Origin of the sequence: Streptomyces sp. NPDC002701 (genome assembly GCF_042889045.1) — a bacterium.
Lineage (GTDB): Bacteria > Actinomycetota > Actinomycetes > Streptomycetales > Streptomycetaceae > Streptomyces.
Map to the genome: position 1 here is coordinate 227102 of NZ_JBIAQL010000003.1, position 114696 is coordinate 341797.

Genomic DNA, 114696 nt, shown 5'->3' on the forward strand with positions numbered 1-114696 from the left:
CTGCTGACGCTCCACAGGAAGCTGCGGATGTGGCTCCAGATGGGCGGGCACTGCGAGACCGGGGACGCCTCCCTGGAGGACGCGGCCCTGCGCGAGGCCACGGAGGAGTCGGGCATCGCCGGACTGACGCTGCTCCCGGGCGGGCCGGTCCGGCTCGACCGGCACCCCATCCCGCCGCCCTGCCACTGGCACTTCGACGTCCAGTACGCGGTCGTCGCCGAGCCCGGCGCCGTCCAGGCCATCAGCGACGAGTCCCTGGACCTGCGCTGGTTCCCGTACGACGAGGTGGCGGGGGTGGCGGACGACTCGGTCGTCCGCCTGCTGGACGCGACACGAGCGAGGCTCTGACGAGGCACGCGTAAGGGGCGACCGTCATTGCGGTCGCCCCTTACGTCCACGTCCCTGAGCCGCGCCCCGCAGGGGCGCGGGGAACTGCGCGACCGGCCACGACGGACCGGCGCCCGTCCACCGGCGGACGGCTCGGCTAGCTCCAGGCGTTCCCCTGGTTCTGCCCCCGGGCTCCTTGCTGCCCCATCCCGTACTGGGCGGAAACCCCAGAACCGATCACCGCGTTCTGCGGCGGCAGCAGCTCACTGGGCTGCACGAGCGCGTACCCCTGCCCCATGAAGCTGAGCTCCCAGCCCTCGCCGGTGTTGCCGCGGCGCCGGAACACCCCGGAGGAATGCGTCTGGGCCTGCATCTGCACGCGCAGGCTCGTCGACCAGGCGACGATCGCGTCGGCGTCGCAGTTGACGTACTTGTCCGGCGTGACCTGCAGCATCAGCGGACTGCCCGAGGTCATCAGGGCGACCTTGCCGCGCCCGGAGATGTTGAGCTGGTACTTGCCGGATCCGGAGATGCCGTACTGGCTGTCCACCGCGATCACCTCGTGGTGCAGCGCGGAATCCATCGCCAGGACGTAACTGCTGTCCACGGTGAGGCCGTCCTGGTCCACGTCCACCACATGGATGTGCTGGGCGAGGTTGGCCAGGTAGACGGTGCCCTGCCCGTGGCAGCGCATCAGGTCGAGGCCCTCCCCGGTGTGGGCGCGCGAACGCTGCTGGCCGGTGTTCTGGAACTCGGCGTCGAATTCCACGAGTCCCTGGTAGGCGACCATGGTGCCCTTGCGGGCGAGCACGTCGTCGTGTCCCTCCAGGAGGACGCGCAGCATCTGCTTGTTCTGCAGGCTGTAGCGGTCCTGGGACTGCTGGTCGTTGTAGGCGAAAAGCGGGCTCTGCATGATGTGTGTCCTCCCCCTCAGCCCCGGACCCGGAGGCGGTCGGTGCTGTCCTCGCTGGGCTGGACGACGACGATGCCCTGTCCGGAGAAGGCCATCTGGAAGGCTTCGCCGCTGCCCCGCCCGATCAGCGACTGTGCCTTGAAGCTGCGCTTGCCCTTCACCTTCAGGTTCGGGGACCAGGCGACCAGCGCGTCCGGGTCGACGTACGTCTCGTCCTCGCCGCCGCCGCAGTCGACGACGATGGGCTTGCCCCGGGAGGTCAGCGCCACCCACCCCTGCCCGGAGATCCTGGTGTTCCACAGACCCTGGCCGGCGAACTTCGCCAGCCCCTTGACCCGCTCGACACCCCAGGTGAGGTGGGCGTCGAAGGCGAGCAGGTTGGTGGCGTTGACGGAGATCGCGTCGCCGTCGAGGTTGATGACGACGACGTTCGCCCCGTAGTCGGAGAGGTAGAGCAGGCCGTCTCCGGAGCACTTCATCAGGGGTGCGCCCTCGCCGGTCATCCAGTCCTTGGCGATCTGGCGCACGGCCGGCGGATTGGGCTCGTACTGGACGAAGCCTTCATAGGCGACCATCGACCCCACGCGCGCGAGGAGGTCGTTTCCGGTCTGCATGGCGACCTTGAGCATGTGATTGCCGTGGTTCTCCATGCGCGCGGCAACGGGTGCCGGGGCGAAGCCCGCGAGCTGCTGGTTCATGTGGACGGGCTCCCTCAGACCTCGTACGGCTGGACGACGATGAAATTACCGGGCGCGCCGCGGAACTGGAGGTTCACGCTCTCCCCGGTGTCGCCCGGGTAGGCGTTGCGGCGCATGCGCACCTGACTGGAGACGATCACCTGGGAGGCGGCGGACCACGCGACGACGGCGTTGCAGTCGGCGAACGTCGTCGGCGTCACCGGCAGGACCACGGGCACGCCACGCGTCTTGACGACGACCGTGCCGGTCCCCTGGAACTGCATCGTGAACAGGGCGCCTCCGGGGATGCCGTGCCCCTCGATGCGGCGCACCTCGTACTGCAGTGTCTCGTCGAAGGCGAGGACGTTCTCCGCGGAGACGCAGACGGCGTCGCCCTGCAGCTCGACGGGGTGCAGCATGGCGCCGTTCTCCGCGAGGAACACCTGGCCGCGGCCCGAACAGCGCATGAGCTGCATCTCCTGGCCGGTCGCGTTGCCCACGATCCGGCCGGCGAACCCGGCGCCCTTGTAGCTGAAGTCGACCTTGCCCTGGTAGAGGACCATGCTGCCCTGGCGGGCCAGTACGGCCTGGTCGCCGCCCGCGCCGAGGTCGACGCGGACCAGCTTCTTGTTCTGCTGGGTCCAGCGCTGTCCGGTGGGCGTCTCCTTGTACGCCTGCAGTGCCGCGGTGACACCGGCGCCGCCCTGCGGAGTGCCCTGCGGCACCCCGTACGCGCCGGGCGCGCCCGGGGCACCCGGCGGGCCGGGCTGCCCCGGCATCTGGCCGAACGGCGGCTGCTGACCGTAGCCCGGAGGCGGAGTCGGCTGGCCGTAGCCCGGAGGCGGGGCGGGTGCCTGCGGTGCCTGCGGGTATCCGTAACCGGGTGGCAGGGGCGCGGTCTGGCCGGGTGCCTGGCCGTACGGGGGCTGCTGACCGGGCTGCCCGTAAGGCGCGGGAGCCGGCGCCGGCGGCGGTACGGGGTCGCCACCGGGAGGAGTCATGGGCGCGACGACGGTCGGCGCGGTGTGCACCGGCGGTGCGGGCGCCGACGGTGGCGTGGGCGCCGGGGGCGGCGCGAAACCCTGGGCGGGCTGCGGCGGCGCGGGAGCCGGAGTGGCGGGGCCCGCGGGGGCCCCGAACGCGGGCGGCGCGGAGGTCTGCGACGGCGGCGCGAACGACGGGGCGCCTGCCTGCGGCTCCGGCGCGGCCGGCTCCTCCTCGGCGACCTCGCCGCCGAAGTTCTTCAGCAGCGCGTCGAGTCCGCCGTCGAAGCCCTGCCCGACCGCGGCGAACCGCCAGACGTCCTTGAGGTAGAAGTCGCCCAGCATCACGGCACGCTCGGTGGAGAACTCGGCGCCGGTGAACGAGTACCGGGCCACCTCCTCGCCGCCCGCCACGATCCGGATGTATCCGGGGGCGACCTGGGACATCTGTCCGGCCCCGTCGACGGTCGCCGTGAACGACAGCTTCTGGATCTGCGGAGGGATCTTGTCGAGGGTGACGCGGAAGGACTCCGTGTCGCCCGCCTGCGCGCCGAGGAGCTGAACCGACTCCTCCGGAGTCTTCGGCTGGTTGAAGAAGACGAAGTACCGGTCGTCCGACAGCCGTTCGTCGGCGTCGAGACCGAAGCAGCTGATGTCGAAGGTCAGCCCGGGGCCGGTGATCTGCACACCCACGTACAGATCGGTCCCCGCGGTGAGGTCACTGATCCTGGCCTTGTGGCCGCGTTGGAATTCCCTGGCCATGCGTAACGACCGTCCCCCATCCCGAAAGCAAGTGCGTCGCGTCAGGCTAACGGCAAAATCCGGCCGTGGACGAGGCCGGTACAGACCCGGTACACAATCCCTGCCTGTGGCCGCCCGGGCAGGTTCCGGTGCGGACCGGCTTCACTCGCCGCGCGCCGCGGGCAGGTGGGGGAGCCGATCGGCGGCGACCACTCCTTCGAGGTAGCCGCGGGCCCGCTCGGTCCGCGGGTACGCCTCCAGGAGCCGCCAGAAATCGGCCCCGTGGCCAGGGACGAGCAGATGCGCGAGCTCGTGGACGAGGACGTAGTCGACGACGTATTCGGGCATGCCCTGCAAGCGGTGCGAGAGACGGATGCTGCCCTCGGCCGGGGTGCACGAGCCCCAGCGCGTGTTCTGGTTGGTCACCCAGCGCACCGAGGCGGGCCGGGCCCGGCCGTCGAAGTACAGCTCGGAGAGCCGGGCGGCGCGCTCGGACAGCTCCGTGTCGCCCAGTACCCGCTTGCTCTCCTGCGCGGCCAGCTTGTCGAGCATGACGGTGACCCAGCGCTGCTCCTCCGCCTCCGACATACGGGCGGGAATGAGCACGACGGTGCGATCGCCCTCGCGGTACGCGGACACCGTTCTGCGCCGTCGCGTGCTCCTGCGGACTTCGATCGCGCTCGCCCCCGAGCCGCTTGGCGGCTGGCTCGTCGTGCTGCGCTGTGGACTTCCGGCGCGGTGCAGTGGGTCGGCGGGCACGCCCCGACGTTACCCGTTGCACATGGTGGAAGTCCCGTCTCCGGTACGCATCGATGCCGAACCGCACCCCACGGGCTCGATTTGTACGACGAACATCCACCGCCTGTGGATAACTTTCGGCACGCGCCGGGCAATGCGGGCATCCTGGCATTCGACCGGCGGAGCAGGACGAACTCCACCGGCACCACGGGGACGTACGGGGGGTCGCTTCATGCATCCGATGGTGAAACCCGCGCTGCGGCGCGGCTGGCGGGATCTGCACACCGTGCAGTTCGGCATGGCACCGGCTCACGCGATGGTGCTCGGCCCGATGGACACGGCGACGGGCAGTCTCCTGACCTTGTTCGACGGCACACGCGGACTTCCTCTGCTGCGCGACGAGGGGCGACGCATGGGGCTGCCCGACGGCCATGTCGACGGGCTCGTGGAGCGGCTGTCCCGGGCCGGACTGCTGGACGACGCGACGGGCGGGGGCCCGGCCGCCGACGCGCTGCGCGGCAGAGGGGCGGAGCTGGACCGGCTGCGGCCGGACGCCGCCGCGCTCTCCCTGGTCGCCCCCGGACCCGGTGACGCGATGCGCCGGCTGGCGGCCCGCCGCTCACTGCGCGTACAGGTGCGGGGCGCGGGGCGGGTCGGCGTCGTGCTGGCATCGGCCCTGGCGGGCGCGGGCGTGGGCCGGGTCGACGTACAGGACGGCGGCCGCGTCGAACCGTGGGACGTGGCGCCGGGCGGGCTGCCCGTGGAGTCCATCGGCGAGCGCAGGGACGAGGCCGCACGGCGCGCGGTGCGCGGAGCGGCACCCGGCCGCCCGCCCCGCGGCGGTGGCGGCGCCCGGTCGGCTCCCGCCGAGGACGACCCGGGTCTCTCCCTGGTGATCTTCGCGCCCCGGGACGGACTCGCCGTCCACGCTCCCGACCCGGTGGTCGGCGAACCGCTGGTCACATCCGGTACGCCCCATCTCTTCGCCGGGGTCGTGGAGGGCACGGGGGTCGTCGGCCCGCTGGTCCTGCCCGGGGACACGGCGTGCGCGGGCTGTCTGGACCTGAGCCGTACCGACCGGGATCCGACCTGGCCGCGCCTGCTCGCGCAGTGGCGCTCCGGGCGGCCCCACCAGGTACCGGCGTGCGATCTGACACTCGCGACCACGGTCGCGGGGCTGGCCTCGGGGCATGCGCTCGCCTTCCTGGACGGGGAAGTACCGTCGAGTGCGGGAGCCCGCTGGGAGGTCTCGGCACCCGGTTTCGACTGGCACGCGCGCCCGGTGTGGCAGCATCCCGCATGCCCCTGCGGGCCCGGGGAGAGAGGTAAGGGGGAGCAGACCTCGGACGACGAAAGGCCGCACGAGACAATGGACGGGCAACAGCCGCACGCGGCACGGCTGTCCGGTACTTGGAGGGCGCATGTCTGATCTTCCCCGGAAGGCGGTCACCCGAACCGCCAAGCTCGCCGCGCTGCCGCTCGGCTTCGCCGGGCGCGCGACCTGGGGACTCGGCAAACGGATCGGCGGCAAGTCCGCGGAACTCGTGGGCCGCGAGGTGCAGCAGCGCACGGCCGAGCAACTGTTCAAGGTGCTCGGCGAGCTCAAGGGCGGCGCGATGAAGTTCGGACAGGCCATGTCCGTCTTCGAGTCGGCGCTGCCCGAGGAGGTCGCGGGCCCGTACCGCGCGGCGCTCACCAAGCTGCAGGAGGCGGCCCCGCCCATGCCGACACGCACGGTGCATGCCGTGCTGGAGGAGCGACTCGGCGACGACTGGCAGGATCTGTTCCTGGAGTTCCAGGACAAGCCGGCCGCGGCGGCCTCCATAGGGCAGGTGCACCGGGCGGTGTGGCACGACGGCCGGGAGGTGGCGGTCAAGGTCCAGTACCCCGGGGCGGGCGAGGCCCTGTTGTCCGATCTGAACCAGCTGAGCCGTTTCGCTCGCCTGCTGGGACCGCTGATTCCCGGCATGGACATCAAGCCGCTCATCGCGGAGCTGCGCGACCGGGTCTCCGAGGAACTCGACTACGGCCTGGAGGCGCAGGCGCAGCGGGCGCACGCGGAGGAGTTCGCGGACGACCCGGATGTGCTCGTGCCGTCGGTGGTCCACCAGTGCGAGCAGGTGCTGGTCACGGAGTGGATCGACGGGATACCGCTGTCCGAGGTGATAACCGACGGGACGCGGGAGGAGCGGGACCGGGCGGGGCAGCTCCTCGCCCGCTTCCTCTTCTCCGGCCCGTCCCGCACCGGTCTGCTGCACGCCGACCCGCACCCGGGAAACTTCCGTCTCGTACCGGCCGACCCCCACCAGGACCTCGCGGGCTCCCGCTCCCGAAGCACCGACGGCACCGACGGCACCGAGAGCACAGACGGCACTGAGGGCGCTGGGGGCAGCGATGGCTCTGACGCCACCGGCGACTCCGGCGACAGGAGCGGCTGGCGGCTGGGCGTCCTGGACTTCGGCACGGTGGACCGCCTTCCGGACGGTCTGCCGCCGACGATCGGCGACTCCCTTCGCATGACCCTCGACGGCGAGGCGGAAGCCGTCTACCAACTCCTCTGCGAGGAGGGCTTCGTCAGGGAGTCCATAGAACTGGACCCGGACGCCGTCCTGGACTACCTGCTCCCCATCATCGAGCCGGCCCAGGTCGACGAGTTCACCTTCACCCGCGGCTGGATGCGCAGCCAGGCGGCCCGGATCGCCGACCCCCGCTCCCCCGCCCACCAGCTGGGCAAGCAGCTGAACCTGCCTCCGGCGTATCTGCTGATCCACCGGGTGACCCTGAGCACGATCGGGGTGCTGTGCCAGCTCGGAGCGACGGTACGGCTGCGTCAGGAACTCGAGGACTGGCTTCCCGGCTTCCTGCCGGACGCGGAGGGCCTGGACGAGGAGACTCTGGACGAGGAGGGCTCGGCGGCCGGGGCGTGACAGACGTACCGCGGGGGCCGGTCCCTCCGGACCGACCCCCGCGATCAGCGACTGTCTCTCTGCCTCTCGGCCGACGGCGCACGAGTCCTACTGCATGACCGCCATGGCCAGGGCGCGGCGGGCGCGCCGCGAGGCACGCTCGGCACGGCGCTGCATCCGGCGGGCCATCACCAGGCGCATGGCCCGGCGTTCCTGCTCGGCCTCGTGGATCCGCGCGTGCATATGCGCACGCGCGAGGGCTTCTGGGATGAGTTGCATCTCGCGGGTCCTGTTCTGACGCGAGTCGTTCGCGCCGGTGGAGGTGAAGTCTGGGATCGCGGAGCCGGTGGGCTCGCCGGTGGACGGCTTCATCGGGGCCTGTTTCCTGGGGTCGTGCGTCAGGGGGCGATCGATCGTTCCTGTGATGTTCATGCCGCAACCGGGTTCTTGCGCGGGCGGCCACGCGGCCGCTTCCGGGCGACGACGACACCCTGGACGAAGAGCTCGCCGCCCCAGACGCCCCAGGGCTCACGCCGCTCCTTGGCGCCGGCGAGGCATGCCTCGATCAGCGGGCAGGTGCGGCAGAGGGACTTGGCGTACTCGACGTCGGCCGGCGACTCGGCGAAGAAGACCTCCGGGTCGTAGGAACGGCAGGGGACGGGTACGCCGAGGTTCTCGATGGCGTCGTCGAGCGCGGTCAGCGCAGTGAGCGGGATCAAGGTGGAGTCCTCCGTGGAGCCGGGCGGGGTGATCGTTTCGGAAGGCGGTACGGACGGGGCGTGCGCTTCGAGTTGCACGGCTTGTCTTCCTCGTCTGGTCGTGCCGGCCGGTTGGCCGGTTGGCGGCTGGTACCGGGGTTTTCTGTTGTCCCGAGGCCCCTTCGCTCTGCCGTCCCCGGTCGGGGACAAACAGAAGGGCCGCGGATCCCGGGTGGGGTTCCGCGGCCCTGAAGGCGCCGGCCTGATCGTCGATCAGGCTGGATCACTCCAGGGGTCAGGCCCACGGAAGGCCCACATCGTGTGGTGCGTCTGCTTGGCGGCTCCGGCACCGGTGGCCGCAAAGGCATAGGCGTGCGCCTGTGCCTCTACTGCTTCCAGTGCCTTCATCGGTCGCTCATTGCGCTCGCGGACAGGGAGTCCCGCGAGGGACACGGAGGACGCCGGCCGGATGGCAGCGATGCCGGACAGACCGGTGCCCAGGTTCGAGAAGCCGAGCAGGCAGGCGGAGACGACCGAGCGATCGGTCATTTTGACGGTGTTGGCGGAGCTGGTGGTGATGCTGATCACTGGAATCGCCTCCTCTCGGCGTCTCTGGGACCGGGCGAGCCGGTCCGTCGGTTGTTAAGTACAGCACGGAACCGGGGCCTTCGAGAAGGCCGCCGTTTCCGTGCTTCAGAACCTATGGGGATTGCCGGGGCATGCGCAAACTATTTTCTCGACGAGTTTGAATCATTCCTCATCCTGGCCGGTCTCGAGCTCTTGACCTGCACATATGGCGAGTACGTCGGCTCCGTAGCGGTTGAGCTTGCGGGCGCGGACGCCCGGGATGCGGGCCAGCTCAACCGGAGTGGACGGCACCGCTTCCGCGATGGCCATCAGTGTCTTGTCCGTGAAGACGCAGAAATCCGGTTGTCCGCTCCGCTCGGCCTGGGTCGCCCGCCAGTCGCGCAGCCGTTCGTAGAGTCCCTCGTCCATGTCGGACGGGCAGTCCTCGCAGCGCATCAGCTTCATCTCACCGGCATCGCTGAGGGTGCGGCCGCAGACCCTGCAGCGGGCGGGGGTGCGACTGGTCCGCCGGGGCACGCCGGGGGCGCTGCCCGGCGCTCCGCGCTCGATGCCGCCCGCGCCGCCGGGGCCGGGCACGCCCCTGCGGCCCGCGGTGGCGACGGAGCCCGGGCGCAGCCCGTCGAGGAAACGGCTGGGCCGCCGGTTGGGGCGGCCGCCGGGTGAGCGGGACTGCGACCAGGAGACGGACAGGTGCTCTCGCGCGCGGGTGACGCCGACGTAGAGGAGGCGGCGCTCCTCCTCGATCTGTTCGTCGGTCCTGGCGTAGCTGATCGGCATCATGCCCTCGGCGACGCCGACGACGAAGACGACGTCCCACTCCAGGCCCTTGGCACTGTGCAGGGAGGCGAGGGTGACGCCCTGGACGGTCGGGGCGTGCTGGGCGCCGGCCCGCTCCCCGAGTTCGGCGACGAGGTCGCCGAGGGTGGCGTCGGCCTTCGCGGCGGCGAAGTCCTGGGCCAGGTTCGCGAGGGCGGCGAGGGACTCCCAGCGCTCCCGGACAGCGCCGGAGCCGGCCGGCGGCTGGTGGGTCCAGCCGTCCCCGGACAGGACGGCCCGTACCTGCGAGGGCAGGTCGGGGGCGTCGTCGAGCAGTGAGTCGTTGCCTCCGAAGCGGGCCGCGCCGCGCAGGGCGTGAATGGCCCGCTTGACCTCGGGACGGTCGAAGAAACGCTCGGCCCCGCGCAGCTGGTAGGGCACGCCGGCATCGGCGAGGGCCTGCTCGTAGATCTCGGACTGCGAGTTCGTACGGAAGAGGATCGCGATCTCGCTCGCGGGGGTGCCGGAGGCGATGAGGTCGCGGATGCGGCGGGCCGCGCCTTCGGCCTCGGCCGGCTCGTCGGTGTACTCGGCGTAGACGGGCTCCGGGCCGGCGGCACGCTGGGAGATCAGTTCCAGCCGGTGGTCGGCGGCCCGGCCGCGGGCCTGGGCGAGCAGCCCGTTGGCGAGATGGACCACCTGGGGGGTGGAGCGGTAGTCGCGGACGAGCTTCACGACCGTGGCCCCGGGGTGGCGGATGCGGAAGTCGAGGAGGTGGTCGGGGGTCGCGCCGGTGAAGGAGTAGATGGTCTGGCTGGCGTCGCCGACGACGCAGAGGCTGTCGCGCTCGCCCAGCCACAGCTCCAGGAGGCGCTGCTGGAGGGGGCTGACGTCCTGGTACTCGTCGACGACGAAGTGCTGGTACTGGGCGCGGACGGCCTCGGCGACGTCGTGCTGGTCCTGGAGGATGCCGACGGTCAGCAGCAGGACGTCCTCGAAATCGATGACACCGCGGTCGCGCTTGATGTCCTCGTAGGCGGCGTAGAGCTGGGCGATCTCGGCACGGTCGCGGGGGGCTTCGCGGCCTGCCTTCACCGCCGCCGCGGCGTAGTCGGCGGGGACGGTCTGGGTGACCTTGGACCATTCGATCTCGGCGGTGACGTCGCGCAGTTCACCGCGGTCGAGGCGGACGCGGCAGGCGGCCGCGGCGTCGGCGACGAGCTGGATCTTGCGGTCGACGATGCGGGGCAGGCTGCCGCCGACTGCTTTCGGCCAGAAGTACTGCAGCTGGCGCAGGGCGGCGGAGTGGAAGGTGCGGGCCTGGACCCCGGAGGCGCCGAGCTGGCGCAGGCGGCCCCGCATCTCGCCCGCGGCGCGGTTGGTGAAGGTGACGGCGAGCACGCTGGAGGGCTGGAGGATGCCTGCCCGCACCCCGTAGGCGATGCGGTGGGTGATGGCGCGGGTCTTGCCCGTGCCGGCTCCCGCGAGCACGCACACCGGGCCGTGCAGCGCGGTGGCGACCTCGCGCTGCTCGGGGTCGAGCCCTTCCAGTACCGCGTCGGCCCCACTCGGAGCAGCCGGGTACTGCGAACCGTGTGAGCCCTGCGGGAAAAGGGTGGAATGCGTTGCTGCTGTCACCCCGCCATGCTGCCAGGTCGGTGGAGGCGGGTGCGTCGGTTGTCCACAGGGAGACGCTCGCAGTCGTACTAATGCGGCAGGCGTCAGGTGCCTTCCACCCGGGCGGGCAGTGGGAATGGCAGCCCGGTCGCGTACGTTCCCTCCACAGCGAACACGCACCTCCCCGCAGCGAAGGAGCACCAGAGACATGCCGGGCACCGTGACGATGTACAGCACCACGTGGTGTGGCTACTGCCGTCGGCTGAAGAGCCAGATGGACCGTGAGGGCATCACGTACGAGGAGATCAACATCGAGCAGGACCCGGACTCCGCGGCGTTCGTGGAGAAGGCGAACGGCGGAAACCAGACGGTTCCCACCGTCCTCTTCCCGGACGGTTCGACGCTGACGAACCCTTCGCTGGCGCAGGTCAAGCAGAAGATCGGCGTCTGACGGAATCAGCGCTTCAGGCGGCCGCTCCGCGCGTCGGCAGGGGCTTGCCGTACCAGAGCTCGATCAGACGGGCCGCAATCGAGATGCCGTACGGAGGCAGGACCTCCCCGGACTCGAAGGCGGCCCGCAGGTCTTCCCGGGAGAACCAGCGGGCCTCCTGGATCTCCTCGCCGTCGACGGTGATCTCCGCCGACGTGGCACGGGCCATGAAGCCCAGCATGAGGCTGGAGGGGAAGGGCCAGGGCTGGCTGGCGACGTACTCGACCTCGCCGACGGTGATCCCGGCTTCCTCGAAGACCTCGCGGCGGACCGACTGCTCGATGGACTCGCCTGGCTCGACGAACCCGGCGAGGGTGGAGAAGCGGCCCTCGGGCCAGTGCACCTGACGGCCGAGCAGGATGCGGTCCTCGTTGTCCGTCACCGCCATGATCACGGCGGGGTCGGTGCGGGGGTAGTGCTCGGCGCCGCAGGCCGGGCAGCGGCGGATGTGGCCGGCCGCGGCGATCACCGTGCGTTCACCGCAGCGGGAGCAGAAGCGGTGCAGGCGCTGCCAGTTCTCCAGGGCGACCGCGTGCACCATGAGGCCGGCGTCGCGGGGCGACAGGAGCAGGCCGGCCTCGCGCAGGCCCGCCGCGCGCGCGGACTGGTCCATGCGGCCGGGCAGGGTGTCCTTCTGGAGGGCGAAGTAGCTGACGCCGTTGTCGTCGGTGCCCAGGAAGTACCGGTGCGCTTCGGTGAGGGGCGCTTCGAAGGACGGGGTCATGACGAGTTCGGTGGTGCCGTCGGGCGTCTCGTCGATGAGGACCTGGCCGCCGGACACCACGAAGGCGCGGGTGGTGGGGTGGCTCCACGCGGCGGCGAGCCACGCCTCGTCGAGCCGGTGGTGGGCGGCCCGGTCGATGCCGCTCTGAGCGGTGAGCGAGATGGGTCGGTCGGCGGTGTGGTCGGTCCAGGTGGTCACGGGTGCTTCCAACTCCCCCGGTGAAACGGTTGTCTCGGTGGGCTGTTCAGCCGGATGTACGGCAGGACGTGTGCGGCGGGGACGGGTGCGGCGGCGCTTCCTCAGTGTGCATCGCGCCAGTTCTGGGCCAGGTCGTCCCACAGATGGGCGGTGGTCTCGACGCCTTTGAGCAGGAGGTCGAGCTCGACCTTCTCGTTCGGGGCGTGCCAGCCGTCGGACGGTACCGAGATGCCGAGGAACAGCACGGGGGCGGCGAGGACGTCCTGGAGGTCCGCGGCGGGCCCTGATCCGCCTTCGCGCGTGTAGCGGATCTCCTGTCCGAAGGCGCGGCCCATGGCACGTGCGACGGACCGCAGGGCGGGGTGGTCGAGTGGTGTCAGGCACGGCCGTGTCGCGGCGCCGAAGGTGATCTCGTGGCGGATTCCGGCGGGCAGCTGCGTGGCGGCCCAGGCGCGCACCGCCTTCTCGATGTGGTCGGGGTCCTGTCCGGCGACGAGCCGGAAGGAGAGTTTGACCATCGCCGAGGACGGGATGATCGTCTTGCTCCCGGGGCCCTGGTAGCCGCCGCCGATGCCGTTGACCTCGGCGGTCGGGCGGGCCCAGACGCGCTCCAGGGTGGTGTGGCCGGCCTCTCCGTGGGTGGCCGTGGACCGGGCGGTGCGCAGCCACCGTTCCTCGTCGAAGGGCAGCTCGGCGAAGAGTTCCCGCTCACGGTCGGTGAGTTCGGTGACGCCTTCGTAGAACCCGGGGACCGCCACGCGCGCGTGCTCGTCGTGCAGGGCGGCGACGAGGCGGGCGGCCGCGGTGGCCGGATTGGGTACGGCACCGCCGAACGAGCCGGAGTGGATGTCCTGGTCGGGCCCGTACAGCTGGATCTCGCACTCGGCGAGGCCCCGCATGCCGGTGCACACCGTGGGGGTGTCCTCGGACCACATGCCGGTGTCGGAGACGATCACGACGTCGGCGGTCAGGCGGTCGCGGTGCGCCTCGACGAGGGCGCGGAAGTGCGGCGAGCCGGACTCCTCCTCGCCCTCGACGAGCAGCTTCAGGTGGACGGCGGGTGCCGTGCGGCCCGTGACGGCGAGGTGGGCGCGGACGCCGAGTGTGTGGAAGAACACCTGCCCCTTGTCGTCGGCGGCCCCGCGCGCGTGGAGGCGGTTTCCGCGGACGACGGGCTCGAAGGGGTCGGTGTCCCAGCCGTCCTCGCGGGCGGCCGGCTGCACGTCGTGATGGCCGTAGACGAGGACCGTGGGTGCCTCCGGGTCGTCGGAGGGCCATTCGGCGAAGACCGCGGGTGCGCCGGGGGTGGCCCAGACCTCGCAGGTCGGGAACCCCGTCTCGTGCAGCTTCGCGGCGAGCCAGTCGGCGCTGCGCCGTACGTCCGCCGCGTGCTCGGGCTGGGCCGAGACGGACGGGATGCGCAGCCACTCGGCGAGGTCGTCGAGGAAGGCTGCGCGGTGCTGCTCGATGTACGCGCGGACGGCGCTGTCCGGAGTCTTGCTCATGGTCACGAGCCTAACCGTCCACGCGCGCGTGCTGGTCCGGCGGTTCGTCGGGGACCCCTTCGGGTGGTTCTTCCAGCAGGAGGCGTTCCAGTGCGGCCCGGTCCGGCAGGTTCTCGGGGCGTACCACCTCGCCGCTGCGCACGTACAGGAACGCCGCCCGTACGGAGTCCAGGGGGATGCCGTGCTGCTCGGCCCAGGCGAGCCGGTAGAGGGCGAGCTGGAGGGGGTCGGCGGTACGGGTGCGGTTGGTCTTCCAGTCGACGATCTCGTAGGACGTCGTGCCTTCCCCGTCGTCTGCCCCGTCCGGCTCCTCCTTGTAGACGGCGTCGATACGGCCCCGTACGACGCGGCCGGCGATGGCGAGCTGGAAGGGGGCCTCGACCCGGTAGGGCGTGCGGTGGGCGTACGGGGTGCGTTCGAAGGCGGTCTTGAGGGCTTCCAGGTCGCGTTCGTCGGCGATCTCGGCCTCGCTGCCCGGCAGTTCCTCCGGCTCCAGCATCGGCAGCGTCAGTTCTTCGAAGCGGGCTTCGATCCAGGCGTGGAAGCGGGTGCCGCGGCGGGCGGCGGGCTGCGGCGGGCGTGGCATGGGGCGCGCCAGGTCCTGGGCGAAGCCGTCCGGGTCCGCGGCCAGGTGCAGCAGCTGGGACGCGGTCAGGGAGGCCGGCAGGGGGACGTCCGTGACGCTTTCCCGGGCGCGCAGGAGTTCCCCGGTGAGGGCGTCCAGGTCGCGGTCCCAGGAGGCGACGGTGCGGGCTTCCTCGGGGGTGAGCGGCGTGGTCTCGGGAGGGTGCGGGCGAGCGTCGGGGGCCGGGGCGGGGTGCGGGATCCGCGGGCGGGCCGGGGTCCACGCGTGCCAGTCGTCCGGGTCGACCGGGGGTTCGTCTGTGAGATCGGTCTCTTCGTGGTCTTCGGGCTCTTCGTAAGGAGGTTCGTCGGTCTCTTCGGTGAAGTGGCCGTCTCCGTAGGGAGGCTCGTCCTCCTCCGGTGGAGGCGGCCAGTCCGGATCGTCGTACGGGCCCGCGTCGTCCGGGGTCGACGGGTGGGCCGCCGCATGGGAGCGGCCGTGCGCGTGGGCGGCCTCGACATGGGCCAGCACCGTCCGCGCGGCGTCCCTGCGGCGGGCCGTGGCCAGGTCGTCGAGCGGGAGCGGCCAGGCGTGGTCGCCGCCTGCCGCCTGCAGTGCGGGGTTCTCCTCGTCCTCTCCGGGCTCGTCCGCCCATGCCTCGATCTCGCCGTGTCCGGCCTCGCAGTGCGCGTACAGGGCGTGCAGGAAGTCCGAGGGCCCGCGGGGCTTCTTCTGCGAGGGGCCCCACCAGTGGCCGGAGCCGAGCAGCAGGGAGCGGGGGCGGGTGAAGGTGACGTACCCGAGGCGGAGCTCCTCGGTGTGCTGGTGCTCCTTCATGGCCTCGTGGAACTCCCTCATGCCGCGGGAGTCCCAGGCGTCGATGTCGGGCAGGGTGTCGGCGTCCCCGCGCAGTTCGTGCGGGAGGACCTTGCCCTGGGCGGTCCACTTCTCGCGGCCCTGCCCGCTGGGGAAGGTGCCGGTGACGAGCCCCGGGACCACGACGACGTCCCACTCCAGGCCCTTGGACTTGTGCGCGGTGAGCACCTTGACGGTGTTCTCGCCTCCCGGCAGCGCGTTGTCGAGGCCCTTCTCGTACTGCGCGGCGGTGCGCAGGAAGCCGAGGAAGGCGAGGAGGCTCGCCTCGCCCTCGTTGGCGGCGAAGGAGGCGGCGACGTCCAGGAAGTTGGACAGGGTCTCGCGGCGGCGGGCGGCCAGGGCGTGCGGGGACGCGGACAGCTCCACCTCCAGGCCGGTGGTGGCGAGGACCCGGTGCAGGACGTCCATGAGCGGGTCGGCGAGGGAGCGTCGCAGCTCGCGCAGTTCGGTGGCGAGCCGCGCGAACCGTACGCGGGCGTCGGCGGAGAACGGCAGCCCGTCGCCGTCCCCGTCGCCGCCGAGCGGTGTCTCCAGGAACGTGTCGAGCGCGTCCGCCAGGGAGATCACCTCGGCCGGGTCGACTCCTTCGACGGCCGCGGCGAGCCGCCGGTCGGGGTCGTCGTCGGGCCCCACGCGCGTGTGGGACACGAGCAGCCGGGCGCGGCGGCCCAGCAGGGCGAGGTCGCGGGCGCCGATGCGCCAGCGTGGGCCGGTGAGCAGGCGGACCAGTGAGGCGTTGGCGCCGGGGTCCTGGAGCACCTCGCAGACGGCGACCAGGTCGGCGACCTCGGGCAGGTGCAGCAGTCCGGAGAGGCCCACGACCTCGACGGGGACGTCCCGGGCGACGAGGGCCCCCTGGATCTCGGCGAAGTCGGTCGCCGTGCGGCACAGGACGGCGATCTCACCGGGTGCCTTCCCGGTGCGTACGAGGTGGGCGACGGAGTCGGCGAGCCAGTCCATCTCCTCCGCGTGGGTACGCAGCAGGGCACAGCGCACCATGCCGTCGCGCTCGGCGCCGGGGGCCGGGCGCAGTGCCTCCACGCCCGCGTGCAGGGCGCGCAGGGGCTCGGCGAGGTCGTTGGCGAGGTCGAGGAGGCGGCCGCCGCTGCGGCGGTTCTCGCTGAGCGACTGGCGGGTCGCGGGGCGGCCGTCGGCGTGCGCGAAGTGCTCGGGGAAGTCGTCGAGGTTGGCCACGGAGGCGCCGCGCCAGCCGTAGATGGCCTGGCAGGGGTCTCCGACGGCGGTCACCGGGTGGCCCGTGCCACCGCCGAACAGGCCCGCCAGGAGGATGCGCTGGGCGACCGACGTGTCCTGGTACTCGTCGAGGAGGACCACCCGGAACTCGTCGCGCAGGATGCCGCCGACTTCCGGCCGGGTGCGGGCGAGGGTCGCCGAGAGGGCGATCTGGTCGCCGAAGTCGAGGAGGTCCCGCTCGCGTTTGGCCGCCCTGTAGCGGCTCACCAGCTCGGCCAGCTCCCGCCGGGCGGCGGCCGCCTCCGGGACCCTGCGCAGGTCCGCGTTGGTGAGTTTGGCACCTTCGAGGTCCCGCAGCAGCCGGGCGTCGTACGAGCGCAGGTCCTCGGGGCGTACGAGGTGTTCGGCGAGCTCCGAGTCGAGCGTGAGGAGGTCGCCGACCAGGTCGGGGAAGGAGCGGGTGAGCGCGGGGTAGGGGCCCGGTGCCTCGCGCAGGACGCGTGCGGCGAGCTGGTAGCGCGTCGCGTCGGCGAGGAGACGCGCGGTGGGTTCGAGCCCGATGCGCAGCCCGTGGTCGGTCAGCAGACGACCGGCGAAGGCGTGGTACGTGGAGATGACGGGTTCGCCCGGAGGGTGATCCGGGTCGATCACGTCCGGGTCGGTGACTCCGGCCTTGATCAGGGCCTTCCGTACGCGCTCGGCGAGCTCGCCCGCCGCCTTGTTGGTGAAGGTCAGTCCGAGGACCTGCTCGGGGGCGACCTGTCCGGTGCCGACCAGCCACACCACGCGCGCGGCCATCACCGTGGTCTTGCCGGAGCCCGCTCCGGCCACGATCACCTGCGGGGCGGGCGGTGCGGTGATGCAGGCCGTCTGCTCCGGGGTGAACGGGATGCCGAGGAGCTCCTTGAGCTGCTCGGGGTCGGTGATACGGGCTGGCACGTCAGAGAGGCTAGCCGCGCCCACTGACAGCCGGTGCCGATTCGACGTCAGGGCCGAAGGATGCGCAGGTCAGCACGTGTGGTGCCGTACGTCACTTCTCGTACGGCAGTGGACTCCCGACCGGCCGCCCGGGGAGCCGCGTCCCGTCACTCGACGACGTGGCGGCCTTCCGCGCGTGCGCTGCACGAGGCCCGGAACGCGCAGTGCGTGCAGTGCTGGCCGGTCGACGGCGTGAACCGTTCGTCGAGGACCTTGCCCGCGGCGGTGGCGAGCAGGTCGCCGACCCACTCCCCCTCCAGCGGTCCCTGGGCCTGCACCTTGGGCAGGGTCTCGCCGCCGTCCTTCTTGGGGGCGCCCTGGCGGAGCTGGACGAGTTCGGCGCCGCCCGGGTCGGGGCGCCGACCGTCGAATGCCTCGTCCACGGCACCTTCGCGGACCGCGAGCTGGTAGACGGCGAGCTGCGGGTGGTGGGCCACGTCGGCGGCGCTCGGTGCCTGTTTGCCGGTCTTGAAGTCGACCACGTAGGCGCGTCCTTCGGCGTCCCGCTCGACGCGGTCCATGGAGCCGCGGATGCGCACTTCGTAGGAGCCGGCTTCGAGAGTGACGTCGAAGTCGTGCTCGCTGGCGACCGGGGTCCGTTCGGCACGGTCCGTGACATGCCACTGCAGGAAACGTTCGAGCGCCACGCGCGCGTGCTCCTTCTCCTGCGCCGACTTCCAGGGCGCGTCGAAGGCGAGCGCCTCCCACACGGAGTCGAGGCGCTCCATGAGGACGGCCAGGTCGGCGGGTGTGCGGCCGGAGGCGACCTCGTCGGCCAGGACGTGCACCACGTTGCCGAAGCCCTGGGCGACGGTCGCGGGGGCGTCCGCCTTCACCTCGCGGCCCAGGAACCACTGCAGCGCGCAGGTGTTGGCGAGCTGGTCGAGGGCGCTGCCGGAGAGCACGACGGGATGGTCGCGGTCGCGCAGCGGCACCTTGCTCTCGGTCGGTTCGTACATGCCCCACCAGCGGTAGGGGTGCGCGGACGGCACCAGGGGGCGGCCCTCCTCGTCGCCGAGCGCGGCGAGTCTGCCAAGGCGCCGGGCCGCGGCTTCCCTGAGGGGCGCCGAGACGCGGGGGTCGACCGTCGTGGCCCTCAGTTCGGCGACGAGCGCGGCGACGGACAGGGGACGGCGAGGGCGGCCCGTGACGTCCTTGGGCTCCTCGCCCAGTTCGGTGAGGAAGCGGGACGGCTGGTCACCGTCGTCGGCGGGTGCCTTCACGGCGGTGACGACGAGCCGTTCCCGCGCGCGCGTGGCGGCCACGTAGAACAGCCGGCGCTCCTCGGACAGGAGCGCTCCGGGGGTGAGCGGTTCGGCGAGGCCGTCCCGTCCGATGCGGTCGGCCTCCAGGAGGGAACCCCGTCGGCGCAGGTCGGGCCACAGCCCCTCCTGGACGCCCGCGACGACCACGAGGCGCCACTCCAGGCCCTTGGAGCGGTGCGCGGTCATCAGACGTACCGCGTCGGGGCGTACGGCCCTCCGGGTCAGCGTGTCGGCGGCGATGTCCTGGGCGTCGACCTCCTCCAGGAAGTTGAGGGCGCCGCGGCCACCGATGCGCTCCTCCGCGCGGGCGGCGGTCGCGAACAGCGCGCACACGGCGTCGAGGTCGCGGTCCGCGTTGCGTCCGGCCGCGCCGCCGCGGCGGGCGGCCCGCTCCAGGCGCTGCGGCCAGGGGGTGCCGTCCCACAGCTCCCAGAGCGCCTCCTCGGCCGTGCCGCCCCCGGCGAGGCGTTCCCGTGCCTTGCGCAGGAGGGCACCCAGGCGCTGCGCCCCTCGCGCGTACGACGGATCGTGGGCGACGAGCCGCTCCGGCTCGGCCAGTGCCCGGGCCAGCAACTCGTCGGAGGGCGGGGGTACGTGGTTGCCCCCGGCGCGCTCCTCCTCGCGCAGGGCCCGGCCGAGGCGGCGCAGATCTGCCGCGTCCATGCCGGCGAGGGGGGACGCGAGGAGGGTGAGGGCGGTCTCGACGTCGAGCCACGGCTTCTCCCGCTCCGCCGGCTGCTCCGGATCGGCCTCCTCGGGGAGCGGATCTTCGGAGGACGGCTCCTCCGTGGAGGGTTCCTCCGAGGAGAGCTCCTTCGAGGGGGACTCTTCCGAGGAGGGGCGGGGCTCGGCCGGTTCGGCATCTTCCGGGCCCGAAGTGGCCGGTTCGGCGTCTTGCGGGCCCGCTTCGGCCGTTTCGGGTTCCTCGTCCGCCGGGAGCGGGGCCGGTGCCGTCTCCACCAGTTCCGCCGTGGCGACCGCCTTGAGCGCCGTCAGCAGAGGTGTCACCGCCGGCTCGTGGCGCAGCGGCAGGTCGTCGCCGTCGATGTCCAGGGGGACGCCGGCCGCGGTGAGCGCGCGGCGGATCGTCGGGATGGTGCGGGAGCCGGCACGTACCAGGACGGCCATCTCGTTCCACGGAACGCCGTCCTCCAGGTGGGCGCGGCGCAGGATGTCGGCGACGTTGTCCAGCTCCGTACCGGGGGTCGGGTACGTGTAGACCTCCACGCGGCCGCCGTCCCGTACGGGAGCGAGCTCCCGGTGGGCGCGTACCTTCTCGGCCGGGAGGCGGGTCAGGGGCATGCGCTGGGTCAGCAGTCTGGTGGCCGCCAGCAGGCCCGCGCCCGACCGGCGTGACGTCCTGAGGACCTCGACCGGCGCCGGTGCGCCGTCCGCGCGCGGGAAGGTCTCCGGGAAGTCCAGGATGCCGTTCACGTCGGCGCCCCGGAACGCGTAGATCGACTGGTCGGGGTCGCCGAAGGCCACCAGGGTGCGGCCGCGGCCCGCGAGCGCCTCCAGGAGCCGCAGCTGCGCCGGATCGGTGTCCTGGTACTCGTCGACGAAGACCGCGTCGTACCGCTCGGCGAGCCGTTCCGCCACGTTCGGGCGGCGGGCGAGCAGCACCGCGCGGTGCACCAGTTCCGCGTAGTCGAGCACTCCCTGCATGTCGAGCACGTCGAGGTACTCGGCGAGGAAGGCGGAGGCCGCGAGCCAGTCGGGGCGGCCGATGCGCCTGGCGAAGGTCTGGAGCGCTTCGGGGCCGAGCCCCAGTTCACGGCTGCGGGCGAGGACCGCGCGGACCTCGTCGGCGAAGCCGCGCGTCGTCAGGCAGGCGCGCAGTTCGTCGGGCCAGCGCACATGGGCGAGGCCGAGCCGCTCCAGCCCGGGCTGGCCCGCGAGCAGTTCCCGTACCGCCACGTCCTGTTCGGGGCCGGAGAGCAGCCGCATCGGTTCCACGAACAGGTCACTGTCCTGGTGGGCCCGGACCAGGGCGTAGCAGAAGGAGTGGAACGTGGTCGCCTGAGGCGCGCGGGCCGCTCCTATGCGCAGCGCCATGCGGTCACGCAGTTCCACGGCGGCCTTGCGGCTGAACGTCAGCACCAGGACCCGCTCGGGGTCCGCGCCGCGCGCGATCCGGGCCGCCACGGACTCCACGAGCGTGGTCGTCTTGCCGGTGCCCGGACCTGCGAGGACGAGCAGCGGACCGCCCTCGTGGTCAACCACCGCGCGCTGTGCCGCGTCCAGCTGAGGGGGAGCCACCCGGGCCGGCGGGGTACGCACCAGTCGGTAAGCGCCACTGGTCCCCTGTCGTCCCTGGGGGTACGACAGGCGCCTGGTGGAGGAAGAGGTGCTCACGTGGTTCGCCGGTCCTGGAGGGTGTGCTCGGGGTTGTCACGGTCGGCGCGGAACGCCGCCGGTGAGGGATCGTGCTCGGGTGACGGGTGGGACGACGGCGGCGCGAGGTGGGCGGTGGCCGCCGGATGAGCGGGATGCGTTCCGTCGACGCTACGCCGGTGGATGCTGTGGAAGCAGCGCTTCCCCGTGTTCCCTCCGGGCACCCGCGTCCCTCGTCTCACGAACGTACGGCATGTCACGGGCGTGCCCGCATTCACCCGTACGGGCCAGCTGTTCCGCTCGTCACGTTCCCGTGCCGGAAGCTGTCAGGTGTGACCCTCCGCGCGATCACCGCCGTCCCACCGGGCCCGTCTCATGTCGATGCGCGGGAGATGCCCTTCGGAAGTCCTGCTCGCGTCCTTGAGAGGCGTGCCCTCCGTCCGGTAGTGCGCCAGCGCCTCCAGTTCGTGGCCGGGGAGCAGCGCCCCGTCCGCGCGGACGACCCGCCACCACGGAACGGCTCCCCCGTAGAGAGCCATCACGCGGCCGACCTGACGCGGACCGCCGTCCTCCAGCCACTCCGCGACGTCTCCGTACGTCATGACGCGTCCGGGCGGTATCCGCTCGGCGACGTCGAGGACCCGCTCCGCATACTCCGGCAAGGCGTCCGCCGGGAGGCTCTGCTCACTCATCCGACCCATCCTGCCCCACCCCGCCGACAACGTGACGCGGCGGCGACTGTGCGTATTGCTCGCCCTCGAACAGCGCTTCGGGCAGACTGTGCGCCCCCGCATTGCACCCTGATGCCCCCCTGTGTCGGCGGGGCATGCCACCATCGTGCGGGCGGTTACTGGTGATACGAGACCAAGAAGAGACGATGAGACAGCAGGGTGTGCACCCCGAAGACGCGGAGGGCACCTCTGCGGTTTCGTCGCGCCCTGATGCCGGCGTCGACTCGGACGAGGGCCTTGGGAAGACTTCAGAAGCATCCGTGACGTCCGGGGATCCGGGCACGTCCCAGAAGAAGGACATGCGCAAGGAGAGCGGAGTCGAGGACAGCGTCGGCCCGGCCGACGACGCCCCCGCCGAAGAGGTCGAGGGCGACGAACCGCTGCTCCCCGCGCGCGTGCACCGCCCCTCCGATCTGATGCGCCTTCTGGTGGGCGTCCTCGCGATCGCCGTGCTGCTGTCGATCGCCGCGTTCGCGCACGGCACGACATCAGGGCTGGCGCAGGACATCAACAAGGGCACCGACGAGGCACCCGACCTGCTGATCAAGATCGCGGGGCTCGCGTCGAGCATCGCGATCCTCCTGGTGCCGGTCGCCTTCGCCATCGAGCGGCTGATCAAGCGCGACGGGCTGCGGATCGCCGACGGTGTGCTGGCGGCGGTCCTCGCCCACGGGGTGACGCTCGCCACCGACCTGTGGGTCGCCAAGGGCGCCCCCGGCTCGATCCAGAAGGCGCTCACCCAGCCCTCGCCCGCCGACATCCAAGCCCTGACCGACCCGGTGCACGGCTACCTCGCGCCGGTCATCGCCTACATGACGGCTGTCGGCATGTCACGGCGGCCCCGCTGGCGTGCGGTCCTGTGGGTCGTACTGATGCTCGACGCCTTCTCCATGCTGGTCACCGGCTACACGACGCCCTTCTCGATCGTCCTCACGGTGCTGATCGGCTGGAGCGTGGCGTACGGGACGCTGTACGCGGTCGGCTCGCCGAACGTCCGGCCCACGGGGCGGACCCTGATGGCGGGCCTGCGGCACGTCGGCTTCCATCCGGTGAGCGCGGCACGGGACGAGACCCCGGAGGCCCCGGACGGCGACCGCGGCCGCCGGTACTTCGTGACGCTCCAGGACGGCGCCCCGCTGGACGTCACGGTGGTGGACCGCGAACAGCAGGCCCAGGGGTTCTTCTACCGCGTGTGGCGCCGTATGACACTGCGGGGCATCACCACCCGCCGCAGTCTCCAGTCGCTGCGCCAGGCTCTGGAGCAGGAGGCACTTCTCGCGTACGCGGCCATCGCGGCCGGGGCCAACGCGCCGAAGCTGATCGCGACCTCCGAGCTCGGCCCGGACGCCGTGATGCTGGTCTACGAGCACATCGGGGGCCGCACGCTCGACTCGCTGCCTGACGAGGACATCACCGACGACCTGCTGCGCGAGACCTGGCACCAGGTGCAGGCCCTGCAGTCGCGGCGCATCGCTCACCGCAGGCTGGCCGGTGACGCGATCCTGGTGGATCGTTCCGGCACGGTGATCCTGACCGACCTGCGCAACGGCGAGATCGCCGCCGGTGAACTGATGCTGCGCATGGACGTCGCGCAGTTGGTGACCACACTCGGCCTGCGGGTCGGCGCGGAACGAGCGGTGGCCTCGGCGGTCGGCGTGCTCGGCCCGGACGCAGTGGCCGACTGCCTGCCCATGCTGCAGCCCATCGCGCTCACGCGCTCCCACCGCGCGACACTGCGCAAGCTGGCCCGGGAGCGTGCGGAGCGCGAGCGCGAGGCGGTCCTGGACGCCTCCCGCCAGGACAGACTGGCCCGTGCCGAGGAGCACGAGCACACCCCGGACGAGACCAGACCCGCCCTGGAGAAGCCCGACAAGAAGGCCGTACGCGCCGAGCAGCGGGCCGAGAAGCGCGCGATCGACGAGGCGCTGGAGGAGGTCCGCGAGGAGGACCTGCTCACCCAGATCCGCCACCAGGTGCTGCTGATCAGGCCGCAGGCACCGGTCGAGCCGGCCCGTCTGGAGCGCATCCGCCCGCGCACCCTGATCAGTTTCATCGCGGGCGCCTTCGGTGCGTACTTCCTGCTGTCGCAGCTCACGCACATCGAGTTCGGCACGCTCTTCGACAGCGCCCAGTGGGGCTGGGTCGCCGCGGCCGTGCTGTTCTCGATGCTGAGCTACTTCGCGGCGGCCATGAGCCTGCTGGGCTTCGTGCCGGAACGGGTGCCGTTCATGCGGACCGTGGCGGCGCAGGTCGCCGGTTCCTTCGTGAAGATCGTGGCGCCCGCGGCGGTGGGCGGTGTCGCCCTCAACACGCGGTTCCTCCAGCGCGCGGGGGTACGGCCGGGGCTCGCGGTGGCCAGTGTCGGCGCGTCGCAGCTGTTCGGGCTCGGCTGTCACATCCTGATGCTGCTGTCGTTCGGATACCTGACCGGTACCGAGAAGACGCCCTCCTTGTCGCCGTCCCGGACGGTCATCGCGGGGCTGCTGACCGTCGCGGTCCTCGTCCTCGTGGTCACCTCGGTGCCGTTCCTGCGGAAATTCGTGGCCACGCGCGTGCGGTCGCTCTTCGCGGGTGTCATCCCCCGCATGTTGGACGTCCTCCAGCGGCCGCAGAAGCTGATCACCGGCATCGGCGGCATGCTCCTGCTGACGGCCTGCTTCGTGATGTGCCTGGACGCGTCGATCCGGGCGTTCGGCAACGACGACATGCCCGCGATCAGCATCGCCAGCGTGGCCGTGGTCTTCCTCGCCGGCAACGCGCTGGGCTCCGCGGCGCCCACCCCGGGCGGGGTGGGCGCGGTCGAGGCCACCCTGACGGTCGGCCTGATCGCGGTGGGCCTCCCCAAGGAGGTCGCGGCACCCGCCGTGCTCCTGTACCGCCTGCTGACGCTGTGGCTGCCCGTGCTGCCGGGATGGCTGTTCTTCAACCACCTGACACGCAAGGGCGCGCTCTAGGGACGGGACCCTGCGTCGCAATCTTGCGGTGTCGCTGTCCTGCGGTCCTGCGTGTCGTGGTCCTGCCGTGTCGCGAGGCCCTGGCGCCACGGGGTCCTGCTGGAGCCACCGGGCCCTGGTGTCCCGGGGTCCTCACCCGCACGGCCCGCGCCCCGAGCGGCCCGTGCCGGGCGACCTCAGGATGGGGACATGCCGAACCCTGCCCCGCCACGTGCCACCGCTCGGACCGCCACCGCCCTCCTGCTGCTGGCGGCCCTCGCCGGCTGCGGCGACGACGGCGGCTCCGAGGACCGGGACCTGTCGGCGCAGAAGCTCAGCTGGAAGGACTGCCCGGAACCGTCCGGGGCCGAGGGCGGCGGGGACGCCCCGTCGCCGCTCCCGGACGGCGGCACCTGGAGATGCGCGACGCTGAAAGCGCCCCTCGACTGGGACGAACCCAAGGGGGACACCATCGAGCTCGCGCTGATCCGCGCCGGGGCGAGCGGCGCCGAGAACCGGCGCATCGGTTCGCTGCTCTTCAACTTCGGCGGTCCGGGCGGTTCCGGCGTGACCACGCTGCCCGCGTTCGGCCAGGACTACGAGCAACTGCGCACGCGCTACGACCTGGTCAGTTTCGATCCGCGCGGCGTCGGCCGCAGTGCCGGTGTGAAGTGCGAGAGCGACGAACAGCTCGACGCGTACTTCCAGCAGGACGCCACCCCGGACGACGACGCCGAGGAGCGGACCCTGCTGGACAACCTGAAGGAGTTCAACGACGCCTGCGAGAGCAACTCCGGGAAGGTCCTGCCGCACGTGCGCACCACCGACGCGGCCCGCGACATGGACCTGATGCGCCAGGTCCTCGGCGACGACGAACTGCACTACTTCGGCATCTCGTACGGCACCGAACTGGGCGGCGTGTACGCCCATCTGTTCCCCGAGAAGGTGGGTCGGGCCGTCTTCGACGCGGTCGTGGACCCGACGCAGAGCCCCGAACAGGGGTCTCTGGGGCAGGCCGAGGGTTTCCAGCTCGCACTGGACAACTTCGCCGAGGACTGCGCCTCGAAGCCGCAGGAGTGTCCGCTCGGCGACAGCGCACAGGACGTCAAGGACCGCATCGCCCAGTTGCTCAAGGACCTGGACACCAGGCCGATCCCGGGTGTCTTCCCGCGCGAGCTCACCCAGACCGCCGCCACCAGCGGCATCGCGCAGTCCCTGTACTCGCAGGATTTCTGGGAGTACCTCGTCGAAGGACTCCAGCAGGCGTACGAAGGGGACGGCAAGGTGCTGATGCTGCTGTCCGACTCGCTGAACGGTCGGAATCAGGACGGCGAGTACAGCAACATCAGCGCCGCCAACGTCTCCATCAACTGTGCGGACGACAGACCGCGCTACACCGTCGCCGACGTGCGGGCGAAGCTGCCGGAGTTCCGTAAGGCGTCTCCCCTCTTCGGCGACTATCTGGCGTGGGGCATGGTCGGATGCACCGACTGGCCGGTGGCGGGCGCCGCCGACCACCCCGACGTGCGTGCCGCCGGTTCGGCACCGATCCTCGTGGTCGGCAACACCGGCGACCCGGCGACGCCGTACGAGGGCGCCCGGAAGATGGCGGAGTCGCTGGGCAAGGGCGTCGGTGTCGAGCTGACGTACAAGGGTCAGGGACACGGCTCGTACGACAGCGGGAACACGTGCGTGCGCGACGCGGTGAACGGCTATCTGCTGGACGGCAAGGTCCCGCCGACCGGCCGGGTCTGCTCCTGAAAGCCTGGGCACAACCCGCTAACCAGCAGGTCAGACAGTTATCCACAGGGCTCGGCCGTGTTCGCGGAGTTCTGCCTACTATGGCCTGACTGTCATCCGCGACATCCGGCGGACGACGATGCGAGGGGGGAAGTTCATGGCGCGTATCGCACGGTGGACGGCACTGGCCGCCGCCGCGTTGCTGGTGGCCGGCTGCAGCGGCTCGTCCGGGAGCGACGACGGGAACGACAAGAACGACGACGCCGGCAAGCCGCCGGCCGCGGCGCCCTCCTCCGACGCGATGCCGGGACTGCCCGCCTCACTCACCTCGCAGAAGCTCGACTGGAGCGGCTGCAAAGCCACGGAGACGGGCCCCGCGCCGGGCGGGGACTGGCGGTGCGCGACGCTCAAGGTGCCGCTGGACTGGGCGAAGCCGACGGGCGAGACCATCGGGCTGGCCCTGATCCGCAGTGAGGCGAGCGGATCCTCGAAGGACCGCATCGGTTCGCTGCTGTTCAACTTCGGCGGTCCGGGCGGCTCGGGCGTCGACTACCTGCCGCCGTACGGGCCGACGTTCGCCACGTTCCACGAGCGGTACGACCTGGTCAGCTGGGACCCGCGCGGCGTCGCCGCCAGCGAGGGCGTGCGCTGCCGCAGCGACAAGGCCATGCAGGCAGCCGAGTCGGTCGACACCACACCGGACACGCCCGCCGAGGAGACCGCGTTCCTCAAGGACGCCAAGGACTTCGGCCAGGGCTGCCAGAAGTCGGCGGGCAAGCTCCTCAGCCACGTGTCGACCACCGACACGGCCCGGGACATGGACCTGATGCGGCATGTCCTCGGCGACCGGAAGATGCACTACTTCGGCATCTCGTACGGCACCGAACTGGGCGGCGTGTACGCCCACCTGTTCCCCGGGAACGTGGGGCGGCTGGTCCTGGACGCGGTCGTCGACCCGAGCGCCGGCACGGTGGGCCATGCGGAGAACCAGGCCAGAGGCTTCCAGCGGGCTCTGGAGGACTACCTCGAATCCACCGGCCAGGACCCCGAGGAGGGCTCGCGGAAGATCGCGGCGCTCCTGAAGCGCATCGACTCCGAACCTCTGCCGACCTCGAGCGGCCGCGACCTCACGCAGCAGTTGGCCCTCACGGGCATCGTCTATCCGCTCTACAGCAAGTCGTCGTGGCCCGCCCTCACCGGCGCCCTCGAAGCCGCCGAGGACGGCGACGGTACGGAACTGCTCGCGCAGGCCGACAGCTACAACGACCGTGACGCCTCCGGCCGCTACGGCACGACCACGCATTCCCAACGGGTCATATCGTGCTTGGACGACAAGGAGCGGCCGACGCCCGAGGAGGCGAAGAGGAAACTCGCCGAGTTCCGGAAGATCTCACCCGTGTTCGGGGACTCGATGGGCTGGGACACAGCCGGCTGGTGCCACGACTGGCCGGTGGCCGGACAGCACGAGACACCGGAGGTGTCCGCACCCGGCGCGAAGCCCGTCCTGGTGGTGGGCAACACCGGCGACCCGGCGACACCGTACGAGGGTGCGCGCAAGATGGCGGACGAGCTGGGCAAGGGCGTCGGTGTGCAGCTCACCTGGAAGGGCGAGGGTCACGGGGCGTACGGGAGCGGGAGCGACTGCGTCGACAGCACGGTGGACGACTACCTGCTGGACGGCACGGTGCCGGACGACGGCAAGGTCTGCGCCCGGTAGAGGTCCCGGCGGCGGGACCGGCGACGGCCCGTATGACGGGGAAGGGCCCGGCACACGCGGTGCCGAGCCCCTCTTCACCACCAGGTCTGCGCCTAGTACACGGGCTTCGCCGGCTCGATCTGGTTGACCCAGCCGATCACGCCGCCGCCCACGTGCACGGCGTCCGAGAATCCGGCCGACTTGAGGACCGCGAGGACCTCCGCGCTGCGGACACCCGTCTTGCAGTGCAGGACGATCTTCTTGTCCTGCGGGAGAGTCTCCAGGGCGGTGCCCATGAGGAACTCGTTCTTCGGGATCAGCTTGGCGCCCGGGATCGAGACGATCTCGTACTCGTTGATCTCGCGGACGTCGATGATCTCGATGTTCTCGCCGTCGTCGATCCACTCCTTGAGCTGCTTGGGAGTGATCGTCGAGCCGGCGGCCGCCTCCTGGGCCTCCTCGGACACGACGCCGCAGAAAGCCTCGTAGTCGATGAGCTCGGTGACGGTGGGGTTCTCGCCGCAGACCGCGCAGTTCGGGTCCTTGCGGACCTTGACCTGGCGGTACTGCATCTCCAGCGCGTCGTAGATCATCAGGCGGCCGACGAGCGGCTCACCGATGCCCGCGAGGAGCTTGATGGCCTCGTTGACCTGGATGGAGCCGATGGACGCGCACAGTACGCCGAGGACGCCGCCCTCGGCGCAGGAGGGAACCATGCCCGGGGGCGGGGGCTCCGGGTACAGGCAGCGGTAGCAGGGGCCGTGCTCGGACCAGAAGACGGAAGCCTGGCCGTCGAAGCGGTAGATCGAGCCCCAGACGTACGGCTTGTCGAGCAGCACGCACGCGTCGTTGACCAGGTAGCGGGTCGCGAAGTTGTCCGTGCCGTCGACGATCAGGTCGTACTGGCTGAAGATCTCCATCACGTTCTCGGCCTCGAGCCGCTCTTCGTGAAGGACCACGTTCACATAAGGGTTGATACCGAGCACGCTGTCGCGGGCCGACTCCGCCTTCGAGCGGCCGATGTCCGCCTGGCTGTGGATGATCTGGCGCTGCAGGTTCGACTCGTCGACCTCGTCGAACTCCACGATGCCGAGCGTGCCCACGCCCGCGGCGGCCAGGTACATCAGCGCCGGCGAGCCCAGGCCGCCGGCGCCGACACACAGCACCTTGGCGTTCTTCAGCCGCTTCTGCCCGTCCATGCCCACGTCGGGGATGATCAGGTGGCGGGAGTACCTGCGGACCTCGTCTACGGTGAGCTCAGCAGCTGGCTCGACCAGGGGTGGCAGCGACACGGGGACTCCGTTGGTCGGTCAATCACTACAGTTGTTCTCCCCGTAACACTGCCACGCCCTTCTTCATTCCGAGACACCCGTTCCGATCCGCGAGACGAGATCGTCCCAGTAGCCGGGCAGGCTCTCCCAGGGGTCTCCCGAAGCGCCGCGGTCCGTGCGGTCGGTGAGGTAGATCGTGGAGGCGCCCTGCCAGCGGGCGATGCGCAGCGCCTCGTCGAGATGGCCGCGGGGCACGCCGTGCACGAAGTGGCAGAAGCGGTCGGGCGGGTGCTCGGCGGTCCATTCCGCCACCTGCGACCAGCGGTAGTCGCTCCAGGGTCCGGAGAAGGTCACCAACTGGTCGGCGGTCTCGGCATAGCCGGGATACGGATGGGTGCCGTGACCGAGGACGATGTGGCCGTCGCCGAGCGACCGCAGGGTGCCGACCGTGCGCCGGACCTCAGGAAGCGCTGTCCGCTCTGTGGGACAGCGGTCCAGGAAGAAGCCGTCGACCTGGTACCAGTCGAGATAACGGTGCGCGTCGGAGACGAGTTCACCGAACGAGCGCGCGCCGTACGTCACGTCCAGGTGGCCGATGACGCGGACGCCCGCGTTGCGCAGACGTCCGGCGGCTTCGAGACAGTGCGGGTCGGGACGTGCGCCGGGGCCGTCGGAGACGTTCAGGACGACCCAGTGCAGGGGCGTTCCGGGGCGGGTGAGTTCGCTCCATTCGACCGGGGCGACCAGGGGGTGCGCATAGCCGGGGATCCCGAAACCGATCCTCAGGTCCGTGGTGGCGGTGCCCGTCGCGGTGCTGGTCAGATACGGCATGCGGCCTCCATCCAGATGTCTGCGAGGGATTCCTCGAGGTTGATCCGGGGCCGCCAGCCGAGCCGGTCGCGTGCGGTGCGCACGTCGGCCTGCTGCCAGCTGCCGCAGCCGTCCGGGTAGGGGTACGCGGCCGGGGCCGTGTGCTCTGTTTCGGAGCGGGGGTGCCCGATGGATGGCCTGGCGGGGCCGGGAGGTCCGTCGAGTTCGTGCAGGGCTCCGGCGTAACCGGCGACGCGCGCGAGGACGGAGGCGGCGTCGCGCAGGCGTACGGCGCGGCCGGAACCGATGTTGATGACGCCCTGGGCGGCGGAGAGGGAGGCGGCATGGACGGCACGGGCGACGTCGCGTACGTCGATGAAGTCGCGCTGGACGCCGAGGCCGGTGAGTTTGAGCTCGCCGTCGCCGGACTGCATGGCGCGGCGCATGGCTTCGGCGAGGCGTCCGAGGGGAGAGCCTGCCGGGGTGCCGGGTCCGGCGGGCGAGAACACCCGCAGGACGACGGCGTCCAGGCCGGATCCGAGGACCAGTTCGGTGGCCGCGAGTTTACTGACGCCGTAGGGGCCGCCGGGGCGGGGCACGGCGTCCTCGGCCGTGGAGGATCCGGGCTGGCTGGGGCCGTACTCCGCGCCGCAGCCGATCTGCACGAGGCGCGCTCCGCATCCGCTGCGGCGCAGGGCCTCGCAGACGGTGGCGACGGCGACGGTGTTGTGCCGGGTGAGCTCGCGGGCGCCTCCGCGGGTGGCACCGGCGCAGTTGACGACGACCCCGGGGTGCACCGCGTCCAGGAAACGGGTGAGCGCTCCCGGGCTACCGCTGGCGAGGTCGAAGCGTACGTCCGCGTCGTCGCCCCGGCCGAGTGCGGTGAGCTGCACGGCCGGGTCGGCGAGGAGTCGGTCGGCGACGAACCGGCCCAGGTATCCGTTGGCTCCGATCAGCAGCACCCTCATCGGGCGGCTCCCGGAACGGACTCTCCGATGCGGAGGGTGATCATCTGGCGTTCTCCTTCAGGGTGTTGCCGTGGGGCGTGTGGAAGGCCCGCGGTGTCGGCCCCGCGGGAGGGAGTGCGCTCGGCGTGGGGGCCGAGAGTCGGTGGCGGTTCACGGCGCGTCGCCGCGTGCCGCGTGGGCCGAGGCCCGGGTGAGGGTCCTGGAGGCGTGGAGCAGCAGGACGAGCGCCGCGGCCCCGCACACGAGCCCCGGGACCGCGCCCGCCCCCCAGGCGTCGGTCACCGTCTCGACGGGCACGGCCAGCACCTCGCAGCCGGGCAGCCGGGCCGCGAAGACGCTCGCGATGGCCAGCGTCTCGCCCACACCGGCCATCGCGAGGACGACGGCGGGAGCGTGCGTGAATCCGTGCGCGGCGAGAAGCCGGGCCAGCAGGAGGAGCGCGCCGAGGGCGCCGGCTCCGGCGTATGCGGCGGGTTCGTCCAGTACCGCGCCGCTCAGGGTGAGCAGGCCGCCGAGGGCGCAGAGGTACAGCGCGATCACGCCGAGGAGCAGCGGCCGCACGGAAGCGGCGAAGTCCTCCAGGGCGCGGCTGGTGGCGAGTCGGCGCCGGGCGCGGACGGCGAAGAGGTGCGCGCACCAGGCGGCGGGCGCGCAGGCCGCGGTGATGGTCACGACGGACGCCAGGGCGATCGGCCAGGAACTGTCGGAGCTGCCGGTGGGCGGTCCGTGGGGGCCGCCCGCCAGACCCGCGGTGAGCAGACCGTCGCCGAGAAGGGCGTAGGCGATGAGCCAGTAGGTCCACGCGCGGGTGGACGGTGCCGGCGACCACGCCTCCTTGACGTGCAGCGGGCCGCGGCCGAAGGCCCCTCGCAGACCGAGGGCCACGGCGAGCACGCCGATGACGGTCACCGTGAGGCGTGGCTGCCCCTCGGTGTACCGCACGCCGGTCACGACCGCCGCGCACAGAACGCCCGGCAGCAGCGCGAGTACGGCCCAGTCGGCGCGGAACCCGAAGGTGCCGGGTGTCGCGGACGGTGGTGCGGTGTCCGCGGCGCGAGGCACCCGTGCGTACATCTCCTCGGCGAGCGAGAAGACGTCCCGGTGCCGGAAGCGCGTGGCGGTCCGGTCGGTCACCCCGTGCGCCTCCAGGCCCGCCGCGATCTCCAGCGGGTCCACCGCGCGCTCGCACAGTTCCCTGTGCCTGTGCATCAGGGCCTTCACCGGGTCGGCGGTACCACCAGGGGCGGAGGGCGCGTGATCGGCGGGAGGCTGCGGCAGGCCGGCCGGGAGCCCTCGGTCGGAGGCTGCCGCTTCGCCCACGGGACCGGAGGCTCGGCGGCCGGTGACGGGAGCGTCCTCGGTGACCGTCACGGCGTCCCATCTGAGCCGGGTGTCCGCCGTCGTCGACGGGTCCTTCCACACCTGCACGGCGTGGGCCGCGGCGCCCGCCCGGTCCTGCGAGTCGTCCGTCGGGTCGTGCGAGTCGTGGTCGTGCCAGTCGTGGCCGTGCGGGTCGCCCGGACCATCCGTCCGGACCGTCCGGTCCATCCGGTCCGATCCTTCTCGTCGGGCGTCCGCGATCCTCGACTCGCCCAGTTGGACATCCACCACGCGTGTCTCGCCCGGCTGGATGTCCATCACGCGCGTCTCACCCACCTCGGCGTCCGCTTCCCGGCGCTTTCCGAGGTCACCCGGCTCCCGGGTCACCATGCCCCCTCCCCCACCTGCACCGGCTCACCCGACACGGCGGAAGCAGCAGACGCGCCGGAAGCAGCGGACGTGGTGGGCGCGGCAGGCGCGGCCGTGGCCGATCCGGGGGCGTACCCCAGCGGAACGCTCTGCACCGGTGGTCCCGCCGCCCATCCCGGAATCGGCCTTCCGGCCGCCTGGCGCGTGCCGGACTCCGACCGCCGTCCTGGCACATGGGCTTCGGCGGGTACGGCGAACGGCAGCGGCTCGCCCGTCTCGCCGACCACGACCCGGGGAACCGGACACTGCGAGAGGATTTCGAGGTAAATGCCATGAAATGCCATGATGTTCTGCTCGACGGTGAACAGTTCGAGGGCCCGGGCGCGGGCCGCGGCACCCAGGCGGGACCGGCGTTCCGGATCACGCAGCAGGGCGACGCACGCCTCCGCGAGCGCCCGCGGATCGCGCGGCGGGACCACGAGCCCCGTACCGCCGATGACCTCGACGACCGCGCCGACGTCCGTGGAGACCGTGGCGCGTCCGGAGAACATCGCTTCGACGAGGCTGATCGGGAAGCCCTCGACGGCGCTGGAGAGGACCACGAGGGCACCCGCCGCGTATGCCTCGGGGAGGGTGGGTACCTCCGGTCCGCCGATCTCCTCGAAGGAGACGGGGTGGTCGCCGACGCCGTGTACGGCGTCGGTCCCGCCCGGGAAGAGCTGTGCGGCCAGGGCCTTGCAGTGCGCCAGATAGGTGGCGCCCTCCGGCCCGTCGGCGGGCGCGCCGACGATCCGCAGCCGCGCCTTCGGTTCCCGCCTGCGGATCTCCGCGAAGGCGTGCAGCAGCGAGTCCAGGTCCTTGGCGGGCTCGATGCGTCCGACCCACACCAGGGTGTCGGGGTCGGCGTGTTCGGCGCTCTCGCCCACCTCCGAGAAGCGGGACGCCTCCATGCCGGGATAGACGGTACGGATCTTGGCGCGGTCGGCGCCGCAGCGCTCCTGCCAGCGGCGGGCGTGCGTGTTGCCGGGTGTGATGACGGCGGCCCGCCGGTACGCCTCCGCGGCGAGCCTGCCGTGGAACGCCGCGAGGAGTGCCCGCGCCGGAGCCGACGCCGCGCGGCCCTCCAGATCGTCCCGCGGGCCCAGGTAGTGCGCCCGCAGTTGCACCCCGTACTCCGTGACCAGCAGCGGTACGCCCGCGAAGTGGCGGGCGAGCAGCCCCGGCAGGGCCGCGGCGCCGCCGGACGTGGCGTGGCACAGGTCGACCGAGTCGAGCCCGTCGTCCTTGTACCAGTCGAGGGAGAGTGGGCGCAGCGCGCGTTCCACCTGGGCGGCGACGGTGAGCAGGTCGGGCACGCGGGCGGTGCGCGCGGCACGCAGCGCGCCCGGCGCGCGGCACGCGCGTTCGAGGGCGCGCACGGCGGTCTCGGAGCGGAGGGCGCCGACGAGGCCGCCCTCGTCCCGGGCCAGTTCGGCGAGCCCGTACAGCGCGCCGCCGAAACGGTCCGCCACATCGGCCGGGGCGCCTTCGACGGGTCGCTCGTCTTCGCGGACCCCGTCGGGGGTGTTCGCGGCGCCGTGTGCGACTGCGCCACCGGGGGCGTCGGCCGCGGATATGGCGGCCGCCAACTCCGCGTAACAGTCGGCGAACCGGCGGCGTGCCCGCCGCCCGTAGCCGACGCCGTCGTCGTCCGCCGTCCAGAGCGGGGCGGTACGCACACGACTGACCTGGGAGGGGAGCTGGATCCAGCCCTCGTCCTCCTGCTGCTGGCTGCGACTCAGGGCGTAGATGTCGAACTCGTGCTGCCCGAGCCCGCGCACGAGCCGGTCGCACCAGAGCCTGGCCTCACCGCTCACATACGGATAGCCACCCTCCGTAAGCAGTCCGATGCGCACGAGCGCACCCCCGATCTCCCGTATGGGGAGCCGCCGTTGACCCGGCGGCTCGCAGCGGGACGAACGTATGCGGACATGGCGGGGGTGCGACGGACGGTTGTCCGTCGCACCACCAGAAGGGGTGAACGGTCGTAACTTTTCCGTGCGGGTCGCGTTCCGTCGCGCTAAGAGATCAACCGAACACGTTTCGTCATGGCGCGGCCAGTTGTTGACGACCGGCGCGACGGGGGGCACGACGGACGGCCGCGACCGCCGACTCCAGTGCGGCGACGGGGACGGTGACAGCAACGGCCCGTGCGGCACCCACGCGCCGGCGCCGGCCGCCGCTGAAATCGTGCGGGCAGCGGTCGCAGTGCGCCCCTTCGAGCCCCACCCGCTCCAGCGGTTCCCCACGCGCCCCCGGCGGCGGGTTTCGGCCTTTCCCCGCTCGCGGTTTCACCCAGGTGAGTGAACTGCGATGCCGCGGAAAGCGACCGGCCCGCCTGTCCGACCCGGCTGGACCCGATTGCACCTGCCCGAACTCGGCCGAAGCCGACCGAACCCGCCCGAACCCGACCGATCAACTAGAAGGGAACGGCCAGGGGTTGGGTCGGCAGCTGATCCCGTCGTGGTCCAGGAACTTGGTCTGCTGCTGCATGACGGGGGCCAGTCCTCCGTCGACGCTGCAGCTCACATGCCCGTATCCGAGCCGGTGGCCCACCTCGTGGTTGATCAGCATCTGGCGGTACGCGTACATCTTGTCCCCGTACGTCTCCGAGCCCTGGGCCCAGCGGTACGCGTTGATCATCACGCGGTCGGTGGCGGCCGAGTCGCAGGAGACGTTGTCCTGGGTGGTGTCGAGACCCGACTTGGCGCACCAGAACGCGGTCGTGCCGGGACTGGCCAGCGTGATGACGAAGTCGGGCTGTCCGGAGGAGATCCGCTCGAAGGTGCGGCCACCGCCGTGGGCCCAGCTCCGCTTGTCGTTCAGGGTTTTCTGCACGGCCTGCGCAAAAAGCTTTCCGTCGAGGCCGAGCGCCTTCTCGACGTCGACACGATAGGTGAATTTCTGCCCGGTTCCCGGTGCCTTGTCGAGGCCGGGAACCGCCTCGAACCTCCCGCCGCCCTTGAGCCCGGCCGCGAGGGGGTATTTGACCGCCATCTGCTGGGCGTACGACAGCGTCGCCGCGCTCGGCTGCACGGACGGGACCGGCCGTTTGTCGGTGCGTGAGGCGTAGTCGTCGGCCTCCGCGCCAGCGCCACCGGTCGCCTGCGGGCGGGCGGTGTCGTCCTCGCTCCCACCGGCGACGTGACCTGCCACGACGACGGCCAGGACGGTGGTGACGGCGGCGGCCGCGATGCCGGTGAACGCCCGGCCCTTACCGCCCCTGGCCTTGTCCGGCGATGTCCCGGGACTCCCCGGCCCCTTGGGCGGCGCCTTGTGCTCGACCTCGTCGTCCCGGTCGGTGACGGGGGCGAAGGGGTTCGCGCGCGGGGCTGCCGCCGCTCCGGCGGGGCGGGGCGCGCCACTGTCGTCGTCCTCGGCGAAGGCGTCGACGTATGCCTGCCGGGGGCCGCCGCCGACCGCGGTCGGCGCGTACCGCTGTCCGGGGATCGGAGGTTCCGGGCGGTCCCGGGGCCCACCGGGGGCGGGACCGCGCGGGGGCCCTTGGGGCGGGCCCTGCGGTGGGCGCTGCGGCGGTCCTTGCGGAGAGGTCCGCGGCGCTCCGTGTCCGGTGCCCGACCGCGTCTCGCCCCAGCCGCCGCCGGACTCGTGCTGCTCGGGATGCCCACCGCGGACACGGGGCGTGCCGGGCGCCGGGGCGCCGCCGGCGGCACGCGGCCCACCACGAGCCGGGGCGCTGTCGGGCAGCCGCGGAAACCCGTGAGCGGGGGTGCCGTCCGGCAGGCGCGGAAACCCGTGAGCCGGAGTGCCGTCCGGCAGCCGGGGGAATCCGTGGGCCGGCGTGCCGTCCTGGACCCGCGGAGACCCGTGCGCGGGCGTCCCGTCCGGCAGGCGCGGGAATCCGTGCGCGGGCGTGCCGTCGGGCAGCCTGGGCGGTCCCCCGGCCCGCGTCCCGTCCCCGTAAGGGTTCGGGTACTGGTCCCTTTGCGCGTTCGCGTGCTGGTCCGGGCGCTGGTTCGCGCGCTGTCCCTGGTGGTCGCCCTGCTGCCGGCCCGGGTACGGGTTCGGGCGCTGGGCAGCTCCGCCGGCGTACCGGGAGTCCCCGCCCGCGGCCGGCCGGCCGGCGGGACGCGGATCGCTCTGCCCGGCCTGAGCCGCCTGCTCGCCGGAGGACCCCTGCGGGACCCACCCCTCGGGCAGTCGGGGCACCCGACGGGCCCCAGCCCCTGCTCCTGTCCCTGCTCCTGCCCCTGTCGCGCCCGGCTGGGTCCGGGCAGCCGGAACCGTAGGTGCGTCGGCGGTGCCGCCCTTGGGGGCTGGCCCGCGCCGGCTGTGACGTCCCACGTCCCGCTTCAGCTCCTCGCGCCGGTAGTACCGGTGTCGGCCAACTCACCTGTGTCCGCGAGGAGTTCGCGGAAGGCCGTGGCCAGGGTCTCCGGGTACTCCATCATCACCACATGGCCCGCGTCAGGCAACGTGAGCAACCGGGAATCCCGGAAGGCACGGGCCGCACGCTGCGCCATACGGTACGAGACGAGTTGGTCACGGCCTCCGTAGACGAGGAGGGTGGGCGCGAGCACCCGCTCGGCCTGGCGCCACAGTCCGTGCTGGCCGCCCAGCGTGTACGCGTCCACGATGCCGCGTGCCGAGCGTGCCATGGCGTCCCAGAAGTAGGGAAGGGCGAGGCGCCGCTCCATCTCCTCGACCGCGTTGCGGAACCCCTCGGGCGTCACCATGCCGGGGTCCCCGTAGCAGAGCGCCATGACGCCCCGTACGCGCTGCTCGGCGGACCAGCCCTTGGTGAACCTGGTGAACATGGCCGCCACGCCGGGCACGGCGAGCAGCGCCGTCGGTATGGCGCTGCGCTGCACGCGGATCTCCGGGAGCGCCGGCGAGACCAGCGTGAGTGTGCGCACGAGATCGGGCCGTACGGCGGCGACGCGCGTCGCGACGGCCCCGCCCAGCGAGTTCCCGAAGAGGTGGACGGGCCCCCGATCGGACGCGTCCAGATAGCGGATGACCGCGCGCGCGTGCCCGGTCACCGAGTAGTCGCCGTCGTCCGGCGGCGGCGAGTCGCCGAAGCCCGGCAGGTCGAGGGCCTCGTTGTCCACGAGTCCGTCGAGGAGCGGCATGAGCGCCGACCAGTTCTGCGAGGAACCGCCCAGCCCGTGCACGTACAGCGCGGGCGGCAGCCCCTGCCGGGCCGGCGGTCTCGAACGGACCGTCAGCGTGATCCCGGGGAGCCCGACCGTGCGCAGCCGCTCCCCCGCCGCCACCCGGACGGAACTGACCTTCGGCGCGACTGAGGTGGCCAGCACGGACGGGAGTTCGGTCGAAGACATGCGGCAATGTTACGAGACGATCACGCACTGGATCGTGTGTTCGCGGTCACAGGAGCCGGTCGGCACCCGGCCGCACCACGGGGCCGCACCACCGCGGCCACGGACCCGCGGCGTGCTGCTCGGCCCGGGCGCGGCCGGATCACATGGCGCACCCCTTGTGGGTCTCATACGCTTCGTGAACGTGGGCACTCGTACTCGTGCAAGAGCGCACACGCACCACTCGGGAAGAGGACACATGACTGCCGACCGCACCGACCCCGAGGCACTCGAGGACACGGACCACACCGACGGCAACGAGATCGGCGTGGAGGCCCCCGAGGCCGACGCCGCCGAACAGCACAAGGACCTCGCACCCCGCAGGGACGACCCGCTGACCGGCGTGGAGCCGGACAAGGCCAGCGAGGCGGACCTCGTCGAGCAGGCCAGGATCGTGGAACTCGACGAGGACGACTACCGGTGAACCGCGCCCCGGGCACACCCCGGGAGCCGTACGAGCCCGCCATGCCCCTGTATGGCGCGGTCTGCACGGTTTCACCGGCGTCCGGTCCGTGAAATTCTCCGCTCGCAGCGCGCACACCACGGTTACCGAAAAGTACGATGGCCGCGCGGCGCTCACCGCATGTGGACGATTTTGGGAGGCGGCGTGACAGCCATCGAGCAGACAGAGGCGGCACGCCCGCGGGGCACACGCCTGCCGCGCCGTGCCCGACGCAACCAGCTCCTCGGCGCCGCCCAGGAAGTGTTCGTTGCACAGGGATACCACTCGGCCGCGATGGACGACATCGCCGAACGCGCGGGCGTCAGCAAGCCGGTGCTCTACCAGCACTTCCCCGGCAAACTCGACCTCTACCTCGCCCTGCTGGACCAGCACTGCGAGTCACTGCTGATGGCCGTGCGGGCCGCGCTGGCGTCCACCACGGACAACAGCCTGCGGGTACGGGCCACCATGGACGCCTACTTCGCGTACGTGGAGGACGACGGCGGCGCCTTCCGGCTGGTCTTCGAGTCGGACCTGACGAACGAGCCGGCGGTGCGCGAGCGGGTCGACAAGGTCACGTTCGAGTGTGCGGAGGCGATCTGCGAGGTCATCGCGGAGGACACCGGCCTGTCCAAGGCCGAGTCGATGCTGCTCGCCTCGGGTCTGGGCGGACTCGCCCAGGTGGTGGCCCGTTCGTGGCTGCACAGCGACCGCAGCGTGCCGCGCGACCAGGCGGTGCAGCTGCTGACCTCGCTGGCGTGGCGGGGCATCGCGGGATTTCCGTTGCACAGCACCGAGCACCACTGACGTCACCGGCGACACCTCGTTCCCCTTTTTGTTCCCACGAGGTGTTCGCTCCTGGCGTTCTCCGGCGGAGCGTGCGGGTCCCCTCACCGGGCTAATGTGTGCTGCGTACGGCGCGGACGAACGCGCACATCAGTGACCGTCGGAGGGACATAGCCGTGGAGGTCAAGATCGGCGTGCAGCACGCGCCCCGCGAGATCGTTCTGGAGAGCGGTCAGACCCCGGAAGAGGTCGAGCGCGCGGTGTCCGAGGCGCTGGCAGGCAAGTCGCAGCTGCTCAGCCTCGTGGACGACCACGGCCGCAAGGTCCTGGTCCCGGCGGACCGCCTCGCGTACGTCGAGCTCGGCGAGCCGACGGCCCGCAAGGTGGGCTTCAGCGCGCTGTAGGGCGTAGGAGAGGGGCCCGGCGGCATCGAGTCGCCGGGCCCCTTTTCCATGCCCGCGTACTTCACGGACGGAGCACAACGCGTCCACACAGGAGGATTGCATTCCGCAGGTCACGGGTATGACGGGCTACGACCGAAGTGCACACAGCCGTGCGGGAGGGACCACCTGATGTTCATGGAAGCGCTCGGCTCCGCCATCCTCGGTCTGGCCTTGGCCTGGGCAGCCGCGTACCGGCTGCCGCACCGACTGCCCGTCCGCAGCCTCGTCCTGTCGACGGGCGTCGCGGGCGGCCTCTTCGGCGCCTTTCTGACCCACACCGCGCTCGGCTCCGTCGGCTTCCTGCCGGTGATGCTCGGCGCGATCGCCGTGGCAGCGGCCTCCGTCTCCCTGCTCCTCCGCCCCGCGGGCAGACTCCGCCACCACCACTCGGCAACAGTCTGACGCCCCCTCAGGGGCGCGAGGAACCGCGCGACCAGCCCCCACCGCCCCGCGGACAACACCCGATGACGCGGGCACAGCCCCGCCCCTAGGGGCGCGAGGAACGGCGCGACCAGCCCCCATCGGCCGGCGGACAACGCTCCACCCCAAGGCGCGGGCGAGGCCCCGCCCAAAGGGGCGCGGGGAACTGCGCGACCAGCCCCCACCGGCCGGCACGACAACCGACCGGCACCGACCGGCCCAGGCGGCCAGCCGAAACGGTCCAGGCGGCCAGCCGAACCGGCTCAGGCGGCCAGCCCAAGCGCAGCCATCCGCTTCGTGTGCGCCTCGGTGATCCGCGAGAACATCCGCCCCACCTCCGCGAGATCGAACCCGTCCGCGACCCCCCCGACGAGCATCGTCGACAACGCGTCCCGGTCGGCCACCACCCGCTGGGACTGCGACAACGCCTCGCCCATCAGCCGCCGCGCCCACAGGGCGAGCCGCCCACCCACCCGCGGATCCGCGTCGATGGCGGCCCGCACCTTCTCGACGGCGAACGACGCGTGCCCCGTGTCGTCGAGAACGGCCAGCACGAGCTTGCGGGTGTCGGCGTCGAGCCGCGCCGCGACCTCCCGGTAGAAGTCGCTGGCGATCGAGTCACCGACGTACGCCTTGACGAGCCCCTCCAGCCAGTCGGACGGCGCCGTCTGCTTGTGGAAGCCGTCGAGCGCGGCGACGAACGGCTCCATGGCCTCCGTCGGCTCCGCCCCGATCTCGGTCAGCCGGGCCGTAAGCTGGTCGAAGTGGTGGAACTCCGCCGAGGCCATCTTCGCGAGCGCCGCCTTGTCGCCGAGCGTCGGCGCCAGCTTGGCGTCCTCCGCGAGCCGCTCGAACGCCGCCAGCTCCCCGTACGCGAGCGCGCCGATCAGATCGACGACCGCGGCACGGTACTGGGGGTCGACGGAGGCCCGGTCCCAGTCCTGGGCGGCGACTCCGGTGGGTTCGGCGGGTGCGTCGGAAGAGTTGGCAGGCGTCGTCATGAAGCGCACAATAGCCCGCTCACCGCACGGTGGAAGGTCCTGGTCAATCAGTGTGACGACGACTACGTGACCAAATCGGCCATCGCATATGCGCGGATCCGGGGTATGGTGGTAATGCGCTCGCTGAGGTGATCCACGTATCTTGGCGGGCCGCACGAATGAGGATGCCCGGTCGGTGGCCCGATCGGCTCCGACCCGACAGCCCTCCTCACCCGTACGGCACAGTGCGTACGGCATCCGGAGGGACCCTCAGCGGTACGAACGCTCGAGCGTCGGCAGTGGTCCCTTGCCACCCGGCCCGCTCCCCAGGAGCGGTCGTCGTCCCCGGCACGGTCCCCGACACGACCCCCGCGCTCGCCTCGCACCGCGTACACAGAAGAGGCAGCACCCTGACTACTTTCCGAGACCTCGGGATCCTTCCCGAGACTGCCGAGGCCCTCGAGGCCGTCGGCATCACGAGTCCCTTCCCCATCCAGGAGATGACGCTCCCCGTCGCCCTCGCGGGCAACGACGTCATCGGCCAGGCCAAGACCGGCACCGGCAAGACGCTGGGCTTCGGCCTCCCGCTCCTCGAGCGCGTGACCGTCCCCGCGGACGTCGAGGCGGGCCGGGTGCAGCCCGAGCAGCTGACCGACGCCCCGCAGGCCCTCGTCGTCGTCCCGACACGCGAGCTGTGCACCCAGGTCACCAACGACCTGCTGACCGCGGGCAAGGTCCGTAACGTCCGCGTCCTCGCCATCTACGGCGGCCGGGCCTACGAGCCGCAGGTCGAGGCCCTCAAGAAGGGCATCGACGTCGTCGTCGGCACCCCGGGCCGGCTGCTGGACCTCGCGGGCCAGAAGAAGCTGAACCTCAAGCACGTGCGCGCCCTCGTCCTCGACGAGGCCGACGAGATGCTCGACCTGGGCTTCCTGCCCGACGTCGAGAAGATCATGAACATGCTGCCGGTCCGCCGTCAGACGATGCTGTTCTCGGCGACCATGCCGGGCGCGGTCATCGGTCTCGCGCGCCGCTACATGTCGCAGCCCACGCACATCCGCGCCTCGGAGCCCGACGACGTCGGCGCGACGGTCGCGAACACCAAGCAGCACATCTACCGCGCGCACAACATGGACAAGGCCGAGCTCGTCTCGCGGATACTGCAGGCCGACGGCCGCGGTCTCGCGATGGTCTTCTGCCGTACGAAGCGGACGGCGGCGGACCTCGCCGACCAGCTCCAGCAGCGCGGCTTCGCCTCCGGCGCGGTCCACGGCGACCTGGGCCAGGGCGCCCGCGAGCAGGCGCTGCGCGCGTTCCGCAACGGCAAGGTGGACGTGCTCGTCTGCACCGACGTGGCCGCGCGCGGCATCGACGTCGAGGGCGTCACGCACGTCATCAACTACCAGTCCCCCGAGGACGAGAAGACGTACCTGCACCGCATCGGCCGTACGGGCCGCGCGGGCGCCAAGGGCATCGCGATCACCCTCGTCGACTGGGACGACATCCCGCGCTGGCAGCTCATCAACAAGGCGCTGAACCTCGGCTTCAACGACCCGCCGGAGACGTACTCCACGTCCCCGCACCTCTTCGAGGAGCTGAACATCCCGGCGGGCACCAAGGGTGTCCTGCCGCGTGCCGAGCGCACCCGTGCCGGCCTGTCGGCCGAGGTCGTCGAGGACCTCGGGGAGACCGGCGGCCGTGGCGCGCGCGGTGGCCGGGGCGGCCGTCCCTCGGGACCGGCCCCCGTCGCCGACCGCGACCGTGACCGTGAGCGTTCGGCGCGCACGCCGCGCCGCCGCCGTCGTACGCGCAACGGCACGGCGCTCGACGCCGCGGAGCCGCAGACCGCTGTTCAGCCCACGGCTCAGTCCGCGTCCTCGCCGGAGGCGACCGCCGAGCCGGTCCCGGCCGCCGAGCCGCGCACCCCGCGCCGCCGTCGCCGTACGCGGGCCGGCAGCGGGTCGGAGGCCGCCGCGACCGCGGTCACGGCGTCCGAGGACACGACCGTCGAGGTCCCCGGGCCCGCCGCCGTACCGGCTGCCGAGCCGGTGGCCGACGCGGAGGCCAAGCCGCGCCGCCGTCGCACCCGCCGCACGGCGGAGGCCGCGCCGTCCGAGGCCGCCGTCGTCGAGGAGGCCCCCGCGGCCGAACCGGCCCAGGTGCCCGAGGCCGCCGAGGCCGTCGTCACCAAGCCGCGCCGCCGCACCCGCAAGGCCGCGACCGCCGAGACCGCTGAGACCGCGGTGGACACCGCCGAGGGCACGGCCGTCGAGGTGCCGGGAGCCGCGGAGGCGGCCGAGGCCGTCGAGACCAAGCCGCGCCGTCGCACCCGCAAGGCGGCCGAGGCCGCCGTGGAAGCCGTCGCGGACCCGGTCGAGGCCGTCGAGGCCAAGCCGCGCCGCACCCGTAAGGCCGCGTCCACGGCCGCCGCCGAGGCAGCCGTGGACACCGCCGAGGCCGCTGAGGCCAAGCCGCGCCGCAGGACCCGTAAGGCCGCCGCCGCGGTCGAGACGGCGGAGGCCGCTGAGACCGTCGAGGGCGGCGCGGTCGCCGAGGCCGGTATCCCGGCGCAGGCGACGGAGGAGCCCGAGGCCAAGCCGCGCCGCCGCACCCGCAAGGCCGCCGAGACGGTTCCCGCCGCCCCGGCCGCCGTGGCGGAGGAGGCGCCCGTCGCGGAGGCCAAGCCGCGTCGGCGTACGCGCAAGGCCGCCGAGACCGCGGTGGACACCGCCGAGGGGGCGACGGTCGAGGCTCCGTCGGCGACGGCCACCAAGCCGCGCCGCACCCGCAAGGCCGCCGCGCCCGCCGAAGGTGCGGAGAGTGCCGTCGACACCGCCGAGGCGGCCGAGACGAAGCCGCGCCGCCGCACCCGTAAGGTCGCGGTCGCCGAGGCAGACATCCCGGCCCAGGCCACGGAGGCTGCCACGGCGGACGGCGCCGAGGCTCCGGCCAAGCCGCGCCGCGCCCGCAAGACGGCCGCGAAGGCAGCCCCGGAGGCGGCCGAGGCCGCGCCGGAGGCCAAGCCGCGCCGCCGCGCACGCAAGACGGCCGCGTCCGCCGAGCCCGCGGAGAGCTGACGCCCCGTCCGACGGCCCGGTCCCCATGGCGGGGGCCGGGCCGTCGGCGTTCCCCGGCGCGGCAGGGTCGCGGCACGGCCGCGGCAGGGTCGTACTACCGCCCGGTATGCCTTCCGTGGGATTCCCCGGATAGCCTCCTCCTCATGAGCAGGCCCGCCACTTTCGTCCCGCCCTCCGGGTCCCGCGCGTACCGCCTCGGCACCGCGCGCGGTGAGTTCGCCGTGATCGACGCGGGCACCCCCGTGAAGGGGACCGCGCTGCTGCTGCCCGGGTTCACCGGCAGCAAGGAGGACTTCATCTCGCTGCACGAACCGCTGGCGGCGGCCGGGTACCGGACCGTCGCGGTGGACGGCCGCGGCCAGTACGAGTCACCCGGCCCGCCGGACGACGAAACGCCCTACGCGCAGGGCGAGCTGGCGCAGGACGTGCTCGCTCAGCTGGACGCGCTCGCCGACGGCTCCGAGGACCGTTTCCACCTGGTGGGCCATTCGTTCGGCGGACAGGTCGCCCGGGCGGCCGTCCTGCTGGCACCGGACCGTTTCCGGTCGCTCACGCTGGTGTCCTCCGGGCCCGCGGAGATCTCCCCCGGCCAGCAGCAGCGCGTGAAGCTGCTGCGGGACGCGCTCGCCGTGATGGACATGGCGCAGGTCTGGGAGGCGATGCGGGCGCTGGACGCCCCGGAGGACGCGCAGGGTGAGCTGGACGCCGGCCTCGACGACCAGCAGGACCTACGGCGGCGCTGGCTCGGCAACAGCCCGGCCCAGCTCATCGCCGCGGGGCGGCAGCTCTGCGAGGAACCCGACCGGGTGGCCGAGCTGGCGGCCCTGCGGCTGCCCGTGCACGTCCTGTCGGGCGAGAGCGACGACACCTGGCCTGTCCCGCTCCTCGACGACATGGCCGTACGCCTCGGGGCGCACCGCACGGTCGTGCACGGCGCCGAGCACTCGCCCAACGCCGACCGCCCCGAGCGGACGGCCGAGGCGCTGGCCGCTTTCTGGGACCGGGTGGGGTGAGAAAGGGCCGACCGCGAGGGCCGAGCGCGTCTCTTTGGATCGGCCCGGGTCCGCCCTGATCCAGAAGAAGCGCCTAGTACTGGCCTTGCAGGTGCTCCCAGAAACCCTCCCGCAGCGCCCGCCGCAGATCGGCCTGACCCCGCAGGGAGTACTGCAGCAGTCCCTCGGACTCCACGAGCAGTTCCTGGTCGACGGGACCGGGCAGATACGGGTGCCCCGGCAGCAGCTCCGCCAGCGACTCCCGCCCCCGCGCGCCGAGCCACTTCGCGGCGATCTGCGCCCCCACGAACCGCACGTCCTCCCGGGCGGGCCTGGTCACCGCCGACGTGTCGTACGCGGTACCGGTCCGCCGGGCCACGTACGGCTTGAAGAACTCCAGGTCGAAGGTGCGCTGGCTGTCGACCTCCCACAACAGCGGTTCCGCCTGGTTGCGGCCCTCCGGCGCCTCGATGCCCCACAGGTGGACCCGCGCCCCGTACCCCTGCGCCGCCTCGACCGCCGAGACCAGGTCCTCGTCACCGCCGATGAGCGCCGCGTCGCTGATGGCACGGTGCCGGGCCAGCGACTCCAGGTCGGACCGGATGAGGGAGTCGACGCCCTTCTGCTGGTTGTTGGCGTTGAGGTTGCCGAGCCGGACCTTGACGTCGGGCAGCTCGGCGATGGACTGCTGCTCCCCGGTGTGGATGCGGCGCCGGGCCCCGTCGTACCAGTAGACCCGCAGCAGCCTGCTGTCCGCGAAGATCGTGCGTGCCCGGTCGATGAGGGCGTCGATGAGTCCCTCGGCGTCCAGCTCGAAGGCCCGGCGGTCCTCCGTCCCGGCGACGAGCCGGCCCGCGGCCGCGTAGAGGTACCCGGCGTCGACGAAGATCGCATGGGTCGACGGCGTCTTCGCCACCTCGGCGAGCATGCGCTGGAGCAGCTCGTTCGTGCGGTCGACGCGCGCGCCCAGGGCGGCCAGGTCGTCGGGGGCCGCGAAGTCGTCAGTCATATGCGCCTCATTGTCGCAGGGCGTGACCGTCCGGACACGCCCGGCTTCCATTACCGGCAAGTAATTAGCCGTTCGAAAGTTTTCTTTAGCGTAGGGAATGTTCGTAACAAACATCCCGTTGACTCCCATGGGAACGCGGGAACCAGATGTCTCGCAGGCCCACTCACCAGTAGTTCTCCTTCAGGAGGATGACCAGACGAAGGGAGAAGCCCTTGCGCTTCGAAATCATGCGACTCGACGACGTCGACGGCACGCCCGTGGACAGCACCGTCGTGGACGCCGCCTCCGTCAACCGGATCGTTCAGCAGGCCGCCGCCATCGGGCAGCGCCTCTGGATCCGCCCGGCCGACGCCTCGGCCTCATAACAGCGGTCGTCGTTCGACAAGTTTCGGAACCCCCGCCGGCACGATGCCGGGCGGGGGTTCCGCGTTGCGGCGGGCGTCCGGACGGCCGGCCGGGCGTCCCGCTGAGCGGTCCGCTCAGCAGAGCGCCGGGCTCAGCTGCTCCGGACGACCTGGGTGACACCGTTGATGATCTGCTGCACGGCGATCGCTGAGAGCATCATGCCCGCGAGCCGCGTCACCAGGACGACGCCGCCGTCCTTGATGACCCGGATGATCAGCAGCGAGTACCGCATCACGATCCACAGCACGACGTGGATGGCGAGGATCGCCGTCCACACCGACACCTGGTGCGTCACGCTGTCGGCCTTCTGCACGGCCAGGATGACGGACACGATCGCGCCGGGACCGGCGAGCAGCGGCATGCCCAGCGGTACGAGGGCGACGTTGACGTCCTTGGTCTGCTTGGGCTCGTCCGTCTTGCCCGTGAGCAGGTCGAGCGCGATGAGCAGGAGCAGCAGTCCGCCCGCGATCATCAGCGCGGGGACGGACACGTGCAGGTAGTTCAGGATCTGGTGCCCGAGCAGTCCGAAGACGGTGATGACCCCGCCGGCCACGCAGACGGCCTGGAAGGCCATCCGCCGCTGCACCTTGACGGGCCGGCCCGAGGTGAGCGCGAGGAAGATCGGGGTGATCCCGGGGGGATCCATGATGACGAAGAGGGTGAGGAAGAGGGAGCCGAAGACGGCGAGGTCGAACATGGGCAGGTACGCCTTGCGGGGTGTTGGAGGGCGACACGGGGTATGGGTGGGTGTCGGGTCGTGGGGTGACTGCGGGTGCGTCGTGGCCGGCCGCGCAGTTCCCCGCGCCCTTTCGGGGCACGCCCGGAGGAGCAGCCGCTCTTTCGAGGCGCTGCGCCTGTGGAGCGCTACGCGTTCGTTGGGCCGCCCGCGCCCGGGACGGGGAACGCGCCCGTCGCGCGGCGCGTGATCTCGCCGTAGATCTCGGGGTCCGTGGTGAACTCGCCGAGTCCACACGTCTTGCGGCTGCCGTGGTAGTCGCTCGACCCGGTCGGCAGCAGCCCCAACTCGCCCGCGAGTCCGCGCAGTCGGGCGCGGGTGGCCGGGTCGTGGTCCATGTGGTCGACCTCGATCCCGTCGAGTCCGGCCGCGGCCAGTTCGGCGATCGCGGACTCCGGCACGGTCCGTCCCCGCTTGGCCGCGGCGGGATGCGCGAAGACGGTGACCCCGCCCGCGGCCTTGACCAGCCGGATCGCCTCGAAGGGGTCCGACTCGTGCTTCTGGATGTGCGCCCGGCCGCCGTCGGACAGCCACTCGGTCGTGAACGCGTCCGAGACAGTGGGCACGACACCCAGTTCGACGAGGGCGGTGGCGATGTGCGGCCGGCCCACGGACCCGCCGCCCGCGATCCGTGCCACCTGCTCCCACGTGATGGGCACACCCAGTTCCCGCAGCCTGCCGATCATGGCCTGGGCCCGCGGCACCCGGTCGTCGCGTACCAGCTCGCGCTCGCGCAGCAGGTCCGGCTCCTCGGGGTCGAAGAGGTACGCGAGCAGGTGCAGGCCGACGCCGTCGAGGCGGCAGGAGAGTTCGGCACCGGTGACGAGCGTCAGCCCGGCGGGCACGGCGGCGACGGCCTCGGCGTATCCGCGGGTGGTGTCGTGGTCGGTCAGCGCGACGACGTCGAGACCGGCAGCCGCCGCGTTCCGCACCAGCTCGGCAGGGGTGTCCGTACCGTCGGACGCCGTGGAGTGGCAGTGCAGATCGATGCGCACGACGCGAACTCCAGACACGGGCGGGACAGAGGGAACGGCCCAAGGATAACGGGACCGGGAACACCCCCTGTCACACCCACGACACCGACTCACCCCCTACGACCACTCCCCCGAGGAGGCATCGAGAACAGACGCCCCGTCAGGGGCGCGGGAAACCGCGCGCCCAAGCCCCACACGGCCCCGTCAGGGGCGCGGGAAACTACGCGCCCAAACCCCACACGGCCCCGTCAGGGGCGCGGGGAACTGCGCGACCAGCCACACACGACCCGCACCCGGCAGACCGCAGATCCCCCCTCACCCCACCCCCGACGACCGCCAAGTCGCCCACCGGGCACCCGCCCAACCGGCGGAGCCTACGGTTCCAGAATCCGAGGGGACAGCGCCCCACAGGGCAGCAGATCCACCTCCGCCCCCGCGTCCCGCAGATCCGTCAGCACCAGCTCGTCGTACATCATCAGCCCCGACTGCTCGGGCCACACGACGGCCCACAGCCACAGCCCGCGCGCCTCGCCCGCGAAGACGGCCCGGTCGTCGGGCGCCCCGGAGACGTGCCAGAGCGGCGTCGGCCGTCCCGCGGCCAGCACCTTCGCCTCGGCGGGCTTCTCCACGTCCAGGTACGGACCGGGGTCGGGCCCGTCGATGCCCGCGTACCGCGCGCCGAGGCCCACGCCCAGCTCCTCGGCGACGAGCATCAGCTCCCCCATACCGCCGAGCGGCCCGGGCCCCGAGCAGGCCACGGCCGTCGCGCGACCGCCACTGCGGTCGTCACCGGCGAACGCCGCACCCGTGAAGAGCCAGCCGACGGGCAGCGGCCACGGCATCCACACCGGCACGCGCGCACGGTGCACGACGACCCCGAGGGCTTCGACACTCGGCGGGATCACGGGCTGCAGCGGATGCACGATGCCGTCCACATCACACTGCCAGGAGTCGGCAAAGAGGCCGGGAGCCCTGACCCGGCCACCACACTTCGGGCAACTGGGTTCGCCCCTCATAAGGCACAACGGTCCTCCCCGTACTTCGCCGCGTCAAGGACGATCACCCGTCCGGCGCGCACCGGTCACCTCCTCGCCACGGCCCGGCATCGCACCGATATAGATGTAGCTTGCATTAATTAGCCGATCTAACTTATTATGTGCATACACCAACCATCTCTCCGTGGGCAGTGAAGGAGCGGGTATGAACAGCAGCACCGGAGGCCCCGCCGAAGGGGACACGTTCGACGCGGGAGCGACGAGTCTCCTGCGTCAGCCGAAGGCGGTCTGGGCGACCGCCGGGGCATCCGTCGTCGCCTTCATGGGCATCGGCCTCGTCGACCCGATCCTGCCGTCCATCGCCAAGGGCCTGGACGCCACCGCCGGCCAGGTCTCCCTGCTCTTCACCTCGTACTTCCTGATCACCGCCCTGGCGATGCTGGTCACGGGTTTCGTCTCCAGCCGCATCGGCGGCCGCCGCACCCTGCTCCTCGGCCTCGCGCTGGTCGTCGTCTTCGCCGGACTGTCCGGCACGTCCGGCTCGGTCGCCGAACTCGTCGGCTTCCGGGCGGGCTGGGGGCTCGGCAACGCCCTCTTCGTCTCCACCGCCCTCGCCGTCATCGTCGGCGCGGCGGCCGGCGGCAGCGCGGCGGCCATCCTGCTGTACGAGTCCGCCCTGGGCCTCGGCATGGCCTGCGGGCCGCTGGTGGGCGCGCTGCTCGGTGACGCCAGCTGGCGCTATCCGTTCTTCGGCACCGCGTTCCTGATGGCGATCGGGTTCCTGTGCATCACGGCGTTCCTGAAGGAGCAGCCGAAGCCCGCACGGAAGACGGGCCTGCTCGACCCGGTCAGGGCCCTCGGCCACGGCGGCCTCGCCTCGGTGGCGGCTTCGGCGTTCTTCTACAACTACACGTTCTTCACCGTGCTGGCCTTCACGCCGTTCGTGCTGAACATGACGCCGTACCGGTCGGGTGCGGTCTTCTTCGCCTGGGGTGTGCTGCTCGCGGTGTTCTCGGTGCTCGTGGCGCCGCGCATGCAGGCACGGTTCGGGTCGCTGAAGGTGCTCGGCGGTTCGCTGCTGCTGCTCGCGGCCGACGTGCTCGTCCTCGGGTACGGCAGCCACACCACGGCCGTCGTCTGCACGATCCTGTCCGGTGCGTTCATCGGGGTGAACAACACCGTCCACACGGAGCTCGCTCTCGGCGTGTCGGACGCACCGCGCCCGGTGGCGAGCGCCGGCTACAACTTCGTCCGCTGGTTCGCGGCGGCCGCCGCCCCCTTCTTCGCGCCGAGGATCGAGGAGTGGACCGACCTCCACGTGCCGTTCGTGGTCGCGGCGGTCACGGCGGCACTGGGCGCGCTGGTGGTCCTCGTACGACGTGACGCCCTCACGCACCGGGCGGAGAAGCTGGCGGAGCGGCACGCGGCCGAGGACGGCGTCACCGTCTTCGCGAACTGAGCCCCGGCGCGGGGCGGGCCGGAGCCGGCTCCGGTCAGTCCAGGGGCACGGACCTGCGGGCGGGGTCGCGCAGGTCCGTTCCGCTCGCCAGCCAGCGTTCCTGGAGGGCCCCCGCGCCGTGCACCCGCTTCCAGGCCGCCTCGTTCGGTGTCATGGGGAGCAGCGGCAGGAACCGTACGGGATCCAGGGGCGCGTCGAGTTCGAGGTCCTCCACCAGGCCGCCCGGCTCGGCGACCAGGACCGAGGTGAAGGGGGCGCCGGGCCACAGCGGCTCGCCCACGTCGAGCGAGGCGCCCGGGACCACGACCAGGCCCTCGACCTGCGGGGACGCCGCCAGTACGGCGAGGGGGCGGAGCACCTTGTCGGTGTCGGCGGCGCCTGCGCGCACCGAGAGGACCAGCTCGGCACGCGGGCCCGCGACCGGATCGGCGACGACCGCCGTGGGGTCCGACATCGGCTGGGCGGACATGCCGAGCGTGGCGTAGCGGACGATCCCCGTACCGGTGTCCGCCTCACCGGCGCCGCCGGCATCGGTGAGGCCGGTGAACCGGAGCACCTCGATGCGGTCGGTGCCGAGGAAGGTCACCGCGGCGCGCGCGTCCGGTTCACCCAGCGCGTTACGCAACCGGGCCTCCACCAGAGGAAGAACATCTGCCATGCGCCGAGCATAGAACTCGTCAGTAGCGGGCAAAGCGACGGCTTGACACTTCAGTCGGCTGATACTCTTGGCCGCTGGCCGGGGCAGCACGCAGAAGCGTCGCTCTCGAGTCCCGGCCCACGTCTCGACGCATGAGACTCCCCTACGGGGGATGGACCTCCCCTACGGGGGACCGGCCGGAGGAGGTGGGGCTCCATGGATCGAAGTCGACCAGGCAGTACCACCCGCTCTTCCGGCTGCTGAGTACCTCTCAGCTTCCCGAGCTCACGCTCTACTGGCTGCCACCTCTCGCGCTCGCGTCATGGCCGGTCCGGTGCACAACGGAAGAGCACTTCGTTTTTCCCTGATCTGTCTGAATTTTTCTGATCTGTATCAGTAGCGAAGCTGCCACCGTGACGGTGCGGTGCTCCCCGCTTTGTGGACGTGCCAAACATCCGAAGTCAGGACGTCCCCATTCCGGGTAGTTCCACCCGTCGTCGGCGGCCTTCGTTCGCGAAGGAGCCACCCATGTCGATGATCCACAACCTTCGTGCCGCGGTCCGCCCCTCGCTGCGCAAGGACGGCGGCGCGTACGACACCACCCGGGCGGCCGGGGAGAGTTCGGCCGTCGTGGACTGCGCGGTCTACCGCGACGGCGTCCGTCTCCCGTCCGACGACGGCCTCACGCCGCGGGCGGCGATCCGTCAGGCCCGGCGCGACGGCGGGTTCGCGTGGATCGGCCTGCACGAGCCCACCGAGGACGAATTCGCCGGTGTGGCCGCCGAGTTCGGGCTGCACCCGCTCGCCGTCGAGGACGCCGTCCACGCCCACCAGCGGCCCAAGCTGGAGCGGTACGACGACACCCTGTTCGCCGTCTTCAAGACCATCCACTACGTCGAGCACGACGAACTCACCGCCACCAGTGAGGTCGTGGAGACCGGCGAGGTGATGTGCTTCACCGGCCGGGACTTCTTCATCACCGTGCGGCACGGGGGGCAGGGCTCGCTGCGGGCGCTGCGGCACCGGCTGCAGGACGACCCGGAGCTGCTCGCCAAAGGGCCGTCCGCCGTGCTGCACTCCATCGCCGACCACGTCGTGGACGGCTACATCGCTGTCGCGGACGCCATGCAGGACGACATCGACGACGTCGAGACCGAGGTGTTCTCGCCGGGGCGCCGGGGCGGGGTGTCGCGAGGTGTCGACTCGGCGCGGATCTACCAACTCAAGCGTGAGGTGCTGGAGTTCAAGCGCGCCGTGTCGCCGCTGATGCGGCCCATGCAACTGCTGAGCGAGCGGCCGATGCGGCTGGTCGACCCCGACATCCAGAAGTACTTCCGCGATGTCGCCGACCACCTGGCACGGGTGCAGGAGCAGGTCGTCGGCTTCGACGAGCTGCTCAACTCCATCCTGCAGGCCAACCTCGCGCAGGCGTCCGTCGCGCAGAACGAGGACATGCGCAAGATCACGTCCTGGGCCGCGATCATCGCCGTGCCGACGATGGTGTGCGGGGTGTACGGCATGAACTTCGAGCACATGCCGGAGCTGCACTGGCGGTACGGATATCCCGTGATCATGGGGATCACGGTGGCGCTCTGCCTGGGCATCCACCGGACGCTGAAGCGCAACGGCTGGCTCTGAAGGGCCCGGCCGGGCCCCCGCGGGCCCGGCTAGGCTGGCTGCCATGACGGATCAGGCCAGCACCCCGAGCCGCTCCGCGGCGCCGCTTCTGATGGACCGTGCCCTCGTCGAGGAGGCCACCAAGAAGTCCGGGCTCATCTGGGTACGGGGAGCCGGTGTCCCGTCGCTGGACGCGCGGGGTCCCGGGGAGCCGGCCCGCCCGCTGTGGCACGTGTGGCACGAGGGGGCGGTGTGCGTGGTCGGGGACGGTCCCGGTGAGCAGCCGCTGGCCGGGCTCGTGGACGGCCGCGAGGCGGTGGTCACCGTCCGCAGCAAGGACAAGGGCGGGCGGCTCGTCTCCTGGTCCGCGACGGTGGTGGAGCTTGCGCCGGGGTCCGAGGCGTGGGGTGCGGCTGTCGGCGAGCTGAAGGGGAAGCGGCTGAACGCGCCCGACGGCGAGGCCATGACCGAGCGGTGGGAGCGGGAGTGCCGGGTCCTTCGGCTGGAGCCGACGGGGGTGACGGCTTCGTTGCCTGACGGGTCGTTGGCCGCGGTGCCTGTGCCTACGTCGGCGACCACGCGGGGGGCTGCGCCTGCGGGGGTGCCGCGGCTGCTTTTCCGACGCCGGCGCTGAGCGCTCCGCGCGGGGTTTTGGTCGGCCGTGGTGTGTGGTGGGCGGGGGCTGGTCGCGCAGTTCCCCGCGCCCCTGAAGACGGGGCTGCGCCCCGGTCTTCAGGCCGCGCCCTTTAGGGGCGCGGGGAACTGCGCGATCGGCCATGAGCGGCCCGCAGTTGTCGTGCGGGCCTTGCCCGGCGGGGCGGGGCCGGTGGGTCAGGAGGTGGGGAGTTGTTGGCCGTAGTCGACCGTCTCGTCCTTCTCCGGTTCGCGCAGAGCGAAGTCCCTGCCCCAGTCGGTCAGCCGGATCGTGCCCGCGTCCCCCGCACGGACCAGAAGGAGCGGATACGGCTTGCCCTCCAGGGAGACGTCGATCTGACCGCCCGCACCCTTGTCACTGGTGAGGCGAATCGTGCGGGTGCCGTTCAGCTCACGGCGTCCGTCGGTGTCCAGCTCGCCCTGCAGCGAGAGGAGCCCGTCCAGCAGGGCGTCCTTGTCGGTGAAGACGCTGAGCTGCTGATAGGCGGGATCCCCCTTGGGCACCTTCACGTACATACCCTCGAGCTTGCCCGCGGCGGCCGTGTCGGACGTACTGTCGTCGCTCTCGCCGTCCTGATGCGTCCAGAAGTCCGCGTCGGCCTTGATGAAGAGGTGCTCGTCCACCCGGAGCAGCCGGAACGTCACCCCCTTCGAGGTGACCGAGCCGGTACCGCCGTCCTTCTTGAGCTGCATGTCCAGCTTGTAGGTCCGCTTGTTGCTGACCACGGCCCCGGACAGCCGTACCGCCGGAGCGGCCTTCGCGGCCGACTGGGTCCTGCTCTGGATCTTGGCGGGGGAGAGTTTCCCGACCCCGTTGGTCCCCGCGTCCGGATCCTCACCGCCGCAACCCGACACCCCCGCGCCCGCCACGACCAGCGCGCACACGGCCCTCGCCAACGCGGCCTTACGGGTACGTCCCCGGCGAATCGCAGTCACAGGTGGCGCTGCCTCTCGTGCGGTTGTCCTCCACGGCGTACCGCAGCGTACCGGGGTCCGTCAGGCCACTCGCGGTCAGTCCTGGCGGACCGCTCACCAGGGCGTATCCGACCGGGACGGGCTAGCCTGAAGCCCACCCGAGCGGACATGCGGACCCAAACCACACGTACCGTGGCCCGAACCCCACCCGGCACACCCGGGACCACGACCCGCACCAGCACCCGTACCGAGAAGGAGGCGCCGGGATGGCGGCAGGCGCCCCCAGGATCTTCGTCTCACACCTCGCCGGCATCGCCGTCTTCGACCCCAACGGCGACCAGGTGGGACGCGTACGCGACCTGGTCGCCGTCCTGCGCGTCGGACGGCGGCCCCCACGGCTGATCGGGCTCGTCGTCGAGCTGTCCACCCGCCGCCGTATCTTTCTGCCCATGACGCGCGTCACCGGCATCCAGTCGGGCCAGGTCATCACCACGGGCGTGTTGAACGTCCGCCGCTTCGAGCAGCGCCCCACCGAGCGGCTCGTGCTCGGCGAGCTCCTGGACCGCCGCGTCACGCTCGTCGAGACCGGCGAACCGCCCGAGACGGTCACCGTCCTGGACGTCTCCGTCCAGCAGCTGCCCGCCCGCCGCGACTGGGAGATCGACCGGGTCTTCGTCCGCAAGGGGAAGGCCGGCGGCACGTTCCGGCGGGCCAGGGGCGAGACCCTGACCGTCGAGTGGTCGGCCGTCAGCGGGTTCTCGCTGGAGGAGCACGGGCAGGGCGCCGAGAACCTGCTCGCCACCTTCGAGCAGCTGCGCCCCGCCGACCTGGCGAACGTCCTGCACCACCTGTCGGCGAAAAGGCGCGCCGAGGTCGCGGCGGCCCTGGACGACGACCGGCTCGCCGACGTCCTGGAGGAGCTCCCGGAGGACGACCAGATCGAGATCCTCGGCAAGCTCAAGGAGGAGCGCGCCGCGGACGTCCTGGAGGCCATGGACCCCGACGACGCGGCCGACCTGCTCGGTGAGCTGCCGGAGGACGACAAGGAGCGGCTGCTGGCGCTGATGCGCCCGGACGACGCGGCGGACGTACGGCGGCTGATGGCGTACGAGGAGCGCACGGCGGGCGGTCTGATGACGACCGAGCCGATCGTGCTGCGGCCCGACGCGACGGTCGCGGACGCGCTCGCCCGGGTGCGCAACGCCGACCTCTCCCCCGCGCTGGCCGCGCAGGTGTACGTGTGCCGCCCCCCCGACGAGACGCCGACCGGCAAGTACCTCGGCACGGTCCACTTCCAGCGGCTGCTGCGCGACCCGCCGTACACCCTCGTGGGCTCGATGATCGACGACGACCTGCAGCCGCTGGACCCGGAGGCCGTGCTGCCGGTCGTGGCCGGTTTCTTCGCGACGTACGACATGGTCGCGGCGCCCGTCGTCGACGAGAGCGGCTCGCTGCTGGGCGCGGTCACCGTGGACGACGTGCTCGACCACATGCTGCCCGAGGACTGGCGGGAGAAGGAGTTCCACCTGGACGGGGAGGCCGACGGGGAGGCCGACGACGGCACCGCCGACAGGACCGGGAACGAGACCGAGGACGAGACCGAAGACGAGGCCGACGGCCGCTGTGCCGTGCGCACGGACGCCGAGGAGGACACCGATGGCGCCTGAGCGCGAGGCCCGCGAACGGGCCGCCACCGGGGCGAGCGCCACCAGCCGCTCGCGTCCCCGGCTCGACCAGCCGCAGCCGCCGCGACGCAGGTTCCTGCCCGAGTACGACCCGGAAGCCTTCGGACGGCTCTCCGAGCGGATCGCGCGGTTCCTGGGCACGGGACGGTTCATCGTCTGGATGACGGTCGTCATCATCATGTGGGTGGTGTGGAACGTCAGCGCGCCGCGTGAGCTGCGCTTCGACAACTACCCGTTCATCTTCCTGACCCTGATGCTCTCGCTCCAGGCGTCGTACGCCGCCCCGCTGATCCTCCTCGCGCAGAACCGGCAGGACGACCGCGACAAGGTCAACCTCGAACAGGACCGCAAACAGAACGAGCGGTCCATCGCGGACACCGAGTACCTGACGCGGGAGATCGCCGCGCTGCGCGTGGGCCTCGGCGAGGTCGCCACCCGGGACTGGATCCGCTCCGAGCTGGAGGACCTGGTCAAGGAGCTGGACGAGCGCCGTTCCGGCGGGCCGGGCGACGGGCGGGTCGTATTCCCGGCAGAACACCCTCGGGGACGTGACGTAGACGACCGGTGACGGGGCTTTCCGGCCCCGGGGCCGGGCGCCGTACCATCGACCTCATGGTTACGGAAGACGCGGTGCGTGAAGCACTGTCGACGGTGAACGACCCCGAGATCCAGCGACCCATCACCGAGCTGGGGATGGTCAAATCGGTGGAGATCGGCGCGGACGGCGCGGTCGCGGTTGCGGTGTACCTGACCGTCTCCGGGTGCCCCATGCGCGACACCATCACGAAGAACGTCACCGACGCGGTCTCGCGCGTCGAGGGTGTCACGCGCGTCGACGTCACGCTGGACGTGATGAGCGACGAGCAGCGCAAGGACCTGGCGTCCGCGCTGCGCGGCGGCCAGGCCGAGCGCGAGGTCCCCTTCGCGAAGCCGGGTTCGCTGACGCGCGTGTACGCGGTCGCGTCCGGCAAGGGCGGCGTGGGCAAGTCGTCCGTGACGGTCAACCTCGCGGCGGCGATGGCCGCGGACGGACTCAAGGTCGGTGTCGTGGACGCCGACATCTACGGTCACTCCGTGCCGCGCATGCTCGGCGCGGACGGCCGTCCGACGCAGGTCGAGAACATGATCATGCCGCCGTCCGCGCACGGCGTGAAGGTCATCTCGATCGGCATGTTCACGCCGGGCAACGCGCCGGTGGTGTGGCGCGGCCCGATGCTCCACCGCGCCCTGCAGCAGTTCCTGGCGGACGTGTACTGGGGTGACCTGGACGTCCTGCTCCTGGACCTCCCGCCGGGTACGGGTGACATCGCGATCTCGGTCGCGCAGCTCGTGCCGAACGCGGAGATCCTGGTCGTCACGACTCCGCAGCAGGCCGCGGCCGAGGTGGCCGAGCGGGCCGGGTCGATCGCCGTGCAGACGCACCAGAAGATCGTCGGTGTCGTCGAGAACATGGCGGGCCTGCCGTGCCCGCACTGCGGCGAGATGGTCGACGTCTTCGGCACGGGCGGGGGGCAGTCGGTCGCCGACGGGCTGACCCGGACGACCGGTGCCAGTGTGCCGGTCCTGGGATCCATCCCGATCGACGTCCGGCTGCGCGAGGGGGGCGACGACGGCAAGCCGGTCGTCCTCACGGACCCCGACTCGCCCGCCGGCGCGGCCCTGCGTGCCATCGCCGGCAAGCTGGGCGGGCGCCAGCGGGGCCTTTCAGGCATGTCGCTGGGCATCACCCCGAGGAACAAGTTCTAGCCTGCCGGCGGGCCCTGCCTCGGGTGCGTGGGCATGTGCGGGCACGTCGTGGCCGGTCGCGCAGTTCCCCGCGCCCCTAAAGCGGGGCTGCGCCCCGGCTTTTCGTCTTCGGGGGCGCGGGGAACTGCGCGATCAGCCCTCACCGGCCGGCAGCCGACAACCACCGGCCGGAGCCCCACCGCACAGCCCGCCGCCTAGGCGTACGTACTGATGTCCTTGATCATGGCGAAAGCCACGCCGTACGCGCTCATCCCCCGCCCGTACGCCCCCACATGAACCCCTTCCTGCGTGGATCCGGCGAGGACCCACCCGAACTCGGATTCTCTGTAGTGGAACGGCGTCGGCACCCCGTCCACGGGAAGGGACAGCTTCGACCAGTCGGGCCCCGTCAGGTCGTCCGCGAGGACCCACGCCGTCTCGGTCTGCTGGTCCAGCCAGTCGTCGCGCAGGGTGTGGTCCATCTGGCCGGGCCAGGTGAAGGACAGCAGCCCCACTCCGGCGAGCCAGGCCGCTGAGGACACCGAGGTGGCCTCCAGCAGCCCCGTGCCGTCGGCACTGCGCCGTACGGGATTGGCCGCGACGGTGACCACCACCGCGAATCGCTCCTTGTCCTCGGTGGACTCGCTGCGAACCGACGGTTCGTCACCGTGTCCGACGGAACCGTGCTCGACGGCCCCGTCGGCCGCCGCGCCGACCTGCATCAGCCAGCGCGGTCCCGTGAACGCCTCGTCGAGGCCGTACCACGGGAAGGGCGCCAGCAGGTAGCCGTCGACCGTACGCCGGGCGGAGGGGAGCTGCTGGCCGCCCTCCGCTGCCGGCGCCTGCGCGCCTACCCGACTTGTCGTCTCCATCTGCCCGGACGCCTCCTCGCTCTCGTCGAACCGGGCGGCCCGCCCCCCTTCGGGCGTCCTTCCGGTCCGCACAACAACTAGGCAGGATAGCCACAGCTCCGCCACGGGCCGCGAAACCGGTCGGCACATGGCTCACATACGCACCGGATACGGCCCATCCTGAACGGACGGAAGCCGGCCGGCACCCGGAAGGACGGCCGACCGGACCGGCCGGCGCGCGGAAAGAGCCGACCGGACCGGCCGAGCGCTCAGGCCGGCCGGTCGCTCACCGGCCCAGCACTCAGGTCGCGTCCGCGTCGAACGGCGGGCGCTCGTCCGGTGCGAGCCTCTCGCGCTTCTTCGTCATGTCGACGGTGCCGCCGGCGGAGCCCGCGGAGGAGGACGAGGACGACGACGACTCGGACTCACGGCCGTGCACGGCGTCCGTGACCTCGGCCATCTCCTTCTTCAGGTCGAAGCCGTTACGGATCTCCTTGAGCCCCAGCTCGTCGTTGTCCAGCTGCTTGCGGATGAACGTCTTGGGGTTGAGGTCCTCGAACTCGAAGTCCTTGAACTCCGGCCCCAGTTCCTCACGGATGTCCGCCTTTGCGCTCTCCGAGAAGTCACGGATCTTGCGGATGGTGCGCGTGACGTCCTGGATCATCTTCGGGAGCTTCTCCGGACCGAAGACGAGCACGGCGAGGACGATGATCGTCACCAGCTCGAGCGGTCCTATGTCATTGAACACCTTGTAGCTCCTTGCGATGTCCTCGGTGCTCGGCAGGTCGTTCCGTGGTCCGGGCCGGGTCCACGGTACCCGGCGATCCCGTCCGACCGGTACTGTCCGGGGCTCCCGGACCGCGTGTACACGTGGGGTTCTCCAGGATGTCCGCCGTGCGGGAGCGGCTCGGGCTCAGTCGCCGTCGGCGGAGCCCAGGACCAGGGTGACTTTCCGCTCCTTGCCGTCGCGCTCCAGCGTCAGCTCCAGCCGGTCGCCCGGCCGGTGCGCCCGCGTCTTGACGATGAGCTCCTCCCCCGAGTGCACACGCCGTCCGTCGACCTTCGTGATGACGTCACCGGCCTTGATGCCGGCCCGGGCACCGGGGCCGCCCCGGTTGACCGGAGGGCCGCCGTCGCTGCCCTTGGTGCCGACCCGGGCGCCGTCGCCGGTGTACTCCATGTCGAGCGTCACCCCGATGACCGGGTGGGTCGCCCGGCCGGTGTTGATGAGCTCCTCGGCGACGCGCTTGCCCTGGTTGATGGGGATGGCGAAGCCGAGGCCGATCGAGCCGGACTGGCCGCCCTCCAGGTCGGAGCCGCTGTCGGCGGAGCGGATGGCGCTGTTGATGCCGATGACGCGGGCCTTGGAGTCGACCAGGGGGCCGCCGGAGTTGCCGGGGTTTATCGGGGCGTCCGTCTGCAGCGCGTCCACGTACGAGATGTCGCTGCCGTCGCCCTCCTCGCCGCCCGCCGTGATGGGGCGCTCCTTGGCGCTGATGATGCCCGCGGTGACGGTGTTCTCCAGGTCGAAGGGCGCGCCGATGGCGACGACCGGGTCGCCGACCTGGACGTTGTCGGAGTTGCCGAGCGAGAGGGGCCTGAGGCCGCTGACGCCGGTGACCTTGACCACGGCGAGGTCGTACCCGCTGTCGTGGCCCACGATCTCGGCCCTGGCGGTCTCGCCGCCGCTGAAGGTCACGGATATCTCGCCACTGCCGTCCGCCGGGTCGACGACGTGGTTGTTGGTGAGGATGTGGCCGCGCCGGTCGAGTACGAACCCCGTACCGGTGCCCTGCGCCTCCGAGCCGCTCACGTGCAGCGTCACCACGCTCGGCAGCGCGCTGGCCGCGATACCGGCCACGCTGCCCGGTGCCCGTCCCTCGGCCTCCACGCCGGCCTGGGGCAGCTCCACGTCGTCGATCCCGCCGTTGCGCTCCAGGTGGGCGCCCACGGCCCCGCCCACGCCCCCGGAGACGAGCGCGAGCAGTACGGCCGCCAGGGCCAGGGCGCGCCTGGTCCGTCCGCGACGCACGCCCGGCGCCTCGGCGGTGGCTCCGTGGTGCTGGAGGGGCGCGGTGGCCCAGGGATCGTAGTTCTGCCAGGGGGTGTGCGGAACGGGACCGGCAGCGGGGGCGGGAGCCTGATGCGTGCCGAGGTCGGAAGCGGCATGCGGAGCCGCGGCCCGATAACCGGCCGGCAGCTCCGGACCCGGCTCGCTCCCCGCCTGCTGGGGCTGCTGGGCGAGCGGCTGCGGGGCCGCCGTCTCCGTTCCGGCTTCCGCCGGGGCGGCCGGGGGCAGGGCCGCTGCCTCCGTCGCCGTGCCGTGCGCGGGGGTCGTACCGGGGTGCTGCACCGGCGGCGCGGGGGCCCAGGGCCCGGGCCCGCCGTACGGCGGTGTGCTGTACGGGTCCGGATCGTGCAGGGGCCTGGACCGCTCGGCAGGGGCCGGCCCGCCCGTGCCGCCGCGCACGTCATCCGGAACCTGCCCGACAGCCGGACCCGCACCGGCACCTGCATCCGCACCGGCGACGGCGGTCGCACCCACGGTCGAACCCGCGCCCGCACCTGCGCCCACGCCCGCGTTCACCCCCGCGGGTTTCTCCAGCTCGAAGTCGCCGTCCATGTCGCCCCCGTGAAACCCGCTCGTGCCGTCCCCCGCGGAAGCCGGGTCCGCCGGAGCGGTATCCGGCACGTGGGTCCGTGGCCGGCTCCACCACTTCGGCTTCGTGGGCTTCCCCTCGTCCATGCTCTCCCCACACCTGACCCGCGGCACGGCACGTCGGCGGTCGCCGCGGTTCGTCGACCTCCGCGCCCGGTCACCTGCGGCGGGCGCGGCCCATCCCTGGATTCAACCAGGTTCGCGGGCCGCCGCGCAGAGGGCCGGTTCAGCCTGAGGAGGAAGGCGTGGGTGAGACGGACGGGTCGGACGACGGCACGGCCGACAGGACGGACGCCTCGAGCGCCGATCCCGAGGACCAGGTGGTCAGCGTGACCGGTGGGGCCGGGGCGAACGGACGTATGAGCGGGGTCATGGCGGCGGCGCCCGCCATCACGGGCGTGGTCAGCGCATGCACCGGGCTCACGCTCCGCTCGACCGGGGCGGGCACACCGGGGGACGGAACGCCCGGCAGCAGCGGCGCGGACAGTTCGGTCTGCGCGCCGCCCTCGCCGGCGAAGGAACGCTGGCCCTGCGCGAGCAGGGGGGCGACGGACCGACGGCGCTGCGAGTCGGAGCCCGCCGCACCGCTCGTGCCGGACGTGCGCACCGGCGTCACGTTGCTTCCGGAGCCCGAGCCGCCCCGGGCGTCCGTGGTGTCGGCCGGCACGCCGGTCGACACCCCGCCGAGCGCGATCGCGGCGAGCGAGACGGCGCCGGCCGCGGCGGCCGCGAAGCGCAGGCCCCTGGAGGCCGAGCGCTCGGCCTCACGCCGGCCCATGTCGTGGATGCGGAACCCGCGCTGCTCGGAGGGCAGCACGGCCGCATGGGGGCCGGAGGGCACGTAACCGAAGGACTCGGGCTTCACGTCGAAGACCCCGGACTCTCCGAACGCCCCCCGGCCCAGCCGCGGGCTGTCGCTGTCCGGGTCGCCTCCTCCGGGAAGCCCCTGCAGTCTGGCCAGGAAGCTCTCGGAGGGGGGCGGCGGGGCGACCTCCGCGAACACGTTCTTCAGGCGTCGTTGCTCGTCGGCCTCGGACTTGCACTTCCCGCAGGTGGCGAGGTGGGCCAGGACGCGCTCACGCGCCTCGTGGCCGAGCTCACCGTCCACCAGGGCGGAGAGCCGGTCGCCGAGGTGCTGCTCGGCAAGGGGCCCGTCGGTGGGATTCAGCCGTGATCCAGTCACGCGCTCGCGCCCCCTCCTCCCAGAGCGGGCACTCCGGTGACCGCGAAACCGCGGCGCTCGGCACGGGCCTCGGGAGAACGGTGGGCGAGCGCCTTGCGCAGCTGGGAGCGTCCGCGGTGGATGCGGCTGCGGACCGTGCCGAGCTTGACGCCCAGGGTCGCGGCGATCTCCTCGTACGAGAGCCCTTCGATGTCACAGAGGACGACCGCCGCGCGGAACTCCGGCGCGAGCGTGTCGAGGGCCTGCTGGACGTCCGCGTCGAAGTGCGTGTCGTTGAAGACCTGCTGCGGGGAGGGCTCGCGGCTGGGCAGGCGCTCGGCCGCGTCGTCACCGAGGGCGTCGAAGCGGATGCGCTGCTTGCGGCGGACCATGTCCAGGAAGAGGTTCGTGGTGATGCGGTGCAGCCAGCCCTCGAAGGTGCCGGGCGTGTAGGTCGACAAGGAGCGGAAGACGCGGACGAAGACCTCTTGTGTCAGGTCCTCGGCGTCGTGCTGGTTGCCCGTCAGGCGGTAGGCGAGCCGGTACACCCGGCCGCTGTGCGTGCTGACGATCTCCTCCCAGGTGGGCGGAGTCCACGCCTGCGAATCCGCGTCGGACGTGAAGGTCGCTGTCTGCGCGGAGTCGGCAGTGGAACGGTCAGCAGTGTTGTTCACGGATTTCGGCTCACCCGCCGATCTGAGCAGGCGCCGAAGCACCCCTCCCCGATCCACAGATACAGCCGCACCTCCCCTGTCGGCTCTGGTGGTGTCCAGTGGAGCACCTACCATAGCCACCTCGCCCGTTAGCTCCGGATAAGCGGTTTTACGAGAAATTGATACGCGCTCATATGGCTGCGTCAGCACTTGCTCGGTGTCCCGGTCCACCCGCCACCCCCGTGTAGTTCCCCGCCCGTTCCTCGCACTCTCTCAACGCCTGGTCCCATCTGCGGGTTCCCGGCGGCAACGGATACAGTCACGCCCAGGCAACCACGGGGACAGGAGAGGGCCATTACCGGCAACCGGCTGACGAGCTGGGCGTTCGCCGACGCCTTCGTCCCCGAGGACGAGGCGCTGCACTGGGCCCGGGAGCGGGCCCGGGAAGCAGGGCTGCGCTCGGTGTCGCCCGGCACGGGCGCCGCGTTGCGCCTGCTCGCGGCCACCGTGGACGCCAAGGCCGTCGCGGAGATCGGTACCGGAACCGGAGTCTCCGGAATCCATCTGCTGCACGGGATGCGGCCGGACGGCGTACTGACGACCGTCGACCCGGAACCGGAGCACCAGCAGTTCGCCCGCCAGGCTTTCCGCGCGTCGGGCTTCGCCAGCAACCGGGCCCGCTTCATCCCGGGCCGCGCGCTGGACGTCCTGCCCCGGCTCGCGGACGCGGGGTACGACCTCGTCTTCTGCGACGGTGACCGCCTCGAGTGCCTCGACTACCTCGCTGAATCGTTGCGCCTGCTGAGGTCGGGTGGCCTCGTCGTCTTCGAAGGCGTGTTCGCCAACGGGCGGACGGTGGAGTCGGGCCCGCAGCCCACGGAGGTACTGCGGCTGCGCGAACTGCTGCGCGCGATCCGCGAGAGCCAGGAGCTGGTCCCCTCGCTGCTGCCGGTCGGCGACGGCCTGCTGTGCGCGGTCAAGCGCTGAACCGGTCTCACCCCGACGGGCGAGGGAACGGCCCGGCCCGCACGGACATCACGGCTTCCGCGCGCCGGACATCCCGGGCGCGCGCCGGTCACGTACCCCGAAGACACCGCTGCCCCGACATCGCGTTGATGCCGGGGCAGCGGAAGGGTATGGTCGCGTTCCGCGTCAGCCGACGACCTTCTTGAGGGCGTCGCCGAGCGCGTCGGCCTCGTCGGGGGTCAGCTCGACGACGAGCCGACCGCCGCCTTCGAGCGGAACGCGCATGACGATGCCCCGCCCCTCCTTGGTCACCTCGAGCGGGCCATCGCCCGTCCGCGGCTTCATGGCCGCCATGCTCGTTCCCCTTCCTGAAACCAGCTCATCGTCGCCGACGGCCCCCTAGAAGGGCACGTATCCTCCGTCGGACACGCGTCACCGGCATCGAACACATTGCTTCCAAGCCATTATCCCGCATCTCAGGACCCGATGACCAACATCAGTCGGCATCGCTTGCGCAACGCGCTTGAGCAAAACCACCCAATTCGGTGGTGTGACTGCGATACTGCGCCACTGCATGGACTTTCGGGCAGCGGAATTCTTTGACGCAGGTCACATGTACGAAGTCCGCCGCCCCCCGTGATCTCCGCCATGCTGTCCCCGGAAGCAGTACGTACCGACGGGTACGACGAGCCGCGACACCGGAGGGGACCATCATGGCCGACACCGTGCTCTACGAGGTGAGCGACGGACTAGCGACCATCACGCTGAACCGCCCCGAAGCGATGAACGCGATGAACACGCAGACCAAGGTCGCCTTCCGGGAGGCGGCGCGGGAGGCCGCGGCGGACGACTCCGTACGGGCCGTGCTGCTCACCGCGGCCGGCGACCGGGCGTTCTGCGTGGGCCAGGACCTCAAGGAGCACGTCGGCGGACTGCTGGCGGCCCGCGCCTCGGGCGCGGGCGAGGGCGTGATGAGCACGGTCCAGGAGCACTACAACCCGATCGTGCGGGCCCTGACCGGAGCGGCGAAGCCGGTGGTCGCCGCGGTCAACGGTGTCGCGGCCGGCGCGGGGTTCGGGTTCGCGCTCGCCGCGGACTACCGCGTCGTCGCCGACACGGCCGCCTTCAACACGTCGTTCGCGGGGGTCGCGCTGACCGCCGACTCCGGCATCTCCTGGACGCTGCCCCGGGTCGTCGGGCCCTCCCGCGCCGCCGACCTGCTGCTCTTCCCGCGCAGCATCACCGCGCAGGAGGCGTACGAGCTGGGGATCGCCAACCGGGTCGTGCCCTCCGCCGAGCTCGCGGCGGAGGGGCTGAAGGTGGCGCGTGCGCTGGCCGAGGGGCCGACCCTGGCGTACGCCGCGCTCAAGGAGTCGCTCGCCTTCGGGATCTCCCACTCCCTGGACGAGACCTTGGAGAAGGAGGACGAGCTGCAGACGCGGGCCGGGTCCTCCGAGGACCACCTGATCGCCGTGCAGGCGTTCGTCGACAAGGAGAAGCCGAAGTACCTCGGCCGGTAGCGCTTCGCCGGCTCAGGCCGGGGGTGGGTGGGGGCTTGGCGCGCAGTTCCCCGCGCCCCTTGCGGGGCGCCCCTCCGCGGGCGCCCCCTACCGGACCGCCGTCCTGGACGTGCAGTCCGCCAAGTGGTCGTTGACCAGGCCGCACGCCTGCATCAGGGCGTAGGCCGTGGTGGGGCCCACGAAGCGGATGCCCTGCTTCTTGAGGGCCTTGGAGAGGGCCGTGGACTCGTCGGTGACCGCCGGGACGTCGGCGAGGGTCTTCGGAGTGGGACGGGCCGCCGGATCCGGGGCGTACGACCAGATCAGGCGGTCCAGGTCACCCGGGGCCCAGTCGGCCAGCACGCGCGCGTTGGCGACCGTCGCCTCGATCTTGGCGCGGTTGCGGATGATGCCCGCGTCGGCGAGGAGACGCTCCTTGTCGGCGTCCGTGAACGTCGCCACCTCGGCGATCCGGAAGCCGGCGAAGGCGGCGCGGAAGCCCGCACGGCGGCGCAGGATCGTGATCCAGGACAGGCCCGACTGGAACGCCTCCAGGCACAGCCGCTCGTACAACGCGTCGTCGCCGTGGACCGGGCGGCCCCATTCCTCGTCGTGGTACGTCACGTAGTCGTCGGTCGACAGGGCCCAGGGGCAGCGCAGGGCCCCGTCGGCGCCCCTCAGGGCCTCGCTCACCGGTGGTCCTCCTCCGCGGGCTTCTCCAGGGAGGGCGCCGCGGTCGAACGGGCTCCGGCCAGCGCGGCCTCCAGGTCGGCGATCCGGGCGTCCCGCTCGGCCAGCTCGGCGCCGAGGCGGCCCAGGGCGTCGTCCACGTCCGCCATGCGGTAGCCGCGCAGGGTCAGCGGGAAGCGCAGTGCCTCCACGTCGCCGCGGTGCAGGGGGCGGTCCAGGGGCAGCGGGTCCCGCAGACGCTCCGGCGCCACCTCGGGCAGGGCGGCGCTGTCACCGCCTCCGACCACGGAGAGGGTCACCGCGCCGACCACGACGACGAGGGCGACGACCAGGAACAGGAACATGAACATCTCTGAGGTCCCCACGCTCTGATGCCGGCGCGGGCGCGTCGGCACGGTAAGTGTCAGGCACCGATCGTGCCATGCGACTCTGACAGTTAGGGTCGCAGGCGGCGGAACAGCGACATCCGCTTCAACTACCGCAGGAGGCCACAGGGGATGCTCAGGCTGGGCACGCGCGAGTTCGACGCGCACGAGCCGGTGATCATGGCGATCGTGAACCGGACCCCGGACTCCTTCTACGACCGGGGAGCCACCTTCCGCGACGAGCCGGCACTCGCGCGCGTGGAGCAGGCGGTGGCGGACGGGGCCGCCGTCATCGACATCGGCGGGGTCAAGGCCGGGCCCGGCGAGGAGGTGACGGCCGAGGAGGAGGCGCGGCGGACCGTCGGGTTCGTCGCCGAGGTGCGGCGCCGCTTCCCCGACGTGGTCATCAGTGTCGACACCTGGCGGCACGAGGTGGGCGAGGCCGTGTGCGAGGCCGGCGCGGACCTGCTGAACGACGCGTGGGGCGGGGTCGACCCGCGGCTCGCGGAGGTCGCGGGACGGTACGGAGTGGGGATCGTGTGCACGCACGCGGGTGGCACGCAGCCGCGTACGCGTCCCCATCGCATCGCCTACGAGGACGTCATGGCGGACATCCTGCGGGTGACGGTGGGGCTGGCCGAGCGGGCCGTGTCCCTGGGGGTGCCGCGGGAGTCCGTGCTCATCGATCCGGGGCACGACTTCGGCAAGAACACCCGGCACAGTCTGGAGGCGACGCGGCGGCTCGGGGAGATGGTGTCGACCGGGTGGCCCGTGCTGGTGTCGCTGTCCAACAAGGACTTCGTGGGGGAGACGCTCGACCGGCCGGTCAAGGAGCGGGTGGTGGGGACGCTGGCGACGACCGCGGTGTCCGCGTGGCTGGGGGCCCAGGTCTACCGGGTCCATGAGGTCGCCGAGACGCGGCAGGTGCTGGACATGGTGGCGTCCATCGCCGGGCACCGGGCGCCGGCGGTCGCCCGGCGGGGGCTGGCGTAGGACCTTCTTCGCCCCCGCCGCCCCTTTCCGTCCCGACCCTGGGGGCTGCGCCCCCAGACCCCCTTGTCCTCGAACTTGTCCTCGAACGCCGGACGGGCTGGAGATCCAGCCCGTCCGGCGTTCGAGAACCCGGCCGGGCCCTACCTCCCCGCCTCCTTCGACACCAACGCCACCGCCTCGTCCACGTCGTCCGTGAGGTGGAACAGGAGCAGGTCCTTCTCCGCCGCCTTGCCCTGGGCGATCAGCGTGTTCTTGAGCCAGTCCACGAGCCCGCCCCAGTACTCCGTGCCGAACAGCACGATCGGGAACCGGGTCACCTTCTGGGTCTGGACGAGCGTGAGGGCCTCGAAGAGCTCGTCGAGGGTGCCCAGACCGCCGGGCAGCACCACGAACCCCTGGGCATACTTCACGAACATCATCTTTCGTACGAAGAAGTACCGAAAGTTCAGGCCGATGTCGACGTACTCGTTGAGCCCCTGCTCGAAGGGCAGCTCGATGCCGAGGCCGACGGAGACGCCCCTCGCCTCGCACGCGCCCTTGTTGGCCGCCTCCATGGCCCCCGGACCCCCGCCGGTGATCACCGCGAAGCCCGCCTCGACCAGGCCGCGGCCGAGCGCGACCCCCGCCTCGTACTCGGGAGAGTCCACCGGTGTGCGCGCCGAGCCGAAGACGCTGATGGCGGCCGGGAGTTCGGCGAGCGTACCGAAGCCCTCGATGAACTCCGACTGGATGCGCAGCACGCGCCAGGGATCGGTGTGCACCCAGTCCGTCGGAGCGCGCTCGTCCAGCAGCCGCTGGTCCGTCGTGCTCGCCTGCACCTGTCCCCGCCTGCGCAGCACGGGGCCCAGCTGCTGCTCCTCCGGTGGCCGCTTGCTGCCCTCGGGGTTGCCGGTAGCCATGTCCGCTCCCTCCGCTTGGCGATCGTTCCACCTCAGCGTAGATCGACGGAGGTGACGGAGGGGGGACGCCGGCATGTCCGCCATGGATCGGACCGTCGGCCGAGCCGGAGTCAGGCCGTCAGCCAGGCCCGCAGCCGCTCCTCGCCCGCCAGGATCTTGGCGGTGTCCACCCGTTCGTCCCGCTTGTGCGCCAAGTGCGGGTTGCCGGGGCCGTAGTTGACCGCCGGGACCCCGAGCGCGCTGAAGCGGGAGACGTCCGTCCAGCCGTACTTGGGCTGCGGGGTGCCCCCGACGGCCTCGACGAAGGCGGCCGCGGCCGGGTGGGACAGACCGGGCAGGGCCGCGCCGCTGTGGTCGTCGACGACGAACTCGTCGACACCGCAGTCGGCGAAGACCTCACGGACGTGCGCGACGGCCTCCTCCTCGCTGCGGTCGGGCGCGTAACGGAAGTTGACGGTCACCACGCACTCGTCGGGGATGACGTTGCCGGCCACCCCGCCGGTGATCCCGACGGCGTTCAGGCCCTCGCGGTACTCGAGGCCGTCGATGACCGGGTGGCGCGGTGTGTACGAGGCGAGGCGCGCGAGGATCGCGGAGGCCGCGTGGATGGCGTTCGAGCCCATCCAGCCGCGCGCGGAGTGCGCCCGCTCCCCCGTCGTCCTCAGCAGCACCCGCAGAGTCCCCTGGCAGCCGCCCTCGACCTGCCCGTCGGAGGGCTCCAGGAGGACCGCGAAGTCGCCCTCCAGCCACTCTGGGCGGGCCTCGGCCACGTGCTTCAGGCCGTTCAGGTCCGCGGCGACCTCTTCGTTGTCGTAGAAGATGAAGGTGAGGTCGCGGTTGGGGGCCGGCACCGTGGCCGCGATCCGCAGCTGTACCGCGACGCCCGACTTCATGTCGCAGGTGCCGCAGCCCCAGAGCACGCCGTCCTCGTCCAGCCGCGAGGGCACGTTGTCCGCGATGGGGACCGTGTCGATGTGCCCGGCCAGGATCACGCGCTCGGCCCGGCCCAGGTTCGTCCGCGCGAGGACGTTGTTGCCGTACCGGTCGACCGTGAGGTGCGGCAGCGCGCGCAGGGCGGTCTCGACGGCGTCCGCGAGGGGCTTCTCGGTGCCGCTCTCCGAGGGGAGGTCGACGAGACGCGCGGTGAGCCGGGCGGCGTCCAGGGTGAGGTCGAGCGGCGGGTCGAGCGGGACGTCGAGCGGGGTGTCGGCCATGGCGTCGACCCTAACGCGCCGGCCGGACCGTCTCCCCCTGCCCCCGGGACCCGTTGTCCACAACCTCACGGACCGCCGACCGTACTCTCCAGTACCTTGTACGGGTGCCTGAGCCGTCCCCCACTTCCGTCACTCGTGTACGCCGCGGCCGCTTCCTCCGTCTCGGGGCGGCCCTCCTGGTGCTCCTCGGCGTCGCGGGGTATCTCACCGTGCAGTACCTGACCGGCGGGACCGGCGTGCCCAAGTGCACGGTCGTCTCGGGCCGGGGCGACGGCGCGTCGTACGAGTTCACGGCGGAGCAGGCGGTGAACGCGGCGACGATCACGGCCGTCGGCACCAACCGCGGCATGCCGGAGAGGGCCGTCACGATCGCGCTGGCGACGGCCCTCCAGGAGTCGGCCCTGCGCAACATCCGCCACGGCGACCGGGATTCCCTCGGCCTCTTCCAGCAACGGCCCTCACAGGGCTGGGGCACCGAGACGGAGATCATGGACCCGACGTACGCGGCGGGCGAGTTCTACGAGCACCTGGACAAGGTGACGGACTACGAGCGGCTGCCGCTCACGGTCGCCGCGCAGCGCGTCCAGCGCAGCGGTTTCCCGGACGCGTACGCGAAGCACGAGCCCGACGCGACGCTCCTGGCGGCGGCCCTGACCGGGCGCGCCGCCGCCACCCTCACCTGCGAGGGCCGCCCGGACGTGCGGACCGGCGGCGCGGAGGCGGTGCGCGCGGCCCTGGTACGGGACTTCGGGCGCGAGGTCTTCCAGGAGGCGGGCGCCGCGGTGGCCGCCACCCCGTCGGCCACGCCCTCCGCCGTCCCCTCCACCGAGGTGAGCGGCTCCGGGGACACGCGCACGGTGACCGTACCGGTGCCGAGGACCGGGGTCGCCGGGGGCGGGGAGCGGCAGCGCGGCTGGGCCCTCGCGCACTGGGCCGTGGCCAACTCGTCCGCGCTGCACGTCGAGCGGGTCTCGTACGCGGGCCGGGCGTGGACGGCCGGGAACACGCGCAGCGAATGGCGGGACGAGGACTCGGGCTCCCGGAACGCCACCGGCGAAGTTCGAATCGTCACTGGGCAGTAGTACGGACCCTCACCCGTTGGAGGCATCCCCGGCGTGCCGTCCGGACGCCGCGCCCCGGTTTTCCACGGGCCTCTCGCACGTCACTCCATTCGACGGTAAATCCCTAGGGAACAAAGGGCCGTAGCGATTCGGCGGACTTTCCTCGCGGGCCACCTTTGCCCGGGTTTCTCCGCAGCCGATAATGCGACGCATTAACAACTCTTTACGTCGGGGCACCGCAACCTTCGCGGACTTCGAGCGGTAGTCACTGCGTCCGAGCCCGGAACGATCAACAGCCGGTCGATCGACAGCCGTCCGACAGCCAGTCGGCCAACTGCCGGGCACGGTGACACCTTTCCTCGTTCTCTTCCGTCAAAGGAGCACCATGTCCCTCCCCCTGACCCGTCGGATCGCCCGTGCCGCGCTGCTCATCGCAGCGGGGGCGGCGCCCGTGGTCGGTGCGGCCGGCTCCGCGAGCGCGGCCGCGCTGCCGGCCGCCCCCGACCTCGGTGGCCTGTCCGCGCTGGACAACGCGGGCACCACCGCCGACAGTGCCGCGCAGAAGGCCACCGGGCTGGCCGGCGACGCGGGCAGCAAGGCCGTGAAGAAGGCCGTGCCGGTCGCGGGCAAGACCGGCGGCAAGGCCGTCAAGGCCGCGACGCCCGCCGCGCAGAAGGCCGCCGGGGACGTCGCCGGGACCACGGGTGACGTGGTCGGTGACGCCGCGGGGTCCGCCACCGAGGGCGGGCTGCCGACCGAGTCCGTCGCGAAGGGCGGGCTGCCGACCGAGCAGCTGCCGCTGAAGAAGCTGCCGGTCGGCTGAGCGAGCGGGCGCCGTCCGGCCTGCTTGCCGGGTCTGCGCACGGAGGGGTCCAGGGAGTGTTTCCCTGGGCCCCTTCGGTCGTGTCCGGTGGGTGCGTGCGGGGCGGTGGGGGCTGGTCGCGCAGTTCCCCGCGCCCCTTGCGGGGCCGTCCTAACGAAGATGCAGGCGCTCTGCCGCCGCCTGGACGCGGTCGTCCGTGGCGGTCAGGGCCACGCGTACGTGAGCTGCGCCCGCGGGGCCGTAGAAGTCGCCGGGGGCCACCAGGATGCCCAGGGCGGCCAGATGGGCCACCGTGTCCCAGCAGGACTCGTCCCGGGTCGCCCAGAGGTAGAGACTCGCCTCGCTGTGCTCGATCCGGAAGCCGTGCCGTTCGAGGGCGTCGCGCAGGACCCGGCGGCGGGCCGCGTACCGCTCGCGCTGCTCCTGGACGTGCGTGTCGTCGGAGAGGGCGGCGACCGTGGCGGCCTGCGTGGGCGCGGACGTCATCATGCCGCCGTGCTTGCGGATCTGGAGCAGGTCGCCCAGGACCGCGGGATCGCCGGCCAGGAACGCCGCCCGGTAGCCCGCGAGGTTCGACCGCTTCGACAGCGAGTGGACCGCGACGATCCCCTCGTACGAGCCGCCGCACACCTCGGGGTGCAGGACCGACACCGGGTCGGCCTCCCAGCCCAGTTCGAGGTAGCACTCGTCGGCGAGGACGAGGACGCCGTGCTCGCGCGCCCAGGCCACGATCCGGGTGAGTTCCCGCTGGGGGAGCACCCGGCCCGTGGGATTGGACGGGGAGTTGAGCCACAGCAGCTTCAGGCCGCCGGGGTCCAGGTCCGTCGGGTCGTCGTAGGCGACGTGCTCCGCGCGGGCCAGCCGGGCGCCGACCTCGTACGTCGGGTACGCCAGGCGCGGGTACGCCACCGTGTCCCCGGGGCCGAGGCCCAGCTGGGTCGGCAGCCAGGCCACCAGTTCCTTGGAGCCGACCACCGGCAGGACGTTGCGGTGGGTGAGGTCCCGTGCGCCCAGCCGTCGCCCGCACCAGCCGACCAGCGCGTCACGCAGCTCCGGGGTGCCCCACACCGTGGGGTAACCGGGCGAGTCGGCGGCCGCGACCAGGGCTTTCTGGACCAGGTCGGGCACCGGGTCGACCGGGGTGCCGACGGAGAGGTCGACGATGCCGTCCGGGTGGGCGGCGGCCGTCGCCTTGAAGGGCTCCAGCTTGTCCCAGGGGAAGGCGGGAAGCCGGTCGGAGACTGCGGACACGGGTTCTGGCTCACTTTCTCGTGCGGACGGCACGTCCGGTGCGTACACACGTGCGGTCGCGCGCGGCAAACACGGCGGTCCCGTACGGCGGCTGAGCCGTACGGGACCGGGGCGGCGCTCCCCCGGCCACCGCCGGGCGGGGCCGCGAGCGCACGGACCGCTTACTGGTTCTGCGGCGGCAGCGCTGCGACGAAGGGGTGGTCGCGCTCGATGAGTCCCAGCTTGCTGGCACCGCCGGGCGAGCCGAGCTCGTCGAAGAACTCGACGTTCGCCTTGTAGTAGTCCTTCCACTCCTCGGGAGTGTCGTCCTCGTAGAAGATCGCCTCGACCGGGCAGACCGGCTCACAGGCACCACAGTCGACGCATTCGTCCGGGTGGATGTACAAGGACCGCTGGCCCTCGTAGATGCAGTCGACCGGGCACTCCTCGATGCACGCCTTGTCCTTGACGTCGACACAAGGCTGCGCGATGACGTAGGTCACGCTGTCGTTCCTCCTCGATAGGGCGCTGGCGAGCCGTGTTCAGGCTCCGCCACCTGGCGCGCGGGAGCGCGGCGTCGTCGATGCCCGCACCTAGTATCTCCGTTCTTGGGCATGATCCGAACAGGAGGGTTGGACTGAGCTGTGGATTTCTCTGCACACTTCCGGCTCGAGGTCCGTGTCACCCCCGCTGACGTGGGGAAACGCGTCTCGGTGCGACGGTTGCGAATAGGGGCCCCTGAGAGTGAGAAGTTCACCGACACGGTAGGCGTTCTCACATCATGGGACGACGGTGTGCTGCTGATCACACGCCGGTCCGGAGAGAGTGTCCGAATTCCGGAATCGACGCTGGTGGCGGGCAAGGTCGTGCCCTCCGCGCCGGCCCGCCGACGGGGGCCCGCCGCCTCGTACGAGGAACTCGCGCGGGTCGCCGCGCGAGCCTGGCAGCCCGTGGAGCGGGAGCGGCTCGGGGAGTGGGAGCTGCGGGCCGCGTCCGGCTTCACCCGGCGCGCCAACTCGGTGCTGCCGCTCGGCGATCCCGGCGTACCCCTGGACGAGGCACTGTCACGCGTACGGGACTGGTACGCGGCCAGGGGTCTGCCCGCCTACGCGCAGACCGCCACGGGCGCCGAGGGGACGCAGGAGCGGCTGGGCGCGGAGCTGGCGGCGCGCGGGTGGGTGCGCGAGGTGTCCGCGGAGCTGTGGACCGGAGCGCTCGCGCCGGTGGCCGACCTGCCGGACCCGCCGGGCCCCGGACGGACGGTCACGCTGTCCCGCACGGCGGACGAGGCGTGGCTGGGCCGCTACCAGCGCAAGGGAGTGAGCGAGGTGGCGCTGCGGGTGCTCGGCAGCGGGCCCTCGGTGTGGTTCGCGACCGTGCCCGGCACCGGGCCCGGTGCGCCGGCCGCGATCGGGCGCTGCGTGGTGGACGGCCGCTGGGCCGGGTTCGCCGCGGTGGAGGTGGACCCCGCGCTGCGCCGCCAGGGCCTCGCCACCACCGTCATGACGGCGCTCGCCCGCCGGGCCCTGGAGGAGGGCGCCTCGGCCGGCTGGCTCCAGGTGGAGACGGAGAACACGGGCGCCCGTGCCCTGTACGCCCGGATGGGCTTCACCCCCCACCACACGTACCACCACTACCGAGCCCCGGCGCCGGGCCCCGTGAGGGGCGCGGGGGACCGCGCGAACGGCCCCCACCGGCCCGCAGCCGGCGACGCAGGTCGCCCGGACAGCTCGGGTGACGCCGGGGACGCCAAGGGCACCGGCCACTCCGAAAGCCCCCGCGGAGAATTCGGTGGCTACGCCACGGACCGGTATCGATCGGCGTGAAAGGGCACGAGCCACCTATGCGTCCTCTTCATCCCCCCGAGCCGGAGCGGAGCGCCCAGTGGCGGCGACGGTTCGGCGACGAGGCACGGGCCGAACGCCCCGACCTGTCCGCCCTGTGTCTGCTGGTCGGTGCCCAGGCGGACGGGGAGCTGACCGAGACCGGGATGGACGAGGCACAGATCGAGCTGGACCGGCTGGCCGGGGAACTGCCGTTCCGGCCCGGCGGCCCGAGGTCCTGGGCCACGGCGCTCGCGGAGCACCTCGGCGGCCTCGGGTTCCGCGGCGCGCCCGGCGACTACCAGCGGCTGCACTCCTCCCTGCTCCACGAGGTGCTGCGGCGCCACCGCGGACTGCCCATCCTGCTCTCGGTGGTGTGGATGGAGGTCGCGAGGCGGGCCGGGGCGCCCGTCTACGGAGTGGCCCTGCCCGGTCACTTCGTCGTCGGCTTCGGCCCGCCCGAACAGCAGGTCCTCGTCGACCCCTTCGACGGCGGCCGGGTCCTGACCGGCACCGACGCCGCGCTGATGGTGGCCGGCGCCACCGGCTCGCCGCTCGACCCCTCGATGCTCGCGCCCGCCGATCCGCTCGACGTCGTCCTGCGCATCCTCAACAACATCCGCGCCTGGGCCGCCGCCCGGCCCGAACGTTCCGACGTGGCCCTGTGGGCGGTCGACTTCTCCCTGCTGCTCCCCTCCCACCCCGCCCGTCTGCGCTACGAGCGGGCGCAGCTCCTCGTCCAGCGCGGCGACTTCCTCACGGGCGCCACGGAACTCGACGCGTACGCGGAGATCGTGGCCGCCGTCGACGAACCGGCGGCCGACCGCGTCCGCAGCCAGGCGCACGCGGCCCGCGCGATGCTCAACTGACGCCCCGCGGACGCACTGTCCGCGCAGCCCAGGACCTCGGCGGCTCGGTTCTGCGGGTGTCCCGGCGGACGGGACAGGCGGGGACAGGCGGACAGAGCGAGAGGGCACCCGGTCATCACCGGGTGCCCTCTCGACCGTCCGCCGTCCAACCGTCCAACCCTCCGCCGTCCGACCCTCCGGCCGGCCGGTCAGGTCCTAGCTGGGGTCGGTCTCGATCTCGCCGACGCGGTCCGCCTCCGTCTTGCCGAGGAGTGCCGGGCGCAGCGCGCCGACCACGTCCTGGGGGGTCACGGCGGTCCTCTTGCCGTTGCCCCGGGTGATCAGCACACCGTCGAACGCGCCTCCGTACAGCTCCTTGAGCGCGTCGAGGTCGTAGTAGTCGACCAGCTTGCCCTCGTCGGTGGCCTTGACGCCGAGGAACTTCCACAGGGAGTTCTCCGGGCTGAACTGGACCACCGCCGCACCGGCCTTGACCGTCACGAGGCCGGACATCGCGGGCTGCGCGAACTCCTTCATCATGCGGTCGACCTCGGCCTTGCTGACCTTGGGCTCCTTCGCCGTGGTCGGCACGGTCACGGCGGCCGACTTCCCGGTCTCCACCTGGGTGCGGTACGCCTCCTCGACGGCGTCCGTCGACCGGTCGATGTCGATGCCCTTGCCCGCCTTGCCGTAGACGGCGACGGCCTTGCCCGACTGGAACTTGATCGTGCCCTCGGCCGCCGAGCCGGAGCCGCCCGCGGCCCGCTCCAGGGCGGCGGCCAGCTTCTCCTCGTCGACGGGCATCACCGGGGCGACGACGCGCTCGTTGCCGAACAGCGAACCGATCACCGAGACGGGGTTGTAGTCGCTGCCCGCGGCGGCCCGCACGGTGGCCTGGCCGTCGAGCTGCAGCCCGGCCTGGTCCGGCTTGAGCGCGACGGTGTCGCCCTCGACCGAGAGCTGGAGCGGTTTGGCCGCCCGCTCCTTGAAGGCGTCGTCGAGCTTCTTGACGGCCTCGTCACGGGTGCCGCCGCCGATGTCCACACCGAGCACGCTGGTGCCCTTGGGCACGTCGGAGTGGTTCATGAGCAGTCCGGCGCCGTACGCGATACCGCCCAGGGTCAGCACGCCGGTGACCAGGAGCACCAGCTTGCTGCGCCCCTTTTTCTTCTTCTTGGGCCGCGAGGTCGCGGGCGCGGCCGGCGCGACCGGCTCCGGCAGCTTCGGGGGCTGGTGCGGAAGCGGTCCGTCGGTGCGGGTGTCCGGTCCGAACGGCGAGTTCGAGGCCGGGGGCACGACGGGGATGCCGCTGGTCAGGGTGTGCCCGGAGACGTTCTCGGCGGCGCCGCCGTAGCCGGGCGTACCCGGTTCGGGCGCGGGGATCTGCGGGGTGAGGATCGCGGTGTCGTCGCTCAGCCCCCCACCGGGACGGCCGGCCCCCGTGGGGCCGCCGGGGAAGGCGGAGCCGCTCTGGGCACCCTTGCCGCCCGGGAAGCCCGAGGGATCGGGGGCACCGGGGCCGCCCTGGCCACCGGGCCCGCCGGGTACGGCGTGGTCACCCGGGCCACCGGGGCCGGCGTGGTCACCGGGGCCGCCGTGCTGACCGGGACCGCCGTGCTGACCTGGGCCGCCTTGTCCGCCCGGGCCACCGGGGCCGCCGTGGGCGCCGGGGTTGCCCGAGCCGCCCTGGCCGCCGGGAACGCCATGACCGCCGCCTGGGCCTGCGGGACCACCGGGGAAGCCCGCGCCGCCCTGCCCGCCCGGGAAGCCCTGGCCGCCGGGGGCACCGGGCGCCGCCATCGGCGTGTCGCCGGTGACCGGTCCGCCGGTCGGGCCCGCGGGCCCGGCCTGACCGGCCTGGCCGCCGTCGGAGAAGTACGGGAGCCCGTCGCGCCCCGGCTCGCCACCGCCGTCGCCCGCCGGGTACGGCGATCCGCCGGGCCCGGAGCCGAGCGGCCCCGCCGCCAGCGCACGGGACACGTCGAAGGAGCCGGTACCGCCGCCGTGACCGGGCGCCACCGGCCCGGTGCCGCCCGCGCCGGGCAGTCCCGCGCCGTTGGTACCGCCGGGCCTGGCCGGGCCGCCGGCAGTGGGGCCCTGGGGCGCACCGGCGCCGCCGGGCCGACCCGCGGGCGGGCCGGCGGCGCCAACTCCCGCACCGGCACCCGCCGCCGGACCCTGGGAGCCCGAACCGGCGGCCAGTCCCGCGCCGTTGGCGTTGCCGCCGGCCGGGCCGCCCTTGGGCGCACCGGCCTTGCGTGGCGCGAACCAGTCGCTCGTCTTGTCGCCGGCTCCACCGTCGGCGCCGCCAACGCCGGGCGCGGCGGGCATGGCGTGCGACCCGGTGTCGGAGTCCACGGGCCCGCCGGCCGATGCGGCCGGTCCGGCTCCCTGGCCGGCGTCCGGAGCGGCCGGCTGCGACGCACTCGTGGCGTCGGAGGACCCTCCGTTGGCGACGGGCGTGCGCACGACGACCGGCGGAATCGGCCGGGATCCAGGGATGTTGATGCGGATCCGGGTCGTCAGCGTGGTCTCGGTCTTGGGCTGTTCCGGCCGGTCACCGGCCGTACGAGCCGTGTCGGCGGCGGCGTCGGACGCCACAGGCGTTCCGTACGGCGGAGTCCCCGACGGGTATGCGGTTCCGCCGCGCCCGTTGGGCCCGGAGGACGAACTGTCAGTTTCACGACTCAAGGCAGGTTCTCCTGGTTGGCTCCACCGCCCGTTTACTCGACCTCGATTCGGGCGGCTCGGCGGCGCGCACCACCATACTGGCCACTTGTCTCCCGCATCTTGCGGCCGTCGGGGAAACCCACACCGGACTTGCACCTGCGCGCTGTGGCGAAGTGGTACGTCACTTGCCAAGTCGGGCGGCGGCGCTGCCTGGTTGCCACCCCTGGCCAAGGGTGGCGCACATCACAGCGACCGCCATCCCGCCGAGCAGGAAGAGGTAGGAGCCGGCTCCGGCGGCGAAGAGGAAGTCGCCCTCCGGGCGGCTGGCGGTGAGCAGGACGACGGCGATCATCCAGCCGGCCGCGGGCGCGACCGCCCCGGCGCGGCCCCCGGTCGCCCACGATCCGCCGAGGAACAGGCCCGCCGCTCCGGCGAGGGCGAGCAGCAGCCCGCCCGGGAACAAGCCGGACTGGATCAGCGCCCCGGCCAGCGCGACCACGGCTCCGAGAACGAAGAGCCCCAGGTGGGCGGCGATCCGGGCGGCGGAGGGCGGTCGCAGGGGCTGGGCCAGCAGGCTGCCCGCGTTCGATCTGTCCGACGCGTTCATCGCGCACCGCCCTCGCTGATTGCTTCCGTGCTCGTGTCCGTGCTTGTTTCCGTGCTCGTGTCCGTACGTGCGTCCGTGGGCTCCGTACGTGCGTCCGGGGTCACTTCCCCGGTTGCTTCCGCGATTCCCGCGAACAGGTCGGTCTCCCGCGCCGGTCCGCCCCGCTCGCCCCGCACCAACTCGTAGTACTCCACGGGGAAGAGCGGTTGCGCGAGCCGGTTGGAGAGGGCGAACCACGGTTCGGCGACCTCGATCTGGGTGGCGTGCGCGCGCATCGCGGCGGCCTTGGCGGCGGCGTGGGCGGTGCCGTCGATCTCCGTGGTGATCACGGAGTCGTCCACCACGCCGGGCACGTCGTCGATCGCGGCGCGGGCGGGGAACGGCAGGTCGTCGAGGACGTCCGTCAGACGGGCGAAGCCCTCCTCGGCGACGGAGCGCGGCACGCGGTTCCAGTAGATCTTCGCGATCGCCCACGGTTCGCCGAGGTCACGGCGGAAGTCCGGCTCGGCCGCCAGGTCGGCGGCCCGCATGGCGACACGGTGCGCCTGGATGTGGTCGGGGTGGCCGTATCCGCCGTTCGGGTCGTAGGTGACGAGCACCTGAGGGCGTACCTCGCGGATCACCCGGACCAGGTCCGCGGCGGCCTCGTCGACGTCGGCCCGCCAGAAGCAGCGGGGGTTGTCGTTCTCGGGGACGCCCATCATCCCGGAGTCCTGGTAGCGGCCGGGGCCGCCGAGGGAACGGGTGTCGCGTACGCCCAGCTCACGCATCGCCTCGGCGAGCTCCGCCAGCCGGTGCTCGCCGAGGTCCTGGCCCGACAGATGGGCGAGCCCGGGCGGGATGACCTCGCCCTGTTCGCCCAGCGTGCAGGTCACGAGGGTGACCTGGGCGCCCAGGGCCGCGTACCGGGCCATGGTGGCGCCGTTGTTGATCGCCTCGTCGTCCGGATGCGCGTGCACCAGGAGCAGACGCCCGGCGGGGCGGGTGGGGGTTCCCCCCGCCCGAGGGCCGGAGGAGGGCAGTTCGGTCATGGCCCCCACCCTACGAGGCGCCCGGAGGGGTCAGAACTTGATGTCCCCGATCATGCCGGCGATGTTCGTGGTCAGCTCGTTGATGGTCGGTGCCATCGTCGAGCTGGCGAGGTAGAAGCCGAACAGGACACACACGATGGCGTGAGGCGCCTTCAGCCCTGACTTCTTGATCAGGATGAAGACGATGATCGCCAGCAGCACCACCGCCGAAATCGAAAGTGCCACGGCGGCTCACCTCCAAAGGATCCCAGGGACACGGGGGCCGGGGGTCGGGGGTCGGAATGGGGGCAGTAAATCCGTACAGCGGCCAGCGGGTTGATACCCACGCAGCGCTAGTGATCATAACTATTCGTGCGTGCGCATTGATCGGCGCACGGCCGCACAAGGGGGCGCATGGCCAATATGGTCGGAGCATGACGACCGAGCCTCTCTCCTTCCCGCGCCGGCAGGCGCGCACCCTGCGCTTCACCCTCGGTACACCCCGTGCCTTCACGGTGGCTCCCGACGGTTCGCGTGTCGTGTTCCTGCGGTCCTCGTCCGGCACCGACCGGGCGAACCAGCTGTGGGTGCTCGACGTGGCGAGCGGCAAGGAACGCCCTGCCGCCGACCCGGGGGCGCTGCTCGGGGGTTCCTCGGAGCGGCTCTCGGCGGCGGAGCGGGCCCGGCGCGAGCGCAGCCGCGAGGGCGGCGCGGGGATCGTCGGCTACGCCACGGACGCGGCCGTGGAGTGGGCGTCCTTCGCGTTGTCGGGGCGGCTGTTCACCGCCGAACTGCGGGCCGGTACGGCCCGTGAGCTGCGGGTCCGCGGACCGGTCCTCGACCCCCGCCCGTCGCCCGACGGACGGCTCGTCGCGTACGTCGCCGGGGGCGCCCTGCGGGTCGTCGGCGCCGAGGGCGAGGACGACCGGGCGCTCGCCGAGCCCGAGTCGGACACGGTCACCTACGGGCTCGCGGAGTTCATCGCGGCCGAGGAGATGGGCCGTTCGCGCGGTTTCTGGTGGTCGCCGGAGTCGGACCGGCTGCTGGTCGCACGGGCCGACGACGCTCCCGTACGCCGCTGGTGGATCTCCGACCCGGCGCATCCCGGGCGGGAGCCGCAGCAGGTCGCGTACCCGGCGGCGGGCACCGACAACGCCGACGTACGCCTGTTCGTGGTGGGGCTCGACGGGGCGCGTACCGAGGTCCTGTGGGACCGGGCCCGCTACCCGTATCTGGCGCGGGTGCACTGGTCCGCGGCCGGGGCGCCGCTGCTCCTCGTGCAGGCGCGGGACCAGAGGAGCCAGCTCTATCTGGCGGTCGACCCGGACACCGGGGTGACCCGGATGGTCCACGCGGACGAAGATCCACAATGGCTTGATCTTTTCCCCGGTGTGCCGTGCTGGAGCCCGAGCGGACAGCTCGTACGGATCGCCGACGAGGGCGGGGCGCGGGTGCTGGCGGTGGGCGAACGCGTCCTGACCGGCGCGCACTTGCACGTACGTGCCGTGCTCGACGTGTCCGACGACGACGTCCTGGTGTCCGCGTCGGCCGGATCGGCGGCGGCCGAGCCGGAGATCGGGGAGGTGCACGTCTACCGGGTCAACGACCTCGGCGTGGAACGGATCTCGCGGGAGCCGGGGGTGCACTCCGCGGTGCGGGCGGGCCGCGTGACCGTGCTCGTGTCGGCCGTCCCCGACCGGCCGGGCGCCCAGGTCCGGGTGGTGCGCGAGGGTGACCGCAGGGAGACGGGCGCTCAGCGGTCCGGCGGCCGGGCGGAGGCGGTGAGCGTGGTCTCGTACGCCGAGCACCCCGGAATGAGCCCGCGCGTGCACCTCACGGAAGCGGGTGCGCGCCGGGTGCCGTGCGCCGTCGTGCTCCCCACCGGTCACACGGACGGCCCGCTGCCGGTCCTGATGGACCCGTACGGCGGGCCGCACGGGCAGCGCGTGCTGGCCGCGCACAACGCGTACCTCACTCCCCAGTGGTTCGCGGACCAGGGCTTCGCGGTGGTCGTGGCGGACGGGCGGGGCATGCCGGGCCGCTCGCCGGCCTGGGAGAAGGCGGTCAAGGGCGATCTGGCGGCGGTCGCCCTCGACGACCAGGTGCACGCGCTCCAGGCGCTCGCCGAGGACTTCCCGCTGGACCTGACCCGGGTGGCGATCCGCGGCTGGTCGTTCGGCGGTTATCTCGCGGGGCTCGCGGCGCTGCGCCGTCCCGACGTCTTCCACGCGGCCGTGGTGGGCGCGCCGGTCACCGACCAGCGCCTGTACGACACCCACTACACCGAGCGGTACCTGGGCGATCCGAACCGGCAGCCCGAGGTGTACGCCGCGAACTCGCTGATCGACGACGACGGCCTGGTGGGGGCCGCCGAGCCGGCCCGGCCCATGCTGATCGTGCACGGTCTCGCCGACGACAACGTGGTGGTCGCGCACTCTCTGCGGCTGTCCTCCGCGCTGCTGGCCGCGGGCCGCCCGCACGAGGTGCTGCCGCTGTCCGGGGTCACGCACATGACCCCGCAGGAACAGGTCGCCGAGAACCTGCTGCTGCTCCAGGTGGACTTCCTGAAGCGCTCGCTCGGGTTGCGCTAGGGGAGCCGAGGCGGCCGAGGGCGACAGATGGCGACCGGCCGGGGCGTCATGGCGCCCCGGCCGGTCCACGGCACCCGCACGGCCGTACGCTGTCCAGAGTGACGCGTCCGTATATCGGTGCCGGGTCGGCCGAGTTGCCTGTGTGTAAACGACGCCGGCGCGTGTCCGCCGGCCGGTCACGGCCCGTCCGGAGGCCCGCCCTGCGGCGGTTCGGGCGGTACCACCTGCTTCTCCTCCGCGAAGTGGCAGGCCGAGTCGTGCGCGGCCGGCCCGCCCTCGTACCGGAACTCCGCGGGCACCGCGAGCAGCGGGACCTCCAGCGCGCACCGCTCCCGGGCCTTCCAGCAGCGGGTGCGGAAGCGGCAGCCGGAGGGGACGTTCGCCGGTGAGGGCACGTCACCGGAGAGGATGATCCGCTCCCGGTGCGCACGGGCCTCCGGATCCGGTACGGGCACGGCGGACAGCAGCGCCTGGGTGTAGGGGTGCGTCGGGTGGTCGTAGATCTCGGCGTCCCTGCCGGTCTCCACGATCCGGCCGAGGTACATCACCCCGACCCGGTCGGAGATGTGCCGCACGATGGACAGGTCGTGTGCGATGAAGACGTAACTCAGGTCGAACTCGCTCTGCAGCCGGTCCATCAGGTTGATCACCTGCGCCTGCACGGACACGTCGAGGGCCGACACCGGTTCGTCCGCGACGATGATCTCGGGGCGCAGGGCGAGACCGCGGGCGATGCCGATGCGCTGGCGCTGGCCGCCGGAGAACTGGTGCGGATAGCGGTTGATGTACTCCGGGTTGAGTCCGACCACGTCCAGCAGGTCCTGGACCTGCCGGCGCCAGCCGCCCTTCGGCGCGACCTCGGGATGGATCTCGTACGGCTCCCCGACGATGTCGCCGACCGTCATCCGCGGGTTGAGCGAGGTGTACGGGTCCTGGAAGACCATCTGGATGTTGCGGCGTACGGCCTTGAGGGCGCGGCCGGACAGTCCGGTGATGTCCTCGCCCTTGTATCTGATCTCGCCCGCGGTCGGCCTCTCCAGGTTGACCAGCATCTTGGCGACCGTCGACTTGCCGCAGCCGGACTCGCCGACGATGCCGAGGGTCTCCCCGGCGCCGAGGTCGAAGTCGACGCCGTCGACCGCCTTCACCGCGCCGACCTGTTTGCGGAACAGGATTCCCTGGGTGAGCGGGTAGTGCTTGACCAGGCCCCGTACCTGAAGGATCGGCTCGGCGGTCTCGACGGGCTCAGCCATGGAGGCACTCCCTCCAGAAGTGGCAGGCGCTCCTGCGGTCCGGGCCCGCCTCGGTCACCTCGTACAGCGGCGGCACGTCGGTGCGGCAGACGTCCCGGGCCATCGGGCAGCGCGGGTTGAAGGCGCAGCCGGGCGGGATGTTCATCAGGTTCGGCGGCAGGCCCTTGATCGCGTACAGCTCCCGGCCCTTCTGGTCGAGGCGTGGGATCGACTCCAGGAGACCCTTGGTGTACGGGTGCGCGGGGGCCTTGTAGAGGTCGTGGACCGGGGCGGACTCGACGATCGTGCCCGCGTACATCACGGCGATCCGGTCGGCGACGTCCGCGACCACGCCGAGGTCGTGGGTGATGAGGACGAGACCCATGCCGAGTTCGCGCTGCAGTTCGGCGAGCAGGTCCATGACCTGCGCCTGGACGGTGACGTCGAGGGCGGTGGTGGGCTCGTCGGCGATGATCAGCGCGGGTTCGAGGGCCAGCGCCATCGCGATCATGATGCGCTGGCGCATGCCGCCGGAGAACTGGTGGGGGTAGTCGCCCACCCGGGAGGCGGCGCCCGGGATGCGTACCCGGTCCATCAGTTCGACGGCCTTCGCCTTCGCGTCCTTCCTGGACAGGCCCCGGTGGACGATGAACATCTCGCCGAGCTGGGCGCCGACGCTCAGCACCGGGTTCAGGGACGACAGCGCGTCCTGGAAGATCATCGCCATCTGGGCGCCGCGGACCTTGCGCCGCTCCTCCTCCTTGAGCTGGAGAAGGTCCTGGCCCTTGAAGAGGATCTCGCCCGCGGTGATCTTCCCGGGCGGGGTGTCGAGGATGCCCATCACGGCCTGCGCGGTCACGGACTTGCCGGAGCCGGACTCGCCGAGCACCGCGAGGGTCTCGCCCTCGTCCACGCCGAGGGTGACCCCGTTGACGGCTCTGGCGACCCCGTCCCGGGTCCTGAACTCCACGTGCAGGTCGCGTACATCGAGCAGCACGGCGGTCACCTCAGCTTCGGGTCGAGGGCGTCGCGCACCGCGTCGCCGAGCATGATGAACGCGAGGACGGTGACGGCCAGCGCCCCGGCCGGCCAGAGCAGCGCGTGCGGCGCCGTGCGGATGTACTGGGACGCCGAGGAGATGTCGATGCCCCAGCTGACCGTGGGCGGCCGCAGCCCGACCCCGAGGAACGAGAGGGTCGCCTCCAGGGAGATGTACGTACCGAGCGCGATGGTCGCCACGACGATGACCGGGGCGATCGCGTTGGGCGTGATGTGCCGCAGCATCATCCGGGAGTTGGAGGCGCCGAGCGCGCGGGCGGCCTGGACGTAGTCGTTCTGCTTGGTGGTGATGACCGAGCCGCGGGCGATCCGGGAGATCTGCGGCCAGCCGAGCAGCACCATGAAGCCGATCACGGGCCAGATCGTGGAGCTGGTGACGACGGACAGCAGTACCAGGCCGCCGAGGACAACGGGGATCGCGAAGAAGATGTCGGTGATCCGGGAGAGGATCGCGTCCCACACCCCGCCGAAGAACCCGGCGAGTCCGCCGAGCACCGAGCCGAGGACCGCCACCCCGAGCGTGGCGCACACGCCGACGGTGACGGAGACCCGGGCCCCGTACACCGTGCGCGTGTAGACGTCGCAGCCCTGGCCGTTGTACCCGAAGGGGTGGCCGGGCTGGGAGCCCTCCTGGGACTTGGCGAGGTCGCACTTGAGGGGGTTGCCGGAGGCGATCAGCGAGGGCCACAGGGAGATGACGACCAGGAAGAGGATGATCAGCCCCGAGACGATGAAGACGGGGTTGCGCCGCAGGTCGCGCCAGGCGTCGGACCACAGGGACCGGGGCCTGTCCTGGGGGCCCGTTCCCTGTGGTCCGGTGGCCGGCTTCCGCAGCGAGGCGCCCTCCTCCGTCGCGAGGTCCATCGCGCCGCCCATGCCGGTCGCGGCGACGGCGCCGTCCTCGGGGGCGCGCCCTCCGCCGGACAGGTGCGGCCCCGGCGGCATGGAGGGCAGGGGCCGCTCCGGCGGCGTCGGCTGCTCAGGCATAGCGGATCCTCGGGTCGAGTACGGCGTACAGCAGGTCGACCAGCAGGTTGGCCACCAGGAAGACGAGGACGAGGACGGTCACGAAGCCGACGACGGTCTGCGTGTTCTGGCGCAGGATGCCCTGGTAGAGCTGGAAGCCGACGCCGTGGATGTTGAAGATCCGCTCGGTGACGATCGCGCCGCCCATCAGCGCGCCGATGTCGGTGCCGATGAAGGTGACCACCGGGATCAGCGAGTTGCGCAGCAGGTGCCGGGTGACGACCCGGCGCCGGGGCAGGCCCTTGGCGACGGCCGTGCGGACGTAGTCGGCGCGGCGGTTCTCGGCGATGGACGTCCGGGTCAGCCGGGTCACGTACGCGAGGGAGACGGACGCGAGGACCAGGCCCGGCACGATCAGCTCGTCGAAGCGGGCCTCCGAGGAGACCGACGGGCTGATCCAGCCCCATTTGACGCCCAGCAGCAGCTGGAGCAGCAGACCGGTGACGAAGGTGGGCACCGAGATGACGACGAGGGTGACCAGCAGGACGCCCGTGTCGACGGGCCGGCCGCGGCGCAGTCCGGTGACGACGCCCAGCGTGATGCCGATGACGACCTCGAAGAGGACCGCGACGATCGTGAGCCGGACGGTGACCGGGAAGGCGGTCGACATCAGCTCGGTGACCTCCTGCCCGTTGAACGCGGTGCCGAAGTCGCCGGTGAAGACGTTGCCCATGTAGGTCGCGTACTGCTGCCACACGGGCTTGTCGAGGCCGAACTCCTTGCGCAGCTGGGCCGCCGTCGCGGGGTCGCACTGCCGGTCGCCGCACAGGCCCGCGATGGGGTCGCCCATCACGTTCACCATCAGGAAGATCAACAGGGTGGCGCCGATGAAGACCGGGATCATCTGCAGCAGACGCCGGATCACATACCGTCCCATGAGGGCTCCGGAGGTTGGCGGGGGCGCGCGCCGGGCTGCTGGCCGCAGTGCGCGCCCCCGCGGCTCAGCTGACCTTGATCTCGTTGTAGACGGGCAGGCTGAACGGGTTCAGCGCCACGTTCGAGATCCGGTCCGAGTAGCCGGCGCTGCCGTTCTGGTACCAGAGCGGGATGGCGCCCATGTCGTCCCGCAGGACCTCCTCGGCCTGCTGGAACAGGTCGACGGCCTTGGCCTGGTCGGTCTCCGCGTTGGCCTTGTCGACGAGGTCGTCGAACTCACTGCTGGTCCACTTGCCGTCGTTGGACGAGGCGTTGGTGTAGTACAGCGGCTGCAGGAAGTTCTGGATCAGCGGATAGTCCATCTGCCAGCCGGCCCGGAAGGGGCCCGACATCTTGGACTGGGTGATCTGGTTGCGGAAGTCGGCGAAGGTGCCGACCGGGCTGCCGACGCATGCCTTGTCGTTGTCGAGGGCGTTGTTGACCGAGTTGCACACGGCGTCCACCCACTCCTTGTGGGAGCCGGTGTCCGCGTTGTACGAGATCTTGACCTGGCCGCCCGGGAGGCCGCCGCCGTCCTCGATCAGCTCCTTGGCCTTCTCGGGGTCGTACTCGCAGGCGTCACCGCACAGCCCCTCCTTGAAGCCGCCGGCCTCGCCGAGGACGGGGGAGGTCCAGTCGGTGGCGGGGGTCCGCGTCTTCTGGAAGATGGTCTCGGTGATCTGCTCGCGGTCGATCGCCATGGACAGGCCGGTGCGGACCTTCTCCATGCCGTCCTTGCCCCAGTTCTTGTCGTAGAACGGGAAGGCGAGGGTCTGGATGATGCCCGCGGGTGTGTTGATGTACCGGTCGCCGAGGTCGGCCTTGGCGTTCTTCAGCTGGGAGGCGGGCACGTCGTCGACGAGGTCGAGGTTGCCGGCCATCAGGTCCGTGTAGGCGGTGTTGTTGTCGGTGTAGACCTTGAGGTCCACCCCGCCGTTCTGGGCCTTGTCCTCGCCCGGGTACTTGTCCCACTTGCGCATCTTCAGCACCGAGCCCTTGGCGTACGAGTCGACGGTGTACGGGCCGTTGCCGACCGGCTTCTTCAGCCAGGCCGCGTGGTCGTCGAAGAACGCCTTGGGCAGCGGCGCGAAGGCGGCGTAGCCGAGGGTGTCGGGGAAGGTCGAGAACTTCTGGTTGAGCTTGACCGTGAAGGTGTTGTCCCCGGTGACCTTGAGTCCCGAGAGGGTCTGGGCCTTCTGGTCGCTGCCGTCCTCGGGATGGACCTGGTCGTAGCCGTCGATGTAGCTGAAGAAGTACGCGTTCTTCTGGTTGTTCTTGAGGCTCGCGCCGTAGTTCCAGGCGTCCACGAACGACTTCGCGGTGACCGCCTCGCCGTTGCTGAACGTCCAGCCGTCCTTGACGGTGACGGTGAAGTTCTGCGAGTCCGAGGTCTCGATCTTCTCGGCCAGCATGTCGTTCGCCTTGCCGGTCTCGGCGTCGTAGCGCTTGAGACCGCGGAAGAGCATGTCGAGGACCTTGCCGCCCTGCACCTCGTTGGTGTTCGCCGGCTCCAGGGGGTTCTGCGGGTCGCCCCACGAGGAACTCACGATCCCGGAGCCGTCGCCGCCACCGCCGCTGTCGCCGCCGTCCCCGCCTCCCCCGCAGGCCGTCGCGGCGAGGGCTGCCGCCGTCGCGCATACGGCCCATCTGGCGTGCGTGGCTCCACGCATGGAGTGCCTCCTCATCGGTGCGCTGCGGCTCCGGCGCCGGAGCCGGTACCTTTGCGCCCAATATCGGTGCAGAACTCACATGCCGCACATTTGCCGACCCACATGGGTGGGGGGCGCTCCGCGGGGCGGCGGGATCGGGGTGGGCGTTGACGGTGATCCGCGGGTCCGTTGTGGCTGAGCGCGCAGTTCCCCGCGCCCCCAGAGGGCACTGCGTGCCCCCTGAGGCGCCTCAGGCGTCCAGGTCCAGTTCGCCCACGAGCTCGCCGCCGCTCGTCTCGCCCGTGGGGCGGAAGCCCAGGCGCAGGTAGAACGGTTCGGGGCCGCCCTCGCCCGCCTCCCACGTGACCGTCACGAGCCGGGAGCGGCCTCGGCGGCGGATCTCCTCGCAGACCGCCCGCACGGCGAAGGTCCCGTACCCGCGTCCCTGTCTGCCTTCGGCGATGTTGAGCCGCCACAGGCCGGAGCGGAGCCGGTCCCCGGGGTTGTCGGGGTCGAAGCGGACGTCGAAGAAGGCCATGACGAAGCCGACGAGCTCGTCACCGTCGTAGACCAGCCGGGGCCAGGCGGTCTCGGGCTGCGCGTACGCCTCGGCGAGGGACTTCACGACCGTGGAGACGAAGCGTTCCTGGTCGGGGCGGACCCTGAGGGCGATGGCGGCCTCGACGTTCTCGGGGGTGACCTTCTCCAGGCGCAGGGTGGACGCCGCGGCGCCCCGGAGGGCCGGGCCGGCCGCTTCGGCGGGCGGCGCCGCGCGGTCCGACTCCCCCCGTTCCACGCAGAACTCGTTGTCCTCCGGGTCGGCCATGAGGACCCAGCCGCCGCCGTCCGGGCGCGTGTGGTCGGCGAGGACGCGGGCGCCGAGCGCGACCGCCCGGTCGACCTCCGCGGCCCGGGTGCGCCCCGTCGGCCGCAGGTCCAGGTGGACGCGGTTCTTGGCCGTCTTGCCCTCCGGGACCCGGACGAAGAGCAGCCGGGGCCCGCCGTCGGGGTCCGTGATCAGCGCCTCCGGGTCACCGGGCTTGTCGTCGTCGGCGAGCGGCCGTCCGAGCAGTCCGCTCCAGAACAGCCCGAGGTCGTACGGATCACCCGTGCAGTCGAAGGTGATGCTGTGCAGGACGGGGTTCACGCGGATCCTCCGGGCGCCGTCGGGGCGGGGCACGGCCGGCTAGACACCCGTCCGCCCGTCGAGCAGTTCACGGACGATGTCGAGGTGGCCGTTGTGGCGGGAGGTCTCCTCGATGAGGTGGAGGACCACCCAGCGCAGGTCGACGTGCCGCCCGTCCCTGACCGGGCGCTTGGCCGCGGTGTCCAGGTCGTGCTCCGCCAGCAGCCGGCGGTACCGGGCGCTCTGCTCCTCGTACTCGGCGAGGAGCCGCGGCAGCGGGACGTCGACCGCGGTCCGCATCTCCGGGTCGGGGTCGTCCTCGGTCGCCTCCACGAACGGCCCGGACGGCTCCTCGCCCAGGAACACCACCTCGAACCAGTGGTGTTCGACCCATCGCAGGTGGCTGATCAGTCCGCACAGGGTCATCAGCGGGGACCCGGGGAGCGGGGCCCTGCGCGCGTCCTCGGGGCTCACGCCCTCGCACTTGGCGCGCGCAGTGTCCCGCGCGTAGTCGAGGAAGGTGGCCAGTTGCGTGCGTTCGTCCCATGCGGGTGGCGTGTCGGTTCGCGTCATGACGGGGCAGCCTCGCGGACATCGCCGGGCGTGTCGAGCGAATATCAGTCGCGGAGTTCGTTCTCCAGCAGACCCATCGTGTACATGTCGTACCAGCGGCCGTCCCGGCGGAATTCCTGGCGCAGTCTGCCCTCGTCGACGAAGCCGATCTTCCGGTAGACGTGGTGAGCGGCGTGGTTCTCGGTGACGACGGTCAGTTTTATCTTGTGCAGGCGCATCTTCTCGAAGCCGTAGCGGCAGATCGTCCGCGTCGCGTCGGTGGCGTAGCCCCGCCCCCAGTACTCCTTCTCGCCGAGGTAGATGTCGAGTTCGGCGCAGCCGGTCTCCGGCTCGGCGTCGCGCAGCCGGACCAGGCCGATGAGCTTCGTGTCGGCGAGCACCTCGACACCGTGGAGCACGTCGCCGTACGCGTTGCGCGGCCGTTCCGCCAGCCGCTTCGCGACCTGGGCCAGCGGCTGGGCGTAACCGTCGCTCATCCAGCGCATCACCTCGGGGTCGTGGTTCCAGCGCCACAGCGCCTCGGCGTCCGACGGCTCCATCGGCCGCAGCCTCACCAGGTCTCCGAGCACCATGCCGGCCAGCCCTCCGCGTGCTTGACGAGTCGTGCGCTTGACGATCGGTGTCCCCGCGCCGAAAGGAGTAGCACGGGGCGCGCCGACCGCTCAAACGAATTGCGTGTCCCACCCGGCGCCCGGTGGGATGTCCGCATGGACGAAGTGACGGACAGCGCGGCCGGCGGTGCCGCGGCGGACGAGGTGGAACGGGCGATCGCGGCCGAGCTGCGGCTCATGGACCCGGCCGTCCGCGCCTCGCGGGAACTCGCCGGGCGGCTCCTCGACCCGGAGTTCGTGGAGGTCGGCGGGTCCGGGCGGCGGTGGACGTACGAGACCATGCTCGCCGAACTGCCCGGCCATCAGGGCGGTTCAGCGGACGGCCCGCGCTACGAGCCCTCCGGGATGAGGGGCGTGCTGCTCGCGCCGGGTCTGGTGCATCTGACGTTCGAGACCCGGCTCGGCGAGCGCAGGACCAGGCACAGTTCGATCTGGCGCGCGGGCGACGGCGCCGCGGGCTGGCGGATGTACTACCACCAGGCCACCCGCGTGCCCCCCGGAGTGCCGTGAAGCCCCGGCCCGGGCCGATGCCGCGAAGCCCGCGGACTGCCGTGCGGCCCCCGGAACGACGGCCCGTCCCGGAACGACGGCCTGCCCCGGGACGGCCGCAGGCGCCATCCCCGGGCCGGGGCGAGACGTCCCGGGCGTCCGCGTCAGTCCTGCCAGCCCTGTCAGTCCTTCGTGGTCACGGCCGGTGCGTCCGCCGCCACGTCCTCCAACGCCCTGAGAGCCGGGTCCAGGACGATGTCCTCGACGCGTGCCTCGGTCGTCGGCGCCTCCGGGAAGTGGCAGGCCGTCAGGTGACCCGCACGGTTGCCGGAGATCTGGACCAGCGGGGGCTCCTCGGTCGCGCACTTGTCCTGCGCCTTCCAGCACCGGGTGCGGAAGCGGCAGCCGGACGGCGGGTGGATCGGCGAGGGCACGTCCCCGGAGAGCCGGATCCGCTCCCGCTCCTCGGTCTCGTCGTCGATCGCGACCTCGGGGACGGCCGACAGCAGGGCGTGCGTGTACGGGTGCCGGGGCCGGTTGTAGATGGAGTCGCGGTCGCCGACCTCCACCACCTTGCCGAGGTACATCACCGCGAGGCGCTGCGAGAAGTGCCGGACGATCGCCAGGTCGTGGGCGATGAAGAGGAAGGCGATGCCCATCTCCTCCTGGACCTTCTGGAGCAGGTTGACGACCTGGGCCTGGATCGACACGTCCAGGGCGGAGACCGGCTCGTCCGCCACGATCAGCTTCGGGTTGAGGGCCAGCGCGCGGGCAACCCCGATGCGCTGGCGCTGACCGCCGGAGAACTCGTGCGGGAAGCGGTTGTAGTGCTCGGGGTTGAGCCCGACGAGCTCCAGCAGCTCCCGTACGCGCTTCTCGGTGCCGCCGGCCGGCTTGATGCCGTTGATCTCCATCGGCGACTTGATGATGGTGCCGACGGTCTGCCGGGGGTTCAGCGACGAGTACGGGTCCTGGAAGATCATCTGGATCTCGGACCGCACGGGCGCCATCTTCCGGCGCGAGGCGTGCGAGATGTCCTGGCCCGCGTAGGTGATCGTGCCGGCCGTCGGCTCCAGGAGCCGGGTGATGAGCCGACCGGTCGTCGACTTTCCGCAGCCGGACTCGCCGACCAGGCCGACGCTCTCGCCGACGCCGACGCTCAGGTCGACACCGTCGACGGCCTGTACGGCTCCGACCTTGCGCTTGATCGGGAAGCCGCCGTAGATCGGGAAGTGCTTCGTCAGCCCCTCGACCTGGAGGAGTGCCTCCTTCGTCGCGCCGGCGGGACCCTGCTGTGCGGGGAGGGTGAGGTTGTCGCTCATGTCTCGGTTCTCCCTACCGCAGCCGGGGCTGGATCTGGTCGATGAAGATGGTCTGCTTCTGCTCGGCCGTGAGGTGGCAGGCGGCGGCGCGGCCCTCGCCCAGTTCCGGGCGCTCGTCGACGCACCGGCTGCCGGGCACCTCGTCCTTGAAGACGCAGCGCGGGTGGAAGGGGCAGCCCGAGGGCGGGTTGAGCAGCGAGGGCGGCGAACCGGGAATCGGCGTCAGCATCTCCTGGATGTCGCCGTCCAGGCGCGGCATCGAGCTGAGCAGGCCCCAGCTGTACGGGTGCTTCGGGGAGCGCAGCACCTCGCGGACGCTGCCGCGCTCGACGGCCCGGCCCGCGTACATCACGAGCAGGTCGTCGGCCATGTTCGAGATGACACCGAGGTCGTGCGTGATGAAGATGATCGCGGTGCCGAACTCCTGCTGGAGGTCCTTGAGCAGGTCGAGGATCTGCGCCTGCACGGTCACGTCGAGCGCGGTGGTCGGCTCGTCGGCGATCAGCAGGTCGGGGTCGCACATCAGCGCCATGGCGATCATCGCGCGCTGGCGCATACCGCCGGAGAAGTGGTGCGGGTAGTCGTCGAAGCGCACCTTGGGCTGCGGGATGCCGACCTTGTCCAGCATCTGGATGGCCCGGTCCTTGGCCTCCTTCTTGGAGGCGCCGGTGTGCTTCATGAACGGCTCGGAGAGCTGCCGGCCCACGGTGTAGTACGGCGACAGGGCCGTCAGCGGGTCCTGGAAGATCATCGCCATCTTGTTGCCGCGGAGCTTCTCCAGCTCCTTCTCGTGCGCGGTGACGAGTTCCTTGCCGTCGAGGACGATCTCGCCCTCGACGGTCGTGCTGCGCGGGCTGTGCAGCCCGAGGATCGTCAGGTTGGTGACGGACTTCCCGGAGCCGGACTCGCCCACGATGCCCAGGGTCCTGCCGCGTTCGACGTCGAAGGAGAGGCCGTCGACCGCCTTGACGATGCCGTCCTCGGTGGAGAACTGCACCTTCAGATCGCGGACCGAGAGGAAGCTTTCCGGCCCGGTCGGAGCCGGGTTGCCCTCGGTCTTGGTCAGTGTGGTCACGGTGGTTCGTTCTTCCTAGGAGAGCCGGACGCGCGGATCGACGTACGCGTAGACGATGTCGACGAGGATGTTCAGGATCAGGATGAAGAAGGCCCCGAACAGCATGACGCCCATCGTCAGCGGGAGGTCCTTGTTGACCGCGCCGTCCACGGCGAGGCGCCCGATGCCCTGGAGGGAGAAGGTGATTTCGGTGACCACACCACCGCCGAGCAGGGCACTGATGTCGATGCCGAGAACCGTGACGATCGGGATGAGGGAGCCGCGCCAGGCGTAGCGGAAGAAGACGTACTTCTTCGACATGCCCTTGGCGCGCGCGGTCCGTACGTGCTCCTCCGCGAGTTGCTCGATCATGGAGGCCCGCGCCATACGCGTGTACTGCGCGGTGAAGATGGTGGCCATCACGATCATCGGCAGGGACAGCCCGACGAGCCAGCCCACCGGGTTCTCGGTGAACGGCACGTACTTGGGGTCCTCCATCCAGCCCGTGCTGTAGACGAAGATCGTCAGCACGATCGGGCCGAGGAAGTAGATCTGGAACGAGCTGAGCACCATGGAGGCGCCGGTGGCGACCTTGTCGGTCACGGAACCGCGCTTGTAGGCCGCGAGCATGCCCGCGCCCAGACCGATCACCAGGAAGACGACGATGGAGCCGAGGGTCAGCGACAGGGTCAGCGGGAAGCGGTCCATGATCGTGTCCCAGACGTAGTCGCCCGAGTAGAACGACTGGCCGAGGCAGGGAGCCGCGCAGTGGCCGTCGGGGAAGTCACGGCCGACCACGATCCCGGACATGAAGTCCCAGAACTGCGTCGCGATGGGCTGGTCGAGCCCGAGCGCGTGGCGGATGTCCTCCAGTCTCGCGGGCGAGCAGTCCTTGCCACAGGCCAGGGAGGCATAGTCGGAGGGCGCGGCGACGAACAGGAAGAACGTGGCGGCGCCGATGAGGAACAAGGTCACGACGGCACCGACTGCGCGCCGGAGGATGAACTGAAGCATGGCGGGGAGGCTGCTCTCTGCGGAGGCGGTGGGCGGTTTCACGGAACCGCGGGAGTGCGCTCCGCCTGGTGCGCACTCCCGCGATCAGCCGTAGAGAGTTACGACTTCAGGAACAGTCGGGTGACGTCGATGTAGCTCGACTCGGTGCTGTAGCGGGCACCGCCGATGTTCGAACCGTAGAGCTGGAACTGCTTCGTGTACCAGAGCGGGGCGCCCGGGTTGATCTTCTCCAGGATGTAGTGGTGCGCTTCCTTCCAGGTCGCGGCCGCCTCGGTGGGCTCCTGGCCGAGAGCCTTCTTGATCAGCTCCTGGACCTTCGGGTCGTCGATGTGCGAGTAGTTCGGCGCGCCGTCGGCGACCTGGTCACCGTCGTAGATGGGCGTGACGACCGTGCCCGGCGACGGCCAGTCCTGGCCCCAGCCCGAGACGTACATGTCGTACGGGTTCTTGAGCTTGCCGATCTGCTCGTAGTAGCTCGCCGAGTCGATCTCCTTGGACACGACGTCGATGCCGACCTTGCTCAGGGCGTCCTCGATGGCGACCTTGCGCTTCTGGCCCTGCTCGGTGTTGCCGTAGGCGAAGACGAGCTTCTTCTCGGCGGCGGGAACGTCCTTGAGGAGTTCCTTGGCCTTCTCGATGTTGCCGGACGGCGTCTTGAGACGGCCGTACGGGTCGTACGCGGCCTCGTAGCCCGGCAGGGTCGGGGCGAACAGGTTCGGGGCCACGTCGCCGCCGTAGGCGCCGCCCTCACCGGCGATCAGGGACTTCGAGTTGACCGCGTAGGTGACGGCGTCACGGACGGCCTTGTTCTTGACCCGGTCCAGGTTGAACGTCAGCGTCATGACGTAGGGCTGGTAGCCCTTGATCGTGCGCTTGTTCACCTCCGGCGTGCTGATGACGTCCTGGATCTGGGTGGCGTCGACACCGCCGGTGAACTGGATGGCGCTCTTGGCGGCGCCCTGGTCCGCGATCAGACGCTTGGTCTGGGTCGACTCGGTGACACCGAAGTCGAAGTTCCAGCCGTCGACGTACTGGTGGCGCACGGAGTCGGTCTTGGGGTCCCAGTTCTCGTTCTTGACGAGCTTGAGGGTCTTGCCGACCTTGTACTCGGCGATCTTGTACGGGCCGGTCGAGACCGGGGCCTTGTCGTACTTCGCCTTGGTGTCGGTCTTCTCCGTGACGACCGTGTAGCCGGGCATGGCGAGCGTCTGCGGGAGGTCGGGACGCGCGGTGTCGAAGTGGAAGACGACCGTCTTGGCGTCCGGGGTCTCCAGGACCGAGTCCGGCAGGTGCTTCTTGCCGTAGCCGCCGTCCGGGAGCGCCTTGCGGTACTCGGCGCCGCTCAGCCAGGTCTGCAGGTAGGTCGGGCCGTCGAAGATGAACTCGGCGTACAGGCGCTCCACCGAGTGCCGGATGTCGGCCGAGGTGATCGCGTTGCCGTTCTCGTCCTTGATCCCGTCCTTCAGCGTGAAGGTCCAGGTCTTGCCGCCGTCGGAGGACTTGCCGGAGTCGGTGGCGAGGTCACCGACGACCGAGACGTTGCCCTTGCCGTCCTCCTCGAAGTTGGTCAGACCGCGGAAGAGCAGGTTGGCGACCTGGCCGGCGTCGGAGACGTAGATCTGGCCCGGGTCCAGGTGCGAGAGACCCGCCTCCTGATAGACCTGGATGGTGCCACCGCTCTTGGCGCCGGCGACCTCCTCGGCGGGACCGGTGGACGCGGCGGCGTCGGCGTAGGTGACCGCCTTCGACTGCGTGGAGGCTTCCTTCTGGTCCTTCTTCGAGTCCTTGCCGGAGTTGCTGCCCTTGTTCTCGGAGCATCCGGTGAGCGCGAGGGAACCGGCCGCGAGGGCGACCACTATGGCGCGGGCTCTGCGCGAGGTGAGCGACTTCATATCGGTGTAAGCACCTACCTGTCGTTTGTTATCCATGAGTACTGCCTGACGCGGCTGGTAGGCCGACGCGGGGGCGGCAGTCACCCCCCACCAATGGACGGTTCAGCGCCCGGACTTGGGGTCGAAAGCATCCCGTACGGAGTCTCCGAGGAGGTTGAAGCACAGGATGAAGATCACCAGCGCCATGCCCGGGAAGAACATGAAGGCCGGGTCCTGCTCGGCGTACTTGGCGCCGGCGGCGAACAGCCGCCCCCAGTCCGGAGTGGGCTCGACGAAGCCGACTCCGGCGAAGGAGAGGAAGGCGATGGTGAGGATGGTGCTGGGCAGCTGGTACGTGAACTGCACCAGGATCGGCGAGACCACGTTCGGGAGGATCTCCTTGCGGACGATCCGCCACGGCGAGGCCCCGGAGACCTTGGCCGCCTCCACGAACTCCCGTTCACGCAGGGACAGGACGGTGGAGCGGACGAGCCGCGCCATACCCATCCAGCCCAGCACCCACAGCACGATGAGGATGGCCACCGCCCGGAAGTACGTGGGGGTCTCCTCCTGGGGGTCCACAAAGAACGCTGTGACGACGGGCATGAAGGCGATGAAGAACAGCTGCTGCGGGAAGGAGAGGAAGAAGTCGGTGACGCGGCCGATCCAGTAGTCGGTACGACCGCCGAAGTAACCGCCGACGAGACCGATGAGGACACCGCTGAGCATCACGAGGACGGTCACGCCCAGCGCCATGAACAGCGAGGTGCGCATGCCGTACAGCAGCATGGCGAACAGGTCACGGCCGTACTGCGGCTCGACCCCGAACCAGTGTTCGCCGGAGACGCCGCCGAGGTAGCCGAGCGGCAGCCCGAACTCGTCGAGGACGGGGGCGTCCGCGTAGGTCGGGTCCTGGCCGTACAGCGTGTACGGGTCGGAGCCGCTGATGGACGTCAGCACCGGTGCGAGAAGCGCGACCACGAAGTAGAAAATCACTACCGCGGCGCAGAACATGCCAGTACGGTCACGCTTGAAGCGCTGCCACATCAACTGACCGGGAGAACGGCCCTCGAGCTTCTTAACGCCCTTGTCGGGTGCGCCGTTCGACTCGAGTTCGGGGTCCAAGGCGATCGACGGCCCGGAGCCCTCGGCCTTGGTTGGACTGGTCATCTTTGTTCTTCCCCCGGGGGATGGAGAGTTGAGCGCAGCACAGATACCGGCAGGTTCTGTGGTTTCAGGGAACTTTCAGCGAGCGGGTCAACGCGCGTCAAGGGCGGAAGACATAGGGATCTCCCTACCGTCGAAATTTTGAGCAAAAATTGCAGAGAATGACACCTACGCGCGCTTGACAGGTGAGACGCGATTCCGGCAAATCGGCTGTATGCGAAGAAAATTTCGTTTACGTGTCCGAAACTTGATTGGGCATTGCCCGATATGCGAACGCCGCCGCGTGGTTTCCGCCGTGGCCCGAAGTGAACCTATTTAGGCGTGCGGGCACGCCGGAGGCCCGGCCCCCCGCCGTGCGGGGGACCGGGCGCTCCTACGGGACTCCCAGAAGGCCCTGAGGGGGCTGCTCAGCCGTGCTTGGCGCGGCTCGCGGCGCGGCCCCGCTCGCGGGCGTCCAGGTTGACCTTGCGGATGCGCACGGCCTCCGGGGTCACCTCGACGCACTCGTCGTCGCGGCAGAACTCCAGCGACTGCTCCAGCGAGAGCTTGCGCGGCGGGACGATCGCCTCGAACGAGTCGGCCGCGGCCGACCGCATGTTGGTGAGCTTCTTCTCCTTGGTGATGTTCACGTCCATGTCGTCGGCGCGCGAGTTCTCACCGACGATCATGCCCTCGTACACCTCGGTGCCGGGGTCGACGAACAGCACGCCGCGCTCCTGGAGGTTCGTCATCGCGAACGCGGTGACGGCGCCGGCGCGGTCGGCGACCAGCGAACCGTTGTTGCGGGTCGTCAGCGTGCCGAACCACGGCTCGTGGCCCTCGTGGATCGAGTGCGCGATGCCGGTGCCGCGCGTGCCCGTGAGGAACTCGGTCCTGAACCCGATCAGACCGCGGGACGGCACGACGAACTCCAGGCGCACCCAGCCCGAGCCGTGGTTGGACATGTTGTCCATCCGGCCCTTGCGGACACCCATGAGCTGCGTGACCGCACCCATGTGCTCCTCGGGGACGTCGATCGTCATGCGCTCGACGGGCTCGTGGACCTTGCCGTCGATCATCTGGGTGACCACCTGCGGCTTGCCGATGGTCAGCTCGAAGCCCTCGCGGCGCATCTGCTCGACCAGGATGGCCAGCGCCAGCTCACCGCGGCCCTGCACCTCCCAGGCGTCGGGGCGCTCGGTGTCCAGGACGCGCAGCGAGACGTTACCGACCAGCTCGCGGTCGAGACGGTCCTTGACCTGGCGGGCCGTGACCTTGCGGTCCTTGACCGCCGCCTTGTTCTCCGCGCCCTTGCCGGTGCCGCCACGGCCGACCAGCGGCGAGGTGTTCGTACCGATGGTCATCGAGATCGCCGGCTCGTCCACCGTGATGAGCGGCAGCGCGATGGGGTTCTCGGGGTCGGCGAGGGTCTCACCGATCATGATGTCCGGGATACCGGCGACGGCACAGATGTCACCGGGGCCGGCCTTCTCCGCGGGCTTGCGGGTGAGCGCCTCGGTCATCAGCAGCTCGGTGATGCGGACGTTCGACATCGTGCCGTCACGCTTGATCCACGTGACCGTCTGGCCCTTGCGCAGCTCGCCCTGCTCGACGCGGAGCAGCGCGATACGGCCGAGGAAGTTGTCGGCGTCCAGGTTGGTGACGTGCGCCTGGAGCGGGGCCTCCTCGTCGTACTGGGGGGCCGGGACGTGCGAGAGGATCGTGGAGAAGAACGGCTCCAGGCTGTCGCTGTCGGCCGGGACGGTGCCGTTCTCCGGCTTTGTGAGCGACGCCACACCGTCACGCGCGCAGGCGTAGACGATCGGGAACTCGATCTGCTCCTCGTCGGCGTCCAGGTCGAGGAAGAGGTCGTACGCCTCGTTCACGACCTCGTCGATACGCGAGTCGGGGCGGTCCGTCTTGTTGATGCACAGGATGACGGGCAGGCGGGCCTGCAGCGCCTTGCGCAGCACGAAGCGGGTCTGGGGCAGCGGGCCCTCGGAGGCGTCGACGAGGAGGACGACCGCGTCCACCATCGACAGGCCGCGCTCGACCTCACCACCGAAGTCGGCGTGGCCGGGGGTGTCGATGATGTTGATCGTGATGACGTCGCCGCCATCCTTCGGGTGGTACTTGACCGCCGTGTTCTTGGCCAGGATCGTGATGCCCTTCTCACGTTCCAGGTCGTTCGAGTCCATCATGCGGTCGTCGAGCGACTCGGCGGCGTGCGCGGCGAAGGCACCGGCCTGCTTGAGCATGGCGTCGACCAGGGTGGTCTTGCCGTGGTCGACGTGGGCGACGATGGCGACGTTGCGGATGTCGTGGCGCGTGGCCATATTGAGGCGCTTCTCCCGGAGTGAGGTGACGGCCAACCGCTGCTGCGCGGGGCCCTGCCGGGCTGAAACGTGCCACGGCCTTACCCCATGGTACGGGGCCGCTGCCGCTGGGGCTTCGCGGGCTGGACCGGTCGGCTTGCACCGTGCGGGCCGTGGGGGCTCGCCGCGCCCCGCGGCGGAGCCGCACATGTCACAGCCCCGCGCCCCTCACGGGGCACAGGGCAGCGGCCTCACCTGGGGGATCAGGGCTTTTTCAGGTAGCCCATGTCCTCGTAGGAGGGGGTCTGGAAACCGAAGGCTCCCGCGTTGGCCAGATTCTTACGGGCCGCGGTCAGCTGGGGGCGCTGGTAGAGGGGGATCGAGCCCGCGGCGGCCCAGATGCGGGCGTCGGCCTTGCGGACCAGGGAGCGGGACTCCCCCTCGTCCAGTTCGGCGACGGCCTGGTCGAAGAGCTGGTCCACCTGGTCGGTGCCGACCCGGGTGAAGTTCTGCTCGACGTTCAGGGAGCCGTCCGCCGCCGGGACCGGCTTGGCGTAGATGGGGCGGGCGTCGGTCGCGGGGAACGCGGACGCGGGCCAGGAGTACAGCGCCAGGTCGTACTGGCCCGAGGCGATGTGGTCCTTGAAGTAGCTGTCGTCGGCGACCTTGGAGATCTCCGTCCGGATGCCGACACGGTCCAGCATCAGGGCGATCCGCTCCCCGACCGCCCGCAGGGACTGCGACCCCGGGCCCGACGGGAGCACGAAACGCAGCGACAGCGGCTTGCCGTTCTTGGCGAGCGGCCCCGCCGCGGCGCGTCCCGGGGCGGCCGTGCCCCTCGGCGCGTACGCCCCCGGAGCGCCGCCGGGCTTGAGCTGCTGCTTCCCGTCCTGGGCGAGGTGGTTCTCCTCCTGCCGCCCGGGCCCCCCGGGTGCGAGCACCGTGGAGCTCTCGTCGTCGGCCGGCTTGTCGTCCGTCCCGCCGACGATGTACGTGCCGTCGTCCCCGGTGCCGTCGTCGGAGCCGTCCTTGGAGCCGTCCTCGGAGCCGTCGTCGTCCGAGTCCCGGGACGCCTCGGCGCCCGACGCCTTCCCGGGCTTCTTCCGCTCCTTGACGGGCCCGTTCGCCACCCAGCCCGCGTCGGACAGCAGTGCCTGGGCCTCCCCGGTGTCCTGCCCGCCGAGCGCCCCGCTGCTGTCGGCGTACGCGTGCTGTCCGGCGAGCGCGAGATGGCTGCCGACCGGTTCGGCGGGCAGTCCCAGCGGCTCCAGCACGATCCGGGCGAGCTCCTCGCGGTCGAGGGCGCGGGCCACGGCCCGGCGGACCCGTTCGTCGGCGAGCGGACCCTCGGAGCCGTTCAGCGCGAGCTGGGTGAAGGCCGGTTCGAGGGACTTCCGGACCACGAAGCCGCGCAGGGAGGACTGCTGTCCCGCGTACTTCGCGATGGCCTTGGCGCGCTTCCTGCGGACCGAGTTCTCCTCGTCGGCGGCCTCCTCGTCGGAGCCGTGCGCGATCGCCCAGGACCGCAGCGCCCTGCCCGGTGTGAGGGCGGCGCCGGGGCCGTGGGTGAGCGGGGCGCCCCTGCCCGCCTTCTTCTCCCGGCCGGCGGCCGTGACGCGGTGCGCCTCGGCCGGGTCGATCTCGGCCAGGTCGAGCCGGCCGCCGGCGAGCGCGGCGGCACGTTTCTCCCGGGGTACGGCACGCAGGACCAGTTCGGACAGCTTGGCGGGGCGGCCCCACCAGCGGGGGTTGCGCCTCAGGGTGACGTCGCCCGCGCGGCGGTCGACCGTGCGGACGGTGAACGGGCCCGCGGTGACCTTCAGCTTGCGGCGGGCGCTGTCGTTGAAGGCGTCCGGGGTGCCCATGACGCTCTTCGGGTACAGCGGCGAGAACAGCGACCGCCAGTCCGCGTACGGCTTCTTGAAGGTGACCCGCACCTCCAGGTCGCTGGCGCCGCGTTCGATCTTCTCGACGCGGTCGTAGCCGGCGTTGCGGGCGGTCCAGTACGCGGTGTCCTTGCCGGACAGGGCGCGCCACTGGGCGGAGAAGTCCGCGGCGCCGATCTCGCGGCCGTCGCTCCAGACGGCCTGCTGGTTCAGCTTGTAGAGCACGACCTGCCGGGGCTCGCGGTCGACGACCTCGGCCGACTCCAGGTAGTCGGGGTTGCGCTGCGGGCGGCCGTTCGCGTCGAGCCGGTAGAGGGCGGGCAGCACGGCGCCCGCGACCCGTGAGGTGCCGGCGTCCGCGTCCGCCTGGAAGGTGTTGAGGGTCTGCGGGACGCGGTCCACGGCCCAGCGCACGGTGCCGCCGTCGGCGACCAGATCGCGTCGCGCGGGCGCGATGTCCTGGCCGGCGACGGGCTTGCCGGCCTCGTCCTGCTCACTGCACCCGGCGAGGGCGGGCACCGCGAGGACTCCCGCCGTGAGGAACGCGACCGAGCGCGCCACCGCGCGCAGTCCGACGCCGTCGTGGGACATGACTGGTACCTCCGGGGGGGCCGCTCCACAGGTGAATACGGGGTCTGATCACGTTTGGCGGTATTTGGTGTTGATCAGATCTATGCGGCCACTGAAGAGGAAAGGGTTCGGCGGCGGGGGGCGACACGGCGCGGGGGCGGGGAAGGCCACCCGTGCGGCGCAACGGGGTGGGCCTGGGTCCTGTGTCGGGTGCGGGCCGGTGGGGGCCGGTCGCGCAGTTCCCCGCGCCCCTGAAGGGCGCGGGCCCCGTCCTTCAGGGGCGCGGGGAACTGCGCGAGCAACCGTGCGCCCTCGGCCAATCGCTGCACGTCCCTTCACACCGGCAGGTGCGGCACGTCACACTCGCAGGCGCATGAACGTTGCCGCTGCGGGCCGAGGGGTCCGCGGAAATGAGGGCGAGCCATGTCCGTGCACGATGACCTGACGTCGGTCCAGCGCTGCCTCGACGACCTGGTGCGGTCCGTGAAGCGCCTGGAACAGCAGATGGGGGGCGGCGGCCTGGAGATGCGCAGGGTGCGCACCGACGCCGACCACCTGCGCGAGAGCGTGGCGCTGCTCCGCGAGGCCGCACCGGGCCTCACCCGGCCGAAGCGTCCCGACCTCGTGTCGATCCCCGACACCCCGTACGACAACAGCCTGTGGACGGACTCCGACGACGAGGGTCTCGGCGCCCGCGACCGCCACGCACCCTGAACCCGAACCGGAGCTCTCCTTGGCCACTGGTACGGAACCACATCTGAAGAGCGGCGGCGTACGCGGTGGTACGCGCGCCGCGATCACCGCCCCGCATCTGCGGACCGACCGCTGGTGGCTGGCGCCCGCCGTGACCGCGGCCGGGCTGCTGGCCTTCGTCGTCTACTCGACCTGGCGGGCGTTCGCCAACACCGACTACTACGCCGCCCCGTACGTCTCGCCCTTCTACTCCCCGTGTCTCGCGGAGAACTGCGAGCCGATGAAGAACGGGCCCAACTGGGAGATCCTCGGCAGCTGGTGGGGCCTGTCCCCCGCCCTGCTGATCCTGATCTTCCCGCTCGGCTTCCGGCTGACCTGCTACTACTACCGCAAGGCGTACTACCGGGGTTTCTGGGCCTCGCCGCCGGCCTGCGCGGTCGCCGAGCCGCACAAGAAGTACTCCGGTGAGACGCGCTTCCCGCTGATCCTGCAGAACATCCACCGCTACTTCTTCTACGCGGCGGTGCCGGTCGCCGGGATCCTCACGTACGACACGGTGCTCTCCTTCCGGAACGAGGACTACGAGTGGGGCCACATGGGGCTCGGCACGCTCGTGTTCCTCGTCAACATCGTGCTGATCTGGGCGTACACCTTCTCCTGCCACTCGTGTCGGCACATCGTCGGCGGCAAGCTCAAACACTTCTCCAAGCACCCCGTGCGGTACCGGACCTGGCAGCTGGTCGGCAGGCTGAACGCCCGTCACATGCAGCTCGCCTGGGCGTCGTTGATCAGCGTGGCACTCGCCGACTTCTACGTGTACCTGGTCGCGTCCGGTGCCTTCGACGATCCGACCCTCTTCTAGACAAAAGGTGCTTCTGATGTCCGTGGTCGACCGGCAGGAGTGGGACGTCGTCGTGGTCGGTGCCGGGGGCGCCGGGCTGCGGGCCGCCATCGAGGCACGGGAGCGCGGGGCGCGTACGGCGGTGATCTGCAAGTCGCTGTTCGGCAAGGCGCACACGGTGATGGCCGAGGGCGGCATCGCGGCGGCCATGGGCAACGTCAACTCAGGCGACAACTGGCAGGTCCACTTCCGCGACACCCTGCGCGGCGGCAAGTTCCTCAACCAGTGGCGGATGGCGGAGCTGCACGCCCAGGAGGCCCCCGACCGGGTGTGGGAACTGGAGACCTGGGGCGCCCTCTTCGACCGTACGCCGGACGGGCGCATCTCCCAGCGCAACTTCGGCGGGCACGAATATCCGCGCCTCGCCCACGTCGGCGACCGTACCGGCCTCGAACTGATCCGCACGCTCCAACAGAAGATCGTGTCGCTGCAGCAGGAGGACTTCGCGGAGACCGGCGACTACGAGTCGCGCCTGAAGGTGTACCAGGAGTGCACGGTCACCCGGATCCTCAAGGAGGGCAGCCGGGTCTCCGGGACCTTCTGCTACGAGCGGGAGTCCGGCCGATTCTTCGTCCTGGAGGCGCCCTCGGTCGTGGTCGCCACCGGAGGCATCGGCAAGTCCTTCAAGGTGACGTCGAACTCGTGGGAGTACACCGGCGACGGGCACGCGCTGGCACTGCTCGCGGGGGCACCGCTGCTGAACATGGAGTTCGTGCAATTCCACCCGACGGGCATGGTCTGGCCGCCGTCCGTGAAGGGCATCCTCGTCACGGAGTCGGTGCGCGGGGACGGCGGGGTGCTCAGGAACTCCGAGGGCAAGCGGTTCATGTTCGAGTACATCCCGGACGTGTTCAAGGAGAAGTACGCCCAGTCGGAGGAGGAGGGCGACCGCTGGTACGAGGACCCGGACCACAACCGGCGACCGCCCGAACTGCTCCCCCGCGACGAGGTGGCACGGGCCATCAACTCCGAGGTGAAGGCGGGCCGCGGCTCGCCCCACGGCGGGGTCTTCCTCGACGTCTCCACGCGGATGCCCGCCGAGGTCATCAGGCGCCGGCTGCCGTCCATGTACCACCAGTTCAAGGAGCTCGCGGACGTCGACATCACCGCCGAGGCGATGGAGGTCGGGCCGACCTGCCACTACGTGATGGGCGGGATCGCGGTCGACTCGGACACCGCGGCGGCCCGCGGGGTGCCCGGCCTGTTCGCGGCCGGTGAGGTGGCGGGCGGGATGCACGGCTCCAACCGGCTCGGCGGGAACTCGCTCTCCGACCTGCTGGTGTTCGGCCGCCGGGCCGGACTGCACGCAGCGCGGTACGCCACCGGCCTCACCGGGGGCCGTCCCGCCGTGGACGACGTCCAGGTGGACGCGGCGGCGGCGGAGGCACTGCGGCCCTTCTCCGCCGAGGGGCCCGCACCCGGCGAGGAGGACGGCCGGCCGCCGGAGAACCCGTACACCCTGCACCAGGAGCTCCAGCAGGCGATGAACGACCTCGTCGGCATCATCCGCAGGGAGGCCGAGATGGCGGCCGCCCTGGAGAGGCTCGCGGACCTCAGGCTGCGGGCGCGGCGGGCCGGGGTCGAGGGGCACCGGCAGTTCAACCCGGGCTGGCACCTGGCGCTCGACCTGCGGAACATGCTGCTCGTCAGCGAGTGCGTGGCGCGGGCCGCCCTGGAACGGACCGAGTCGCGCGGCGGCCACACCCGGGAGGACCATCCGGCGATGGACCGGGCGTGGCGGCGCGTCAACCTGCTCTGCCGGCTGACGGATCCGACCGGCGGCCTCGCCGCCACCGATCCGGTGCACGGCCAGATCGACCTCGTCCGGGAGACGACCGATCCCATCCGTCCCGACCTGCTCGCCCTCTTCGAGAAGGAGGAGCTGGTCAAGTACCTCGCCGAAGAGGAGCTCTACGAGTGAGCAGCTATGAGGCCCGCTTCAAGGTGTGGCGCGGGGACGTCGGGGGCGGCGGACTGCAGGACTTCGGGGTCGAGGTGAACGACGGCGAGGTGGTCCTCGACATCATCCACCGTCTGCAGGCGACCCAGGCCCCGGACCTCGCCGTGCGCTGGAACTGCAAGGCGGGCAAGTGCGGTTCGTGTTCGGCGGAGATCAACGGCCGGCCACGGCTGCTGTGCATGACCCGGATGTCGGTCTTCTCGCGGGAGGAGACGATCACCGTCACTCCGCTGCGGGCCTTCCCGGTGGTCCGCGACCTCGTCACCGACGTCGGCTTCAACTACACGAAGGCGCGGGAGGTGCCCGCCTTCGTTCCGCCGGACGGGCTCGGTCCCGGCGAGTACCGGATGATGCAGGAGGACGTGGACCGGTCGCAGGAGTTCCGCAAGTGCATCGAGTGCTTCCTGTGCCAGGACACCTGCCATGTGGTCCGTGACCACGAGGAGAACAAGACCGCCTTCGCCGGCCCGCGCTTCCTGATGCGGGTGGCCGAGCTGGACATGCACCCGCTGGACGCGGCCGACGACAACGGTCTGGACCGCAAGAGGACCGCGCAGGACGAGCACGGGCTCGGCTACTGCAACATCACCAAGTGCTGCACGGAGGTCTGCCCCGAAGGCATCAAGATCACCGACAACGCGCTGATCCCCCTGAAGGAACGAGCGGCCGACCGCAAGTACGACCCCCTGGTCTGGCTGGGGTCGAAGATCAGGCGGCGTCCTTCAGGGGGGTGAGGCGGCGGGCGCGGGACGGTCCGGGAGCGGAGGGGTCAGAAGAGGCTCAGCAGGGCCGCTGCCGGGTCCGTGAGGCGCTTCCCGGCGTGCGGCAGGGGCAGTTCGAACCACACCGTCTTCCCACGAGGGGTACGCCGGGAGCCCCAGGCGGCGCTGAGGAGGCCCACCAGCTGCAGTCCGCGGCCGCCCTCGTCCGTGTCGCGGGCCCGGCGGCGGCGCGGCTGGACGAGCCCGGCGTCCCAGACCTCGCAGACCAGCGTGCGGTCGAGGAGCAGCCGCAGGCGGATGTCGCCCTCGCCGTAGCGCAGGGCGTTGGTGACGAGCTCACTGACGAGCAGTTCGGCCGTGTCGACGAGCGGCTCCAGGTCCCAGCCGACCAGCTGGTTGCGGGCGAACTCGCGGGCGCGGCCCACACTGCGCGGCTCGCGCGGCAGCGTCCAGTCGCCCACCGACTCGGCGGGCAGCCCCTGGACACGTGCCATCAGCAACGCGATGTCGTCCTCGCCGTGGTGTGTGTCCAGCGTGTTGAGGACGTGGTCGCAGACGTCCTCCAGCGGCTCGGAGGGGTCGGTCAGGGCCCCCACGAACGCCTGCAGGCCCTCGTCGAGGGGATGGTCGCGGGACTCGACGAGGCCGTCCGTGTAGAGCGCCAGGAGGGCGCCCTCCGGGAGTTCGACCTCCACCTCCTCGAACGGCTCGCCGCCGACGCCGAGCGGCATCCCCGGCGGTACGTCGAGCATGAGCGCGCTCTCGCCGGGCTCGACGAGGACCGGCGGGAGATGGCCGGCGTTGGCGAACGTACAGCGACGGGTGACGGAGTCGTAGACCGCGTACACACAGGTGGCGAGGTACACCTCGGAGAGGTCGGCGTCCCGGGACTGACGGGCACCGCGCGTAGACTGCTGGGTGCCGCCGGGCGTGCCCAGGCCCCGGGCGATCTCGTCCAGCGCGGAGAGCACCTCGGCCGGTTCGAGGTCGAGGAGCGCCAGGGTGCGTACGGCCGTGCGCAGTTCACCCATCGCGACGGCCGCCCGCAGACCGCGCCCCATGACGTCGCCGACCACCAGCGCCGTGCGGTGACCGGGCAGTTCGATGACGTCGAACCAGTCGCCGCCGACCTCCGTCGCCGCGTTCCCGGGCAGGTAGCGGCAGGCGATGTCCAGGCCGGACGCCTCCGGGTCGCCGGGCGGCAGCAGGGAGCGCTGCAGGATCAGGGCGCGTTCGTGCTCGCGGCGGTAGAGGCGCGCGTTGTCCATGCAGACGGCGGCCCGTGCGGCCAGCTCGACCGCCAGCGCCCGGTCGCGCTCCCCGAACGGCTCACTGCCCTTCGTGCGGGAGAACTGGACGAGGCCGACGACCGTGTCGTGGGCGACCATCGGCACCGCGAGCGTGGACTGGATCAGGCCGCCCTCCTCGGCGGCGACACTCTGCGGCTTGGCGGTGCGCAGGGCGTCCGCGCAGGCGGAGGTGAAGGCGAAGTGGTGGACCGCGCCGACGCTCACGGGCTTCGGGCCGCCGATGAAGGGGGCGTCGGACACGGCACTGGCGAAGGCGACGCGGCGCAGTTCGGCGCTGCCGTCGGCGAGGCCCGGCGGGGTCTCGTCACCGGCGAGCAGACCCTGGTAGAGGTCGACGGACGCGAGGTCGCAGAAGCCGGGGACGGCCACGTCGAGGAGTTCGCGGGCCGTGGTCTCCAGGTCGAGGGAGTTGCCTATCCGCGCGCCCGCCTCGTTCAGGAGGGCGAGATTGCGCCGGGCCTGCGCGGCCTCGCGGGCGGCGGCGCGACGCGCGGTGATGTCGGTGCCCAGCCACGCGATGCCGATGGGCCGGCCCGAACCGCCGTGCACGCGGTAGAGGTTGATGGACCAGTGGCGCCGCTCGGTGGAGCCGGGGACGGTGCCCGTGACCAGCATCTCGGTGACGGAGTCGCCCGTCTCCAGGACCCGGTGCAGTATCGCCGAGACGCGTTCGGCCTCGCCCTGCGACAGATAGTCCTTGACGGTCCGGCCGCGGTGGTCGTCGACGGTGCCGCCGAAGGTCGAGGCGAACCGCTGGTTGGCGCGGCGGATCCGCAGGTCCGGGTCGATCAGGAGGAAACCGAAAGGAGATTGACCGAAAATGGCCTGCGAGGCGGCGAGATCCGTCTCGATGCTGCGGAGCGTGCGGACGTCCACGACGATGCACACGGCGGCCCGTTCGCCCTCCTCGGTCCGCGTCGGCATGACGTAGATCTCGGCGAGTCCCTCGGTGACCTCTCCGGAGCCCTCGGGGTCGGGCAGCCGGAAGGGGATCACACCGGTCCACTCCCTGCCGTCGAGGACCTCGGCCATCTTCCGCTGGCCGAAGTCGCGCCTGTCCTCCGCGACGAACGCCTCGATGGGGTCCATGCCCACGGCACGGTCGGTGGCGATGCCGAACAACTGCTCGGCGCGCAGGCTCCACTGGTCGACGAGGCCGTCGGGGCCGATGGAGAACGAGGCGACCTTGATGTAGTCGTAGATCGAGCCGGGCGGACTGCTCTGCCACACGACCTCGCCGGGCACCTCCGCGGGCACCTCGTCCGCCCTTCCGTGCGATGTTCTGCCCGCTGCGGGCACGGCGCCATCGCCTGTCGTCGCATCAGCCATCGCGCCGCCCGACGGGTCCTTTGACTCCGTGGCCTTCGCTGGTATCTCGCTCACGCGAACCGTCCCCTCCAGCTCACCGCGCCCGGCACCGGTCACCGACAGCGGCTGCCCGCAGTATCCAGCACTACGGTGCCGCACAACACGGTGTTCACGATCACAGCACGGTCCCGATGCTTTCAGGACCGACCTGCGACAAACACTCCCAGTCTTCTAACCACGAGGCGGCGGGTCGAACCACCGTCCCGGCCCTTCCTCCGCGCCCGGGACCTGCCGAACCGCCCCCGACCGCCCTCCGGCGGACCCGCGGTCAGCCGGGCAGCGCCAGTTCGAACCACACCGTCTTGCCCTTCTCGCCCGGTCTGGTGCCCCAACGGCGCGAGGAGTTCGCCACCAGCTGGATGCCCCGGCCGGTCTCCTCGTCGGGCCGGGCCGCGCGTTCCCGGGGCGGGTCCGGCAGGGGGTCGGACACCTCCACGAGCAGGGCGTCGAGCGGGCCGGAGGGGCGGACGAGGCGGACGCCGATGGGACCGGTCGCGTGCCGCAGGGCGTTGGTCACCAGCTCGCTGACCAGCAGCGCGGCCACATCGACCAGGGGATCGAGGCCCCAGGAGTGCAGCTGGCCCCGGACGACGGTGCGCGCGGTCCTGACGGCGCCCGGATCCGCGGGAAAGGTCCACTCGGCGACGTCGCCCTCGGTGTGGATCACGCAGATCACTCCCAGGCAGAAGCGGACCATGTCCGTTTTCACGGGGTAAATGGGCACATACCCGAAATTCAGGGCGGAGTACCGTGCGCGAAGGCGCGCTGTGGCATGAACGGCGTACTCCGAGCTCGCACCAGTCACCCCACGCGCCCCGCGAGGCCGAGCGTCCCACGTACGGTGCGCGGATCGCACCCCTGCGGACCCGAGTGCACGAAGTTGCCAAGCTCACACCTTCGCGCCCCCGCCGCCCTTCCCGTCCCGACCTCGGGGGCCAGCCCCCGAACCCCCGGTCCTCGAACGCCGGACGGGCTGACTAAGTCAGCCCGTCCGGCGTTCGAGGACGAGCGCGCAGCGCGACAGGGGGGTCTGGGGGCGCAGCCCCCAGGGTCGGGACGGGAAGGGGCGGCGGGGCGAAAACCCCCTCAAGCCGCCGGCGCCCCGCTCCCCCAGGCCCGGCGCTCGACGGCCCGCACGGCGGCCACGTCCTGGTCCAGCCAGTCGACGTCCCACACCTCATCCGGCGTCAGCCACCGCAACGCGTCATGGTCCTGCAGAGCCTCGGGCGCGGGCGAACCCCCCACCAGCCGAGCGGTCCAGACCTGGAGGACGTACGGCGACCGCAGCGGAAACTCACCGGGCACCCGCCCGACCGGCTCGGCCCCGACTCCCAGTTCCTCACGGAGCTCCCGCACCAGAGCCTGCTCGGGGCTCTCCCCCGGCTCGACCTTCCCTCCGGGCAGCTCCCAGCGCCCGGCCAGCTCCGCGGGCGCACTGCGACGCGCCGCCAGCAGGCATCCGTCGTGCAGCACGGCGGCCCCCACCACCACGATCCGTTCGGTCATGCGCGGGAGCCTACGGGAGCCACCCGAACCCCGGCGCGGCTCAGCCGGTGCCGTTCTGGGCGACCCGCTCGACCCAGTACAACTGCTTGTGCCCGCGGTCGTCGAGGCTGTCCGCGATCTTCTGGGCCTCGGCCCTGGTCGCGTACCTGCCGACGCGGTAGCGATTGCCGTTGTCGTCCTGCCGGATGACGAGCCAGGGAAGTGTGATCGTGCCGTCGTTCATCGCGCCCCTCCACTCCCCGCCCCCGGTTCGCGCCCAGCCCCGTCGCTTAAGGAAACCGCACTCCGCATATGCCGGAGCCTACGCCTAACCTTCACGCTGCGAATACGGCTTTGCACAAAGAGGTACGCACGGGGTACGCAACCGGCCAGGACACAGGGGGCGCATCCTCATGGATACGCCCCCTGATACCCCCTCCGGGTGCCTCGGCCAGCGACGGAGACCGCGCCCGGACCCGGGGCAGAACGTCCGGAATCCACCGGCGCGCCCGCGTCCGGCCCCCGCCCCGCCCCTCTTCCCCCCTCGGACCCCGCGGCCTCCCCGCCCTCCGCACCCTCGCCCGCGGCCCCCGGCGCCCATGCCGCACTACGCAGTACGTCCTACGCGTCCCGCGCTACTTGACCGGCAGGTGGTACGCGATCCGGTACCGGTCCGCCGGCACGACCACGTCCGCCGTCTCCACCGGCCTGCCCGACGCGTAGTACGTCCGCTGGATGACGAGCACGACATGGCCCGGCACACCCCCCAGCGTGGACAGCTCCTCGGCGAGGCCGGGCCTGGCGCCCACCTCCTCCGTGACGTTGTCCACGATCACGTCGATGGCGGCCATGCGCTCGGCGACGCCCATACCGCCGAGAGGGCCCTCCTCGGGGAGCATCACCGGAGTGCGCCCCGTGACGGCGAGGGGCTCCCAGGAGGTGGAGAGCATCATCACCTCGCCCGCGTCCCGGAAGACGTACTTCGTGCACATCACCCGCTCGCCGGCCTGGATGCCGAGCCGCTCGGCGACGGCGACGCTCGCCTCCGCCTGCGCGCTGTGCGACTCCCACGTACCCCGCGCCGCCAGGTCCGCCTGCTCTTGGCGGAACGGCGTCGAGCCGCTGTCCGGCCGGTATCCGGAGCGGGCGATCCGGCGGGGCACCGGGCGCTCGCGCACATAGGTGCCGGACCCGGACCGGCCCTCGACCAGCCCCTCGGCCATCAGCACCTTGCGGGCCTCCAGGGCGACCGTGTCCGAGACCCCGTACTCGGCGCGGATTCTGGCCTGCGACGGGAGCCGGGTGTGCGGTGGCAGCGACCCGTCGACGATTTTCTTGCGCAGATCGCCCGCGACGCGCAGATACGCCGGCTGCTCACCGAATGTCACTGGCCACTCCCCGTTGCCGTAGTACAGACAGCAACAGGGTGGCCACCGTGGGTTGCGCCAGGCAAGTGAGGGCCAAAGATTCACTCGATGTGATGACGTCAGGCCGTCAGGGGTTTTGGGCCAGCCACTTCCCCCTCCGGGACCCGTGCGCCGGCCTCACACCTGAACGTCGCCACCTCCCGAACCGCCCCCCGCACCGGCGTCCTCACCGCCACCGTCCTCCTGGTCATAGCCGGCGGGAGGGGTCGAGGCGAGGCCCAGAGCCTTGCGTGCCGTGACCGACTTCTTCGCGTCGGTGAGGTCGAGCGCCCGGCCGTAGTGCTCGTAGAAGGTGTCCACGTCGGAGGTCTTCGCCGCCTCGGCCCACTCGTCCTTCGCCGACTCCAGGTCCTCGACGAGCGTGGCGACCGGCCTCTCGGCACCGGCGGGCCACTCGTGGCCACGGAGCATGCCGACCTGCTCGCCGAGGGCGTCCGAGACCCTGGTGGCCCACTTCTTGTGACCGGGCAGGTCGTCCTCCACGTACGGCTCCCCGGGCGCCGAGTCCATCGCCTCGTTGAGTACCTGGGCCGCCTCCAGATAGGCGACCTGGTCCGCGTCGAGGGTCGTCGCGTCCTGGCGCAGCGATCCGGTCAGGCCGCCCTTTCCGTCCACGTTGCCGAACAGGCAGCTGATCTCCCGGTCACCGAGGCTCCAACTGTCCCGCGTGGGCGTGAAGTAGTAGATGTCGACGTCGTCCGGGACGGCCCAGGAGTCCATCGCGTAGGAGTACTGGAGCGTGTAGCACCTGTCGGCGGCGGCGTCGGTGATGGCGTCGTCGCCCGGGTAACCGCCGTCCGCCATCGTGAAGTTCGCGAACACCTCGGCGTCGTGCTCGCCCTCGCAGGGGACCATGTCGACGTCGTAGGCCATGCCCTCCAGGGATCCGCCCTGCGTGTCGAAGCACTCGCCCGCGTCCACGGAGAAGGCGGCGCTGCCCTCGCTCGCCTCCCGTGCGCCTTCCTCGACGCCCTCCCAGAACGCGGACGCGCCACCGGTGGCGAGGACGAGCGCGAGGGTGGCGGTGCCGATGCCGGACAGGACCATCCCGGCCACCGCCATGCCCCTGCCGCGCTCGCCCTTCCGTCTGATCTGCCCCAGCGCGACGAACCCGAGGACCAGCCCGACCAGCGGGAGGCAGCAGAGGAGGCCGAACACCAGTGCGGAGATCGCCAGTCCGTTGACGGGCGGCGGGGCGTTGTACGGAAGGTATCCGTGTCCCCAGGGCTGGTACCCGTAGGGGTACGGGTACGGTGCCGGTCCCTGCCCCGGATACACGCCGTACGGGTTCTGCGGCGGCCGGCCCTGAGGTTCCTGGGGGCCCGCGGGCGGGGGTGTCTCCACTGGTGGCGTGCTCCTCGTCCGGGTGTGCGTCCTGCTGGTACGGAACTGATGTACGACAGGCGCATGGTAAGCGCGGCACGGACGAGGGTGGAACGCGTTGGCGAGCTGGCCGAACCCGCTGGCGAGCTGCTCGAACGCCGGACGGACCGGCAGAGGTCCGTCCGGCGTTCGAGGGCGAGGCCGTTCAGGTGGATACGGAGGTCATGGATACGGAGCCCGTGGTCACGGAGGTCCGGGGGCGCGGGCCCCGGGTCAGAACTGCAGACCCCACCCGTTCACGTACCCGGTGTCGCGCGACGCGTTGTCACTCACCCGCAGCGTCCACGTCCCGTTGGCCACCTCGGCCGACGCGTTGACCGTGTACGTCGTGTCGATGTTGTCCGCCGAACCGCCCGTCCCGTACGCCTTCAGCGTGTAGGCGGTCCCGTCCGGCGCGATCAACTGGACCTGGAGGTCACCGATGTACGTGTGGACGATGTTCACCGGCACGCTCAGCGCCGCGGGCGCGTTCCCGGTGACGCCGCTCACCGTGACCGGCGAGTTCACCGTGGAGTTGTCGGCGATCGCGTAGTCCGCGGTGTTCTCGAAGTACCCGCCGGGCGGCGGGGTCGTCCCCCCGCCGCCGACCCGCAGCAGCCGGTTCGGCGACCCGGTCCCGGGTCCGGTGACGACACCGGTCGTGGCCGCGCTCACCAGCGCGCTCTGGACGGCGGCCGGGGTGGCGGTGGGGTTGTCGGCCAGATGGAGGGCGGCGGCTCCGGCGACATGCGGCGT

At 71.5% G+C, this 114696-nt stretch carries 97 protein-coding genes and 2 pseudogenes (2 of these 99 only partly in view); 33 read left to right on the forward strand and 66 right to left on the reverse strand.

Annotated features, from left to right (window positions below; translation table 11 throughout):
• Window positions 1-348, forward strand: partial view of an NUDIX hydrolase gene (locus ACFYXC_RS09460; RefSeq protein WP_389548858.1) — the 3' portion only. It extends 174 nt beyond the left edge of the window; the window shows 348 of its 522 coding nt (coding positions 175-522); its start codon lies beyond the left edge, outside the window; it ends in the stop codon at window positions 346-348.
• 136 nt (window positions 349-484) lie between these two features.
• Here the strand turns inward: ACFYXC_RS09460 and ACFYXC_RS09465 are convergent, their stop codons facing one another.
• The 4 genes from ACFYXC_RS09465 to ACFYXC_RS09480 form a co-directional block, all read right to left on the reverse strand.
• Window positions 485-1240: an AIM24 family protein gene (locus ACFYXC_RS09465; protein WP_389548861.1), complete on the reverse strand. Its 756-nt coding sequence runs from the start codon at window positions 1238-1240 to the stop codon at window positions 485-487.
• 17 nt (window positions 1241-1257) lie between these two features.
• Window positions 1258-1938 (reverse strand): AIM24 family protein, encoded by a 681-nt coding sequence (locus tag ACFYXC_RS09470; protein WP_388912292.1) that lies wholly within the window; start codon window positions 1936-1938, stop codon window positions 1258-1260.
• 14 nt (window positions 1939-1952) lie between these two features.
• Complete coding sequence (locus ACFYXC_RS09475) at window positions 1953-3662, reverse strand: TerD family protein (protein ID WP_389548864.1); 1710 nt, start codon at window positions 3660-3662, stop codon at window positions 1953-1955.
• A gap of 141 nt (window positions 3663-3803) precedes the next feature.
• A complete protein-coding gene (locus ACFYXC_RS09480; RefSeq protein ID WP_388912286.1) occupies window positions 3804-4400 on the reverse strand; it encodes a M48 family metallopeptidase in 597 nt (198 codons plus the stop codon).
• A 211-nt stretch (window positions 4401-4611) separates the two neighbouring features.
• Here ACFYXC_RS09480 and ACFYXC_RS09485 point away from each other — a divergent pair, with 211 nt between their 5' ends.
• Both ACFYXC_RS09485 and ACFYXC_RS09490 read left to right on the forward strand, forming a co-directional pair.
• Window positions 4612-5808, forward strand: coding sequence for a TOMM precursor leader peptide-binding protein (locus tag ACFYXC_RS09485; protein ID WP_389548867.1), 1197 nt, complete (start codon window positions 4612-4614; stop codon window positions 5806-5808).
• On the forward strand, window positions 5801-7306 hold the full coding sequence (locus tag ACFYXC_RS09490) for an ABC1 kinase family protein (protein ID WP_389548869.1): 1506 nt from the start codon (window positions 5801-5803) through the stop codon (window positions 7304-7306). Before ACFYXC_RS09485 ends, ACFYXC_RS09490 begins: the two co-directional genes overlap by 8 nt.
• A gap of 87 nt (window positions 7307-7393) precedes the next feature.
• Here ACFYXC_RS09490 and ACFYXC_RS09495 read toward each other — a convergent pair whose 3' ends face one another.
• The 4 genes from ACFYXC_RS09495 to ACFYXC_RS09510 form a co-directional block, all read right to left on the reverse strand.
• Complete coding sequence (locus ACFYXC_RS09495; protein WP_388912277.1) at window positions 7394-7717, reverse strand: hypothetical protein; 324 nt, start codon at window positions 7715-7717, stop codon at window positions 7394-7396.
• A complete protein-coding gene (locus ACFYXC_RS09500; RefSeq protein ID WP_389548873.1) occupies window positions 7714-8082 on the reverse strand; it encodes a WhiB family transcriptional regulator in 369 nt (122 codons plus the stop codon). The genes ACFYXC_RS09495 and ACFYXC_RS09500 overlap by 4 nt, the downstream gene beginning before the upstream one ends.
• Before the next feature lie 174 nt (window positions 8083-8256).
• Entirely contained in the window at window positions 8257-8571 is a 315-nt protein-coding gene (locus ACFYXC_RS09505; protein ID WP_389548876.1) for a hypothetical protein, read from the reverse strand.
• A gap of 162 nt (window positions 8572-8733) precedes the next feature.
• Window positions 8734-10965, reverse strand: a complete 2232-nt coding sequence (locus ACFYXC_RS09510; protein WP_389548878.1) for an ATP-dependent DNA helicase UvrD2 — start codon at window positions 10963-10965, stop codon at window positions 8734-8736.
• A gap of 187 nt (window positions 10966-11152) precedes the next feature.
• On the opposite strand from ACFYXC_RS09510, the gene ACFYXC_RS09515 reads away from it, so the two are divergent.
• The gene (locus tag ACFYXC_RS09515) at window positions 11153-11395 is read left to right on the forward strand and encodes a mycoredoxin (protein ID WP_388912265.1); all 243 of its coding nucleotides are present in this window, start codon (window positions 11153-11155) and stop codon (window positions 11393-11395) included.
• A 13-nt stretch (window positions 11396-11408) separates the two neighbouring features.
• Here ACFYXC_RS09515 and nudC read toward each other — a convergent pair whose 3' ends face one another.
• The 5 genes from nudC to ACFYXC_RS09540 form a co-directional block, all read right to left on the reverse strand.
• Entirely contained in the window at window positions 11409-12356 is a 948-nt protein-coding gene (gene nudC / locus ACFYXC_RS09520; protein WP_389548883.1) for an NAD(+) diphosphatase, read from the reverse strand.
• Between the two features lie 101 nt (window positions 12357-12457).
• Entirely contained in the window at window positions 12458-13861 is a 1404-nt protein-coding gene (locus ACFYXC_RS09525; protein ID WP_389548886.1) for a dipeptidase, read from the reverse strand.
• A gap of 10 nt (window positions 13862-13871) precedes the next feature.
• Window positions 13872-17435, reverse strand: coding sequence for a UvrD-helicase domain-containing protein (locus tag ACFYXC_RS09530; protein WP_389548889.1), 3564 nt, complete (start codon window positions 17433-17435; stop codon window positions 13872-13874).
• 146 nt (window positions 17436-17581) lie between these two features.
• Complete coding sequence (locus tag ACFYXC_RS09535) at window positions 17582-21094, reverse strand: UvrD-helicase domain-containing protein (protein ID WP_389548892.1); 3513 nt, start codon at window positions 21092-21094, stop codon at window positions 17582-17584.
• Window positions 21095-21399: 305 nt separating this feature from the next.
• On the reverse strand, window positions 21400-21765 hold the full coding sequence (locus ACFYXC_RS09540) for an MGMT family protein (RefSeq protein ID WP_388912247.1): 366 nt from the start codon (window positions 21763-21765) through the stop codon (window positions 21400-21402).
• Window positions 21766-21926: 161 nt separating this feature from the next.
• Here ACFYXC_RS09540 and ACFYXC_RS09545 point away from each other — a divergent pair, with 161 nt between their 5' ends.
• The 3 genes from ACFYXC_RS09545 (at window position 21927) to ACFYXC_RS09555 (ending at window position 28194) form a co-directional block, all read left to right on the forward strand.
• Window positions 21927-24758, forward strand: coding sequence for a lysylphosphatidylglycerol synthase domain-containing protein (locus ACFYXC_RS09545; protein WP_389548895.1), 2832 nt, complete (start codon window positions 21927-21929; stop codon window positions 24756-24758).
• A 189-nt stretch (window positions 24759-24947) separates the two neighbouring features.
• The gene (locus ACFYXC_RS09550; protein ID WP_389548898.1) at window positions 24948-26498 is read left to right on the forward strand and encodes an alpha/beta hydrolase; all 1551 of its coding nucleotides are present in this window, start codon (window positions 24948-24950) and stop codon (window positions 26496-26498) included.
• A 136-nt stretch (window positions 26499-26634) separates the two neighbouring features.
• On the forward strand, window positions 26635-28194 hold the full coding sequence (locus ACFYXC_RS09555; protein ID WP_389548901.1) for an alpha/beta hydrolase: 1560 nt from the start codon (window positions 26635-26637) through the stop codon (window positions 28192-28194).
• Window positions 28195-28286: 92 nt separating this feature from the next.
• Here ACFYXC_RS09555 and moeZ read toward each other — a convergent pair whose 3' ends face one another.
• From moeZ to ACFYXC_RS09590, 7 genes are all read right to left on the reverse strand, one after another.
• On the reverse strand, window positions 28287-29465 hold the full coding sequence (gene moeZ / locus ACFYXC_RS09560; protein ID WP_388912235.1) for an adenylyltransferase/sulfurtransferase MoeZ: 1179 nt from the start codon (window positions 29463-29465) through the stop codon (window positions 28287-28289).
• Between the two features lie 63 nt (window positions 29466-29528).
• Complete coding sequence (locus ACFYXC_RS09565; RefSeq protein ID WP_389548904.1) at window positions 29529-30275, reverse strand: spherulation-specific family 4 protein; 747 nt, start codon at window positions 30273-30275, stop codon at window positions 29529-29531.
• Complete coding sequence (locus ACFYXC_RS09570) at window positions 30263-31222, reverse strand: NAD-dependent epimerase/dehydratase family protein (protein WP_388912228.1); 960 nt, start codon at window positions 31220-31222, stop codon at window positions 30263-30265. Before ACFYXC_RS09570 ends, ACFYXC_RS09565 begins: the two co-directional genes overlap by 13 nt.
• Before the next feature lie 150 nt (window positions 31223-31372).
• Window positions 31373-32932, reverse strand: a complete 1560-nt coding sequence (locus tag ACFYXC_RS09575) for a hypothetical protein (RefSeq protein WP_389548907.1) — start codon at window positions 32930-32932, stop codon at window positions 31373-31375.
• Window positions 32926-34806, reverse strand: a complete 1881-nt coding sequence (locus ACFYXC_RS09580) for a DUF3492 domain-containing protein (protein WP_389548910.1) — start codon at window positions 34804-34806, stop codon at window positions 32926-32928. Before ACFYXC_RS09580 ends, ACFYXC_RS09575 begins: the two co-directional genes overlap by 7 nt.
• A 559-nt stretch (window positions 34807-35365) precedes the next feature.
• Window positions 35366-37120, reverse strand: coding sequence for a DUF3152 domain-containing protein (locus ACFYXC_RS09585; protein WP_389548913.1), 1755 nt, complete (start codon window positions 37118-37120; stop codon window positions 35366-35368).
• A gap of 143 nt (window positions 37121-37263) precedes the next feature.
• Window positions 37264-38253 carry an alpha/beta fold hydrolase gene (locus ACFYXC_RS09590; RefSeq protein WP_388922543.1) on the reverse strand — a complete coding sequence of 330 codons (990 nt, stop codon included), beginning with the start codon at window positions 38251-38253 and terminating at the stop codon, window positions 37264-37266.
• A 235-nt stretch (window positions 38254-38488) separates the two neighbouring features.
• Between ACFYXC_RS09590 and ACFYXC_RS09595 the strand changes: the two genes are divergently transcribed.
• From ACFYXC_RS09595 to ACFYXC_RS09610, 4 genes are all read left to right on the forward strand, one after another.
• On the forward strand, window positions 38489-38713 hold the full coding sequence (locus tag ACFYXC_RS09595) for a hypothetical protein (RefSeq protein WP_389548919.1): 225 nt from the start codon (window positions 38489-38491) through the stop codon (window positions 38711-38713).
• A gap of 183 nt (window positions 38714-38896) precedes the next feature.
• Window positions 38897-39538 carry a TetR/AcrR family transcriptional regulator gene (locus ACFYXC_RS09600; RefSeq protein WP_389548922.1) on the forward strand — a complete coding sequence of 214 codons (642 nt, stop codon included), beginning with the start codon at window positions 38897-38899 and terminating at the stop codon, window positions 39536-39538.
• 155 nt (window positions 39539-39693) lie between these two features.
• Entirely contained in the window at window positions 39694-39921 is a 228-nt protein-coding gene (locus ACFYXC_RS09605) for a DUF3107 domain-containing protein (RefSeq protein WP_055519750.1), read from the forward strand.
• Between the two features lie 168 nt (window positions 39922-40089).
• Window positions 40090-40362: a hypothetical protein gene (locus ACFYXC_RS09610; RefSeq protein WP_388922553.1), complete on the forward strand. Its 273-nt coding sequence runs from the start codon at window positions 40090-40092 to the stop codon at window positions 40360-40362.
• Between the two features lie 281 nt (window positions 40363-40643).
• Here the strand turns inward: ACFYXC_RS09610 and ACFYXC_RS09615 are convergent, their stop codons facing one another.
• Window positions 40644-41381 (reverse strand): ferritin-like fold-containing protein, encoded by a 738-nt coding sequence (locus ACFYXC_RS09615; protein ID WP_389548925.1) that lies wholly within the window; start codon window positions 41379-41381, stop codon window positions 40644-40646.
• 479 nt (window positions 41382-41860) lie between these two features.
• Here ACFYXC_RS09615 and ACFYXC_RS09620 point away from each other — a divergent pair, with 479 nt between their 5' ends.
• Window positions 41861-44437 carry a DEAD/DEAH box helicase gene (locus ACFYXC_RS09620; RefSeq protein WP_389548928.1) on the forward strand — a complete coding sequence of 859 codons (2577 nt, stop codon included), beginning with the start codon at window positions 41861-41863 and terminating at the stop codon, window positions 44435-44437.
• A 143-nt stretch (window positions 44438-44580) separates the two neighbouring features.
• A complete protein-coding gene (locus tag ACFYXC_RS09625) occupies window positions 44581-45450 on the forward strand; it encodes an alpha/beta fold hydrolase (protein WP_388922562.1) in 870 nt (289 codons plus the stop codon).
• Between the two features lie 73 nt (window positions 45451-45523).
• Here the strand turns inward: ACFYXC_RS09625 and ACFYXC_RS09630 are convergent, their stop codons facing one another.
• Window positions 45524-46438, reverse strand: coding sequence for an NYN domain-containing protein (locus ACFYXC_RS09630; RefSeq protein WP_388922565.1), 915 nt, complete (start codon window positions 46436-46438; stop codon window positions 45524-45526).
• A 212-nt stretch (window positions 46439-46650) separates the two neighbouring features.
• Between ACFYXC_RS09630 and ACFYXC_RS09635 the strand changes: the two genes are divergently transcribed.
• The gene (locus tag ACFYXC_RS09635; RefSeq protein WP_094103735.1) at window positions 46651-46803 is read left to right on the forward strand and encodes a hypothetical protein; all 153 of its coding nucleotides are present in this window, start codon (window positions 46651-46653) and stop codon (window positions 46801-46803) included.
• Window positions 46804-46934: 131 nt separating this feature from the next.
• Here ACFYXC_RS09635 and ACFYXC_RS09640 read toward each other — a convergent pair whose 3' ends face one another.
• From ACFYXC_RS09640 to ACFYXC_RS09650, 3 genes are all read right to left on the reverse strand, one after another.
• Window positions 46935-47540, reverse strand: a complete 606-nt coding sequence (locus ACFYXC_RS09640) for a MarC family protein (RefSeq protein WP_388922568.1) — start codon at window positions 47538-47540, stop codon at window positions 46935-46937.
• A gap of 167 nt (window positions 47541-47707) precedes the next feature.
• Window positions 47708-48574 (reverse strand): PHP domain-containing protein, encoded by an 867-nt coding sequence (locus ACFYXC_RS09645; RefSeq protein WP_389548932.1) that lies wholly within the window; start codon window positions 48572-48574, stop codon window positions 47708-47710.
• Between the two features lie 353 nt (window positions 48575-48927).
• Complete coding sequence (locus ACFYXC_RS09650; RefSeq protein WP_389548935.1) at window positions 48928-49569, reverse strand: DUF6758 family protein; 642 nt, start codon at window positions 49567-49569, stop codon at window positions 48928-48930.
• Window positions 49570-49753: 184 nt separating this feature from the next.
• On the opposite strand from ACFYXC_RS09650, the gene ACFYXC_RS09655 reads away from it, so the two are divergent.
• Entirely contained in the window at window positions 49754-51007 is a 1254-nt protein-coding gene (locus tag ACFYXC_RS09655) for an MFS transporter (protein ID WP_389548939.1), read from the forward strand.
• A 34-nt stretch (window positions 51008-51041) separates the two neighbouring features.
• On the opposite strand, the gene ACFYXC_RS09660 is transcribed toward ACFYXC_RS09655, so the two are convergent.
• Window positions 51042-51665 (reverse strand): suppressor of fused domain protein, encoded by a 624-nt coding sequence (locus tag ACFYXC_RS09660; protein ID WP_389548942.1) that lies wholly within the window; start codon window positions 51663-51665, stop codon window positions 51042-51044.
• Window positions 51666-52172: 507 nt separating this feature from the next.
• Between ACFYXC_RS09660 and ACFYXC_RS09665 the strand changes: the two genes are divergently transcribed.
• Complete coding sequence (locus ACFYXC_RS09665) at window positions 52173-53282, forward strand: magnesium and cobalt transport protein CorA (RefSeq protein WP_389548945.1); 1110 nt, start codon at window positions 52173-52175, stop codon at window positions 53280-53282.
• Window positions 53283-53325: 43 nt separating this feature from the next.
• Window positions 53326-53895, forward strand: coding sequence for a hypothetical protein (locus ACFYXC_RS09670; protein ID WP_388922586.1), 570 nt, complete (start codon window positions 53326-53328; stop codon window positions 53893-53895).
• A gap of 197 nt (window positions 53896-54092) precedes the next feature.
• On the opposite strand, the gene ACFYXC_RS09675 is transcribed toward ACFYXC_RS09670, so the two are convergent.
• The gene (locus ACFYXC_RS09675) at window positions 54093-54851 is read right to left on the reverse strand and encodes a hypothetical protein (RefSeq protein WP_389548948.1); all 759 of its coding nucleotides are present in this window, start codon (window positions 54849-54851) and stop codon (window positions 54093-54095) included.
• Window positions 54852-55096: 245 nt separating this feature from the next.
• Between ACFYXC_RS09675 and ACFYXC_RS09680 the strand changes: the two genes are divergently transcribed.
• Genes ACFYXC_RS09680 through ACFYXC_RS09690 form a run of 3 tightly spaced genes read left to right on the forward strand, consistent with a single transcriptional unit; the run spans window position 55097 to window position 58261 of the window.
• A complete protein-coding gene (locus ACFYXC_RS09680) occupies window positions 55097-56497 on the forward strand; it encodes a magnesium transporter MgtE N-terminal domain-containing protein (RefSeq protein ID WP_389548951.1) in 1401 nt (466 codons plus the stop codon).
• Window positions 56487-57083: a DUF1003 domain-containing protein gene (locus ACFYXC_RS09685; RefSeq protein ID WP_389548954.1), complete on the forward strand. Its 597-nt coding sequence runs from the start codon at window positions 56487-56489 to the stop codon at window positions 57081-57083. The genes ACFYXC_RS09680 and ACFYXC_RS09685 overlap by 11 nt, the downstream gene beginning before the upstream one ends.
• Window positions 57084-57127: 44 nt before the next feature.
• Window positions 57128-58261: an Mrp/NBP35 family ATP-binding protein gene (locus tag ACFYXC_RS09690; protein WP_389548957.1), complete on the forward strand. Its 1134-nt coding sequence runs from the start codon at window positions 57128-57130 to the stop codon at window positions 58259-58261.
• A gap of 194 nt (window positions 58262-58455) precedes the next feature.
• Here ACFYXC_RS09690 and ACFYXC_RS09695 read toward each other — a convergent pair whose 3' ends face one another.
• The 5 genes from ACFYXC_RS09695 to sigE all read right to left on the reverse strand — a co-directional run bounded on the left by ACFYXC_RS09695 (window position 58456) and on the right by sigE (window position 63628).
• A complete protein-coding gene (locus tag ACFYXC_RS09695) occupies window positions 58456-59112 on the reverse strand; it encodes a hypothetical protein (RefSeq protein WP_388922601.1) in 657 nt (218 codons plus the stop codon).
• A 280-nt stretch (window positions 59113-59392) separates the two neighbouring features.
• The gene (locus ACFYXC_RS09700) at window positions 59393-59839 is read right to left on the reverse strand and encodes a sec-independent translocase (RefSeq protein WP_389548959.1); all 447 of its coding nucleotides are present in this window, start codon (window positions 59837-59839) and stop codon (window positions 59393-59395) included.
• Between the two features lie 165 nt (window positions 59840-60004).
• Window positions 60005-61837: a S1C family serine protease gene (locus tag ACFYXC_RS09705; RefSeq protein WP_389548962.1), complete on the reverse strand. Its 1833-nt coding sequence runs from the start codon at window positions 61835-61837 to the stop codon at window positions 60005-60007.
• Window positions 61838-61976: 139 nt separating this feature from the next.
• A complete protein-coding gene (locus tag ACFYXC_RS09710; protein WP_389548965.1) occupies window positions 61977-62933 on the reverse strand; it encodes an anti-sigma factor family protein in 957 nt (318 codons plus the stop codon).
• Window positions 62930-63628, reverse strand: a complete 699-nt coding sequence (sigE, locus tag ACFYXC_RS09715; RefSeq protein ID WP_388922613.1) for an RNA polymerase sigma factor SigE — start codon at window positions 63626-63628, stop codon at window positions 62930-62932. Before sigE ends, ACFYXC_RS09710 begins: the two co-directional genes overlap by 4 nt.
• A gap of 225 nt (window positions 63629-63853) precedes the next feature.
• On the opposite strand from sigE, the gene ACFYXC_RS09720 reads away from it, so the two are divergent.
• Window positions 63854-64552, forward strand: a complete 699-nt coding sequence (locus tag ACFYXC_RS09720; protein WP_388922794.1) for an O-methyltransferase — start codon at window positions 63854-63856, stop codon at window positions 64550-64552.
• Between the two features lie 165 nt (window positions 64553-64717).
• Here the strand turns inward: ACFYXC_RS09720 and ACFYXC_RS09725 are convergent, their stop codons facing one another.
• On the reverse strand, window positions 64718-64885 hold the full coding sequence (locus ACFYXC_RS09725) for a DUF3117 domain-containing protein (RefSeq protein WP_003966491.1): 168 nt from the start codon (window positions 64883-64885) through the stop codon (window positions 64718-64720).
• Between the two features lie 359 nt (window positions 64886-65244).
• Between ACFYXC_RS09725 and ACFYXC_RS09730 the strand changes: the two genes are divergently transcribed.
• Window positions 65245-66051, forward strand: coding sequence for an enoyl-CoA hydratase/isomerase family protein (locus ACFYXC_RS09730; protein WP_389548968.1), 807 nt, complete (start codon window positions 65245-65247; stop codon window positions 66049-66051).
• An 87-nt stretch (window positions 66052-66138) separates the two neighbouring features.
• On the opposite strand, the gene ACFYXC_RS09735 is transcribed toward ACFYXC_RS09730, so the two are convergent.
• Together ACFYXC_RS09735 and ACFYXC_RS09740 are read right to left on the reverse strand one after the other, a co-directional pair.
• Window positions 66139-66723 carry a DNA-3-methyladenine glycosylase I gene (locus ACFYXC_RS09735; RefSeq protein ID WP_388922619.1) on the reverse strand — a complete coding sequence of 195 codons (585 nt, stop codon included), beginning with the start codon at window positions 66721-66723 and terminating at the stop codon, window positions 66139-66141.
• On the reverse strand, window positions 66720-67070 hold the full coding sequence (locus ACFYXC_RS09740; RefSeq protein ID WP_389549981.1) for a DivIVA domain-containing protein: 351 nt from the start codon (window positions 67068-67070) through the stop codon (window positions 66720-66722). Before ACFYXC_RS09740 ends, ACFYXC_RS09735 begins: the two co-directional genes overlap by 4 nt.
• A gap of 147 nt (window positions 67071-67217) precedes the next feature.
• Between ACFYXC_RS09740 and folP the strand changes: the two genes are divergently transcribed.
• Window positions 67218-68078, forward strand: a complete 861-nt coding sequence (folP, locus tag ACFYXC_RS09745; protein WP_388922622.1) for a dihydropteroate synthase — start codon at window positions 67218-67220, stop codon at window positions 68076-68078.
• Between the two features lie 140 nt (window positions 68079-68218).
• Here folP and ACFYXC_RS09750 read toward each other — a convergent pair whose 3' ends face one another.
• Both ACFYXC_RS09750 and dapE read right to left on the reverse strand, forming a co-directional pair.
• Window positions 68219-68977 carry a TIGR00730 family Rossman fold protein gene (locus ACFYXC_RS09750; RefSeq protein WP_388922625.1) on the reverse strand — a complete coding sequence of 253 codons (759 nt, stop codon included), beginning with the start codon at window positions 68975-68977 and terminating at the stop codon, window positions 68219-68221.
• A 110-nt stretch (window positions 68978-69087) separates the two neighbouring features.
• A complete protein-coding gene (gene dapE, locus ACFYXC_RS09755; protein WP_389548973.1) occupies window positions 69088-70191 on the reverse strand; it encodes a succinyl-diaminopimelate desuccinylase in 1104 nt (367 codons plus the stop codon).
• Window positions 70192-70295: 104 nt separating this feature from the next.
• Here dapE and ACFYXC_RS09760 point away from each other — a divergent pair, with 104 nt between their 5' ends.
• Complete coding sequence (locus ACFYXC_RS09760; protein WP_389548976.1) at window positions 70296-71273, forward strand: heavy metal transporter; 978 nt, start codon at window positions 70296-70298, stop codon at window positions 71271-71273.
• 364 nt (window positions 71274-71637) lie between these two features.
• The gene (locus tag ACFYXC_RS09765; protein ID WP_388922634.1) at window positions 71638-72075 is read left to right on the forward strand and encodes an ATP-binding protein; all 438 of its coding nucleotides are present in this window, start codon (window positions 71638-71640) and stop codon (window positions 72073-72075) included.
• A gap of 150 nt (window positions 72076-72225) precedes the next feature.
• Here ACFYXC_RS09765 and ACFYXC_RS09770 read toward each other — a convergent pair whose 3' ends face one another.
• Complete coding sequence (locus tag ACFYXC_RS09770; protein WP_389548978.1) at window positions 72226-73326, reverse strand: bifunctional succinyldiaminopimelate transaminase/glutamate-prephenate aminotransferase; 1101 nt, start codon at window positions 73324-73326, stop codon at window positions 72226-72228.
• 161 nt (window positions 73327-73487) lie between these two features.
• Window positions 73488-73808: a ferredoxin gene (gene fdxA / locus ACFYXC_RS09775; RefSeq protein ID WP_003973842.1), complete on the reverse strand. Its 321-nt coding sequence runs from the start codon at window positions 73806-73808 to the stop codon at window positions 73488-73490.
• A 141-nt stretch (window positions 73809-73949) separates the two neighbouring features.
• Here fdxA and ACFYXC_RS09780 point away from each other — a divergent pair.
• Window positions 73950-74951, forward strand: a pseudogene (locus ACFYXC_RS09780) (GNAT family N-acetyltransferase); the annotation flags it as partial.
• A 197-nt stretch (window positions 74952-75148) separates the two neighbouring features.
• Window positions 75149-75997, forward strand: coding sequence for a tetratricopeptide repeat protein (locus tag ACFYXC_RS09785; protein ID WP_389548981.1), 849 nt, complete (start codon window positions 75149-75151; stop codon window positions 75995-75997).
• A 195-nt stretch (window positions 75998-76192) separates the two neighbouring features.
• Here ACFYXC_RS09785 and ACFYXC_RS09790 read toward each other — a convergent pair whose 3' ends face one another.
• The 4 genes from ACFYXC_RS09790 to ACFYXC_RS09805 all read right to left on the reverse strand — a co-directional run bounded on the left by ACFYXC_RS09790 (window position 76193) and on the right by ACFYXC_RS09805 (window position 80509).
• Entirely contained in the window at window positions 76193-78667 is a 2475-nt protein-coding gene (locus ACFYXC_RS09790) for a hypothetical protein (RefSeq protein ID WP_389548984.1), read from the reverse strand.
• A 160-nt stretch (window positions 78668-78827) separates the two neighbouring features.
• A complete protein-coding gene (locus ACFYXC_RS09795) occupies window positions 78828-79253 on the reverse strand; it encodes a DUF6113 family protein (RefSeq protein WP_388922645.1) in 426 nt (141 codons plus the stop codon).
• Complete coding sequence (gene mshB / locus ACFYXC_RS09800; protein ID WP_389548988.1) at window positions 79250-80284, reverse strand: N-acetyl-1-D-myo-inositol-2-amino-2-deoxy-alpha-D-glucopyranoside deacetylase; 1035 nt, start codon at window positions 80282-80284, stop codon at window positions 79250-79252. The genes ACFYXC_RS09795 and mshB overlap by 4 nt, the downstream gene beginning before the upstream one ends.
• Window positions 80285-80314: 30 nt before the next feature.
• Window positions 80315-80509 carry a hypothetical protein gene (locus tag ACFYXC_RS09805; RefSeq protein ID WP_388922651.1) on the reverse strand — a complete coding sequence of 65 codons (195 nt, stop codon included), beginning with the start codon at window positions 80507-80509 and terminating at the stop codon, window positions 80315-80317.
• Window positions 80510-80697: 188 nt separating this feature from the next.
• Between ACFYXC_RS09805 and ACFYXC_RS09810 the strand changes: the two genes are divergently transcribed.
• Window positions 80698-82854, forward strand: coding sequence for a prolyl oligopeptidase family serine peptidase (locus ACFYXC_RS09810; RefSeq protein WP_389548991.1), 2157 nt, complete (start codon window positions 80698-80700; stop codon window positions 82852-82854).
• Between the two features lie 176 nt (window positions 82855-83030).
• Here the strand turns inward: ACFYXC_RS09810 and ACFYXC_RS09815 are convergent, their stop codons facing one another.
• The 9 genes and pseudogenes from ACFYXC_RS09815 to ACFYXC_RS09855 form a co-directional block, all read right to left on the reverse strand.
• Window positions 83031-84107, reverse strand: coding sequence for an ABC transporter ATP-binding protein (locus ACFYXC_RS09815; RefSeq protein WP_389548994.1), 1077 nt, complete (start codon window positions 84105-84107; stop codon window positions 83031-83033).
• Entirely contained in the window at window positions 84100-85083 is a 984-nt protein-coding gene (locus ACFYXC_RS09820; protein WP_389548996.1) for an ABC transporter ATP-binding protein, read from the reverse strand. Before ACFYXC_RS09820 ends, ACFYXC_RS09815 begins: the two co-directional genes overlap by 8 nt.
• A 5-nt stretch (window positions 85084-85088) precedes the next feature.
• Complete coding sequence (locus ACFYXC_RS09825) at window positions 85089-86132, reverse strand: ABC transporter permease (protein ID WP_389548999.1); 1044 nt, start codon at window positions 86130-86132, stop codon at window positions 85089-85091.
• Window positions 86125-87048 (reverse strand): ABC transporter permease, encoded by a 924-nt coding sequence (locus ACFYXC_RS09830; protein WP_389549002.1) that lies wholly within the window; start codon window positions 87046-87048, stop codon window positions 86125-86127. The genes ACFYXC_RS09825 and ACFYXC_RS09830 overlap by 8 nt, the downstream gene beginning before the upstream one ends.
• 64 nt (window positions 87049-87112) lie before the next feature.
• Complete coding sequence (locus tag ACFYXC_RS09835) at window positions 87113-88756, reverse strand: ABC transporter substrate-binding protein (protein WP_389549005.1); 1644 nt, start codon at window positions 88754-88756, stop codon at window positions 87113-87115.
• A 229-nt stretch (window positions 88757-88985) separates the two neighbouring features.
• Window positions 88986-89450 carry a GNAT family N-acetyltransferase gene (locus tag ACFYXC_RS09840; RefSeq protein ID WP_389549984.1) on the reverse strand — a complete coding sequence of 155 codons (465 nt, stop codon included), beginning with the start codon at window positions 89448-89450 and terminating at the stop codon, window positions 88986-88988.
• Between the two features lie 66 nt (window positions 89451-89516).
• Window positions 89517-89888 (reverse strand): annotated as a pseudogene (locus ACFYXC_RS09845) (VOC family protein); the annotation flags it as partial.
• 33 nt (window positions 89889-89921) lie between these two features.
• The gene (locus ACFYXC_RS09850) at window positions 89922-90434 is read right to left on the reverse strand and encodes a DinB family protein (RefSeq protein ID WP_389549008.1); all 513 of its coding nucleotides are present in this window, start codon (window positions 90432-90434) and stop codon (window positions 89922-89924) included.
• 44 nt (window positions 90435-90478) lie between these two features.
• Window positions 90479-91006, reverse strand: a complete 528-nt coding sequence (locus tag ACFYXC_RS09855) for a GNAT family N-acetyltransferase (RefSeq protein WP_388922675.1) — start codon at window positions 91004-91006, stop codon at window positions 90479-90481.
• 135 nt (window positions 91007-91141) lie between these two features.
• Between ACFYXC_RS09855 and ACFYXC_RS09860 the strand changes: the two genes are divergently transcribed.
• On the forward strand, window positions 91142-91555 hold the full coding sequence (locus tag ACFYXC_RS09860; protein WP_389549012.1) for a DUF4440 domain-containing protein: 414 nt from the start codon (window positions 91142-91144) through the stop codon (window positions 91553-91555).
• A 161-nt stretch (window positions 91556-91716) separates the two neighbouring features.
• Here the strand turns inward: ACFYXC_RS09860 and ACFYXC_RS09865 are convergent, their stop codons facing one another.
• The 7 genes from ACFYXC_RS09865 to ACFYXC_RS09895 all read right to left on the reverse strand — a co-directional run bounded on the left by ACFYXC_RS09865 (window position 91717) and on the right by ACFYXC_RS09895 (window position 102733).
• A complete protein-coding gene (locus ACFYXC_RS09865; RefSeq protein WP_388922678.1) occupies window positions 91717-92856 on the reverse strand; it encodes an ABC transporter ATP-binding protein in 1140 nt (379 codons plus the stop codon).
• 13 nt (window positions 92857-92869) lie between these two features.
• The gene (locus ACFYXC_RS09870; RefSeq protein WP_388922681.1) at window positions 92870-93931 is read right to left on the reverse strand and encodes an ABC transporter ATP-binding protein; all 1062 of its coding nucleotides are present in this window, start codon (window positions 93929-93931) and stop codon (window positions 92870-92872) included.
• Between the two features lie 15 nt (window positions 93932-93946).
• Complete coding sequence (locus ACFYXC_RS09875) at window positions 93947-94924, reverse strand: ABC transporter permease (RefSeq protein ID WP_388922684.1); 978 nt, start codon at window positions 94922-94924, stop codon at window positions 93947-93949.
• Window positions 94925-95022: 98 nt separating this feature from the next.
• Window positions 95023-96816 carry an ABC transporter substrate-binding protein gene (locus ACFYXC_RS09880; RefSeq protein ID WP_389549018.1) on the reverse strand — a complete coding sequence of 598 codons (1794 nt, stop codon included), beginning with the start codon at window positions 96814-96816 and terminating at the stop codon, window positions 95023-95025.
• A gap of 102 nt (window positions 96817-96918) precedes the next feature.
• The gene (locus ACFYXC_RS09885; protein ID WP_388922690.1) at window positions 96919-97965 is read right to left on the reverse strand and encodes an ABC transporter permease; all 1047 of its coding nucleotides are present in this window, start codon (window positions 97963-97965) and stop codon (window positions 96919-96921) included.
• A 404-nt stretch (window positions 97966-98369) separates the two neighbouring features.
• Entirely contained in the window at window positions 98370-100277 is a 1908-nt protein-coding gene (gene typA / locus ACFYXC_RS09890) for a translational GTPase TypA (protein ID WP_388922693.1), read from the reverse strand.
• Between the two features lie 242 nt (window positions 100278-100519).
• A complete protein-coding gene (locus ACFYXC_RS09895; RefSeq protein ID WP_389549021.1) occupies window positions 100520-102733 on the reverse strand; it encodes an ABC transporter family substrate-binding protein in 2214 nt (737 codons plus the stop codon).
• Window positions 102734-103135: 402 nt separating this feature from the next.
• On the opposite strand from ACFYXC_RS09895, the gene ACFYXC_RS09900 reads away from it, so the two are divergent.
• From ACFYXC_RS09900 to ACFYXC_RS09915, 4 genes are read left to right on the forward strand one after another with little or no spacing between them, the layout of a single operon-like run.
• Complete coding sequence (locus tag ACFYXC_RS09900; RefSeq protein ID WP_388922699.1) at window positions 103136-103426, forward strand: hypothetical protein; 291 nt, start codon at window positions 103136-103138, stop codon at window positions 103424-103426.
• A 19-nt stretch (window positions 103427-103445) separates the two neighbouring features.
• Window positions 103446-104267, forward strand: coding sequence for a hypothetical protein (locus tag ACFYXC_RS09905; protein WP_388922702.1), 822 nt, complete (start codon window positions 103446-103448; stop codon window positions 104265-104267).
• Between the two features lie 16 nt (window positions 104268-104283).
• Window positions 104284-106227, forward strand: coding sequence for a fumarate reductase/succinate dehydrogenase flavoprotein subunit (locus tag ACFYXC_RS09910; protein WP_389549025.1), 1944 nt, complete (start codon window positions 104284-104286; stop codon window positions 106225-106227).
• Window positions 106224-107000 carry a succinate dehydrogenase/fumarate reductase iron-sulfur subunit gene (locus ACFYXC_RS09915; protein ID WP_388922708.1) on the forward strand — a complete coding sequence of 259 codons (777 nt, stop codon included), beginning with the start codon at window positions 106224-106226 and terminating at the stop codon, window positions 106998-107000. The genes ACFYXC_RS09910 and ACFYXC_RS09915 overlap by 4 nt, the downstream gene beginning before the upstream one ends.
• Window positions 107001-107035: 35 nt before the next feature.
• Here ACFYXC_RS09915 and ACFYXC_RS09920 read toward each other — a convergent pair whose 3' ends face one another.
• The 7 genes from ACFYXC_RS09920 to ACFYXC_RS09950 form a co-directional block, all read right to left on the reverse strand.
• Entirely contained in the window at window positions 107036-109681 is a 2646-nt protein-coding gene (locus ACFYXC_RS09920) for a SpoIIE family protein phosphatase (RefSeq protein ID WP_388922711.1), read from the reverse strand.
• Window positions 109682-109934: 253 nt separating this feature from the next.
• Window positions 109935-110363 carry an ATP-binding protein gene (locus ACFYXC_RS09925; protein WP_389549987.1) on the reverse strand — a complete coding sequence of 143 codons (429 nt, stop codon included), beginning with the start codon at window positions 110361-110363 and terminating at the stop codon, window positions 109935-109937.
• 389 nt (window positions 110364-110752) lie between these two features.
• Window positions 110753-111172 (reverse strand): (deoxy)nucleoside triphosphate pyrophosphohydrolase, encoded by a 420-nt coding sequence (locus ACFYXC_RS09930; protein ID WP_389549029.1) that lies wholly within the window; start codon window positions 111170-111172, stop codon window positions 110753-110755.
• Window positions 111173-111212: 40 nt separating this feature from the next.
• Window positions 111213-111395, reverse strand: a complete 183-nt coding sequence (locus ACFYXC_RS09935) for an SPOR domain-containing protein (RefSeq protein ID WP_388922717.1) — start codon at window positions 111393-111395, stop codon at window positions 111213-111215.
• A 391-nt stretch (window positions 111396-111786) separates the two neighbouring features.
• Entirely contained in the window at window positions 111787-112539 is a 753-nt protein-coding gene (locus ACFYXC_RS09940) for a GntR family transcriptional regulator (RefSeq protein WP_389549032.1), read from the reverse strand.
• A 156-nt stretch (window positions 112540-112695) separates the two neighbouring features.
• Window positions 112696-113922 carry a DUF4190 domain-containing protein gene (locus ACFYXC_RS09945; protein WP_389549035.1) on the reverse strand — a complete coding sequence of 409 codons (1227 nt, stop codon included), beginning with the start codon at window positions 113920-113922 and terminating at the stop codon, window positions 112696-112698.
• Window positions 113923-114174: 252 nt separating this feature from the next.
• A protein-coding gene (locus ACFYXC_RS09950) for a S8 family serine peptidase (protein ID WP_389549038.1) crosses the window boundary here: on the reverse strand, window positions 114175-114696 show its 3' end. Its footprint extends 1041 nt past the window's final position; only the last 522 of its 1563 coding nucleotides appear in the window; its start codon lies off the right edge, out of view — the gene reads right to left on this strand; the stop codon is at window positions 114175-114177.

Coding starts and splice junctions, on each gene's coding strand:
- ACFYXC_RS09835 (WP_389549005.1), bottom strand. CDS start 88,756: ATGCGTGGAGCCACGCACGCCAGATGGGCCGTATGCGCGACGGCGGCA.
- dapE (WP_389548973.1), bottom strand. CDS start 70,191: ATGGCCGACACCCCGCTCGACGTCCCGCTCGACCCGCCGCTCGACCTC.
- mshB (WP_389548988.1), bottom strand. CDS start 80,284: ATGACCGAACTGCCCTCCTCCGGCCCTCGGGCGGGGGGAACCCCCACC.
- ACFYXC_RS09750 (WP_388922625.1), bottom strand. CDS start 68,977: ATGGCTACCGGCAACCCCGAGGGCAGCAAGCGGCCACCGGAGGAGCAG.
- ACFYXC_RS09730 (WP_389548968.1), top strand. CDS start 65,245: ATGGCCGACACCGTGCTCTACGAGGTGAGCGACGGACTAGCGACCATC.
- ACFYXC_RS09880 (WP_389549018.1), bottom strand. CDS start 96,816: ATGAAGTCGCTCACCTCGCGCAGAGCCCGCGCCATAGTGGTCGCCCTC.
- ACFYXC_RS09885 (WP_388922690.1), bottom strand. CDS start 97,965: ATGACCAGTCCAACCAAGGCCGAGGGCTCCGGGCCGTCGATCGCCTTG.
- ACFYXC_RS09515 (WP_388912265.1), top strand. CDS start 11,153: ATGCCGGGCACCGTGACGATGTACAGCACCACGTGGTGTGGCTACTGC.
- ACFYXC_RS09785 (WP_389548981.1), top strand. CDS start 75,149: ATGCGTCCTCTTCATCCCCCCGAGCCGGAGCGGAGCGCCCAGTGGCGG.
- ACFYXC_RS09630 (WP_388922565.1), bottom strand. CDS start 46,438: ATGACTGACGACTTCGCGGCCCCCGACGACCTGGCCGCCCTGGGCGCG.
- ACFYXC_RS09475 (WP_389548864.1), bottom strand. CDS start 3,662: ATGGCCAGGGAATTCCAACGCGGCCACAAGGCCAGGATCAGTGACCTC.
- ACFYXC_RS09740 (WP_389549981.1), bottom strand. CDS start 67,070: ATGTTCATGTTCCTGTTCCTGGTCGTCGCCCTCGTCGTCGTGGTCGGC.
- ACFYXC_RS09595 (WP_389548919.1), top strand. CDS start 38,489: ATGACTGCCGACCGCACCGACCCCGAGGCACTCGAGGACACGGACCAC.
- ACFYXC_RS09465 (WP_389548861.1), bottom strand. CDS start 1,240: ATGCAGAGCCCGCTTTTCGCCTACAACGACCAGCAGTCCCAGGACCGC.
- ACFYXC_RS09850 (WP_389549008.1), bottom strand. CDS start 90,434: ATGACGCGAACCGACACGCCACCCGCATGGGACGAACGCACGCAACTG.
- ACFYXC_RS09575 (WP_389548907.1), bottom strand. CDS start 32,932: ATGGTGACCCGGGAGCCGGGTGACCTCGGAAAGCGCCGGGAAGCGGAC.
- ACFYXC_RS09615 (WP_389548925.1), bottom strand. CDS start 41,381: ATGACGACGCCTGCCAACTCTTCCGACGCACCCGCCGAACCCACCGGA.
- ACFYXC_RS09925 (WP_389549987.1), bottom strand. CDS start 110,363: ATGGTCCGCTTCTGCCTGGGAGTGATCTGCGTGATCCACACCGAGGGC.
- ACFYXC_RS09815 (WP_389548994.1), bottom strand. CDS start 84,107: ATGGCTGAGCCCGTCGAGACCGCCGAGCCGATCCTTCAGGTACGGGGC.
- ACFYXC_RS09470 (WP_388912292.1), bottom strand. CDS start 1,938: ATGAACCAGCAGCTCGCGGGCTTCGCCCCGGCACCCGTTGCCGCGCGC.
- ACFYXC_RS09670 (WP_388922586.1), top strand. CDS start 53,326: ATGACGGATCAGGCCAGCACCCCGAGCCGCTCCGCGGCGCCGCTTCTG.
- ACFYXC_RS09655 (WP_389548939.1), top strand. CDS start 49,754: ATGAACAGCAGCACCGGAGGCCCCGCCGAAGGGGACACGTTCGACGCG.
- ACFYXC_RS09565 (WP_389548904.1), bottom strand. CDS start 30,275: ATGCCGTATCTGACCAGCACCGCGACGGGCACCGCCACCACGGACCTG.
- ACFYXC_RS09685 (WP_389548954.1), top strand. CDS start 56,487: ATGGCGCCTGAGCGCGAGGCCCGCGAACGGGCCGCCACCGGGGCGAGC.
- ACFYXC_RS09495 (WP_388912277.1), bottom strand. CDS start 7,717: ATGAACATCACAGGAACGATCGATCGCCCCCTGACGCACGACCCCAGG.
- ACFYXC_RS09550 (WP_389548898.1), top strand. CDS start 24,948: ATGCCGAACCCTGCCCCGCCACGTGCCACCGCTCGGACCGCCACCGCC.
- ACFYXC_RS09910 (WP_389549025.1), top strand. CDS start 104,284: ATGTCCGTGGTCGACCGGCAGGAGTGGGACGTCGTCGTGGTCGGTGCC.
- ACFYXC_RS09860 (WP_389549012.1), top strand. CDS start 91,142: ATGGACGAAGTGACGGACAGCGCGGCCGGCGGTGCCGCGGCGGACGAG.
- ACFYXC_RS09865 (WP_388922678.1), bottom strand. CDS start 92,856: ATGAGCGACAACCTCACCCTCCCCGCACAGCAGGGTCCCGCCGGCGCG.
- ACFYXC_RS09485 (WP_389548867.1), top strand. CDS start 4,612: ATGCATCCGATGGTGAAACCCGCGCTGCGGCGCGGCTGGCGGGATCTG.
- ACFYXC_RS09640 (WP_388922568.1), bottom strand. CDS start 47,540: ATGTTCGACCTCGCCGTCTTCGGCTCCCTCTTCCTCACCCTCTTCGTC.
- ACFYXC_RS09930 (WP_389549029.1), bottom strand. CDS start 111,172: ATGACCGAACGGATCGTGGTGGTGGGGGCCGCCGTGCTGCACGACGGA.
- ACFYXC_RS09650 (WP_389548935.1), bottom strand. CDS start 49,569: ATGAGGGGCGAACCCAGTTGCCCGAAGTGTGGTGGCCGGGTCAGGGCT.
- ACFYXC_RS09555 (WP_389548901.1), top strand. CDS start 26,635: ATGGCGCGTATCGCACGGTGGACGGCACTGGCCGCCGCCGCGTTGCTG.
- ACFYXC_RS09695 (WP_388922601.1), bottom strand. CDS start 59,112: ATGGAGACGACAAGTCGGGTAGGCGCGCAGGCGCCGGCAGCGGAGGGC.
- ACFYXC_RS09540 (WP_388912247.1), bottom strand. CDS start 21,765: ATGAGTGAGCAGAGCCTCCCGGCGGACGCCTTGCCGGAGTATGCGGAG.
- ACFYXC_RS09705 (WP_389548962.1), bottom strand. CDS start 61,837: ATGGACGAGGGGAAGCCCACGAAGCCGAAGTGGTGGAGCCGGCCACGG.
- ACFYXC_RS09610 (WP_388922553.1), top strand. CDS start 40,090: ATGTTCATGGAAGCGCTCGGCTCCGCCATCCTCGGTCTGGCCTTGGCC.
- ACFYXC_RS09895 (WP_389549021.1), bottom strand. CDS start 102,733: ATGTCCCACGACGGCGTCGGACTGCGCGCGGTGGCGCGCTCGGTCGCG.
- ACFYXC_RS09590 (WP_388922543.1), bottom strand. CDS start 38,253: ATGTCTTCGACCGAACTCCCGTCCGTGCTGGCCACCTCAGTCGCGCCG.
- ACFYXC_RS09665 (WP_389548945.1), top strand. CDS start 52,173: ATGTCGATGATCCACAACCTTCGTGCCGCGGTCCGCCCCTCGCTGCGC.
- typA (WP_388922693.1), bottom strand. CDS start 100,277: ATGGCCACGCGCCACGACATCCGCAACGTCGCCATCGTCGCCCACGTC.
- ACFYXC_RS09525 (WP_389548886.1), bottom strand. CDS start 13,861: ATGAGCAAGACTCCGGACAGCGCCGTCCGCGCGTACATCGAGCAGCAC.
- ACFYXC_RS09935 (WP_388922717.1), bottom strand. CDS start 111,395: ATGAACGACGGCACGATCACACTTCCCTGGCTCGTCATCCGGCAGGAC.
- ACFYXC_RS09795 (WP_388922645.1), bottom strand. CDS start 79,253: ATGAACGCGTCGGACAGATCGAACGCGGGCAGCCTGCTGGCCCAGCCC.
- ACFYXC_RS09620 (WP_389548928.1), top strand. CDS start 41,861: ATGACGCTCCCCGTCGCCCTCGCGGGCAACGACGTCATCGGCCAGGCC.
- ACFYXC_RS09900 (WP_388922699.1), top strand. CDS start 103,136: ATGTCCGTGCACGATGACCTGACGTCGGTCCAGCGCTGCCTCGACGAC.
- ACFYXC_RS09725 (WP_003966491.1), bottom strand. CDS start 64,885: ATGGCGGCCATGAAGCCGCGGACGGGCGATGGCCCGCTCGAGGTGACC.
- ACFYXC_RS09825 (WP_389548999.1), bottom strand. CDS start 86,132: ATGCCTGAGCAGCCGACGCCGCCGGAGCGGCCCCTGCCCTCCATGCCG.
- ACFYXC_RS09680 (WP_389548951.1), top strand. CDS start 55,097: ATGGCGGCAGGCGCCCCCAGGATCTTCGTCTCACACCTCGCCGGCATC.
- folP (WP_388922622.1), top strand. CDS start 67,218: ATGCTCAGGCTGGGCACGCGCGAGTTCGACGCGCACGAGCCGGTGATC.
- ACFYXC_RS09570 (WP_388912228.1), bottom strand. CDS start 31,222: ATGAGGGTGCTGCTGATCGGAGCCAACGGATACCTGGGCCGGTTCGTC.
- ACFYXC_RS09490 (WP_389548869.1), top strand. CDS start 5,801: ATGTCTGATCTTCCCCGGAAGGCGGTCACCCGAACCGCCAAGCTCGCC.
- ACFYXC_RS09855 (WP_388922675.1), bottom strand. CDS start 91,006: ATGGTGCTCGGAGACCTGGTGAGGCTGCGGCCGATGGAGCCGTCGGAC.
- ACFYXC_RS09810 (WP_389548991.1), top strand. CDS start 80,698: ATGACGACCGAGCCTCTCTCCTTCCCGCGCCGGCAGGCGCGCACCCTG.
- ACFYXC_RS09660 (WP_389548942.1), bottom strand. CDS start 51,665: ATGGCAGATGTTCTTCCTCTGGTGGAGGCCCGGTTGCGTAACGCGCTG.
- ACFYXC_RS09690 (WP_389548957.1), top strand. CDS start 57,128: ATGGTTACGGAAGACGCGGTGCGTGAAGCACTGTCGACGGTGAACGAC.
- ACFYXC_RS09875 (WP_388922684.1), bottom strand. CDS start 94,924: ATGCTTCAGTTCATCCTCCGGCGCGCAGTCGGTGCCGTCGTGACCTTG.
- ACFYXC_RS09830 (WP_389549002.1), bottom strand. CDS start 87,048: ATGGGACGGTATGTGATCCGGCGTCTGCTGCAGATGATCCCGGTCTTC.
- ACFYXC_RS09625 (WP_388922562.1), top strand. CDS start 44,581: ATGAGCAGGCCCGCCACTTTCGTCCCGCCCTCCGGGTCCCGCGCGTAC.
- ACFYXC_RS09765 (WP_388922634.1), top strand. CDS start 71,638: ATGTCCCTCCCCCTGACCCGTCGGATCGCCCGTGCCGCGCTGCTCATC.